This is a genomic window from Citrobacter sp. On2M, from assembly GCF_018035235.1.
Taxonomy (GTDB): Bacteria; Pseudomonadota; Gammaproteobacteria; order Enterobacterales; family Enterobacteriaceae; genus Citrobacter; species Citrobacter meridianamericanus.
The window spans coordinates 980416-1095758 of record NZ_WPCV01000002.1 but is presented as its reverse complement, the minus strand read 5'-3'; the positions used below and the strand labels follow the sequence as shown (position 1 = coordinate 1095758).

Sequence of the window (115343 nt, the reverse complement as noted above, 5' to 3'; positions counted from 1 at the left end):
AAGCGACCGCATTCGCCCTGTTCACCAAGAATCAGCGTCAGTGGCGTGCCGCGCCGCTGACCACCGAAATCATTGATGGTTTCAAATCTGCCTGCGAGAAGTATCACTATACTTCCGCGCAAATCCTGCCTCACGACAGCTACCTGATAAATCTCGGTCATCCGGTCAGCGATGCGCTGGAAAAATCACGCGAGGCGTTTATCGATGAAATGCAGCGCTGCGAACAGCTTGGCCTATCCCTGTTGAACTTTCACCCGGGCAGCCATTTGATGCAGATCCCGGAAGATGAATGTCTGGCGCGCATTGCCGAATCCATCAACATCGCCCTCGCCCAGACCCAGGGCGTTACAGCGGTAATTGAAAATACCGCCGGACAGGGCAGCAACCTTGGCTTTAAGTTTGAGCACCTGGCCGCCATTATCGACGGCGTAGAAGATAAATCCCGTGTCGGCGTCTGTATTGATACCTGCCACGCCTTCGCGGCCGGTTACGATTTGCGTTCCGTTGAGGAATGCGAAAAGACGTTTGCGGAATTCGAACGTATTGTCGGCTTCAAATATCTGCGCGGTATGCACCTGAACGACGCAAAGAGCACGTTTGGCAGCCGCGTTGACCGTCACCACAGCTTGGGTGAAGGCAATATTGGCCACGACGCATTCCGATGGATTATGCAGGACAATCGTTTTGACGGCATTCCGCTGGTGCTGGAAACCATTAATCCAGATATCTGGGCAGAAGAGATTGCCTGGCTGAAAGCCCAGCAAACAGAAAAAGCGGTGGCCTAATCATGAACGACAGGGAAAAGCAGATCCTTAAGATCCTGCGCCGCAATCCGTTGATTCAGCAGAATGAAATCGCCGATATTTTGCAGATCAGCCGTTCACGCGTCGCTGCGCATATTATGGATTTAATGCGTAAAGGCATGATCAAAGGTAAAGGTTATATCCTTACCGAACAGGATTATTGCGTGGTTGTAGGGGCTATCAACATGGATATCCGGGGTGTTGCAGACATCCATTATCCTCAGGCAGCCTCTAACCCTGGTAGCATTCATTGCTCAGCGGGCGGTGTAGGACGTAACATCGCCCACAACCTGGCGCTGCTGGGGCGCGACGTACATTTAATTTCCGCTGTTGGCAGTGACTTCTATGGCGAAACATTGCTGGAACAAACGCGTCAGGCTGGTGTTAACGTTTCCAGCTGCATTCGTCTGCATGGACACAATACCTCAACCTACCTGTCGATCGCTAATCAGCGGGAAGAGACCGTCCTGGCCATTAACGATACCCATATCCTGCAACAATTGACGCCGCAGTTGCTGAACAGTTCGCGAGATTTGATCCGCCATTCCGGTGTCGTACTGGCCGATTGCAATCTGACCGCCGAAGCCATTGAGTGGGTCTTTACTATTGCCGATGACATTCCGGTATTTATTGACACCGTTTCAGAGTTCAAAGCGGCAAAAATGAAGACCTGGTTTACGCGTATTCATACGCTTAAACCCACGCAGAAAGAGCTTGCGATTTTATGGGGCCAACCTATTCATACTGATGCGGATCGCGTACAGGCCGTCAATAGCCTGCATCAGCAAGGGGTAAAACGCATTTTTGTCTGCCTGGAAGATGAATCCGTTTTTTGCAGCGAAAAGGACGGCGAACAGTTTTTATTGACGCCGCCTGAGCATACGGTGGTAGACAGTTTTGGTGCCGATGACGCTTTTATGGCGGGATTACTGTACAGCTTTCTGGAAGGCAGTGAGTTTCGTGAAAGCGCGCGCTTTGCCATGGCCTGCGCGGCATTATCGCGGGCCAGCGTCAGTATCAACAACCCAACGCTCTCTGCGGATAACGCTCTGTATTTGCTGCAAACAGCTTGAATGTCTGCCGGATAGCGCTACGCTTATCCGGCCTACAAACTTTATTTTATGCCAGTCCGATAAAGAAACCGGCGATAGTGGCGCTCATCAGGTTCGACAGCGTTGCTGCTGCCAGCGCACGCATTCCAAGCTGCGCGATTTCCGGTGCACGCTGTGGCGCAATCGCCGAAAATGCCCCGACCACGACGCCAATCGAACCGAAGTTCGCGAAACCACACAGCGCAAACGAGATAATCGCGATGGTCTTCACGTCCAGCGTCCCGCCCGTTTGCAGATACGGCGAGAAGTTGAGATAAGCGACAAATTCGTTGATCGCCAGCTTCTGTCCAATCAAGCTACCTGCCAGCGTTGCATCACTCCAGTCCACGCCCATAATCCATGCCAGCGGGGCTAACACATAGCCAAAGATCCCTTCCAGAGTGGCATGCCCATAACCAAACCAACCACCAATTCCGCCGATAATACCGTTAATCAGCGCGATAATGGCGACAAATGCCATAACTACTGTCGCCACACCTGCGGCGATCTTCAGCCCGGTCATCGCCCCACTCGCCGCCGCCTCGATGATGCTTTTCGGTGGTGTTTCAGTAAATGACAGGTTTTCAAAGGTGACGCGAGATTCTTCCGTTGCCGGACTCAGCATACGCGCGAACAAAATACCGCCAGGGATTGCCATCAAGGATGCCGCCAACAAATAATCAATCGGGACGCCCATTCCGGCGTAACCAATCATCATTGAGCCAGCAATCGAGGCCATCCCGCTACAGATAGCGGTAAACAACTCATTGCGATTCAGGCGATCAATAAACGGTTTCACGATTGCCGGGATCTCGTTTTGCCCGAGGAAAATCGTGGTTACGGCGACAAATGACTCGATCTTACTGATATTCAGCGCCTTCTGGAAAATACCGCCGAGGATGCGGATCAACAGCCCCATCACGCCAATGTAGTAGAGCAGACTGATGAGTGCGGTCACAAAAATGATGGCCGGGAGCACCCGGAAGGCGAAAATAAACCCGGCCCCGTCAAACAGCACATCCATTTTTGGCCCAACCAGAGAGCCGAAGATAAATGCGCTACCTGCATCACTATATGACATCACCTTGTGCACGCCGAGCGCGGCCTGTTCAACCAGCCATTTTCCCGGCGGGAAATAGAGCATAATGCCGCCGATGGCTATTTGCAGTACCAGCGCAGCCCCAACAGTGCGCAGACTAATACGTTTTTTATTTACTGACAGCAGAAACGCGATGGCCAGTAATACCACCATACCCACAACACTTCTCATTATATCCATAATGAAATTCCCTTCATGCCAGGAAACCCAGCGTTATCGCCAGGTTTTGGTAGGTTTGATATTCGCGGGCGACCGCATTCTGCCCGGGAAATTCTGTCAGGCGAGGCGTTGATACTCCTTCGCAATTTCACAGGCCAGCACTGCGTTGTTGAACACCAGCTGAATATTTGATTTCAGACTGTCGCCGCCGGTCAGCTCCGCAACTCGCGCCAACAGGAACGGCGTACTTTCTTTACCCACGACGCCCTGCTCTTCCGCTTCTTTTACCGCCCGATCGATAGCCGCATTAATTTTCTCTTCGGCCATAGCAAACTGCTCCGGGATTGGATTGGCGACAACCAGGCCTCCATTGAGACCCGTTTGCCATTTCACCGCCATGGCGCGGGCAATCTCTTTCGCGCTGTCCAGACGGATACTGACTTCAAAAGGACTGGTACGACAGAAAAATGCCGGGAGCGATGTTGTCTGATAACCAATTAACGGTACGCCAAAGGTTTCTAAATATTCAGTCGTTAAACCGAGATCCAAAATAGATTTCGCCCCGGCACAAATTACCGTGACATTGGTATGTGCCAGTTCCTGTAGATCTGCGGAAATATCAAACGTATGTTCAGCACCACGATGAACGCCGCCAATTCCCCCGGTCGCAAATACTTTAATTCCGGCCAACGCGGCAATAATCATCGTAGAGGCAACGGTGGTGGCACCATTTTTCCCTGCCGCGACCACAAATGGCAAATCACGACGGCTGACTTTAGTAACATTATGTCCTTCTCGTCCAAGCAACTCAATTTCATCTTTACTTAAACCTACTTTCATTATTCCGCCGATAATGGCAATGGTCGCAGGAACAGCGCCGTGCTTACGAATAGTTTCTTCTACTTCAATCGCTGTCTGAGCATTCTGCGGAAATGGCATACCATGAGAAATAATGGTTGATTCAAGCGCAACAATCGGTTTTTTACTGTTTAATGCTTGCTGAACTTCTGGTGATATTTGTAATAATTCAGAGGAAAGAGTTAATTCAGACATTCTGTGTTCTCCACTATTAAGCTAACATTCGCAACAGACAAATCAGGGTTATTGGTATATTCACAGGCTAATGCCATTGATGAACACGCCTGCGCAAATCGGACCGAATCAATAAAGGGCATACCATCTACCCAGCAGGAAGCCAGTCCAGCCATCATCGCATCGCCAGCCCCTGTAACATTAATGACGCGAGTTTTAATGGGGAGCGACCAACCGCAACTCCCCGTAATATCGCTGTAATAAACACCGTCGCCCCCCATGCTAAGCACCAGCCGGTTTAAGCCACGATCATGAAACCACGCAGCGACTTTTCCAACGTCATCGCGCCCGGAAAGCGCAATACCGCTAAGCGTTTCGGCTTCAAGGCGATTTGGTTTGAGGGTGTGAATTTTTGCAAGACGCCTGCGAATTTTCACACACTTCCAGGCCGATACCGGGTCAACAAACACCGGAACATCTCCGGCATTTTCCAGTACCCATGCCAGAGCGTCTTCATTGATATTGCAATCGGCGATAATGACTTTTGCCTGCCGAATAAAATCAAAATGCTGCGATAAAAATTCTGCTGAAATATGTTCTGTAATACTCATATCATTAATAGCAACTAACATTTCACCGGTGTTATCAAGCAACGATAAATAACTTGATGTATTTTCTCCGGGAACGATAAGACACTTATCAACATGTACTCCAGATTGATTGGTTTGTGCCAACAATGATTGACCATAAAAATCGTTACCAACCGCTGTTAGCAACCACGAATTTTTACCCAGCAGCGCGAGATTATGAGCAATATTGCGTCCTACGCCGCCGGGGGTGAATTTAATTTTACCTGGGTTAGAATCCGCATAATTTAGTGAAGCATGCGAATACCCAGCAACATCCATATTGGCTGAGCCAATCGTTACGATGTATTCCTTTTCACGCATAGCACGTCCCCTGGCAATTAACTTGCCACAAATGAGTTCGTTAAAAATAACCAACGCCACACATTAGGTTATTAGAGCACATGTTCATCATCAAACACATGTTCATAGTAAGCGTGTTTTTGACAAAGTAAATCTATCCACAAGCTATAAAGTCGATAGATATGAACAGAATCACAATTTTTTATAGATACAGTTTATCAGGGAGAGAGGAAATGAGAGGTAGTACACAAATTGATCAAATTAAAAGGTATCCTTGGTCATAACCGGAGATTTTCAGACACGCCAGAGGAACTGGCGCGTATCAACTAAGCGAAACCAGATCCTCTGGCATATGGTTGTACAAAATCCGCCAAAAGTGCTCAGCCGTTTTATTCAGGCGAGTGTCCATCCGGTAAATATAGGCCTGAATAGGCACCATCAGTTCCGGTGTCTGCAGGCAAACCAGCCGCTTATCGCGCAGTTCGTTTACGATAGTCCACGCCGGTAACCAGGCGATACCATGCCCATCCAAGGCCATATTTTTCAATAACTCACTCATCGAAGACATAAACAGCGTTCGTGCTGAAATACCGCCTACTTCTGCCAAATGGCGGTTTACCAGTCTCCCCATGTAGGATGTGCTGGTATAGTTCAAAATTGGCGCCTGCGGCTGATAGAGATCAAACAACGGTTTTCCCTGCGCACCAGCCGCACAGACGGGATACAGCTCAGACTCAAAAACCTTCAAGCCGCAGAATGGTGACTGCATTAAGTCTTCATCCCGAAAAGAGATAATAAAATCACTTTTCCCCTCGCGCAGAGTATTCACCGCCTGAACAACATCGATAGCTTCGACGTGCCAGACAAATTCCTCACCCCAGGCTGCCATTGCGTGCACTAATCTGGGCAACATCGTCAGCGACAGAGAATGTGCCGCCGCAATTTTAATATTGGGTACCCCAAGCAAGTTGTGGCCACTTAGCTCATCCAGATTACATTCCAGCTGTTGCAGCAGGCTACGGGTTTGCGAATGGAATAGCTTGCCCTCCTCCGTGAGTTGCAGGGGGCTCGTTGTACGATCAAAAAGTAACACGCCTACGGCGGATTCGAGTGCTTTGATCCGTCGGCTAAATGCTGGTTGGGAAATGTTGCGTTCCTCAGCCGCCTGGGAAAAATGACGGCACGCTTCCAGCGTCAGAAAGTCATATAACCATTTTGTCTCAATATTTTTCATGCGTATCACACGGATTTTGAAATATGCCGATTAACCTGAAACATCATGCCTGAATATTTCCGCAGATGATATTCATCATCAACACCTGATGATTTGTTTTTTGCATCAAACGTTCGTTTTTAACATTAACAGGTTCCTTTGCTCAACGGCTACGACCGCTTAGCCGCGCTGGAACGTCAGGTCTCTGGCTAAATACTGGCCTACCGAGAATGCAAAAGAAACCGCAGCTATGCAGTTTTTGCATTGAACCCAACATTATTGCATTTCTCCTCGCGTCTCACTGCTGTTAAACATGATCAGCAGACACAATCCAGATCTGAATATTAATTATCGGTCAGTCGAGGTATATATCGTGAAAGGTTTAATTGGCGTACTGGGTGGTATGGGACCAGCTGCAACCGTCGATCTGTTTAATAAGTTTGTCACCTTTACCGTAGCACAACGTGACCAGGAACATATCCCATTAATTATTTCCTCTATTCCAGATATTCCTGACCGAACCGACGCGTTAATGCATCATGGTAATTCCCCACTCCCGGCAATGCGCGATTATATGCATAAACTTGAAGATGCTGGTGCCGAATGTATTGTGATCCCCTGTAATACCGCCCACTTTTGGTTTGACGAATTAAAAAAGTGCTGTCACACAGAGCTGCTGAGCATTGTTGAAACGACTATCAACGAGGTCAGGAACTGTGGAAAATCGCGTATCGGATTACTCGCTACCAACGCCACATTGTACATGGGTCTCTATCAAAAGGGCATAGAATCTCTTGGGTTAACCTGCGTCAGCCCTGACTCGGCCAGTCAGGAAAAGGTGATGGAAAGTATCTATTGCTTAAAAGCCGGTGAGGTTAAGCGGGCGCAAACGCTGATGAATGAACAGGCAGAAGCACTCTTCTCACGCGGCGCACAGGTCATCGTGCTGGGATGTACTGAAGTTCCCGTCATTCTTGCTGAGGCAGTCAAAATGTCACCCGAAAAATATATTGATTCAACCGGTTCGTTGGTTCGCGCCGGTATTAAATGGTACGAGAAACGCGTTGGAAAAAATCATCTTTTAGCGCAATGAAAATAAAATTCAGGTTAATTATCGCATCAAATAAACACTCACATTAATAACGAATCACTCTCTGGCGGAGGCCATTATGATTTGGCTGGAAATTATCGTAGTGTTGGGCGCAATATTTTTTGGTATCCGCCTCGGCGGTATTGGTATTGGTTTATGTGGTGGATTGGGGCTGGCTATTTTAACACTGGGATTTGGGTTACAAATTGGTTCGCCACCCGTTGACGTGATTCTCATTATTATGACGGTGGTAGTGGCTGCCTCTGCACTACAAGCCGCCGGTGGTATGGATTATCTGGTTCGTGTCGCCGGCAATTTTATGCGTCGCAACCCTAAATATATCAATATAATTGCGCCAATTATCACCTGGTCAATGACCATTATGGCGGGAACAGGATTCATTGTCTTTTCCACTTTACCGGTGATTGCCGAAGTTGCCAAAGAATCAGGTATCCGCCCTTCTCGTACCCTCGCAGGATCCGTCGTGGCCTCTCAGGTGGCAATATCCGGCTCGCCGATCAGTGCCGCAATGGCGGCTATGCTGACCATAATGGAAGGCAACGGTATCAGCTTTATCCAGGTCATGGCGGTGTGTCTGCCAGCCTCGTTTGTCGCCGCGATGGTCGCAGCGTTTATCGCTTCCCGTCAGGGATGTGAACTACAGGATGATGAAGTCTATCTGGAACGTCTGCAAAAAGGGTTGGTGCGTAAATACGAAGGGCAAAACAGCACTACGCCGGGTGCCAGACTGTCAGTAGCCCTGTTTATGTTGGCAACGGTCGTCATCGTTATTCTTGCCGCATGCCCTCAACTACGCCCTGGATTCGATGCAGGTAACCCAATGAATACAAGGGACATTATCATTATCTGCATGCTGGCTGCCGCGTGTCTGATGGTGGTGTTATGCAAAACATCAACTGACGCCATTGTCCTGACATCCACGTTCCGTGCGGGAATGAGTTCGTTGGCGGTGATTCTGGGGATTGTTACGCTGGGCACAACCTTCATTGACGCCCACTTAACAGGGATAAAGGATATCGCGGGCGACATTCTACGGGCTTATCCGATGCTATTGGCTCTGGTGCTGTTTGGTACCTGCGCGCTTCTCTATTCGCAGGGAGCCACCACGCCGCTGATTATCCCGCTTGCCGTTGCGCTCGGTGTACCCACCTGGGCGATTCTGGCTTCCTATGTGGCAGTAACCGGGGTATTTGTTCTACCCACGTATCCCACTTCGCTGGCAGCAATGGAGTTCGACACCACCGGGACAACGCGCGTGGGTAAGTATGTCTTAAACCATCCGTTTATGCTGCCAGGACTGGGTGGGATCATCGCAGGCGTTGCCTTTGGTTTTATCATCGCGCCAATGATTGCCTGAACCGTTTTACACCTCTCCGGGCGGCGGTTAATAGATAAAAAAAAGGGGCAGAGAAATCTCTGCCCCCGATATCAGCATTCAATCATGCCGCTTTTGCCACAACCTCTGCTTCCGGGCGTTTCAGTACCGCGTAGGAAAGCCCGGCTACCAGCGTACCGGCGATAATGGCCAGCAGGTATCCCAGTACCGGTGTAATTGCGCCAGGAATCAACAGCACGAACAGACCACCGTGCGGTGCCATCAGCTTCGCACCTACCGCCATCGAGATAGCACCGGTAATCGCGCCGCCCACGATACAGCAAGGCAGAACACGCATCGGGTCACGGGCAGCGAATGGGATAGCCCCTTCGGTGATAAAGCACAGGCCCAGCACCAGCGCTGCTTTACCGCCTTCCTGCTGCGCTTTGTCGAACTTACGACGCGCAACCAGCGTTGCCAGACCCAGCGCCAACGGAGGCACCATACCTGCCGCCATGATGGCAGCCATCGGCGCATAGGTTTGCGTACTGAGCAGACCCACACCGAAAGCATACGCCGCTTTGTTAACCGGACCGCCCATGTCGGTACACATCATGCCGCCAAGAATTGCCCCAAGCAGTACCGCATTCGCTGTGCCCATGGTTTGCAGCCAGTGGGTCAGACCTTCCAGAATACCGGCTACTGGTTTACCGATCAGGTAGATCATGGCCAGGCCCACCACCAGACTTGAAAGCAGCGGAATGATCAGGATCGGTTTCAGCGCTTCCATACTCTGTGGGAGTTTCAGCTTCGTACTGATGAGTTTTGCCACATAACCCGCAAGGAAACCGGCAATAATCCCGCCAATAAAGCCGGACCCCGTACTCACCGCCAGCATACCGCCGATAAGACCCGGCGTCAGACCCGGACGGTCAGCGATGGAAAACGCGATATAACCCGCCAGAACCGGCACCATCAACGCAAAGGCTGAACCACCGCCAATCTGCATCAATGCCGCCGCCAGCGTACCCTGCTCTTTAAATGCTTCAATGCCAAAAGCGAATGAGAGTGCAATACACAGACCGCCAGCAACCACCATCGGCAGCATATAGGACACGCCCGTCAGCAGGTGACGATATGCACCCGCACTCTCTTTCTTACCTTCGGTTGCTGAAGTCTGCGCTTTGCCGGTTGGCTGATACGGCGTTGCTTCTTCCAGCGCTTTGTCCAGCTCCTGCTTGGTTTTCTTCAGTGCGAGACCAGTAGACGTACGGTACATTGGTTTCCCGGCAAACTTCGCCAGATCAACTTCAATGTCAGCCGCCACAATCACCAGGTCCGCCTGAGCCACCTCTTCCGGCGTAATAGCATTGCCTGCGCCAACAGAACCACGGGTTTCAACCTTCACCCACCAGCCACGTTTTTTCGCTTCTGTTTCAATAGCTTCAGCAGCCATAAACGTATGCGCAACGCCGGTCGGACAAGCCGTCACCGCCACAACGCGTTTTGGACCACTACTGGTCACAGGCGCTGTTGCAACCGGAGCGCTGTATGGTTTTGCATGACCTTTTGCTTCGCTGAGGAACAGTTCAGGATGCGCAACTGCACGACCTATATCGCCCAGCCAGACTTTTTTGCCGTTCAGCGAACTGTCGGCAGGAAGCGTGTCGCCCAGAACAATTGCCAGTTCTGCATCATTCGGATTATCAATAATTTCAAGATGTGCTTTCTGCGCCGCCGCTCCAAGCAGGGTTTTCGCCATGTAAGCGCGAGCCTGGCCGAGATTAGCGTCAATAATCAGCAGCGTTTTCATTATGCCTCTCCTGCTGTCAGTTAAACGGTTTTAAGTCGACACGCGCCATCATTGCGGCCAACTGAGGACGATCGGTAATGCCCACATTGCTTTGGCTTACCGCCAGGGCGGCAACAGCTGTCGCCAGACGCAGGGTATGTTCGCTGGACTCACGCATCAGCAGCCCGTAAATCAGACCGCCAACCATTGAATCGCCCGCGCCTACGGTGCTAACCACGTCAACTGACGGTGGTTTAGCAATCCATTCACCTGAAGCGTTAACCCACAGCGCACCTTCTGCGCCAAGTGAAATCACCACGTGAGCAATCCCCTGCTCGCGCAGCGCATGCGCCGCTTCAATCACATCTTTCATTTCCGGTAGCTTACGGCCCGCCCAGATTTCCAGCTCCCGACGGTTTGGTTTCACCAGCCACGGTGCTGCTTTCAGACCCGCCACCAGCGCTTCACGACTACTATCAAAGATAATGCAAGGACACTGAGTGCGCAGGCGAGTCATCCAGTCGGTGAAGGCTTCCGGGCTCACGCCAGTCGGCAAACTGCCGCTGACGCACACCATGTCGAACTGGCCCAGCCAGCTCAGGGAGTCATTCACAAACCGTTCCCAGTCAGCCGGGGTGACGTCAAAGCCGGAGAAATTGAAATCGGTCACTTCGCCGTCTTTTTCGGTCAGCTTGACGTTGATACGGGTACGCCCTTGTACAACCTGAAAACGGTTGGCAATGCCCAGCTCGCTAAACAACTGCTGGAAACCATCCTGGTTGTCTTTACCCAGGAAACCGCCTACCGTGACATCAATACCTAAATCTTTCAGAACTTTAGCGACGTTAATCCCTTTCCCTGCCGCGTGCAGACCGGTTGTTTTAACCAGGTTCACTTCACCGCGTTCAATTTCCGGGCAGAAACCCACCAGGTCGTATGCCGGGTTGAGGGTGATAGTAGCAACACGTCTGCTCATTACGCGCCCTCCCCAAGACCTGCCGCGATGGCTTCGCCAATCGCTTTCAGCGCCTGTTCAGCATCCTCGCCCTGGGCGGTAAAGCGCAGGTGATGTCCTTTCTTCACGCCTAATGCCACAACTTTCATCAGACTGCGTCCATTCGCCGGTTTGCCGGTTCCATCAAGATTTGTCACGGTAATTTCACTGTTAAATTGTTTGATCGTATTCACCAGCATGGTGCCCGGACGGGCGTGTAAGCCATGCTCATTGCGCACAATAAATTCGGCGCTCAGTACATCATCAGTTAAGGCGTCATCGCTGGTCAGCAGCGCCAGCAACGTTGCCGCATCGGCTTTCAACAAACGGTCAGCTTTATTATTCAGCAGCAGATCGCCAAGACGCTTCAGCACCGCAACCGGTTGATCGTCATTCATGGCGACAGTCACCAGCAGGGCCGCAGCTTCACCTTGTACATCAAACGCTGTCGCTACGCGGCTGACCGCAACGGCGCTACGCACGTTACCTTCAGCACAGTCATTCAGCCAGATACCCTGGCCGAGATTCATCGGATGCTCATTTATCGCTCTGGCGACAAAGGCGGTGTCAACCGCACCGACCTCTTTCAGCCGCGCCGCGTTGAGCGCCTGCAGCGTTACCAGCGAGTTGGCAACGACGTCCAGCGACAGCGTTTCGTTATCAAGCTTTAGCTGTTCGCTTTGCTTTTCACCCATCAGCAACGCGCGCAGCTCTTCCGCCGTGGTCGCAGATTTCAGCTGTTCAGCGACGGAGTCATCACTCAGTACGTGCGTCAGCTGACGCAGCAAACCGAGGTGCTCATCCGAGCTGGCGGCAATACCGATCGCCACATATGCAACCTGCCCCTCTCCCCAGGTCACACCCTGCGGAAACTGAAACACCTGCACGCCGGTTTTCAACACTTGATCGCGCGTGTCCGTCGTACCGTGAGGAATAGCAATACCGTTGCCGAGGAACGTGGACGTCTGTTGTTCACGCGCCAGCATGCCATTGACGTAGCCTTCCGCGACGTTACCCGCCTGCACTAAGGCTGCGGCAACCTGGCGAATAGCCTCTTCTTTATTCCCGGCCTGTTCGCCCGGGTGAATATCCTGAACAGATAACTGGAACATGGTTCTCCTCTCCCGCTGAATTGAAACGATTCAGCCAACATGAGAAAAATGGCGTCACCTGACTCCATCAGTTATGGCGAGATGACGCTGAAACGTTTCAAGAAGTCTTGCTCTTTTTTCTGCAGCACACAAGTAAAGTTAACAAATTACTTGCTGAATTTAGAGATAACGCACATTTTCTCTTCGCCAGAGATCAAATTGCTGACGCAAAAACGGCGTCAGCTTGTCAAATTCAGCTACGTCAGCAAACTGCATTCTCTGACTGAAATGCTATTTTGATTTTTAATGCCGATTTTGATTTGGCTCCCTGTTTATTTTCTGACAAGCAGCGTAAACTCCGCGTCTCTTCACATCATTGATATCAAAACATGCATAACACCCCCGTAGCCGCCTCACCCCGGGCGTTTGATTTAACGTCTGCGGCGTTCCTGCTTGTCGCATTTCTGACGGGTATCGCCGGTGCGTTGCAGACGCCAACGCTTAGTCTTTTTCTGACGGATGAAGTCCATGCCCGTCCCGGCATGGTCGGGTTCTTTTTTACCGGTAGCGCCGTAATCGGCATTTTGGTGAGTCAGTTTCTGGCCGGACGTTCAGATAAAAAGGGCGATCGCAAAAACTTGATCGTATTTTGCTGCGTGCTGGGGATGCTGGCCTGCGTGCTTTTCGCCTGGAACCGTAACTATTTTATCTTGTTGTTTGTCGGGGTATTCCTCAGCAGCTTTGGTTCGACCGCCAACCCGCAAATGTTTGCCCTCGCTCGCGAGCATGCCGACCGTACGGGACGGGAAGCCGTCATGTTCAGTTCAATATTACGTGCGCAGGTTTCGCTGGCCTGGGTGATTGGCCCGCCGCTGGCCTACGCGCTGGCCATGGGGTTCAGCTTTACGGTCATGTACCTCAGTGCGGCAGTGGCATTTATTGTCTGCGGCATAATGGTCTGGTTGTTCTTACCCTCAATGAGTAAAAACGTGCCGCTCGCGACAGGCGCGGTGGAGGCCCCAAGGCGCAATCGACGCGATACACTGCTGTTGTTTGTTATATGCACATTAATGTGGGGAACCAATAGTCTCTATATCATTAATATGCCACTGTTTATTATCAACGAACTGCATCTGCCGGAAAAACTGGCGGGCATCATGATGGGAACCGCCGCAGGACTGGAGATCCCAACCATGCTGATTGCCGGATACTTCGCTAAGCGTTTAGGTAAACGCCTGTTGATGCGAATTGCCGTCGTCGCTGGATTTTTCTTTTATGCCGGTATGTTGTTGGCTCACTCTCCCGCGATATTGCTTGGCTTACAGCTGCTGAACGCAATTTACATCGGTATTCTCGGCGGGATTGGCATGCTCTATTTCCAGGACCTGATGCCGGGACAGGCGGGTTCAGCCACGACCCTTTATACGAATACTATTCGCGTGGGCTGGATTATTGCCGGTTCGCTGGCGGGTATTGCCGCAGAAATCTGGAACTATCACGCAGTGTTCTGGTTTGCGCTGGTGATGATAGTCGCCACCGTCGTGTGCCTGGCGCGCATAAAAGATGTTTAAGGTGCGGTCAGTGTTTCGAGCTCAATAAGATACACCATCGCCTGGTGCGTCGTCTGTCCGCACATTTCCGCACTGGGCTGTAAACCGGCGCACACTTTTGGTCGCAGCGGCGAGCCAAAAATTTTACAGCGCAGGGATTCATCAAGCTGAACACATGGCGTATTAGCGGGCTTGCCTTGTGGCATGCCGGGGATGGGGCTGGAGATTGAAGGTGCGGTGCAGCATGCACCACAATCCGGACGGCATTCCATACAAGTACTCTCTTAAGCGTAAACCATCGGATTGTGCGGGAAGCGCACAGTAACACCTTTTTTGCACCAGCAAAAGCATGAATTCCGCTTGCCTGAATGCCCCAGCGCGAGTAGTTTTACGCGATATTTTAGACACCCCTCATTACAGGATTTTTTCGATGCCAAGAGCGAACGAAATTAAAAAAGGTATGGTACTGAATTACAACGGCAAACTGTTGATTGTAAAAGATATTGACATTCAGTCACCCACCGCACGCGGCGCTGCAACGCTGTACAAAATGCGTTTTTCTGATGTTCGTACCGGTCTGAAAGTTGAAGAGCGCTTCAAAGGCGATGATATTGTTGATACCGTCACCCTGAGCCGTCGTGGCGTTGATTTCTCCTACGTCGATGGCAACGAATACGTCTTTATGGATAAAGAAGACTATACCCCGTATACCTTCACCAAAGACCAGATTGAAGAAGAGCTGCTGTTCATGCCGGAAGGTGGAATGCCAGATATGCAGGTACTGACCTGGGACGGTCAGTTGTTGGCGCTTGAACTGCCGCAAACGGTAGACCTGGAGATCGTTGAAACGGCACCGGGCATTAAAGGCGCCTCAGCAAGTGCGCGTAACAAACCGGCGACCCTGAGCACCGGTCTGGTTATTCTTGTTCCTGAGTATCTGAGTGCGGGTGAGAAAATCCGAATTCATATCGAAGAACGTCGCTATATGGGTCGCGCGGATTAATTTTCTGCCGCTCATCGACGACAAGGGACAGCGCAGGCTGTCCCTTTGTCATTTTCAGCACTGACTGCTGAAATAAAAATCATCCATCAACAGCGTTTCCAGATACTGTTCATCCTCGCGCATAAAACGCACTATCAGATTAACCGCCTGAGGATAAAACCCCTCGTTATCCCGCACCAGACAAGCGTCGCGAAATAACGGTGCCCAGCACAGAATATGATGATGTAAAAAGTAATACTGTGTTGAGAACGGCTCCTCTTTAGCAACCATCCTCGCCATCAATGCCAGTTGTACGGCAATATGATCGGAAGGTTCATTTTCCCGCGCCGCCAGCCCTTGTTCGACCAACAGAACATTCATTTGCCGGCGTTCTGCTGCAGCTGTCGTGTGCGGATAGTGTCCTGCGTAGGGAGAAACACTCGCAGGCGGTGCCAGCAGAAACAGCGAGGCAAAATCTGCAGCCAGTTCCAACTGTCGGGAGTCCCGCCGCAAAGCCCGAGCCAGGCTACGCTCAAATTGTTTTACCTCGGCAGACAATCCGGGGATCGCCGCCAGTGATGCAATCCACGCCCGATGCTCGCCGCTTTCCAGACTGGTGAGCTGTTTTTCGTCCAGCTCACGAAATAACAATTGTGAAAACCATTGGTAGATCGCCGCACGTTGTAGATGAATTTGATTATGCTGCACTTGCCCCCTCCTCTTGCACCGTCTGCGGTCCACCAAATGCCGTCACCTGCGGAGCTTTCTGCTGATAACGTTCGACCTCCACCAGCACGGTATGCGCCGACGGCCCCTGAGCCAGTTGCGAAGTACCCATATCCGCGCTCAGTACGTTCGGATCACCATAGGTGCATAACGTTCCGGCTTTCCCCCCTTCCTGCGGGGAGTACCACGCCCCTTCATGAATGCGGATCACGCCTGGGGTAAAATCCGGACTGACCACCACACCAGCCAACACCTGGCCACGAGCGTTAAAGACACGGGCGATATCACCGGCTTTTAAACCACGCGCGGCGGCGTCCTGTTCGCTGATGTAAAGCGGCTCTCTCCCGGCAACCGCGTAGGTGTTGCGAAACGCCTCGCTGGAGCACAACTGGGAGTGCAGACGTTTATCCGGGTGGCAGGATTGCAGATGCAGCGGGTATTTATCTGTTTTGCCGCTATAGGTACGCTCAAATGGCTCCATCCACACCGGATGCCCCGGACAGTCCTTGTAGGCGAAGCCTGCGATGGTTTTGCTGTAGATTTCAATCAAACCAGACGGCGTTCCCAACGGATTAAGATCAGGCTGGTCGCGAAACTCACCGTGACGCACCCACGGTTGCCCCGCCGGATACTCAATGTAGCCTTCCCCCTGCCAGAATGTAGTGAAGTCCGGTAAGGTGACGCCGAGCGACGCCCCCATCTTCACGCCTTCGTCATAAAGCGCCTGTATCCACTGCATTTCATCCCGGTTTTCACGGTACACCGTTTCCTTATCAAAGCGCTTACACAACCCGGCAAAGATATCAAAGTCATGCCGCGCTTCGTATTGCGGTTTAACAATCTGATGCAGCGCCATCAACCCTTTATTCGAATGCGTACCAAACTGCTCAATATCGTTACGTTCAAAGCGGGTGGTCACAGGCAGGACGATATCGGCAAAACGGCACGACGCGGTCCATTGGTGATCTAACACCACCACGGTTTCCAGCTTTTTCCACGCGTCGATCATGCGGTTCCTGTCCTGCTGCGCATGGAAGGGATTGGCCGCACTGTAGATCGCCATTTTGATGTCAGGATACGTTAACGTCTCACCGTTGAAGGCAATCTTGTTGCCTGGCGCAAGCAGGCAATCAACGATACGCGAGGTGGGAATATGCTCAGAAGCACCGCGAAAATCCGCTTTGTACTTCGCCTCCGGCGGATTATTAATACTCCCCAGCCCGGTGAGCACTGGCCCGGTCGATGTCACCGTCCCACCGCCGTTATAGTGCCAGCCAAATCCGACCCCGCCGCCCGGCAAGCCAATTTGTCCAACCATGCTGGCCAGTACCACCAGCATCCACGGATACTGCTCGCCATGATGCATACGCTGTACGCACCAGCCCCCCATAAACTGTGTCCGTCCCTTGACCAGCAGGCGGGCGAAGTCACGGATCTGCTCCGCCGTCAGACCACAGATTTCGGCCGCCCATTCGGCATTTTTCGGCTGCTTGTCACTCTCCCCAAGCAGATAGGGCAAAAACTGTTCAAAACCCACGGTGTAATCGTTAATGAATGCCGTGTCATACAGTTTTTCTTCATACAGGGTATGCGCCAGCGCCAGCATTAACGCGACATCCGTTTGTGGTCGCAACGCCAGTTGTTCACAGCCAAGATAGTTTTGCGACTTGCTACGCACCGGATCAACGCTGACAACGCGCAGCTTACCCTGCGCAACCGCTTCTTTAATCTGCTGCCAATAGCCAAACGCGTCGTGATCGGGAACCAAAAACTCGATCTGTAGATTCTTGATCGGATCGCAGCCCCACAGCACAATGGTATTACTGCTCTGAATAACCAGCGGCAGTGACGTTTGCTGCTCATAAACCTCCAGCGACCCCATCACATGCGGCAAAATAACCTGTGCCGCTGCCGCAGAGTAGTCACCGACAGTTGTCACATAGCTACCATGCAGACCAAGTGCCCGGTCCATTGCCCCGCCCGCTTTATGGTATTTGCCCACCATTTGCCAGTCGGCAAGCCCGGTAAATACGCCCGATGAGCCGTAGGTTTTTTGCACCCGCTCCAGCTCTTCGTAAAACAGATCCAGCGCCCGACTCCAGCTCACCCGTACAAAATGGTTATCTCCGCGCTGGCTGCGGTCAGACTTTTCCCGCTTGCGCAGCCAGTCCAGACGCACCATCGGGTAGCGTACCCGCGAAGGGTTATAGACCACCTCGCGCACCGCGTTTAGCATATCGCAGGGCCATTTGTCATGTTTGAACGGGCGTGTTTCTGTCCATTCGCCGTTGACCACTTTGGCTTCAAAAGCACCATAATGTGAACCGGACTGGATCCACTGCTCGGGGTTTTCTCCCGCGGCCCACACTTTTGATATCAGCGGATTGGGCGCCAGTGCGCTGGCAACACCTACCGCCAGCATACCGCTCAGAAAACGGCGGCGGGACGAATTAACGTCATGAATATCCATACATTATCCTTAATTGTTATTAGGGTCGGACACATCGCTGGCGTGGGTCTGGAGATATTTCAACAACGTGCGTTCTTCCACCGGGTTAAGCCGGTAGTAGGTCGACATCGCTTTCAATCCGGCGATCCAGCCGTTGGCGGTATAGCGTGTGGTTGGGGGCGTGCTGTGACAGGCGCTACAAGTGGATTGCAGCATTTGATCCGAGTATTCCCAGATGGGATCCAGCGTGTTGATAAAGTCCTGCGCGGAGGTCCAGGCGGTGACGCTCACTTGTTGCCATTGCTGATGTGAGTCAGGATCGACCTGAGTTTGCAACACGTTTACGTTAGCCATCAGGGCGTCATCGAGCACAGCGGAGAAAACGCGCTTCCCCATATACTGGGTAATCACCCGCCCACGCCCTTTACTTTCACGCCAACCTGTTACTTCAAGTTGTAGGTTGTTGCCCTCTTTTTGCAGCACCTTGACCTCGGTGGCAGGAAACAAAAGCGCTTTACCTGCCGCGCTCCCTGCCGTAGCCGTCAGGGCTTTTTCGCTTAGCGAGAACAGCGTACTCACCTGTGACAACGACGCCCCCTGATGCTGTAGCTGCTTATAGCGATCGCGAAAACCGCTGCTCATATCGGGTTTGTGATGAGCAATGCCTTTGTGGCAATCGATACAGTTACTGTTTTTTGCCGCCGCCGCGGTCATTTGCGCCGCCGCATTGGCTGATTGCTTGCCGTGATCCATCGCCTCGTAGCTGTGGCAAGATTTACACGCCGCTGAATTATTCGCGCTCATACGTGCCCATTCCCTCTGGGCCAGCTCCGCCCGTTTTGCGGTAAATTTTTCTGGGGTATCAATCGAAGGGGAAATAAAGGTGTGATAGAGATCGTTTAAGGCCTGCGTTTTACGAACCAACGTTGGGACGATGCCAGGTGGAATATGACAATCCTTACACTCCGCACGCACGCCAGAAGCATTGCGAAAATGCACGCTGGTTTTATACTCCTCTCCTGCCGTACGCATTGAGTGACACGATAAACAAAACTCGGTCGTACTGGTGTAATGAACGCCTTGCCACGCTCCCCAAATAGCCAGGGCCATGACTACCGCTCCGGCGAATACACACCACAGTGCGCTTTTTCTTATCCACGACATGCTTGCCTCCATTTTTTAATAGCGACACGCTAAGGGATAATAAAAATCAAAAATAGAGACAGCGAAAGCAGATTATAGGAACAGCATCCACTCTATGAGGTGAGTCAAATAGTAAAGATCAGAAATTCGTAATATAGTGACCATCTGTAAATAAGGAATTTCTTATGCTAACACTGACGCTCAATAGAGAAAGCCGTACTCCACTGCAACTGCAGATATTTCAATTTTATTTCCAGGCCATTCAGCAGGGTGATTTGCTTTGTGGAGACAAACTCCCCTCTATTCGCGAGCAGGCTCAGGTATTGCACGTTGCTAAAATAACGGTAGTGATGGCCTATGACAAGCTGATGGCGGCTGGGTTAATTAAGAGCCGACACGGCATTGGCTATGAGGTGATATTCACCAGGCCTGTACGTGTAACCCCAGTGCATGCGCCCGTGACTCAGGGCTCCCCACCGGTAAAACCTAAAGCTGCCGGGGTCTCTACCGATGTTTACGCAGAACCCGGGCGGGAATGCTACTGCCGGATAGGCGTCCCCGACCCCAATGCTTTTCCCTGGGCAAGCTGGAGAAAATGGAATAATGCCCCGAGCGTGTTTAAAGAACAATTATTTACCCGATATCATTCACCAAACGGATTATTTTCACTGCGTGAGCAATTAGTCAGATACCTTAATTTAACTCGCGGCATTAATACCCGGGCAGAGAACATCATTATTACCAACGGGATTCAGGAAGGATTGTCACTTCTTAGTCAAATATTTATTATTCATCATGCTGTCAGTCAGCAAAAAAAGTGCCACGTTGTGACCGAGTCCCCTTGTTATTCTGGCGCATGGCATCTGTTTAATTATTATGGCGCAGATATTACGTCAATTGCGGTAGATAACCACGGACTGCAAACAGATAATTTACCCGAAGCGGAAACCCAGCTTTGCTATGTAACCCCAGCTCATCAATATCCGATGGGAAGCGTACTTTCGCTGGAGCGTCGTCAGTCGTTATTGACGTGGGCGCAGCGCGTCGGCGCTTATATCATTGAAGATGATTATGATGCTGTGTTTACCTATGGCGAGAATCCCCTCCCTGCGCTGAAAGCCATGGATTATCACAATCGGGTTATCTACATGGGAACATTTTCTAAAACGCTGGGACCGGGGGCACGTCTTGGCTATCTCATTTGCCCAGATGAACTGCTCCCGGCGGTACAGAATATGAAAGCGCTTAACAACAACGGGAGTCAGTGGTTATTACAGCAATTCTTAGCCGAATTAATGCAAAATCAGGTGTTTTATACGCACATCAGTAAACTGGCCTGCAGTTACGCCGCGCGCCTTATCTTGTTACGCGATGGCCTTTCCAGTCTGTTTTCGGCAGGGAAAATCGCTGGCGCAACGGCGGGTCTGCACCTCTCTTTACGCATTGACAGACACCCCGATACGATAGCGAGGCTGCAGCAGCGTTGCCTGCTGGCAGGGATCCGCTTTGACACGCTGCCGGATATAGAAAATGGGTCAGAAGCAGTGTGGCGTAAGGAAAACAGAGACGCAGTAATGTTTTTTGGGTTTGGCGGGTTGCAGATACAGCAGATCAATAAGGTGTTGTCGGTGCTGGAGCTGGCGCTAACACAGCCTTGATAAACAGCGGGGATTGTACCTGTGGCACAATCCCTGTTGTTAGCCTTACAGCAGATCGCGGAACTGCGTTTGTTTCAGCGCCAGCTCAACGCCGCGAACTTCCGCCAGTCCTTTCAGGCGGCCGATCGCAGAGTAGCCCGGATTGGTTTTCTTGTGCAGATCGTCAAGCATCTGGTGTCCATGATCAGGACGCATAGGGATAGGCCGCAAATCACCCGCTTTTTTACGTCGCTGCTCTTCGTTAAGGATGGCAGCCACCACCGATACCATATCCACATCGCCCTGCAGATGCGCACCTTCGTGGAAGGTTTTTGGGTTCTCTTCACGGCAGGTTGAGCGCAGGTGTGTAAAGTGGATGCGATCGCCAAAGGTTTCGATCATTTTCACCAGGTCATTGTCAGCGCGTACGCCGTAAGAGCCGGTACACATAGTGAAACCGTTATTAATGCTGTCGACAGTTTCTTTCAGCCACTGCATATCTTCGATAGTCGAAACGATGCGCGGCAGGCCGAGGATCGGACGCGGCGGATCGTCAGGGTGCACGGCCAGGCGCACGCCGACTTCTTCTGCCACTGGCACAATCGCCCGCAGGAATACCGCCATGTTATCGCGCAGATCGTCTTTGCTGATGCCGTCATATTCGGCAAGGCGCGCACGGAACTGATCCAGCGTATAACCCTCCTCCGCACCCGGCAGGCCGGCAATGATGTTACGGGTCAGCTTTTCAATATCGGCATCGCTCATGGCATTGAAGTAGTCGAGCGCCTGACGTTGTTCTTCTTCGGTGTAATCCGCTTCAGCTCCCGGGCGTTGCAAAATGTGCAGTTCAAAGGCCGCAAAAGCAATCTGATCAAATCGCAGCGCTTTGGAGCCGTCGGGCAGCTGATATTCGAGGTCGGTACGCGTCCAGTCAAGGATCGGCATGAAGTTATAGCACACGGTATCGATGCCACAGGTCGCCAGATTACGGATACTCTGTTGATAGTTGGCAATCCACGTTTGATATTGACCTGAACGTGTTTTGATATCTTCGTGAACAGGAATACTTTCCACCACCGACCAGGTCAGGTCTTTTTCTGCCAGAATAGCCTGACGTTTTTGAATCTCTTCTACCGGCCACACTTCACCGTTGGGAATATGGTGCAAGGCGGTCACAACACCCGTTGCGCCAGCCTGACGCACATCATCAAGTGATACTGGATCGTTAGGTCCGTACCAACGCCAGGTTTGTTCCATTGTTTCACCTCACAAGTTGTTATACCAAATTAAGCTAACTGAATGATGACTACCATACAGGCATCCCATAGATGATCAACAGATGGCCGGTCATTGATTGATCCAGCTCACATTCCCCTGATAAATGAGGCACACCAATTTAATTTGCTGTCATATAACTTTATACTGGCATTGTTAATTAATGGTTAATCAGGTGTATTTAATGAAAACTATTGCCTCAGCGCCACTGGCGGAAAATGTCATGATGCCGCAGTACGACCGCCAGCAATTAAAAACGCGGATTGTGCATTTTGGTTTCGGTGCTTTTCACCGCGCCCATCAGGCGTTATTGACCGACAGGGTGCTGAATGCGCAAGGCGGAGATTGGGGAATTTGCGAAATCAGCCTGTTTAGCGGCGCTCGGCTGATGCGTCAGCTGCGCGAACAGGATCATTTATTTACGGTGTTAGAAAAAGGGGCTAACGGCAACCAGCCGATTGTTATCGGCGCCGTCAACGAATGTCTGAACGCCACGCTGGATTCGCTGACAGCCATTATTGAAAAATTCTGCGAGCCTCAGGTGGCGATTGTCTCATTGACCATTACTGAAAAAGGCTACTGTATCGATCCGGCAACAGGTTCGCTGGATCTCTCTAATCCGCGTATTATTCACGATCTGCAGACACCGGCTGAACCGCACTCCGCGCCCGGAATTATTGTTGAAGCACTGCACCGTCGACGTGAACGTGGACTGCAACCGTTTACCGTCCTCTCCTGCGATAACATCCCGGACAATGGTCACGTAGTAAAGAACGCCGTGCTGGGAATGGCGAAAAAACGCTCACCTGAACTGGCGCAGTGGATCCTGGCGCATGTCAGTTTTCCGGGCACTATGGTGGACAGGATCGTTCCTGCCGCTACCGAAGCATCACTGGCTGAAATTACCCACGAACTGGGCGTGGCCGATCCTTGCGCAATCAGCTGCGAACCGTTTATCCAGTGGGTGATTGAAGACAACTTTGTCTCTGGCCGCCCACAATGGGAAGCAGCGGGTGTGCAGCTGGTCGAAAACGTCTTGCCATGGGAACAAATGAAACTGCGGATGCTGAACGGCAGTCATTCATTTCTCGCTTATCTCGGCTATCTGGCCGGATTCCAGCACATTAGCGAATGTATGCAGGACCGCGCATTTCGTGAAGCCGCTTACCGGCTGATGCTCAAGGAACAGGCCCCCACACTACAAATTACCGATGTGGATTTGGACCAATATGCACTAAGTCTGCTTGAGCGCTTTGCCAACCCGGCGCTGAAGCATAAAACCTGGCAAATCGCGATGGATGGTAGTCAGAAATTACCCCAGCGAATGCTGGAAGGGATCCGCGTACATTTAGCACGTCAAAGCGAGTGGCCGCTGCTGGCGCTCGGCGTCGCCGGCTGGATGCGTTACGTGAGCGGCGTGGATGACTCAGGCGCCGCAATTGATATTCGTGACCCGCTAAGTGAGAAGATTACCGCTCTGGTTAAACAGAGCACTGAATCAGAACGTGTCAGCGCCCTGCTTTCGCTGCGCGAAATTTTCGCTCCCGATCTCGTCCAGAATCCGCAGTTTGTCGCAGCGATTGAAAAAGCCTGGCAACGTATTACTCAATACGGAGCACATCAGGCTGTCATTACCACGTTAAATAATTAACGATTTCTGCCATTAAACCGGACGAAGTGCGTCTTCGTCCTCTCACCCCTTCTCTTTTTCGCCGTTTTTCGCCAGGATTGTTAAATGCCATTACGGTTATTTATGATTCTGGAGTAAATGTGACTAAAACCAATCTCATCACTGGTTTCCTTGGCAGTGGCAAAACCACCTCTATTCTTCATCTATTGGCGAACAAAAATCCCGCAGAGAAGTGGGCCGTGCTGGTCAATGAGTTTGGCGAAGTAGGCATCGATGGCGCGCTGCTGGCCGACAGCGGCGCACTGCTAAAAGAGATCCCCGGCGGCTGTATGTGCTGCGTTAACGGTCTGCCGATGCAGGTTGGCCTCAATACGCTGCTACGTCAGGGAAAACCTGACCGTCTGCTGATTGAACCCACTGGCCTCGGTCACCCAAAACAGATTTTGGATTTACTCACCGCACCGGTTTACGAACCGTGGATCGATCTGCGTGCGACCCTCTGTATTCTTGACCCGCGGCTGTTACTGGATGAAAAAAGCGTCGCCAATGACAATTTCCGCGACCAGTTGGCCGCCGCGGATATCATAGTGGCCAACAAAGCCGACCGCGCCACAGCGGAAAGCGAAAATGCCCTGCAAAGCTGGTGGCAACTCTACGGCGGCAATCGCCAGTTAGTTCACGCCGACCATGGGCAAATTGACGGTCAACTACTGGACTTGCCCCGACTAAACCTGGCGGAGCTTCCTGCAAGCGCTGAGCATACCCATAGTCATGCCGATAAAAAGGGGCTGGCGGCATTGAGTCTGCCTGCCCAACAGCGCTGGCGGCGCAGCCTGAACAGCGGACAGGGCCATCAGGCCTGCGGTTGGATTTTTGACGCTGACACAGTCTTCGATACCATCGGCCTGCTGGAATGGTCACGCCTTGCCCCTGTAGGGCGCGTGAAGGGGGTAATGCGTATTAAAGAAGGACTGGTACGCATTAACCGCCAGGGAGATGACTGGCATATTGAAACGCAAAATGTTGCGCCACCGGATAGCCGTATTGAACTTATTTCCGATACCGAGACCGACTGGAATGCGTTACAGGGCGCGTTGTTGAGACTTCGTTTAGATGGTGGCGCGTAAGGTTGCCTTCGTTTTATAGCAATGGTAAACGACGATGAAAACCCGATATCCTCTTATTCTCCTGCTTAATATTGCGGGTCTGGCGCTATTTCTGTCCTGGTATATTCCAACCGGGCATGGGGTCTGGTCCTCACTGGATACGGATGTTTTCCGCTTCTTTAATCAGAAGCTGGTGGAAAACCCGTTGTTTTTATGGATTGTTGCTATCACCAATAATCGGGCCTTTGATGGCTGCTCATTGCTGGCAATGGGCGCATTGATGCTGCACTTTTGGCTGAAAGAGGCGTCGGAAGGTCGCCGACGCATTGTGGCTATTGGCCTGGTAATGCTGCTCACCGCCGTGGTATTAAATCAATTGGGTCAGGCGCTAATTCCCGTTAAACGGGCCAGCCCTACTCTGATGCTGGATAATATTTATCGTGTCAGCGAGCTGCTGCATATTCCAACCAAAGATGCGTCCAGAGACAGTTTCCCCGGCGACCACGGTATGATGCTGCTTATTTTTTCCGCATTTATGCTGCGTTATTTCGGAAAAATCGCAGGCATAATCGGCCTTATTATCACTGTGGTTTTTGCCTTCCCGCGCGTAATGATTGGCGCTCACTGGCTCACCGATATCGTGGTCGGTTCCATGACGGTCGTCTTGATTGGACTTCCCTGGTGGTTAATGACGCCATTAAGCGACCGATTAGTCACGCTGTTCGTGAATTATCTGCCTGGTAAAAACAAACAATTTTCAAACAAATAACACAGAGTAATTAACATCATCAGGGATACTTCTGATTCCCTGATGATGCTTGCCGATATTTCATCATTCTGATTGTCATTCTCCTGTCACATTATTCATGTTGCAAATGAATGAGTTGCCTGTTTTTTCCTCTGATTGTTCTTATTTTATACAATGCCGTTTATTCACTTTCTGTATCAATTTTTCTTATAAGAAATCACGTAAAATCACTCGCAATGACCGGAGCGATCGGGTAATCTCGAACTCGTTTTGCCTCGCAGGGTAATTATTCTCTTTACGAATAAATTTGTGCGTTCTGCCACAGATTTGACCTTAAAGAATTGTCTCATCGTGCGATGGTAATTAGTCTCGTCACGTTTGGCATTTTTTATAACGATATTTATCGTTAAGGACTTCAAGGGAAAACAAACAAAATGGTCAAATCTCAACCGATTTTGAGATATATCTTGCGGGGCATACCCGCGATAGCAGTTGCGGTTCTGCTTTCTGCATGTAGCACAACGAACACCGCCAGGAATATGCATTCTGAGACGCATGCTGTGGGCAATGGAGATAACTCTTCACTGCAAGCCTCTCAGGATGAATTTGAAAATATGGTGCGTAATATTGATGTTAAATCACGTATTATGGACCAGTATGCTGACTGGAAAGGCGTGCGTTACCGCCTTGGCGGCAGCACTAAAAAAGGTATTGATTGTTCAAGCTTCGTACAGCGTACGTTTCGCGAGCAATTTGGTTTAGAGCTTCCTCGCTCAACCTACGAACAACAGGAAACGGGTAAATCCGTTTCGCGCACTAATCTGCGCACAGGCGATCTGGTTCTGTTCCGTGCTGGCTCTACTGGCCGACACGTCGGTATTTATATCGGCAACAACCAGTTCGTACATGCCTCGACCAGCAGTGGCGTTATCATTTCCAGCATGAACGAACCTTACTGGAAAAAGCGTTACAACGAAGCTCGCCGGGTCCTGAGCCGCAGTTAATTTCGTTTGGCAGCTATCCCTTGGCTATCCTGATGAGACATATAAAAAAGCACTGCTACGGCAGTGCTTTTTTTTGCGTTGCTTTTGTGACTAAGAAAAATCTCACAACATGAATCATTTCAGGTTATATTCATACAGGACAAATGGTTACTTCAGGTAAACATAAGGAACTATGTTAAGACGCTCCTCTTCTTCCGAACGTAAACTCCTGCTCACCTGCGTTATAACGGGGATAGTCGTCGCGTTACTCGTCAGCTCACTGCAGTTTTTTATGTCATGGCATCAACGAAACGCAAAGTACGACACGCTAACGTCTAACATACAAAGTTATATAGAAAGTTTCTTCGTTGACCTTGAAACCACCACCAACACGCTACAGCCTCTGGTAAAAGACACCTGCTCGCAAGCTTCAGCTCAACTCACTTCCAGCGCTGCGTTTAGCCTGAATGTTCGGGCCTTTTTACTGGTAAAAGACGGTATCGCTTTCTGCTCTTCAGCAACCGGTCCAATGAATACTCCTCTTCAGCAGTTGGTTCCCGTTCTGGACATGACGAAAGATATCGATATGGATCTCCAGCCCGGTACGCCAATGATGCCGAATAAACCGGCAATACTCATTTGGTATCGCAATCATTCATTACAGAACAGCGGCGTTTTTGCCACTCTGAATGTTAACCTGGCCCCCTATCTTCTCTATAACGCCAGGCAAGATGATTTCAACGGCGTAGCACTCATCGTCGGGAAGACGGCTATCACCACGTTTTCCGAACAATTAATCCCTGCGTCCAAACTCCCTGCCATCCCATCCTATAATGCACGGTTGTCTACATTCCCGTTGGAGGTGCGTTTTTACGCGGATCGGTGGACGTATAAAGATGTGGGATACGCCATCATGCTCGGATGCTTGGCCGGGATCATGACCGCCCTCCTTCTCTGGTACTACATCTATGCCGTCCGTTTACGCCCGGGGAAAGATATCCTTAACGCCATCAAACACAATCAGTTTTATGTGGTGTACCAGCCCGTCGTAGAGGTGCAAACGCTGGAGGTGAAAGGTGTCGAGGTACTATTACGCTGGCATCACCCGACCACCGGTGAGATCCCTCCGGATGCCTTTATTCACTACGCAGAATCACAGAAAATGATTGTGCCGCTAACCCAGCACCTCTTTAAGCTGATAGCCCAGGACGCACCGATGCTACAAAAAGCATTGCCCGCGGGCGCAAAACTGGGGATCAATATCGCGCCAACGCACTTACACGGCGAGACGTTTAAAGATGATATTCAACGCCTGTACACTTGTCTTCCGGCACACTTTTTTCAACTGGTGCTGGAAATCACCGAGCGGGATATGCTGCATCAACACAAGGCAATCGAGCTATTTGAATGGTTGCATTCAGCAGGTTTTGAAATTGCCATTGATGATTTTGGCACAGGTCATAGCGCACTTATCTATCTGGAGCGCTTTACCGTTGACTACCTGAAAATCGATCGCGGCTTTATTAACGCCATTGGGACGGAAACCCTGACCTCTCCGGTTCTGGACGCCGTGTTGACACTCTCTAAACGTCTTAATATGCTGACAGTTGCTGAAGGGGTTGAAACACCTGAGCAAGCCCGTTGGCTGCGCGAGCGTGGAGTACATTTTTTCCAGGGATACTGGATTAGCCGACCATTAAAGCTTGCTGATTTCGTGCGTTGGATGGCGCAGCCCAATAAGCCGACGTGGTGATCGCAGTATGCGAATCATAGACTCTCACTCGCCGCCGCATCTCTTATCTCTCAGGCATGATGCCTGTCGGGTTGTGGCAGGAAAAGGAAATCGCTTTTAATGATCCCTCGCGTATTGCTGCTGTTTATCGCCCTCATCGGGTTTAGCGCCGAGGCGCAGTCCATCAAAGAAAGCTATGCTTTTGCCGTACTGGGTGAACCGAAGTACGCGTTCAACTTTAATCATTTTGATTACGTAAACCCTGCGGCCCCCAAAGGCGGGCAAATCACTCTCTCCGCCATCGGCACTTTTGATAACTTCAACCGCTATGCAATGCGCGGTAACCCCGGTGCGCGTACCGAAACCCTCTACGATACGCTGTTTACTACCTCTGACGATGAACCTGGCAGCTATTATCCACTCATCGCCGACAGCGCACGCTATGCTGACGACTATTCCTGGGTGGAAATCGCCATTAATCCACGGGCGCGTTTTCATGATGGTTCTCCCATTACTGCCAGAGATGTCGCATTCACCTTCCACAAATTTATGACCGAAGGCGTGCCGCAGTTTCGTCTGGTCTACAAGGGAACAACGGTAAAAGCCATCGCGCCATTAACCGTACGCATTGAATTAGCCAAACCGGGTAAAGAGGACATGCTCAGCCTGTTTTCATTACCCGTGATGCCAGAGAAGTACTGGAAAGATCATAAGCTCAGCGACCCCCTATCATCACCTCCTCTCGCCAGCGGTCCTTATCGCATCACGAAATGGAAAATGGGCCAGTATATTGTCTATTCGCGCGTCAAAGATTATTGGGCCGCTAATCTGCCCGTCAATCGCGGACGCTGGAACTTTGATACTATCCGCTACGACTACTACCTGGATGATAACGTCGCTTTTGAGGCGTTTAAGGCCGGGGCGTTTGACCTGCGTCTTGAGAACGATGCCACAAACTGGGCGACGCGTTATACCGGGAAAAATTTCGCGAATCATTACATCATTAAAGATGAACAAAAAAATGAATCCGCCCAGGATACGCGCTGGCTGGCATTTAATATTCAGCGTCCGGTGTTCAGTGACCGACGGGTGCGGGAAGCCATCACCCTGGCCTTTGATTTCGAATGGATGAATAAAGCTCTGTTCTATAACGCCTGGAGCCGGACCAACAGCTATTTTCAGAATACCGAATATGCTGCTACAAAATACCCCGATGCAGATGAACTGGTGATTCTCGCCCCTTTGAAAAAAGATCTCCCTCCTGAGGTCTTCAGCCAAATCTATCAGCCGCCAAAATCAAAAGGCGATGGCTATGATCGTGAGAACTTGTTGAAAGCCGATACCTTACTGGAACAAGCCGGATGGGTACTCAAGGGGCAGCAACGCGTAAACAGCGTCAGCGGTAAACCCCTGAGCTTTGAGCTGTTGCTCCCGGCGGGTAGCAACAGTCAGTGGGTGTTGCCGTTCCAACACAACCTGCAACGCTTAGGCATTACGATGAACATCCGTCAGGTTGATAACTCGCAAATCACCAACCGCTTGCGCAGTCGCGACTATGACATGATGCCAAGGTTGTATCGCGCGATGCCATGGCCGAGTTCTGACCTGCAAATTCTGTGGGCTTCTGATTATATTGACTCCAGCTACAACGCTCCCGGCGTGCAAAGCCCGGTAATCGATAACCTGATTGGCCAAATCATTGCCGCGCAAGGTAATAAAGCCAAACTTATCCCACTCGGTCGGGCACTGGACAGGGTTTTAACCTGGAATTACTACATGTTGCCGATGTGGTTTATGGCAGAGGATCGTATCGCCTGGTGGGATAAATTTTCGCATCCGGCTATTCGCCCAATTTATACCATTGGCCTCGACAACTGGTGGTATGACGTCAACAAAGCGGCGAAACTGCCCGCTGCCAGACGGCAGGGAGAATAAATGGGCGCTTATCTGATTCGACGCCTGCTGCTGGTGATCCCAACGCTTTGGGCGATCATTACGATCAATTTTTTTATCGTGCAGATTGCCCCCGGCGGCCCAGTTGAGCAGGCCGTCGCCGCTATTGAGTTCGGGCAAAGCGGGGCATTACCTGGTGCGGGCAGTGAAGGCGTTCGCGCCAGCCACGCGCAAACCGGTGTTGGTAACATTAGCGACAGTAATTATCGCGGCGGCCGGGGTCTTGACCCGGAAGTCATCGCCGAAATCACTCGGCGTTACGGGTTCGATAAGCCCATTCATGAGCGCTATTTCAAAATGCTTTGGGACTATATTCGTTTTGATTTCGGCGACAGTTTGTTTCGTAGCGCCTCAGTGCTGACACTTATCAAAGACAGCCTGCCAGTTTCCGTTACGCTGGGTCTATGGAGTACGCTCATCATCTATCTGGTGTCGATACCGCTTGGGATCCGCAAAGCGGTTCATAACGGCAGCCGATTTGATGTCTGGAGCAGCGCATTTATTATTATTGGCTATGCCATACCGGCCTTTCTGTTTGCCATTTTGCTGATCGTCTTTTTTGCCGGGGGTAGCTACTACGACCTGTTCCCGCTGCGCGGCCTGGTTTCCGCCAATTTTGACTCCCTGCCCTGGTATCAGAAAGTGACCGACTACCTTTGGCATATTACCTTACCCGTGCTTGCAACGGTGGTTGGCGGGTTTGCCGCACTGACCATGCTGACCAAAAACTCATTTCTGGATGAGGTACGCAAACAGTATGTCGTCACCGCACGCGCCAAAGGGGTCAGCGAGAAGAATATTCTCTGGAAACATGTGTTTCGCAACGCCATGCTGCTGGTAATCGCGGGCTTCCCGGCGACGTTTATCAGTATGTTTTTTACCGGCTCGCTGCTGATTGAAGTGATGTTCTCGCTTAATGGTCTGGGGCTACTGGGATATGAATCCACCGTATCACGCGACTATCCGGTCATGTTTGGCACGCTCTATATCTTCACCCTGATCGGCCTGCTGCTGAATATCCTCAGTGACATCAGCTATACGCTGGTCGATCCCCGTATTGATTTTGAGGGACGTTAATGTCGCGATTAAGCCCCGTCAATCAGGCCCGCTGGGCGCGTTTTCGCCATAACCGTCGCGGTTATTGGTCGCTGTGGATTTTTCTGGTGCTGTTCGGCCTTAGCCTGTGTTCAGAACTGATTGCCAATGATAAGCCGCTGCTGGTGCGCTACGACAACAGTTGGTATTTCCCCTTGTTCAAAAACTACAGTGAAAGCGACTTCGGCGGACCGCTGGCGACCCAGGCTGATTATCAGGATCCTTGGCTACAGCAGCGCCTGGAAGACCAGGGCTGGATCCTGTGGGCGCCAATACGCTTTGGTGCTACCAGCATTAACTTTGCCACCGATAAGCCCTTCCCTTCCCCGCCTTCGGCACAAAACTGGCTGGGAACGGATGCCAACGGCGGTGACGTGCTGGCGCGGATCCTGTACGGCACACGTATTTCTGTTCTGTTTGGTTTAATGCTAACTCTGTGCTCCAGCGTGATGGGGATAATGGCTGGCGCAATCCAGGGCTATTATGGCGGCAAGGTGGACCTGTGGGGGCAGCGCTTCATTGAAGTTTGGTCAGGTATGCCAACGCTGTTTCTGATCATTTTGTTGTCGAGCGTGGTCCAGCCTAACTTCTGGTGGCTGCTGGGCATAACGGTGCTGTTTGGCTGGATGAGCCTGGTGGGCGTGGTGCGCGCGGAGTTTTTACGCACCCGAAACTTTGATTACATTCGTGCCGCTCAGGCGCTCGGCGTGAGCGATCGCAGTATTATTCTGCGCCATATGCTACCCAATGCGATGGTTGCCTCTCTGACCTTTTTACCGTTTATTTTATGCGCCTCGATAACGACCCTGACCTCGCTGGATTTTCTTGGGTTTGGCTTACCGCTTGGCTCGCCATCGCTGGGAGAACTCCTGTTGCAGGGTAAAAACAACCTGCAGGCACCGTGGCTTGGCATTACCGCGTTCATCTCCGTTGCCCTGCTCTTATCGCTACTGATCTTTATTGGTGAAGCGGTACGCGACGCGTTCGATCCCAACAAGGCGATTTAAGATGACACAACCTCTGTTAGCTATTGACAATTTATCGGTAGGTTTTCGCCAACAGAACACCGTGCGCACCGTGGTCAACAGTCTGTCACTGCGCGTTGATGCCGGGCAAACGCTGGCACTGGTGGGTGAATCCGGCTCAGGTAAAAGCGTGACCGCGCTGTCTATTTTACGGTTGTTACCCTCCCCTCCGGTAGTCTACCTTTCCGGCGATATCCGTTTTCATGGCGAATCATTACTTCACGCCGATGAGCAAGTGCTTCGCGGCGTGCGGGGGAATAAGATCGCCATGATTTTCCAGGAACCAATGGTGTCACTAAACCCACTTCACAACCTGGAAAAACAGCTTTATGAAGTGCTGTCGCTGCATCGAGGAATGCGTCGGGAGGCCGCGCGTGCAGAAATACTGACCTGTCTTGATCGTGTCGGTATTCGTCAGGCGGCCAAACGACTCGCAGACTACCCGCACCAGCTGTCCGGCGGTGAACGCCAGCGCGTGATGATCGCCATGGCGCTGCTAACGCGACCGGAGCTGCTGATTGCCGATGAACCCACCACCGCGCTGGACGTTTCCGTCCAGGCGCAGATCCTGCAGCTGCTGCGGGAATTGCAGCGTGAGCTGAACATGGGATTGCTGTTCATTACCCATAACCTCAACATTGTGAAAAAACTGGCCGATACCGTAGCAGTCATGCAAAACGGCCAGTGTGTTGAGCAAAATCATGCCGCACAGTTGCTCAGTGCGCCAACGCATCCCTATACGCAGAAATTGTTAAACAGCGAACCTTCCGGCGACCCGATACCTTTACCAGCCGGGCAAGCCCCGCTGCTGGAAGTGGAAAAACTGTGCGTCGCATTCCCCATCCGCAAAGGTATCCTGAAGCGTGTGGTGGACCACAACGTCGTGGTTAACAATATCAGTTTTTCTCTGCGACCCGGTGAAACGCTGGGGCTGGTCGGTGAGTCAGGGTCGGGGAAAAGCACTACCGGACTGGCGCTCCTGAGGTTAATCACCTCACAGGGAAGCATTGTGTTCGATGGTCAGGCGCTGCATACCTTAAATCGTCGCCAGCTGTTGCCGATCCGTCACCGCATACAGGTGGTCTTTCAGGATCCCAACTCCTCGCTGAACCCGCGCCTGAGCGTGCTACAGATTATTGAGGAGGGGTTGCGCGTTCATCAGCCTACCCTTTCAGCCGAACAGCGCGAAGCGCAGGTGAAGGCGGTAATGAAGGAAGTGGGACTGGATAGTGAAACGCGACATCGTTACCCGGCGGAGTTCTCTGGCGGCCAGCGTCAACGTATAGCTATTGCCAGGGCATTGATTCTCAAGCCCTCCCTGATCGTTCTGGATGAACCAACATCGTCGCTCGACAGAACCGTACAAGCGCAAATCCTGACGTTGTTAAAGTCCTTACAGGAAAAGCATCGGCTGGCTTATATCTTTATCAGCCATGATCTGCACGTCGTACGCGCGTTATGCCATCAGGTTATTGTGTTACGTCAGGGAGAGGTCGTGGAACAAGGGCAATGCGAGCACGTATTTAACGCGCCACAGCAGGCGTATACGCGTCAGCTACTTGCGCTAAGCTGACGCTCAAAACGGATTGTTGTTTGAAAATGGTTCTGCGATGGCCACGCCGAAATTTTTCAGTCTGCAGGTCGCGGCAAATTCATCCTGACGATTCACAAACAGACACGGCTCCCCTTCGCATTCCAGCACGGAACAAGGTACCTCAATGTCGCTGAGGGCTTGACTAAGTTTGTGCATGACTGACCATGCGCTGTCACCATCAGGGCTAAGCAATTTGAGAGCCACCAGGCTGTTTTCATTGCTCTGACCGTTGTGCGGAATCGGTTCAACCTTTGAACCTGCGAAACCCACCGACCAACGATAGCACTGCGGCAGACGATGAACGATTGAGAGTTGTAATGTCATCACTTTCTTTCCCTGGAAGTACAATCACTTCACAATTATTTTACATCAATATTAACACATTATTGACAATACGTCTTTAGACAGTTGCTAAACGTTTACACCCAGTCTTTACGACGCTTTCCGAACCCACTATTTAAATTTATTCAACGGTTCAGGCATGTTTCCGCGCTATATGTACTCGTTTCTGCGATCTAACTCAACCTTTTTAACTACAATGATGTGACTTTTTACATAAATTGATTTTACATAAAATAAACATACGCGGGGAAAATGATAGATTTGCGGTTGATGTACATCAACTCTGGAGGCCTTATGGCCCCCAGGTTGTGTAATAGATCACCGTTTTTTGGCGCGACTGGCGTAGAGATAGAAGAGAATTGAGCTGGTGGCGCAAAATGCTATCGACCATATCATTGGCCAGGCCGAGTTAAAGGTAGCCAGAGATAACAGCGCCCCAACGATAGCGCCAATGCCAAAGCGGAACGTCCCTGCCAGCGATGACGCCGTTCCCGCCATATGTGGAAATTCATCGAGAATCACCGCCATGGCGTTGGATGACACCATCGACACGCAGCCAACAAACGCCGCAACGCCTACCACCAGCGCCCAGAAGCCAACCCCGAACAATGCACTAAAGACCATCCAGCCTGCCATCACGAACTGGATCCACAGGCCAATACGGAACATATTCAATGCACCAACCCGCCGAACAAAGCGGCTGTTGATGATGGTCATCACGAACAGGAACACAATGTTCAGCGCGAAGTAATAGCCGAAATGCTGCGGTGAAACGTGGTTGATCTCAATGTAGACGAAGGGGCCGGCGCTCAGGAACGAGAACATCCCGGCAAAGCTGAACCCACTGGCCAGCATATAGCTCAGCACGCGTTTATGGCGAAACAGCGAGGCAAAGTTACCAATAGTGGTACGCAGGCGAAACGGCTGGCGACGCTCTACCGGCAAAGTCTCTTTGATCAGAGTAAGGATCATCACCGACGCCAGAATAGCGGCCACGGCGAGGATCCAAAAGATGTAGTGCCAGCTCAGCCATACCAGCACCCAGCCACCGATAATCGGCGCCATTAATGGCGCGATAGTCGTGACCAGCATGACGAATGACATCATGCGCGAAAACTCTTCTTTCGGATAGATATCACGCATCAGGGCGTTGATAACCACGCTCGCTGCTGCAGCAGCCAGGCCGTGGAAAAAACGCATCACGATCAGCTGATCGATGGTTTGCGCCAGTGCGCAGGCCACTGCCGCCGCCGCAAACACCAGCGTCCCGCCCAGAATCACTGGCTTGCGTCCAAGACTGTCTGCCATTGGACCATAGAACAGTTGACCCACTGCAAACCCCAGAATATAGGTACTGAGGGTCATCTGCGCGCTACCAGCTGGCACACCAAACTGTTCAGAGATAACAGGCAGCGCCGGAAGATACATATCAATCGACAACGGCATCAACATGGCTAGCAAGCCAAGGATAAAGACAATGGCAATTGACGAGTTCTGCCGGGTGGTCACATTTAGCTCCTGAAATTAACGCGGGGTTAAGTTAACGCTGGCAATTTCTTCTTCGGTCAAAGGACGATATTCACCCGGCGCCAGATCATCATCAAGCCTGATGTCACCAATCCGTTCACGGTGCAGTTCCACAACGTGGTTACCCACGGCGGCAAACATACGTTTAACCTGATGATAGCGCCCTTCGCTGATGGTCAAGCGCACCTGAGTTGGCGTAATGACTTCCAGCAAGGCTGGCTTGGTCAGGTCTTTCTCATTATGCAACTGTACACCATGGGCAAACTGTTCGGCGGTATCATCTGCCACTGGCGACTCCAGCGTCACCAGATAGGTTTTCTCGCAATGGTGACGCGGCGAAGTGATGCGATGCGACCACTGTCCGTCATCGGTCATCAGCACCAGTCCGGTGGTGTCGATATCAAGACGCCCTGCCGCATGCAGTTTGTAGGCCACCGGTTCATCAAGGAAATAGAGCACCGTCGGGTGATCCGGGTCATCCGTTGAGCATACATAACCCTGGGGCTTATTCAGCATAAAATAGCGTGGGCCATTTTGTTGAACCAGGGAATTACCGTCATATTCTACGTCGTGTTCTGGCAGCAGCTTAAAAGCGCTATTTCTGACGATTTCACCGTCGACGGTAACGCGGTTAGCACGGATCTCACGCCCGGCAATAGCGCGGCTGACGCCGAGTTGCTGAGCGATAAATTTATCAAGTCGCATGAGTGTGATTTTGCCTGTAAAAATACGAGAATCGGGTTTACGCCCGAAAAGTGGGACCGTTATCCGCCCAGTATAGCGGCGTTACACCATCCCTCAAGAGAAATGATTCATGGCATACTACTCCTTGTTATTGTTTATTTTAGTGAGCCCATGATTTTTACTCTTCGCCCGTACCAAAAAGAAGCTGTTGACGCCACGCTCAACCATTTTCGCCATCACCGCACGCCGGCGGTGATCGTCCTGCCAACCGGTGCGGGCAAAAGCCTGGTGATTGCCGAGTTGGCCCGCGTGGCGCGCGGTCGCGTACTGGTACTGGCGCACGTCAAAGAACTGGTCGCGCAAAACCACGCCAAATATTGCGCGCTGGGGCTGGAAGCCGATATTTTTGCCGCAGGTCTGAAGCGTAAAGAGAGCCACGGGAAAGTGGTATTTGGCAGCGTACAGTCGGTGGCACGTAATCTGGATGCCTTTCAGGGAGAATTCTCTCTGCTTATCGTCGATGAATGTCACCGTATTGGCGATGATGAAGAGAGTCAGTATCAGCAAATCCTCACTCACCTGACCAAAGTAAATCCCCACTTACGCCTGCTCGGGCTTACCGCCACACCTTTTCGTTTGGGCAAAGGCTGGATTTACCATTTTCATTATCACGGAATGGTGCGCGGCGATGAAAAAGCGCTGTTTCGCGACTGCATTTACGAATTACCACTGCGCTACATGATTAAACACGGTTATCTGACGCCACCAGAACGCCTTGACATGCCGGTCGTGCAATATGATTTCAGCCGCCTGCAGGCGCAGAGTAACGGCCTGTTTAGCGAAGCGGACCTGAATCAGGAACTGAAAAAACAGCAGCGAATAACGCCGCATATCATCAGCCAGATTGTCGAGTTTGCCCAGACGCGTAAAGGGGTGATGATTTTCGCCGCCACCGTTGAGCATGCCAAGGAAATTCTGGGTTTGCTACCTGCTGACGATGCCGCGCTAATCACTGGGGACACGCCTGGCGTTGAACGCGACGTGTTAATTGAAGAGTTCAAAGCCCAACACTTTCGCTATCTGGTGAATGTGTCGGTCCTGACCACCGGCTTCGATGCCCCGCACGTCGACCTTATCGCCATTCTGCGCCCGACCGAGTCAGTTAGCCTTTACCAACAAATTGTCGGCCGTGGGCTGCGCCTGGCGCCGGGTAAAACCGACTGTCTGATCCTCGATTACGCTGGCAACCCGCACGACCTGTACGCGCCGGAAGTCGGTGCGCCGAAAGGGAAAAGCGACAACGTTCCGGTACAGGTGTTCTGCCCTGCCTGCGGCTTTGCCAACACCTTCTGGGGCAAAACAACGGCCGACGGCACGCTGATTGAGCACTTTGGCCGCCGCTGTCAGGGATGGTTTGAAGATGATGACGGCCATCGCGAACAGTGCGATTTTCGTTTCCGTTTTAAAAACTGCCCACAGTGCAATGCGGAAAATGACATCGCCGCCCGCCGTTGCCGGGAGTGCGACACGGTGCTGGTTGACCCGGATGACATGTTGAAAGCCGCGCTCAGGCTTAAAGATGCGCTGGTTTTGCGCTGCAGCGGGATGGCGCTACAAAATGGGCAGGATGAAAAAGGCGAATGGCTGAAAATAACCTATTACGATGAAGATGGCGCCGACGTCAGCGAACGCTTTCGCCTGCACACTCCCGCGCAGCGAACGGCCTTCGAACAACTGTTTATTCGCCCGCATACCCGAACGCCCGGCATTCCCTTACGCTGGATAACCGCCGCCGATATCCTCGCCCAGCAGGCGCTGTTACGTCATCCTGATTTCGTGGTGGCGCGCATGAAAGGTCAGTACTGGCAGGTACGTGAAAAGGTCTTCGATTATGAAGGACGCTTTCGTCGGGCACATGAATTACGCGGTTAATCGTACTTTTGATTGATGTGCCAGGCGTTTGAGTATAGAATCTCGCCCGCTTTTGCATACGCAAAGCAGATCACATACCTGTTGCTGGGTCGCCTGTAGCAGGAATTATTAAAGAGAGATTTAAATGTTTACTATCAACGCTGAAGTACGTAAAGAGCAGGGTAAGGGTGCGAGCCGCCGCCTGCGTGCCGCTAACAAGTTCCCGGCAATCATCTACGGTGGCGCAGAAGCCCCGATTGCTATCGAACTGGATCACGATGCAGTTATGAACATGCAAGCTAAAGCTGAATTCTACAGCGAAGTTCTGACCATCGTTGTTGACGGTAAAGAAGTTAAAGTTAAAGCTCAGGCTGTACAGCGTCATGCGTTCAAGCCGAAGCTGACTCACATCGACTTCGTTCGCGCGTAATCGCCTACAAGTTGAAAAAAAACCCCGCCTCGGCGGGGTTTTTTTATGGGGCTTATCGGTTGGCCGGATATGGCTTTACGCCGCCATCCGGCATTAACATTTTACTTCCCACCCGACGTGCGGCGCTGCAGCTGGTCGCGCAGGTTCGGTGGCGTACCTTTGATTGTCAAGGTGTCCGTCGCCGGATCCCAGAAAATACGTTCACCCAGTAACATGGCGTCGAAGTTAATAGTTAACCCACCGCCGCTGCCAGCAAATTTGGTTAACTGACGCAGCGTACTGCGATCCGCAGGGAAGCTCTCTTCCAGCTCGTAACCTTTATCAGCGGTAAATTCGCTGAAGCTAACTTCACTGACACCGGAAAGTTCTTTAGACAGCGACTCCAGCTCGATCTCTTCACCGGCTTGTAACTGCTCGTTGCAGTAGCTGTACACCTGCTGACGCACGTTCTGGCGTTCAGCTTTATCGAGCTGCGCCTCATTGGTAAAGTCATCGACAGCCTGCAGCAAACCACGGTTTTGCGCTTTGGCGTTCAGACCTTCGCTGGCACCGAGGAAATCCATAAAGAAATCGGCGACTTTGCGCCCTACCCGCCCTTTCAGGAACGTCAGATAGCGCGTGGACTCCGGGTTAGTTTCCCACTCGGTTAAATCAATGCGCGCCACGATATCCGCATGATTGATATCCAGATAGTGCGTCGGATTGATATCCAGATTTTCATTGACGCGCATGCTGCTTAAATTGTTCAGCACGGCGACCAACAGATACTCTACCGCCAGATATCGGTAATGGCAGAACAGGACAATGCCGCCGTCGGCAAAAGGATATTTCGCCAGCTCGTCCCGCAAGCGTCCGGTCGCGGCACGACTGAAAGCCAGAAAATCCTCTTCGCCCTGACGCTGTAAACGCAGCGTTTGCGCCAGTTCACTCTCTTCGCTAAACAGGCCATAGGCTTTATTCTTGGCGCTATATACCCGATGCAGCTCAGCCATCATCTCGACAACGGTCGCTGTCGGTTCCAGTAATGAATCGCGCAAGACCAGCTCAAGATTCTGCTCGTCACGTTTGATAAGCTGGTGCAGGGCAATCTGGTTGATATCCAGACTCATGATAAACTCTCCTTTTAGACCGGGCGGTATTCAACCACCTGCCGGGCAGTGACGCAATAGAAGATAAAAAAGCAGAAAAAAAACTGTCTGTACGGTAATATGTTGCCCTTTCATGAACAGACTGATTTCGATTTATGCCACAAATTTCCCGCTATAGTGACGAACACGTTGAACAACTGCTGAATGAGATGCTCAACGTACTGGAAAAACATAAGGCGCCGACCGATCTTTCCCTGATGGTATTGGGAAATATGGTAACTAACCTTATCAATACAAGCATCGCACCGGCCCAGCGCCAGGCGATTGCCAACTCTTTTGCCCGCGCATTGCAGTCTTCGGTAAACGACGACCAAGCGCATTAAGAGCCTGCTCCGGGGAAACGAACAACAGTTTATGGTAACTCATCGTCAGCGCTACCGTGAGAAAGTCTCCCAGATGGTTAGCTGGGGGCACTGGTTTGCCTTGTTCAACATTCTGTTGGCCGTGGTACTCGGTAGCCGTTACCTGTTTGTCGCCGACTGGCCGACAACGCTTGCAGGTCGCATTTATTCCTATGTAAGCCTGGTCGGACATTTTAGTTTTCTGGTCTTTGCCGCCTATCTGTTGATTCTGTTTCCCCTGACGTTTATCGTCATGTCCCAGAGGCTGATGCGATTCTTGTCAGCGATTCTGGCGACGGCTGGCATGACGCTGTTGCTCATCGACAGCGAAGTTTTCACCCGCTTCCATCTGCACCTCAACCCGATCGTCTGGGAACTGGTCATCAACCCTGACCAGAATGAAGCTGCGCGTGACTGGCAACTGATGTTTATCAGTGTGCCAGTGATTCTGTTAATTGAAATGCTCTTTGCGACCTGGAGCTGGCAAAAGCTACGTAGCCTGACGCGTCGTCGCCATTTTGCCAAACCGTTAGCCGCATTTTTCTTCATTTGCTTTATCGCCTCGCACGTGGTGTATATCTGGGCGGATGCCAATTTCTATCGCCCGATTACCATGCAGCGCGCAAACCTGCCGCTCTCCTATCCGATGACGGCACGTAAGTTCCTGGAAAAACATGGTCTGCTGGATGCGCAAGAGTACCAGCGTCGCCTGATCGAGCAGGGGAATCCGGAAGCAGTATCCGTACAGTACCCGCTCAGCGAACTGCGCTATCGCGATATGGGCACCGGCCAGAACGTCCTGCTGATCACCGTCGACGGCCTGAACTATTCACGCTTTGAAAAGCAGATGCCTGCGCTGGCTGAATTCGCCGGGCAGAATATCTCCTTTACGCGTCACATGAGCACTGGCAACACCACGGATAACGGGATTTTTGGCCTGTTCTATGGTGTATCGCCAAGCTACATGGACGGCATTTTATCGACCCGAACGCCTGCGGCGTTGATTTCCGCGCTGAACCAGCAGGGTTATCAGTTAGGGCTATTCTCCTCGGACGGCTTTACCAGCCCGCTATATCGCCAGGCGCTGCTGTCAGATTTCTCCATGCCAAGCGTGCAAACGCAATCTGACGAACAAACCGCAAGCCAGTGGATTAACTGGCTGGGACGCTACGCGCAGGAAGATAACCGCTGGTTCTCGTGGGTCTCCTTTAACGGGACGAACCTTGATGACAGCAACCAGAAGAATTTTGCCAAACGTTATGCCAGCGCCGCTCAGGATGTGGATGCCAACATCAACCGCGTTATTAGCGCCCTGCGCGACTCAGGTAAACTGGATAACACGGTGGTGATTATTACCGCAGGTCGGGGCGTGCCGCTGACGCAGGAAGAGAACAACTTTGCCTGGTCACGCGGTCATCTGCAGGTTCCTCTGGTTATTCACTGGCCGGGAACGCCTGCCCAGCGCATCAATAGTCTGACCGATCATACAGACCTGATGACAACGCTAATGCAGCGCCTGTTGCACGTCAGTACACCTGCTAACGAATACTCACAGGGGCAGGATCTGTTCAATGCAACCCGCCGCCATTACTGGGTTACTGCCGCCGACGGCAGCACGATGGCCGTTACCACACCCGAGATGACGCTGGTGCTGAACAACAACGGTAATTATCAGACCTATAATTTACGCGGCGAGAAAATAAAAGATCAGAAACCGCAGCTAAGTCTGCTGTTACAGGTTCTGACGGATGAGAAGCGATTTATCGCTAACTGATTAATTATAAATCAGTTAGCGAGACATCCTCTTGCATTCGTAGCGGAAAGCAGTAGTATTAGCAGCCATAGCGTCGGCACGTAGCGCAGCCTGGTAGCGCACCGTCATGGGGTGTCGGGGGTCGGAGGTTCAAATCCTCTCGTGCCGACCAAAAATCCCCAAAAAAACCAACCCTCGGGTTGGTTTTTTTATGTCCATTATTCAGCATTCCCACCCTTTTCTGCACAGGTTTTACTACTTACCCATGCACAAATTGGGGTAAAATTTATCCTCTTATCAGCGCGATGAATCTGGACGATTGATGCGCTGAAAACAATAATGATACTAATAAAAACTCAGGAGAATAGTATGCCTGAAGCAACGCCTTTTCGGGTGCTGATTGTCGACGACCACCCACTGATGCGGCGGGGAATTAGTCAATTATTGCAACTTGATCCCGCCTTTAACGTAGTCGCGGAAGCGGGTGACGGTGCCAGTGCTATCGATCTGGCAAATCGCCTTGACCTTGATGTGATCCTGCTGGATCTCAATATGAAAGGGATGAGCGGGCTGGATACCCTGAATGCGCTGCGTCGGGACGGCGTCACCGCGCAAATTATTATTCTTACCGTTTCGGATGCCGCCAGCGATGTGTATGCCTTAATTGATGCCGGCGCGGATGGTTATTTACTTAAAGACAGCGATCCTGAAGTTCTGCTGGAGGCCATTCGCAGCGGCGCCAAAGGCGGTAAAGCCTTTAGTACCCGCGTTAGCGAATATTTGCGTGAGCGCGACCTGTTTGGTGCCCAGGAAGATCCATTCAGCATTCTCACCGAACGCGAACTGGATGTGTTACATGAACTGGCTCAGGGGCTGTCGAACAAACAGATTGCATCAGTGCTGAATATTTCTGAACAGACGGTGAAGGTGCATATTCGCAATCTGCTGCGCAAACTCAACGTGCGTTCTCGTGTAGCTGCCACCATCCTGTTTTTACAAACGCGCGGCATGCAGTAATCAGATATTGCCCGATGGCGCTACGCTTATCGGGCCTACAAGTCACGTGCATTAGTAGGCCGGATAAGACGCTTTGCGTCGCCATCCGGCATCTTCCAATCTTACTTCTCCTGCGGCGTTAGCTGTTCCATCGCCTGCTTAATGCTGCGTTCTATCACCGCCCGACGAGTATCGTTGGCGGGTAATAATTTCAGCATCATCTCCCACGCCGCAACCGCCTCGCCAAAGCGCTGCTGTTCAAAAGCGTTAAACGCGTACATGCTGAGAACCCGCACGTTGGCATGTTCGCCGCGTACCAACTGGCGTAGCAGCTCCCCTCCCCGACGGTTATCGTCAGGATCGGAAGAACGGGTCAGCGCTTCCGCATAGCCCAGCGCAGCATCGCTGTTTTTCGGATCCAGTCGATAAGCATTGGCATAGGCTTCAGTGGCCGTACTGGCGTTACCAAGTACCATGCCAATGCGCCCAAGCATGATCCAACCTTCAACGTTGGCAGGATCGGCTTGTAAGCGAGTGCGCAGACCCAGCGCCAGACGTGTCATATCTTCTTCATTGAGCGGATCAGCTTTTGGATCCAACGCCCGCTCCAGCAGCGCCGGAGCCTGAGCGGTGGCCTGTTGCCAGACCTGAACCTGCTTGTAGTTGCCGGTTTCGTAATAGCTCACTGCGCCAACCCCCAGCGCCACCACGATGCCAGGCACAAACAACCCGAATCCACCGCGCTTGCCATCCGGGATAACGTCGTCAGGAAACGCCTCCTGTTTCACCCGAACGCGTCGGCGGGTACGAGCGAAAATAATCCAGCCTCCCAGACCAATGGCTACCACCGGCATTACCCACAGCAGCACGGTAAGCGGCGTCAATGGCGGATCGTAAGTGACGAAGTTGCCGTAACGCGCCACCATGTAATCAACAATTTCTTTCTGGCTTTTTCCTTCCTGCATCAGTTCGTACACTTTCTGGCGCAGGTCAGTGGCAATCATTGAGTTAGAATCAGCAATGCTGTTGTTCTGACATTTAGGACAACGCAGTTGTTCGGTAAGCTGGCGGAACTGCTGCTCCTGCGCTTCGTCCTTAAACTGCATCACGTCAATAGTCGCCAGAGCGGATCCCGAGATAACCAGCATTAGCAGGCCCAGTAAAACTCTCATTGCGCAGCCTCCTTACTGTACTTATCCCACAACGGTTTGAGCTCGCGTTCCCATACCCTGGCGTTTAAATCACCAGCATGGCGGTAGCGAATAATGCCTTTCCCGTCGATCAGAAACGTCTCCGGCGCGCCGTACACACCAAGATCCAGGCCAAGCATCCCATCGCCGTCAAACAGGCTCAGCGCATATGGATTGCCCAGCTCTTTCAGCCAGACAATAGCTTTCTGGCGATCGTCTTTATAGTTCAGACCCACCACCCGCACGCCCTGCGCAGACAGCTGATTCAGATACTGATGCTCTGCGCGACAGGTCGGACACCAGGTCGCCCAGACGTTCAGCAATACCGGTTTACCCTGCGTCAGCACATCGGCCTGATAATGCTGACCCGGATTTTCCAGCGATTCGAGGCGGAATGTTGGAACCGGTTTGCCAATCAGCGCCGATTCCAGATTCGTGGGGTCGTCGCCTTGCGCGTTGCGCGCTAACTGCCACAGCAGCGCCGCAGCAATAATGAGAAAAATAATAAACGGGATTAACAGTGCGTTGCGCTTCATACAGCCTCCGACGCATTTTTTTGCACCGCAGCGCGAGGACGCGTGCGCTGGCGATAGCGTGGATCAAACAGGCAGAACAACCCACCCAGCGCCATCAGCAATCCTCCGGCCCAAATCCAGCGAATAAACGGTTTATAATACAGACGTACAGCCCAGGCGCCGTTATCCAGTTCTTCGCCCAACGCAGCGTAAAGGTCACGTGTGAATCCGCCGTCAATTGCCGCTTCAGTCATCATCGAACTGGTGCTGTTATAGAAGCGTTTTTCCGCATGCAGCGTGGCTTCCGGTTTACCATCACGAGTGACGCCAATAATGGCAACGCCCCCCCGGTAGTTTGGTCCGGTAATATCTCTCACTTCGCGGAACGTAAACTGATAGTTATGGATACTGACGCTATCACCCGCCTTCATACGCACATCACGTTCAACGCTGTAGTTCTGGCTAAAGGCAATACCGACAATGGTGATCGCCAACCCTACGTGACCCAACACCATGCCCCAATAGCTTGGTGTTAACTTCGTTCCGCGGGAAATACGCAGGAACGCTTCGGCCATCGCCAGTACAAAAATCCAGCACGCCATCGCCAGGCCCACGACGGTCATCGCCGCAATGCGATCCTCAAACAGCCACGGCAACAGCAGCGACAGGACAAGCGTGGTGACAAACGCGACAAGCAATAGTGTTTTCAGCTTACGCGGTCGGTCACGCCCCCAGCGCACTAATGGTCCAATCCCCAGCAACAGCGCGAACGGCGCCATTAGCCAGGTGAACATTGTGTTGAAGAACGGCTCGCCAATCGAAATACTGCCCAACCCAAGCTGTTTGTGCACCAGCGGCAGCAATGTGCCCAGTAGCACCACCAGCATGGCGGCAATCAGCAGAACGTTATTCCCCAGCAGCAGCGATTCACGTGACCACAGTGCGTTATTAACCCGCGAGCGAACCTTGTGACCGCGCACGGCAAACAGCAGCAGGGAGCCACCAATCACCAGCACCATGAAGGCCAGAATGAACATACCGCGCGACGGATCGGAAGCGAAGGCATGAACCGACACCAACACGCCAGAGCGCACAAGGAAAGTTCCTAACAGGCAAAGCGAGAAGGCGCAGATTGACAGCAGCAGCGTCCATGCTTTAAAGCTGGCGCGCTGTTCTGTCACCGACAACGAGTGCATCAGCGCCGTTCCCACCAGCCATGGCATAAACGAGGCGTTTTCGACCGGATCCCAGAACCACCAGCCGCCCCAACCCAGCTCGTAATAGGCCCAGGCAGAACCGAGCACAATGCCCAGCGTCAAAAAGACCCACGCCGCCAGCGTCCACGGACGCGAAAAACGGGCGAAGGTGCTGTCCAGTCGTCCACTCATCAACGCGGCAATGGCAAAAGCAAATGCCACGGAGAAACCGACATACCCCATGTACAGCAACGGCGGGTGGAAAATAAGCCCCGGATCCTGCAACAGCGGGTTCAGATCGCGCCCTTCAATAGGAAAGTTAGGCAGCGTGCGGGCAAACGGGTTGGAGGTAAACAGGATAAACAACAGGAAGCCGACGCTGACCATCCCCATCACCGCCAACACGCGGGCGACGATATCCAGCGGCATGCGCTGGCTGAACGCCGCGACGGCGAACGTCCAGCCACTCATCAGCAGCACCCACAGCAGCAGCGAGCCCTCATGCGCGCCCCACGTCGCCGCCACCCGATACCAGACCGGAAGCTGGGTATTGGAGTTGCTTGCGACGTAGGTGACGGTAAAGTCATTAACCACGAAGGCGTTGACCAGAATCAGGAACGCCCCCATCACACAGATAAATAACACCCAGGCAAAGGGCCGCGCGGAAGCCATCATCCGTACATCGCCGCGCGCTACGCCCCAAAGCGGATAGACCGACAGCAGTAATGCAACGCCAAGTGCAAGGCATAACAGCGCGTTGCCAATTTCAGGCATCATGACGTTTTATCCTTATAGACACTTTCCGGACGACGATGGTTTTCCTGCATCGCTTTTTCGACTTCCGGCGGGGTGTAGTTTTCATCATGTTTGGCCAGAACCTCTTTGGCCTGCACATGATTTCCCCCGTCCAGCTCGCCCTGAACGACGACGCCCTGCCCTTCACGGAACAGGTCCGGCAGAATACCTTCATAGGTTACATCCACCACACCTTCGGCGTCATAGATGCTGAAATTCACTTTCAATGACTGCGGATCGCGCTTTACGCTGCCGGGCATAACCATACCGCCCACGCGCAGGCGCTGACCGACTTCAGGCATCTGCTGGGTTTCACGCTTACCGTAGAGTATCTCTCCCGGCGTATAGAACAGATCGATATTGGAACGCAGCGCATAGAGCACCAGCGAAATGGTCAAAGCCAGACCAGCAAGCACCGCACAGGCTATCCATAGCCGATTTTTACGTCGAATATTCACGCCGCCTCCCGTTGCACTTGCGCCGCACGCATACGCGCTTCTCTCGCCCGCTGCTGCGCCACACCGCGTAAGATTGCGCGATGCTGTAATGCAGAATGCAGCACCAGCGCCACCAGAGGAATAAGGGTCATGGCGACAGCCAGCCAGACATACAAGGCGTAACCGCCCATCGCGAAAAAATCACTCCATGATGCAAATGCAGGGGTCATTGGCGGCCTCTTTTTAAGATCAGTTCGCTCACCCAGGGGCGGCGTTTTTCCATCATCAAAATCAGGTTACGCATGCGCATCAGCGCCAGCGTGACAAACAGTAACAGGTAGCCGACGATAGCCAGACGCAGCGGCGCGCGCATTGCCGGATCGATGCTCTGCTGCATGCGGGTTGACCCCTGATGCAGCGTATTCCACCACTCAACCGAGTAGTGAATTATCGGTAAGTTGACCACGCCAATCAGCACCAGAATGCCGGCAGCACGCCCCGCCAGGCGGCGGTCATCAAACGCATGCCACAGCGCAATGGCGCCAACGTAGAGAAACAGCAGTACCAGTTCAGAGGTGAGTCGGGCATCCCAAACCCACCAGGTTCCCCACATCGGTTTGCCCCATGCGGAACCCGTCACCAGCGCAATAAAGGTGAACACTGCACCAATGGGCGCCATCGCAGCCAACGCCAGATTGGCCATTTTCATCTGCCAGACCAGGCCGACAAACGCGGCAACAGCCATTGATGCGTAAATTCCCATCGACCATATTGCCGCCGGAACGTGCAGATAAATAATGCGATAGCTCTGCCCCTGCTGATAATCTGCAGGCGCGAAACCAAAGCCCCAGATCAAGCCTGTAATCAGTACCACCGCGCTGGCAATCGCCAGCCACGGAATAAACCAGCCACAGATCTGATAGAGCCGAGGGGGCATCGCCAATTGATGAAGTGTTTTCCACATAGTTCAGTCACCAGACTCCATAATTAATATCCGTTTTGCCTGAGCGTCTTGCCCGGCCTGCACATCTAATCTGCGCTATTGCACGCTTATCCGTAACGCCGCAGCCGTGGCAAACGGGCTTAGCGTGGCGCTGCCTACCAGCAACGCGCCCAAAATCGCCATGTACCCTTCAACCGGTAAGTGCATGGAAGCCGCATCCATCGCGGCGGTCGCAAAAATCAGTAAGGGGATGGTGAGCGGGAGAACCAGCACGCTCAACAACACACCGCCGCGCTTTAAACCTACCGTCAACCCCACGCCCGGTGCGCCGAGAAAGCCCAGCGTTGGCGTCCCAAGTAATAAGGTCAACGCCATAATTTTCCAGCCGTACATATCCATGCCCAGCAGCAGAGCGACTAACGGCGAGAGGATGAGCAAAGGCAAACCGGTCACAACCCAGTGCGCCATCACCTTCGCCAGAACTACTGCCGGCAGTGGCAGCGGCAGCAACATCAGTTGCTCAAGGCTGCCATCCTGTAAGTCATCACGAAACAACCGTTCCAGCGCCAGCAACGACGCCAGCAGTGCCGCAACCCAGATGATGCCCGGTGCAATACGCGCCAGCAGTTGCGGCTCCGGACCGATGCTCAAAGGGAACAACGTGATAACAATCAGGAAGAACCATAAAGGATTGGCGATTTCCGCACTATGACGAAACGCAACTTGCAGTTCTAAACGGAAGATTCGCCACATCATTGCGTTGTCCTCTCGCTGGTCAGCGCAATACGTCGCACTTTATCGGTTTCGACATTGAGCGGTTGGTGGGTAGTGAGAATAACAATACCCCCCTGCTCCGTATGCTGCGCCATACGCTGAGTCAGTCGCTCAACGCCGTTCACATCAATGGCGGTAAAGGGCTCATCGAGGATCCACAACCGGGCGCGAGTCAGCCACAAACGGGCCAGCGCCACGCGCCGCTGTTGTCCGGCGGAGAGTTGGTTCACCGGAATATCTTCATATCCGGCAAGCCCCGCCTGCGCCAGCGCCGCCAGACACTGTGCGATGTCGCCGTCGTGGTGGAAGAAACGCAGGTTCTCCAACGCCGAAAGCCGGGTTTTTATCCCCGGCTGATGTCCGATCCACAACAATTGTTGGTGGTAGCTATCCCGCACATGATGCAGCGGTTGCTCTTGCCAGCAAACCTCCCCTGCATCGGGACGCGCCAGCCCGGTAAGCAACCGCAGAAGAGTGGTTTTCCCTGCGCCGTTGCTGCCGGTAATTTGTACCCATTCCCCTGCGTTGACGCGAAATGACAACTCACTGAAAAGTATTCTGTCATCCCGCTCGCAAAGTAATTCTCTGGCTTCAAGCATACCTGGTTATCTACATCCTGTTAAAAGCCCGGTTTGACTTCGCGCATATCAGGCAGTTTGTGCGCTATCCCTTTATGGCAGTCAATACAGGTTTGCCCGTCTTTCACGGCCTGGTCGTGCATTTTGGCCGCTACGCCTTTCTGGGCGGTTAAATCCATAAACTCGAAGTTGTGACAGTTTCGACACTCTTGCGAATTGTTATCTTTCATACGCCGCCACTCATTTTGCGCCATCGTTAAACGATGATCTTCAAATTTCTGCGGTGTATCTATTAACCCCAGTGCTTTCGCGTACAGCTCTTTACTGGCCTTGATCTTACGGATCATTTTTGGACCCCACTCGTGTGGGACATGGCAATCAGGGCAAGTCGCTCGCACACCACTACGGTTGTTGTAGTGTACGGTTTCCATGTATTCCTGGTACACCGTATTGCGCATTTCGTGACAGCTAATGCAGAACTCTTCTGTATTGGCCTTTTCCATACCGGTATTAAAGCCGCCCCAGAAAATAATGCCGCCCACAAAGCCGATTAACAACAGCGTGCCGAGCGCCAGACGGCTGGGGCGACGCCACCATTGCCAGACGCGCTTAATCCAGCCTGGTTTACGGTTAGAATTTTCCATAATGACCTCTTATTTCCCGTAACCTTTCGAGGGGGTGAAGGTATTTTCAACAATCGGCGCAGCGTCAGCCTGCGGAACGTGACATTGCAGACAGAAATAACGACGCGGCGCGACTTCAGCCAATACCTTGCCGTCGCTATCCATAAAGTGCGTAGGACTGACGCGCAGCGCACCGGTGGTGCGATAGCTTTCCACACCGTGGCATTGCAGGCAGCGGTTAGTGTTAGTCGTCACCTGATATCCTTCAACGCTGTGCGGAATCATCGGCGGCTGATTCACATAGTTCAGCGGCATACGCACTTGCTCTTTCGGCATGCGAATCGCCCCTTCCTGCGTTCCTGAGACTTCCGGTGACTGGCTCAGATCCACTCCATTTGCAGCCCAAACTGCCCCACTGACTAGCAAGGCCAGCGCGGCCATCCATTGACTCAGCGCTTTAATCAGGTCATGGCTTTTCATGATTTCGCTCCCGAACTCCATCGTGTTGTTATTGTAAAAACATCCTCAGAACAGACATCCACACAGCGACCGCAGGCCATGCAATCGCGACTGGTTACCTGCACCGGACTTTGCTCATCCAGCACCGGCGCACGTAGCACATGCGGTTCCGGGCAAACATGAAAACAATCCATACAGCGGTTACATCTGTTACGTTCTTTTGCTGAGACGGTTAATGCACCTTTACTTCCCACTACGCTATACAGCGCACCCAGTGGGCAGAGATGCCCGCACCAGCCGTGTTCAACGACCAGTAAATCAAATAAAAACAGCGCGAGGATCAGCAACGCTCCGCTACCGAATCCCATTACCAGGCTGCGTCCCAGCAGAGAAACCGGGTTTATCCACTCCCACAGCAGCGTACCAGTCAGCGCTGAACCGACCAGAATGACCACCAGCAGGACGTACCGTATATGGCGCGGTAGGGTCGCGGACTGATTCAGGTCAAACCTTCTGCGCAGCCAACTGGCTAAATCGGTAACCGGGTTCATTGGGCAAACCCAACTGCAAAACAGTCGCTTACCCGCCAGGGCATACAGCACCGTGATGATGATGGCGCCCGTTAACGCCACCGTCGCCGGCAGATGTCCGCTGGCCAGGCTTTGCAGGGTGATCAGTGGGTCGGTGAACGGAATGGAATCCAGCAACAGGCTGCTACTGTAATTGCCATGCAGGATCCACACGCCAAGCCACGGGCCGCTGAGGAACATCGCCAGGATCAAAAACTGGCTCAGACGACGCAGCACCAGCCAGCGGTGGCTCATCCACCATCCTTTTTTCGCCTGCGCTTCACGCCCGGCATCACGTTTACGATTTGCCATTGTTCCCCTCCAGCCAACCGAAGCGGTAATGGTGTCCTAACTCCCCTTTCGCCAGCGACAGCGGCAACACTTTTATTGCAGGCTGCTCCAGTACGCAGACTTTTTCGCATTTCCCGCAGCCGGTACAGGCATCGCTGTGCACGGTAGGAATAAACCGCGCGTGCTTGCCGGTACGCATGTTGCGGTCCAGCTCAAGGGTGATAGCCTCATCAATTTTCGGGCACTCGCGATAACAAACGTCACAGCGTAACCCCTGATAGTTGAGGCAGTTTTCGTGATCCAGCAGAACTGCCAGCCCCATACGTGAATCGTCTATGGATGCAATTTCCCTGTCCAATGCGCCGCTGGGGCAGACTTTGGCGCACGGAATGTCCTCACACATTTCGCAGGGAATCTCACGAGCGACAAAATACGGCGTACCCGCTGCCAGCCCGGAGGCCAGCGTCGCCAACTTCAACGTGTCATACGGGCAGGCCTGAACGCACTGTCCGCAGCGCACGCAGGCGCTGGCGAACGCCTCCTCGCTCAGTGCGCCGGGCGGGCGCAACCGCACGCCGGTTGCTCGTGCGGTTTGCTGTTGCAACCCCAGCGCCACGCCAACGACGGCCAGCCCACCCGCAGCACGAACCATATCGCGCAGAAAGCGGCGGCGGCCATTTTGGGGTTTAGCTGACCGGGACATAACGCGTTACACCTTCGCCAGTTTCACGGCGCACTTCTTGAAATCCGTCTCTTTGGAGAGCGGATCTGTCGCATCCAGCGTCAGGTTGTTCACCAGCTGTGCGGCATCGAAGAACGGCATGTACACCAGCCCCTGCGGCGGACGGTTACGACCGCGTGTTTCAACTATCGAAATCACTTCGCCACGACGGGAAACCACTTTGACTTTATCGCCACGGCGCAGATCGCGCGCTTTTGCATCCAGCGGGTGGATAAACAGCACGGCTTCCGGGAAAGCGCGGTGCAGTTCAGGCACACGGCGTGTCATGCTGCCGGTATGCCAGTGTTCCAGCACACGTCCGGTAGACAGCCACAGGTCGTATTCTTTATCCGGCGCTTCAGCAGCAGGTTCAAACGGCAGCGCGAAGATGACCGCTTTGCCGTCCGGCTTACCGTAGAACTTGTAGCTTTCGCCCGCTTTTACATAAGGGTCGTTGCCCTCGCTGTAACGCCACTGGGTTTCTTTACCCTCAACGACCGGCCAGCGTAAGCCGCGCGCTTTGTGATAATCGTCAAATGGCGCAAGGTCGTGCCCATGACCGCGACCAAACCATGCGTACTCTTCGAACAGTCCTTTTTGCAGATAGAAGCCCAGCTCACGGGACTCATCGTTGAGCTGATCGTCAGCCAGTTCAGCCACCGGGAATTTCGTCACTGCAGGCGTGGCAAACAGAACGTCATACAGCGTTTTGCCGCGGAGTTCCGGTTTCTGCGCCAGCAGCTCTTCCGGCCACACTTCTTCTGTTTTGAAGCGACGAGAGAACTGCACCAGTTGCCACAGATCCGATTTCGATTCGCCCGGCGCTTTAATCTGCTGACGCCAGAATTGTGTACGGCGTTCCGCGTTACCGTAGGCGCCTTCTTTTTCTACCCACATTGCGGTCGGCAGGATCAGGTCAGCAGACAGGGCGCTGACCGTCGGATACGGATCGGAGACAATGATGAAGTTGCGCGGATCGCGCCAGCCCGGCATACGTTCTTCGTTGATGTTCGGACCAGCCTGCATGTTGTTGGTACACATCGTCCAGTAGACATTGAGCTTGCCGTCTTTCAGCGCACGGTCTTGCGCCACGGCATGCAGGCCGACTTTCGCCGGAATTGTCCCCGCCGGTATATTCCAGTGCTTCTCGCAGATATCGCGGTGTTTTTCGTTCGTTACCACCATGTCCGCAGGCAAACGGTGAGAGAACGTACCGACTTCACGCGCAGTACCGCAGGCGGAAGGCTGGCCGGTCAACGAGAACGGACCACAGCCTGGCTGGGAGATTTTGCCGGTCAGCAGGTGCAGGTTGTAGACCAGGTTGTTGGCCCACACGCCGCGGGTATGCTGGTTAAAGCCCATCGTCCAGTAGGAGATGACTTTTTTCTTCGGATCGGCATACAGCTGAGCTAACTGTTCCAGTTGATCTTTCGGGACGCCGGTCATTTCGGCGGTTTTATCGAGTGTGTACTCGGCAACGAAAGCTTTGTAGTCCTCAAAGCTCATCGGTTCAGAGGCATCGGAACCCGGATTTTTCGCCGCTTTTTCCAGCGGATGGGTAGGACGCAGACCGTAGCCGATATCCGTTACGCCTTTACGCACGTTAACGTGCTTACTAAAGAAATCCTGATTTATCGCATTGTTTTGAATAATGTAGTTCGCGATGTAGTTGAGGATCACCAGATCGGTTTGCGGCGTGAAGACCATACCGTTGTCCGCCAGCTCAAAGCTGCGGTGCTGGAAGGTGGAAAGAACCGCGACGTTAACGTTAGGGTCGGACAAACGACGGTTGGTGATGCGCGACCACAGGATCGGATGCATTTCCGCCATATTCGCGCCCCACAGGACGAAAGCGTCAGCATGCTCGATATCGTCATAGCAGCCCATCGGCTCATCCATACCGAAGGTACGCATAAAGCCGACTACCGCTGACGCCATGCAGTGACGCGCGTTCGGGTCGATGTTATTGGAACGGAAACCCGCTTTGAACAATTTAGCCGCAGCATAACCTTCCCAAATCGTCCACTGACCAGAGCCGAACATACCGATAGACTCCGGGCCTTTCTCTTTCATGGACGTTTTGAATTTCTCTTCCATCACGTCAAAAGCCTGGTCCCAGCTAATCGGGGTGAACTCGCCCTCTTTGTGATACTTCCCGTCCTTCATGCGCAGCATCGGCTGCGTTAAACGGTCTTTTCCGTACATGATTTTCGGCAAGAAGTAACCTTTGATACAATTAAGCCCACGGTTAACCGGCGCATCCGGGTCGCCCTGGCATGCCACAACACGCCCTTGCTGCGTCCCGACCAATACGCCACAGCCCGTCCCGCAAAAACGGCACGGGGCTTTATCCCATTTGATGGCCTCTTGCTGACCGGCTACCGCACGGGCTACGCCCGGCACGCTTAACCCGGCAGCCGCCGCAGCGGCCGCAACGGCGTTAGCTTTCATAAAGCTACGACGACTGAGTTTCATGGTGTTTCCTCACCTTGCTCATCCTGCTGGTGATAAACCAGCGACACCGCCAGTACGCCCGCAACGTTGCGCACTGACTCAATAGTTTTCATTAACGTTTCGCTGTGTTCAGCTTCCACCACCACGATCAGTTGACCGCTTTCCATATCGCTGAGGGCAACTTCGCAACCGGGAAAGGAACATAACTGTGTGGCGATATCATTGATATGCTGGCTTTTGGCCTGAACGACCAGGCTGCAGACCTGCCAGTTATTGTCCATGGTTGTACTCCGCGTTAATGGCTGATACCGGGCAGATAGCGACACATGCGCCACATCCGTTACAGTCCTGATTGTCGAGCTGCGGCTGATAAATGCCGGACAGCGTGGGACGAAAGGTTATGGCCATGGGTTCACAGCTATCCTGACAGCGATGACATTCAACGGACTGGTGTGCGAGACAGTTTTCCCCGATAGTAAAATTCAGATCCCATGCCCTGGTGTGGCGCGGAAGAAAAAGTGATTCGGGACAGGCTTCTGCGCAGGCATAACAAAAGCTGCACTCGCCGTGTTTGAAATTTACGCTCGGGTAACCACCCTGGCCTCGCTGCAGGATGTCGGTTTCACACGCCTGGATGCAGGCGTCACAACGGAGGCAATGGGCCAGAAAGTGGGAGTCTTCCTTGCTCCATGGCGGACGGATCCCCGCGTTGGCATTTCGCCAACTGCCTGTCAACATACCTCGACGGGATAAATCAACCATGACATTGTCCTTCCATAATGACGCTCTCCCTCGACGGGTTGAACGACATAAAAAACTGCACTATTTATGAGTAATTATTTTTAGCCGTAAGATATTTCAGGATGTGTTAGAGGAGCATACCCCAATCGGGGTAAATGCTGTTGCCGGATCAAAGGAGTGTTGAGTTGGCGGGAAAAAATGCGCTTTTGCTCACATTTCAATGAGTTATATAAAAGCATATATAACGAATTTCGCAAAAAGCTGAAAATCTCAACATTAGGATAACTCCTGGAATATATCGCTATAGAGACAGGTAAATACTATTTAATTCACCTTAAATATAAGTAAATACAGATTAATAGATTATGTAAATATGTTAACCTGATCCAGACTCGTTCATAAGACAGAAGAAAGGAAACACTGTGAACAATAAGATGAAGACAATTGTCCCTGCCGTACTTTTCGCCGCATTTGCCAGTACCTCTGCGTGGGCTGCCAGTAACGATACCAGCGCTCAACCGCTGGAAAAAGTCGCCCCCTATCCTAAAGCGGAAAAGGGTATGAAACGCCAGGTTATCCAACTTACTCCTGAGAAAGATGAATCTACTCTCAAAGTAGAACTACTGATCGGACAAACACTGGAAGTTGACTGCAACCAACACCGCCTGGGCGGAGAACTGGACAGCAAAACGCTGGAAGGTTGGGGATATGACTACTATGTCTTTGACAAAGTTACGTCTCCGATCTCAACCATGATGGCTTGCCCGGACGGTAAGAAAGAGAAGAAATTCATCACCGCGTATCTGGGTGATGACGGTATGCTGCGTTACAACAGCAAGTTGCCGATTGTGGTCTACACCCCGGAAAACGTGGACGTGAAATACCGCATCTGGAAAGCGGAAGATAAAATTCAGGACGCAGTCGCGCGATAAGTGAGAATATGCCGGATGGCGGCGTAGCGCCTCATCCGGCATTTTATTTACAGCGCGATATCCGCGACAGCTTTTTGCTCAGGCTGCTGTTGTGCCTGAGGTTTGAGCTGTGGTTTCGGCGCTTCGTCAGCGACCTGCGGCTTATCATACTTCAGCCCCAGAACGTCACTGGTGTACTGCAGCTCTTGTTCCGTAGCCTCAACATTACCGTTCAGCTTCGTGCCATAGGACGGAATAATGGTTTTCAGCTTCGCCTGCCACTCGGGACTGGCCACTTTATCTTTAAACACTTTTTCCATCAGATGCAGCATGATCGGCGCGGCGGTTGACGCCCCCGGAGAAGCCCCCAGCAGCGCAGCAATGGTGCCCTCTTTATCGCTGACCACTTCGGTACCCAGGCGCAGAACGCCGCCCTTCTCCGCATCACTTTTGATAATCTGCACACGCTGGCCTGCCTGCCATAAACGCCAGTCTTCTTTTTTCGCCTGCGGATAGTACTCTTGCAGCGCGGCAAAACGGTCATCGTCGCTGAGCATCACCTGGCTTAGCAGATATTTCACCAGATCGAAGTTATCCAGACCCACGTTAACCATCGGCATAAAGTTCGAAGTAGTCGTCGAGCTAAGCAGATCCCACAAGGAACCGTTTTTCAGGAACTTGGTGGAGAATGTTGCGAATGGCCCAAACAGCACCACACGTTTACCATCGAGGATACGAGTATCGATGTGCGGCACGGACATCGGCGGCGCACCAACGGAGGCCTGACCGTACACTTTCGCCAGATGGCGATTGACCACGTCCGGATTATCCGCAACCAGGAACTGCCCGCCCACCGGGAATCCGGCATAGCCTTTCGCTTCCGGAATGTCGGTTTCCTGCAACAGCTTCAGGGCAGCACCACCGGCACCGATAAAGACAAACTTCGCCTTAATATCGTGTTCCGCTTCGTTATTTTTCAGATCGGCGACCGTCACGGTCCAGCTATTGTCAGCATTACGCTTAAAGCCACGCACCTCGGTGCTTAGCTGCAACGCGAAGTTAGGTTTTTTCTGTAACGAGGCAATCAGCTGGCGCGTGATTTCGCCGTAGTTCACGTCAGTACCAATCTCGGTACGCGTTGCCGCAACTTTTTGTTTTGGATCGCGACCTTCCATGACCAGCGGCGCCCACTCTTTAATCTGCGCGTGATCTTCAGAATAACGCATACCGCGGAATAACGTGCTCTGTTGCAGTGCAGCGTAACGGGCACGCAGGAAGTTGACGTTCTCGTCACCCCAGACAAAACTCATATGCGGAACGGTGGTGATAAATGAGCGAGGTTCATGCATTACGCCATTATTGACCTGATGAGCCCAAAACTGGCGGGAAATCTGGAAGGCTTCGTTAATTTCGACTGCCTTTTCAATGCTGATGCTACCGTCGGCCTTTTTCGGTGTGTAGTTCAACTCCATCAGTGCCGAGTGGCCCGTTCCGGCGTTATTCCAGCCGTTTGAGCTTTCCTGCGCTACCCCGTCCAGTCGCTCAACCATGGTCATTGACCATTGCGGCTCCAGCTCCTGTAAATAGGTTCCCAGCGTGGCGCTCATGATGCCGCCGCCAATCAACAGCACGTCCGTTTCCTGCTCTTCCGCCGCTTTCGCTTTTGCCGCCATTGAGACAACATTCAGTCCTACGGCCATGGTGAAGAGCATGGCAGTCACTTTTTTCATAATGTTAATGCCTTACTTTTAGTATCGCTTTTTGCTTTTTATGCAGGTGAAAATCGAGCGGCATCAACGGTAACACTTAAGTAAAAATAATTAAATATTGTTTATAAATTATATTTAATTTTTAAAAATGTTATCAATACGTTGGTATTTTATAGGGTTATTGACAATCATTTCTGGAAACCGCCCCCTCAGACGGGTACTATGCTGCGCTTTGCTATTCACCGCACGGATGCCTGTCGGTCTGCTGTATCAGGCCATTTTGATCTCAGAGTAATTATGTCTGCATCTCACACCTCCTCTGCAACAGTGGCAGAACACACGACGCGCGGTGTGCTGCGCCAACCCCGTCTGCTGGTTCGCGAAACGCTGGCTGGTGTGGTCACCGCCCTGGCACTGATCCCGGAAGTGATCTCTTTTTCCGTTATTGCTGGCGTCGATCCGAAAGTCAGTCTGATCGCCTCGGTTGTATTGTGCCTGGCAATGTCATTTTTAGGTGGGCGTCCGGCAATGGTTACCGCCGCTGCAGGATCGGTTGCGCTGGTCATTGGCCCGATGGTGCATCAACACGGTGTGCAGTACATCCTGCCTGCGGTAGTGCTGGCCGGAATTATTCAGATCCTGTTTGGCGTGCTGGGCATGGCGCGTCTGATGCGTTTCATCCCTGGGGCCGTCATGACCGGGTTCGTCAACGCGCTGGGAATTTTGATTTTCTTTGCTCAGGTCCCGCATTTCTGGGGCAAAAGCCCGCTAATCTGGGGGCTGTTTATTCTGACCCTGCTGATTGTGCTGTGGGTTCCGCGGTTTATTAAAGCCATTCCCGCGCCGCTTATCGCCATTGTGCTGCTGACGGTGTTCACTGTCACCAGCGGGCAGCTGTTGCCGACCGTCGGTGACGAAGGTTCAATGAGCGGCGGCCTGCCGGGATTAACGCAGTTACTCGTACCGCTCAACCTGCAAACGCTGGCGATTATCTGGCCCTGTGCGCTAAGCATCGCTTTTGTTGGTTTGATGGAGTCGCTGTTAACCGCCCGCCTGGTGGATGACCTGACGGTTACGCCGTCGAATAAGAATCGCGAGAGCGCCGGGCTTGGGATCGCCAATATTCTGGCCGGATGTTATGGCGGCATTGCCGGGTGCGCGATGATTGGTCAAACCATCGTTAACGTCGAGATGGGCAAAGGACGCAGTCGCGTCTCGACGTTTGCCGCCGGGCTGGTCTTGCTGCTGTTGGTTACCGCGTTAAGCGAAGTGATGGCGAAAATACCCATGTCGGTGCTGGCGGGGATTATGGTGATTGTGGCGGTGAAAACCTTCAGCTGGCATAGCATTCAACCCACCACACTGGCGAAACTCCCTGTGACTGAAACGCTGGTGATGCTACTGACCGTCGCCGCGACGGTGTCGACCGGCAACCTGGCGATTGGCGTGGTTGCCGGCGTAATGGCAATGCTCATTCTGCCGCGTATCGTCAGAGGCAAACGCGCGGCTACATCAGAAACAGCGTTGCCAGACCAAGAAAAATAAAGAATCCCCCGGTATCGGTGATAGCCGTAATCATCACGCTCGAGCCGACCGCCGGGTCACGCCCGAGCTTCACCATCGTCATCGGAATGATGACCCCCATTAATGCTGCCATCAACAAATTAAGCATCATCGCCAGGGTCATCACTCCGCCGAGCGCCATGTCATCATACAGCCACCAGGTAATACCGCCCATAATTCCGCCCCATACGAGGCCATTAATCACCGCCACGCCCATTTCACGCAGGATCAAAAACGTCAGGTTCCCCGGTTGAATATTTTGTAGCGCCAGCGCACGAACGATCATGGTGATGGTCTGATTCCCGGTATTGCCGCCAATTCCCGCCACAATTGGCATCAGTGAGGCCAGCGCCACCAGTTGCGAAATCGTGTGTTCAAAACCGTCGATCACCCGCGAGGCGATGAAGGCGGTACAGAGGTTAACGGCCAGCCACGCCCAACGCGTTTTTACCGCTTTGGTAACGGGCGCAAACACGTCCTCTCCGGCGCTTAAGCCCCCCATTCGACGCAAATCGGTATCAGTTTCTTCATAGACCACATCGACGATCTCATCGATGGTTAAGCGGCCCATCAGCTTGCCTGAAGGGTCAACGACCGCGGCACTGACCAGGTCGTCACGTTCGAAGGTACGTGCAGCGTTTTCAGCGATATCGTCCGGAGAAAAGGTGAGCGGGTCATCTTCCATCACCTCGCTGACTTTGCGTTGCACATCATTAAGCAGAATGCAGGTTAGCGTCAGTTCGCCAACCAGCACTTTATTGCGATCGGTCACGAAGAGTTTATCGGTATTCTCCGGCATTTTGCCCAACCGTCGCAGGTAGCGTTGCACCACTTCCAGCGTCACGTCCGGACGCACGGTGATGACTTCGAACTCCATAATCGCGCCGACGCGATTCTTCTCGTAATGCATTACCTGGCGGACACGCGCCCGCTCTTCGGCCGGTAACGTCGCCAGCAGTCGTCCAGTGAGGTTACGCGGGAGATGCTGCACCAGATAAATCTGTTCGTCGATATCGAGATATTGCAGCGCGTCCAGTATTTCGCGGTCGCTCATCTCATCGATCAGGTCGTCCCAGACGTTTTCTGACGCCTCAAGCAAGACGTTACCACGCTTTTCACTTTCGACCAGTCGCCACAGGGCGTGACGCTCTTCTGAAGGTAATGCTTCGAGGGTATCGGCTAAATCGGGCGGCGGCAGATGGGCAACCAGCGCCCCTACCTCAGCAATATCGTCGGCTAACGTACCGACGTCATATTGCTCAGCCAGGGTAAGCTTGCCCAACAGTGTTGAAACAATGGCTTTATCAGTGGTCAGCAACCAGATAAGACGCGCACGCTCTTCATCACGCAGTCTGGCGCTATTTTTGTTTGTAACGGACATTAATCATAAATCCATGATATGAAATATCATTAATCATGATGCTGATTTATATAAATAACAACAAACAGCGCCGCCAGACGGATAAAAAACCGGCGGCACGTGAGATTATGCGGTGCGAGCCACAGCATCACGCGAGGCGGCATCACGCTCATCGCCCAGCAGTTCATTCAGCTGTCCATTACGCATTTCCAGCAGCCTGTCGGCATGAATAAAATAGTGATCGTCGTGGCTGATGGCGAAAATAGTTTTGCCCATTTCTTGCATCAAAGGTAACAGGACCTGATAGAACTCACGACGGAAATGGGGATCCTGATCCGCAGCCCATTCATCCAGCAAAATGATGTCGCGCTCCTCCGCCAGAGCCAGCAGCAGCGCCACGCGTTTCTTCTGCCCCTTCGACAGCTTCAGATTGAGGATGCGCCCCTCGCTCAGCTCCAGCTTGTGTCCCATTTTCAGATATTCCAGCCACTTCGCCACCAGCTGCGGATTGGCTTCTTTACCTTCCGGCCCCAGCAGTTTGTCGAATAGCCAGACGTCGGTAAATACGGCGGAGAACAGCTTGCGATAGTCTTCCGGCTTTTCAACGGCAACCGTTTTGCCATCAAGCAATATCTCGCCTGACTGCGGCTGGTAAAGCCCGGTCAGTAACATCGCCAGCGTAGACTTCCCGCTACCATTACCGCCAATAAGAAAGATCAGTTCACCGCGATGAATCGTCAGATTCACTGGTCCAACAGAGAAGGCGTTATCCTGATAGTGGAAAACCACGTTACGCAACTCCAGCGTTTGCCAGTTCGGAAACGCATTTGGTCGCGGGAATTCGGCCTTAAAGGGTGCCAGGTCGAACTTATTCAACTTGTTGAAGGCCACCTGCGCAGTGAGCAGCGTCGGTAGCGCGCCAACGGCAGAGAGCAGCGGCGTGCGCAGGAATAACAGCGTCAGAGAATAGGTCGCCGCCACGGCGGTATCCGCCCAGCCCAGACTGTTGGCCATCCAGAACACCAGGCCAATGGCGCCCAGCATCATAATGTTCGACCAGTTGACCGCGCTCAGGTGGAAAGTATCGGCACGAATAATATGGTGACGGTACTCTTTGGCATCCGGGACGTACATCTGATTAAAGATATGCTCGGCACGCTCACGGTTGAGCGTCAGCTCCTTGCGCCCTTCCAGTACCGTCTGATAATCGTTGTACAGTTTGTCTTCGGTTTCACGCAGGGTCGCCATGTGTTTATACACTCGCGCCACCAGCACAAATCCGCCCCAGATGGTGAGTGCCATCCAGATAGCCGTCACCAGCAACATTTTAGTCGACAACATCGCCAGATACGCCGCAGACCCGACGGTCAGGATAATCCCCTGCACCAGTTCAGGCAGGCGGACAAAGGCAATGGTGATGTTGCGGATGTCGCTGGTTAATCCGGCCAGCAGCGAGGCGCTGCCAAGTTGTTCGATGCGTTCGACGTGGGTATCAAGAATACGTTTGATAAATTCACTGCGCAGACGATAGACAAAGTGGTGGCCCAGCGTGGTGAGTGCCAACTGTGAACCGAGGGTGACGACCATCAGTAACAGCAGCAGGCCAAGAAACTCCGGTAGCACCATCAGCGTGGTGTCGACCGTTTCAATCAGACGCTGGTTGATAAACGCAATCAGCCCAATCCCCAACGCGGCGCTGGCGAGACTGAGCGCCATGACGCTGATAAATGGCCAGCGATACTGCCGCCAGACAAGAAGTAAAAGTTCCATGCGAACAACCCGGGCAAGTAATAACAGCCCGCAGTTTAAACATCTCTTCGCTGACAGCAATAATAATTCTTATTTTTATTCTTTTTTACCTGCCTGGCGAAACGTCAGGTTATAGCGACAGTCTCCGGTCAACGGATGATACCCCGCCTTAAGCGGCTGGATCCCATGATAAAACAGCCGCGAATTGCCGCCCCATACCACCACATCACCATGTTCAAGCAGCAAACGCTTTAAGGGGTCATTACGGCGCAAGCCGCCAAATTGAAAGATAGCCGGTAACCCCAGCGACACCGAGACAATCGGTGCCCGCAGATCAGACTCGTCTTTATCCTGATGTAATGACAGTTTTGACCCTGGCGTGTAACGGTTGATAAGGCAGGCATCGGGTTGAAAGTCAGCATAGCCCGCCGCCGTTGCCGCCTGTTGGCAAAGGTCAGCAAAGACGTCCGGTAGTGGCGGCCAGTGTACGCCGGTTAACGGGTCGCAGGGTGAATACAAGTAGCCATGTTGATCCGTCGTCCAGCCCAGATGGCCGCAGTTGGTCATTGCCACCGACATCGTGTAGCCGCCCGGCGTCACCATCTGGCGAAATGGCGAGTGCCTGGCGACAGCGGCTATTGCTTGCAGTAAAGACGGTGTGCGGTCAAAAGCAAAACGTCGCAAAATAACCGCACCGGACGCCAGCGGTTCTTGCCAGGGTTTCGTATCCGCAAAGAGATCGAGCATTATGGTTCCTCGCGCGTCGTTTCACGCTGTAGTAACTGTGCCTTGCGCCCAATCCCCCACCGATAGCCCGAAAGCGCGCCATCGCCACGGATCACGCGGTGACACGGGATGACTATCGCCAGTTTATTGGCTCCACAAGCACTGGCCACTGCACGCACCGCTTTCGGTTTGCCGATGGCGTTGGCCAGTTGTTGGTAGCTGACTGTTTCACCACACGGAATTGCCCGCAGCGCCTGCCACACCTGCTGCTGAAATGCAGTTCCCCGGATATCCAGTGGTAACGATAGCGGCGTATCGCGCGAGTTGATCGCGGCGATCACTTCGCGCACACGCTGCTGAAACTCGGCATCTGCAGGTACGTCCTGAGCGGCGGGAAACAGCTCATGCAGATCCGCAGCCAATCTGGCATCATCATCGCCAAGCAAGATCGCGCAGATCCCGCGTTCGCTTTCCGCCACCAGGCAACGGCCCAGGTCGCAATCTGCCAGGGTATAGCGCACAGAAACGTTGTCGCCACCTTTGCGAAACTGCTTTGCGGTCATGCCCAAAGTCTCATCCGCTTTGCGGTAGTAGCTGCTACTGTCGGGGAATCCGGCGTTGAGGATCGCCTGCGTTACCGGAACGCCTTTCGCCAGGGCATCACGCAGACGGCGAGCGCGCCAGGACTGCTGCCACGCTTTCGGGGTCATGCCCGTCGTGGCTTTGAACAAGCGATGTAAGTGATACGGGCTCATCGCCACCTGCCGCGACAGTTCCTCGAGCGTAAGTGGTAACTCTTGCTCCAGTAGCTGGCAGGCATGGGCTATTTTCTCCATGCGATGCTGCTGCGCGCTGTCTTTATCCGGTTGGCAGCGTTTACAGGGACGAAAACCCGCAGCCAGCGCCTGACGAGCATCGGCAAAGAAACGGACATTTTTGCGCAGTGCATGTTTTGCACGACAGGACGGACGGCAAAAAATGCCGGTAGTCTGAACGGCGAAAACAAACTGACCGTCGGCATCGACATCGCGATTCACGACGGACTGCCAGCGGTCATCATCAGTTATCTGTACACGATTTTTCATTATGGACTCCTTTGTTAAGCATAGCGCTTAGCGTCAGTGTGTCCCCATAGCTGGATACAAAAACCTGCAATCTTGCTTTTTAATTATTTTCGCTGACCAGGAAGCTTTTAAACTGCGGCGACATCCAGGTTTTAAATCCCTCACCTTCTTTCATAATCATATAGACCGCAAGCCCTTCCCGACGCACTACCTCCTGGGCCTTTTCCGGACCGAGTACCATCAATCCGGTATCCCAGCCGTCAGCTTCCAGCGCGGTTGGCGCAATGACTGTCACGGACACCAGGTTGTGTTCAATCGGACGACCGGTTTGCGGATCGATAACATGGGAAAGACGCTTGCCATTCAGCTCATAATAGTTACGGTAGCTGCCGGAGGTACTAATGCCATGCCCGTTAATGTCGACAATTGCCTGTACCGCGTTTTCACGATCGGTCGGTTTCTGAATCGCGACTCGCCACGGATGCCCTTCTGCATTCATACCGCGGCTGTTGAGCGCACCGCCAACGGAAACCAGATAACGGGCGACCCCTTCCTGCTCCATCAAACGGGCCAGATGATCGGCGGCATAACCTTCACCGACGGTTGAGAGATCCACGTACAGCTCCGGCAGATCTTTCTGCAAGTAGTTCCGGTGTGCCTCATTAACAACCTTCAGATGTGAAAGTCCGGTTTGTGCTTTTGCGGCGTCAATTTGCGCCTGAGTGGGAATATGCAACGGTTGCTGATCCGGGCCAAACCCCCACAGATTAACCAACGGTCCTACGGTGATATCCATGGCCCCATCAGTTTTTGCGCCAATGCGTAACGCCAAGGTCACAATATCCGCCATCGCGTCATTAACCGGCCATGGTGACAAACTATTCGATAAGTTAAAGCGCATCAACGCAGAGTCATTTTTATAGGTTGAGAGAAGCTGATCGTCAGCATCGAGCTGAGTCTGGATCTTCACCTGTAGTTCTGCAGCGCGTTTTGCATCGACGCCAACGGCACTGACCCGCCAGAAAGTGCCCATGGTTTTACCTTCCAGAACGGTGGCAGGTACTGTGGTCTGAGCAGGTTTCGGGGCTTCATCGCACCCGACAAAAAAAATCGTCACCGTCAGCAGCGCTGCGCGATAAAATTTCATTTCCATACGTAATTATCCTCATGCGAACGGGCGCAAGAGTACACCAAAAATCATTGTTTGTACGGCGGAAAAACGGCATTAAAAAAGGCCCCGCAGGGCCTTTGATAACAATAAATGCAGATTAGAACTGGTAAACCAGACCCAGCGCTACGATATCATCGGTACCGATACCTGCGTCACGGGTGAACTGATTGTCATCCAGCAGGTTGATTTTGTAATCAACATAGGTGGACATGTTTTTGTTGAAGTAGTAAGTCGCGCCAACATCAACATATTTCACGATGTCCTGGTCGCCATAGCCACGGCCCAGGTCTTTGCCTTTGGACTGCAGGTAAGCCACGGACGGACGCAGACCGAAGTCGAACTGGTACTGAGCAACAGCTTCGAAGTTCTGTGCTTTGTTAGCCCAACCCAGGGAGCCTGCACGCGTTGCGTTGTAGGTCTGAGTGTACTGAGTTGCAAAGTAGAAGTTGTTGGCGTCGTATTTAATACCACCGGTATAGGTTTCAGCACGGTCGCCGGTACCGAAGTTCAAACGGTTCTGTTCGTCGGTACGTTTGGAACTGGTGACTGCAGTACCCAGAGAGAAGCCTTCGCCGATATCATAAGTGATAGATCCGCCAACGCCGTCGCCGTTTTGGCGCAGCGCGTCACGACCGTTGTTGGTTACGCCAGTGAAAGTTCTGCCGGTATCGTCTTCGCCACTCACGCTACCGTTTTTACCCTGGTACTGAATGGCAAAGTTCAGGCCATCAACCAGACCGAAGAAGTCGGTGTTACGGTAGGTCGCGAAGCCGTTACCACGCTGCTGCATGAAGTTGTCAGAACCGTAGGTGTCGCCGCCGAATTCCGGCAGAACGTCGGTCCAGGACGTTACGTCGTAAACTACGCCGTAGTTACGACCGTAGTCGAATGAACCCACGTCTGCGAATTTCAGACCAGCAAACGCCACACGGGTCCAGGCGTTGTTTTCATTTTCTGCGGAGTTACCCTGAATCTGGTATTCCCACTGGCCGTAACCGGTCAGTTGGTCGTTAACCTGGGTTTCGCCTTTGAAGCCGATACGCATATAGGTTTGGTCACCGTCAGCGCTTTTATCATCGGAGAAATAGTGCAGACCGTCGACTTTGCCGTACAGGTCTAATTTGTTGCCGTCTTTGTTATAAATTTCAGCCGCATTCGCTGCGCCTGCTACCAGCAGTGCTGGTACCAGGAGGGACAGTACTTTAACTTTCATGTTATTAACCCTCTGTTATATGCCTTTATTGCTTTTTTATGCCACTGCATACTGATTAAGGTGATTAACCAGTCGGCAACTTCATTCTCCGCAAAAACACAGAATAATCCAACACGAATATGATACTAATACTTTAAAGATGTTTCATTTGTCCACATACATGTTTCTAGATGTTAATAGCCGGGAACTTTTTTTAATTCAAAAATAGCGCAGAATAAGCACAAATAATCAAGAATTATTAATTTATTCATATAAAACATGCAATTACATTATAAAAACCTATAGCACTGAATGACAAAACAAAATCTTCACTCGCAACTAAAATAGACCCGCTATCATCATTAACTTTATTTATTACCGTCATTCATTTATGAATGTCTGTTTACCCCTATTTCAACCGAATGCTTCGCGTTCGGTTTTTTTTTACCCTTCTTTACACAAAACTTACCATTCTGTGCTACCAATGCAAAACTATAACGACTATTAACTATCTCATCGCAACGTGTACAGATATAAGATTGATAAATAATTTCTTGTTATTTAATGCTAAACGTATGCATTCCGTACAAATATATGTACCGACCGTTATCCACTGTACACCTTTGCAGCGTAATGGCTGCAACGATATGAAGCGTAAAAAATACGGGCTATGCAGTATGGTGTAAGTGTGGCAATTCATACATTACCCTTTATACTGCCCCTTCATCTTTCGCGTCGTTTAACAGGTCATAAACACGAATGAGTCAGTCTGACACAACGGTTTCTACCCGATTCTCCCTGCTACCGGGAAGTATTACCCGTTTCTTCTTATTACTGATCGTTGTGCTGTTAGTGATGATGGGCGTGATGGTTCAGAGCGCCGTCAATACCTGGTTAAAGGATAAGAGTTATCAGATTGTCGATATCACCCATGCGATTCATAAAAGAGTCGATACCTGGCGATACGTGACCTGGCAAATCTATGACAATATTGCCGCCGCGACCAGTTCGTCCGGTGCAGAAGGGCTGCAGGAAACGCGCCTGAAACAAGACGTCTATTATCTTGAGAAACCCCGCAGAAAGACCGAGGCGCTGATTTTCGGTTCTCATGACAGTTCGACACTGGAGATGACCCAGCGCATCTCCACCTATCTCGATACGCTGTGGGGCGCGGAAAATGTTCCGTGGTCAATGTATTACCTGAATGGTCAGGACAATAGCCTGATCCTTATCTCAACGTTGCCGCTAAAAGATCTCACCTCCGGTTTTAAAGAATCGACCATCGGTAATATTGTCGATTCACGACGTGCGGAAATGCTGCAACAAGCCAATGCGTTGGATGAACGTGAAAGCTTCTCTTCACTGCGCCGTCTGGCCTGGCAAAACGGGCATTACTTCACGCTACGCACGACCTTTAATCAGCCTGGACATCTGGCAACGGTCGTCGCTTTTGACCTGCCGATTAATGACTTGATCCCACCCGGCATGCAACTTGACAGTTTCCATCTGGAACCTGACGCCGCCTCCACGACCGAACACCTGAATGAAAAAGAGTCGCCTGACAGCGTCAGTATTAATTTCAACAACAGTAAAATTGAGATCTCTTCGGCGTTAAATTCAACGGGTATGCGGCTGGTGTGGCAAGTACCGTTTGGCTCATTGCTGGTCGACACGCTGCAAAGTATTCTGCTACCGCTGTTACTGAACATTGCATTGCTGGCCCTGGCACTGTTTGGCTATACCACCTTTCGCCACCTCCCCGCCCGTTCCACCGAAGTGGCGCCAAACCTTACGGCAAATAATGAACTGCGTGTTCTGCGCGCCATCAATGAAGAGATTGTGTCTTTGCTCCCGCTGGGCTTGCTGGTACACGATCAGGAAGCAAACCGCACGGTTATCAGCAATAAAATTGCCGACCACCTGCTGCCGCATTTAAATCTGCAAAATATTACCAGTATGGCGGAACAGCATCAGGGAGTGATTCAGGCCACCATCAACAATGAGCTGTATGAAATCAGACTATTCCGCAGCCAGATCTCATCGAGAACGCAGATCTTTATCATTCGTGACCAGGACCGCGAAGTGCTGGTGAATAAGAAGCTGAAGCAGGCGCAACGACTGTATGAAAAAAACCAGCAGGCCCGCGCGGCCTTTATGCAGAATATTGGCAGCGCGCTGAAAGATCCGGCTAAAACACTGGCAGCTAATGCCGCCGCGCTCGATACCCCTGACAGCCAGAAACTGGCAAATCAGGCAGACGTGCTTGTGCGTATGATAGACGAAATCCAGTTGGCCAACTTGCTGGAAAGCGACAACTGGAAGGGTGAATCGACGCTGTTTTCTATACAGGCGTTAATTGATGACGTGGTTCCGGAGCTTCTGCCAGCCATTAAACGTAAAGGGCTGCAGCTATTGATTAAAAATCACCTTAGCGCGCAGGATGAACGCCGTGGCGACCGGGATGCTCTGCGCCGTATTTTGCTGTTACTGATCCAATATGCGGTAACCACCACGCAAATTGGCAAAATCACGCTGGAAGTCGACCAGGATGAGTCGGAAGCTGAGCGCCTGACCTTCCGTATTCTGGATACCGGGGAAGGCGTCACGCTGAATGAAGTAGATAACCTGCATTTCCCGTTCATCAATGATACGCAAGGCGATCGGTATGGCAAAGCCAATCCGCTAACGTTCTGGTTATGCGATCAGCTCGCCCGCAAGTTGGGTGGACATCTGAATATTAAAGCGCGGGAAGAACTTGGAACACGTTATATAGTCCATGTTAAAATGCCCCTTCACGATCAGCATACTGAAAGTGAAGAACGTTTGTTAGATGACGTCTGCGTAATGGTTGATGTCACCTCTAATGACGTACGCAGCATTGTATTGCGCCAGCTGGAGAACTGGGGGGCAACGTGCATCACGCCCGATGAGCGGTTGAATAGTCAAGAATATGATCTCTTTTTAACGGATAATCCGTCTAATCTTACTGCCTCAGGCCTTCTTTTAAGCGATGATGAGTCTGGCGTGCGAAAAATTGGCCCTGGTCAGCTGCGCGTCAACTTTAATATGAGCAATGCTATGCAGGAAGCTGTCCTTGAGCTGATAGAAGAGCAACTGGCACAAGAAGAACTCCAGGATCTTCCCCCTGGCGGAGATGAAAACGTCGAACTTCATGCCAGCGGCTACTATGCACTCTTTGTTGACACAGTACCGGATGATGTTAAGAGGTTGTATACTGAGGCAGCAACCAGTGATTTCGCTGCGTTAGCCCAAACGGCCCATCGCCTGAAAGGCGTGTTTGCCATGCTTAATCTGGTACCCGGCAAGCAGTTATGTGAAGCGCTGGAACATCTTATCCAAGAGAAAGATGCTCCAGGTATAGAAAAATACATCAGCGACATTGACAATTACGTCAAGAGCTTGCTGTAGCAAGGTAGCCCACTACATGAACACTATGAACGTAATTATTGCCGATGACCATCCGATTGTACTGTTCGGTATTCGTAAATCACTTGAACAAATCGAGTGGGTAAACGTTGTCGGCGAATTTGAAGACTCCACTGCACTGATCAACAATTTGCCTAAGTTAGATGCTCATGTGTTGATTACCGACCTCTCTATGCCGGGAGATAAATACGGTGATGGGATCACGTTAATTAAGTATATCAAGCGCCATTTCCCGAGCCTGTCGATTATCGTTCTGACCATGAATAATAACCCGGCTATCCTGAGCGCGGTACTGGATCTCGATATTGAAGGGATTGTTCTGAAGCAAGGCGCGCCAACCGATCTGCCGAAAGCGCTTGCCGCGCTGCAAAAGGGTAAGAAATTCACCCCGGAAAGCGTTTCTCGCCTGCTGGAAAAAATCAGCGCCAGCGGCTACGGCGACAAACGTCTGTCACCGAAAGAGAGCGAAGTTCTGCGTCTGTTTGCCGAAGGTTTCCTGGTCACCGAAATCGCGAAAAAACTCAACCGCAGTATTAAAACCATCAGCAGCCAGAAAAAGTCGGCAATGATGAAGCTCGGTGTGGAAAACGATATCGCCCTGTTGAATTACCTCTCCTCTGTCACGTTGAGCCCGTCAGACAAAGAGTAATTCTCTGTATCCAAAAAAGCCTGATGTGCATAACGCCATCAGGCTTTTTTTATCCCCGCGTCTTTCTCACTCTTTCCGCGTAAACCGTCAGCGTTTGCTTTAATACATCTAATGTCACTGGCTTAGACAAACAGCTATCCATACCTGATTCCAGGCAACGCTGCTTCTCTTCGGCCAGCGCGTTTGCCGTCACCCCGACAACCGGCAGCGTCAACCCTAACTGACGGATACGCTGCGTCAGGCGATAACCATCCATATTTGGCATGTTGACGTCGCTCAACACAATGTCGATATGGTTTTTGCTCAGCACATTAAGCGCGTCCACCCCGTCATTCGCCGTTTTACACTGATATCCCAACGATCCCAACTGATCGGCCAGTAAACGCCGATTAATAGGATGATCGTCGACCACCAGGATCATCATGTCATCGTTGGTCGCCCCCACTTTATCCGGGACTGGCAGCGCCGTGGAAAGCTCTTCACTGCTCAGCTCAACGCTGTAAATATGCGCCAGCAGCGCAGGCAGTTCATGCGGTGATGCCACGCTGTGTACCCACTCCCCCGGCACTCTTTCCAGCGGAATACCGATATGACGGCGGCAGAAAATTACCGCAGCCCGTCCCTGCCACTCCTGGTCCAGCACATCGTCGGCAATCAGCAGGTCATCTGCATCCGGTTGCTGCCCTTCATAACGCAGCACCGTCATCCCGTTACGTGTCAGACTGGATTCAACAAACTGATACAGCGACGCGTTGCGCACCGCCAGCCAGCAACGTTTGCCGACAAGCCCATCGATACCTTTGTTCAGCGGATACTGCGCGCCATACAGCGGAATACGCAGCATAAACTGGCTACCCATTCCCGGTTCTGAATCGACGGAAATATCCCCATCCATCATGCTGATCAGTTTTTCACAGATAGCCAAACCGAGCCCGGTTCCCTGGAAATTACGCTGAACGCCAGTACCTACCTGGAAGAAAGGATCAAATAGCCGGACGACTTCCTTGGCTGGGATCCCGACCCCGGTATCACGTACGCGAATACTGAGATAGTCGCCGTTACATTGCACGTGGAGCACAATGCAGCCGGTATCGGTAAACTTGATAGCATTACTCAGCAGATTAGAAATCACCTGCTGTAAACGCATCGGATCGCCATTAAGCGCAACCGGGACATTCGGGTCGATAAAGCAGTACAACCCCAGTTGTTTGCGAACCACCAGCGGCAGATAGTTAGCCGTAATATGATTCATTACTTCACGCGGTGAAAACTCGCGCGGTTCAATTTTCAACTGTTCAGATTCAATTTTCGAGAAATCGAGAATATCGCTAATAATCTTCAACAGCAGGCTGGAAGAGTTGTTCATCGCCGTCACCAGGCGATCCACTCCGTTGGGTAACTCTTTGGTTTGCAACAAATCAAGGTTACCAATAATACCGTACAATGGCGTGCGTAGCTCGTGGCTCACGGTCGCAAGGAACATCGATTTGGACTGGCTCGCCTGCTCCGCCGCTTGCGCCATCTCCTGCAATGACTCTTCCATTTTAACGCGCGCGCTGACGTCAACCAGCACGCAAATTGCCACGTTTTCATTACGATAGCGCGAGTGTACAAAGCTGATTTGCAGATTGGTATTGTTGCTGGTCAGCACATCAACAAAATTGACCTGCTGACCGCAGATAATTTGCGTTAACCGTTGCCGGTCTTCATGGGTCAGCATATTGAGATAGGTATGCGCCAGCTCATTACTCAGGATATTAATGCCATCCATCGTGCGCAGAATACAAATGCCAACCGGCGCGGAAGCCACGATTTTACGGTTAAACTGCTCGTGCTCTTCCAGCCGCTGAGCATCGCTTTCCGCAGGAATAAAAATGCGCCGCTCATACATGCGCGTGAGCATAAATAACGCCGCGCCAACCAGCACATTCAGCAGGATAGCATTCAGGATCATCATGCGGATCCGCTCCAGCACCAGGTCGACCGGCACGGAATACACAATGCTCAGCGCTGACGGCGGCAGATTTTTCTTCAGCACCAGTTCGTGAAAACCCGACGTATAGCCAAACCAGGAACGCTCCTGCATCCAGCGAGGTTCAGCCTTAATATTACTCTCGGGACCGGTAAGCGAAATTAGCGCATGACCATTTTCATCAAGAATTGTCACTCCCATTGGTAAACTGCCCGGCGTGAAAAAGTTCTCCATGCGAATAGGCTGTTCCACACCCAATAGCGCCTGCAGTCGGTTGGCAAGATATACCGGCGTCAGCGCATAGAAATAGCCGACTCCTGGCCGCGGCCCCTGGCTAATCCAGAACAGGTTGTTACCGTTTTCGTCCTGCGGCGCATTGCGATACTTAATAATGCGCTCATGCAGCGCCTTCAGCGCCCCGTCACGTTCAACCGGCGTATCACGCAAGCCGAAATTAGCCATACAAAGGTTGTCGCTGCCAATCAGAAACACGCGGTTCAAATCATAGGCCGCGGAAAAGTTGTCACGCCAATAGCGCATAAACCACGCCAGTGATTCCAGCGAACCTCGCCAGGTATTGCCCATCACCGAGCAGTCAGAGTCGGCAAACAGCGGCTCAAAGTTTGGCACGACGGTTTTATCATCCCGCGCCCGCAACGACATCACGCCGTTTTCCGCCGTTAAGCGATTCTCCGCGATATATTTCAGTTCTTTAATCACATCAGAGGTGCGCTGAATGTAACGTTGCGCCTGATCGGAGCTGAGATTAAGCTCCTGGTGAATCTCAGACTCTCTCTGGTGCAACGCATTCACGATGTAGAAAACGGAGGCAAACGCGATTAGACACCAAATCAGGAGCGCCAACGCCCTGAACAGATAGCGAGAGACTTTTAGCGTTGAATGAACGGAAGCAAGGTATTTCAAAGGGGCGAAGCTCCGCCTCAGGGCATTAATAGAGTGTGGTTAAGGTAGCGGTAAATGTCCGGCGTCGCAATGCCCTCTCTTTACGGGAATATGATACACCGCTCTGAAACCATTGTCTTAACCCGTGATAATCATCGTTTGCCTGAAAAATACTGCACGGATGTCAGAATGCGCGACCTGAGATGGCTGGCTCGTCGGTTATACCCACGGCGATTACGCAACCAAATGATCATGATGGCAATTCTGATGGTCATCATTCCGACGATATCTATAGGTTATATCGTAGAAACTGAAGGCCGTTCAGCAGTCTTATCTGAAAAAGAGAAAAAACTGTCATCGGTGATAACCCTGCTAAACGATGCGTTAGGCGACAGCTTCAGTCACTACCCAAATCTGCCGCGTGAAGCGCGTATTCGCGCACTTAATCATGAGTTAGCCCCCGTCACCGAACGGATTACGCAGGCGTTTCCCGGCATTGGTGCTGGGTATTATAACAAAGAACTGGATGCCATTATCACTTACGCCCCCTCTGCGCTCTACCAAAGCAACGTAGGTATTACTATCACCGAAGATCATCCCGGACGCGAAGTGATGAGTAGCAACTTGCCTGTGGTCTATTCAGGACGACAGGTACGCGGCGATATACTCAACTCCATGATCCCCATAGAGCGCCAGGGTAAGGTTATTGGCTATATCTGGGCCAATGAGCTAACTGAAGATATCCGCCAGCAGGCCTGGAAAATGGATGTCAGGATTATTGCTGTCCTGGTTGCCGGCCTTATCTGTAGCCTGCTACTCATCGTACACTTTTCACGCCGCCTCAGTGCGAATATTGACATTATCACCGATGGACTCTCAACGCTGGCACAAAAAACGCCCGCCAGATTGCCTGAACTCCCCGGTGAGTTGGGACAAATCAGCCATAGCGTCAATGCGCTGGCGCAAACGCTACGAGAAACCAAAACCCTTAACGATCTGATTATTGAAAATGCTGCCGATGGAGTGATCGCCATCGACAGGCAGGGTGACGTCACCACCATGAACCCTGCGGCAGAGCAGATAACCGGCTATACGCTGCATGAGCTGGTTGGACAGTCCTACGCGACGCTCTTTGCCAACACACAATTTTATAGTCCGGTACTGGACACTCTTGAACACGGCACAGAACATGTAGCCCAGGAGATTAGCTTTCCGGGACGTGAACGCACCATTGAAATCAGCGTCACCACGAGCAGGATCCATAACGCCCACGGCGAGCTGATTGGCGCACTGGTTATTTTCTCCGATTTAACCGCGCGTAAAGAGGCCCAGCGTCGGCTGGCGCAAACCGAAAGGCTTGCCACCTTAGGTGAACTGATGGCCGGAGTCGCGCATGAAGTGCGAAATCCGCTGACCGCAATTCGTGGCTACGTCCAAATCATCCGCCAGCAAACCTCTCTACCGGAGCATCAAGAATATTTATCTGTTGTGCTAAATGAAATTGATTCCATTAATAAAGTTATTCAACAGCTGTTAGATTTCTCACGTCCCCGACAAAGCCAATGGCAACAGATTCAGCTCAATGCGCTAATTGAAGAAACGCTAATCCTGGTGCAAACCGCTGGCCTTCAGGCTCGGATCGCCTTTACCACGGAATTAGATCCCAGACTGCCGCCAATCGTCGCCGATCGCGAACTTCTCAAACAGGTGATCCTCAATATTTTAATCAATGCGGTACAGGCTATCGCTGCGCGTGGCGAGATTCGCATTCGCACCTGGCAATACTCGGCCTCGCAACAGGCCGTGACGATTGAAGATAATGGCAACGGGATCGATCTCGCCATCCAGAAGAAAATATTCGATCCCTTTTTTACTACAAAAGCATCAGGCACCGGCCTTGGACTGGCGCTGAGCCAGCGCATCATTAACGCGCATCAAGGGGATATCCGCGTCACCAGCCAGCCAGGCTGCGGGGCGATATTCACCCTAATTTTACCTCTTAACCCGCAGGGAAATCCGTCAGAATGAAAACGACCTACCGTATTCTCATCGTAGATGATGAAGAAAATGTTCGCCGTATGCTTGCCACCGCATTTTCCCTGCAGGGACATGAAACGCATGACGCCAGCGACGGGAAAGCCGCCCTGAGCCTGTTTAGCGAAATTCAGCCCGACGTGGTGCTGATGGACATTCGCATGCCGGAGATGGATGGCATCGACGCGCTGAAAGTCATGCGCACGCAGCAACCACGCATCCCCGTCATTTTGATGACCGCCTATGCCGAAGTAGAAACTGCAGTAGAAGCTCTACGTAGCGGCGCATTCGACTACGTGATTAAGCCCTTTGATCTCGACGAGCTAAGCATGGTGATTCAACGCGCGTTGCAATTGCAGGAAATGAAACAGGAAATCCGTAATCTGCATAAAGCGTTGAGCACCAGTTGGCAGTGGGGGCATATTCTGACCAACAGCCCACGAATGATGGATATCTGTAAAGACACGGCGAAAATCGCCCTCTCACAAGCAAATGTCCTGATAAGCGGTGAAAGTGGTACAGGAAAAGAGCTGATCGCGCGCGCCATTCACTACAACAGCACACGCGCCAACGGCCCGTTTATTAAAGTTAACTGCGCGGCTCTGCCTGAGTCGCTGCTGGAAAGCGAGCTATTTGGTCACGAAAAAGGTGCGTTTACCGGGGCACAGACGTTGCGCCAGGGGTTGTTCGAACGCGCTCATCAGGGAACGTTATTGCTTGATGAAATTGGTGAGATGCCGCTGGTACTGCAGGCTAAACTGCTGCGTATTTTGCAGGAGAGAGAGTTTGAACGCATCGGCGGACACCAGACCATTCGCGTTGATATTCGCATCGTCGCTGCCACCAACCGCTGTCTGCAAACGATGGTGAAAGAAGGAACATTTCGCGAAGACCTGTTTTACCGGCTCAACGTTATCCATTTGACTTTGCCTCCCTTACGCGAGCGTCGTGAAGATATTGCCTTATTAGCAAACCATTTTTTACAAAAATTTAGCTCTGAAAATCAGCGAGATATTATTGAGATCGACTCAACAGCGCTGTCGCTCCTCACCGCCTGGCCCTGGCCGGGTAATATTCGCGAACTGTCAAACGTCATCGAACGCGCAGTCGTAATGAATACCGGCGCAGTGATCTTTGCCGACGATCTCCCCGACCCGTTCCGCAACCTGGTTAGCGCTACGACAGAGACAAAACCGACTTATTCCGGGGAACGCAATCTGAAAGAAGAGATTAAGCGTGAGGAAAAACGCATTATCCTTGAAGTCCTCGATAGTCAGGACGGCAATCGCACCCGCACGGCGTTGATGCTGGGCATTAGCCGCCGCGCTCTGATGTATAAATTACAAGAGTACGACATCGATCCATCCGGTTCCTGATACGTAAATTTGCTATGCAGAATTTTGCACACTGCGCAAAACTCTGCATAGTTTCTCCATCCTTCCTTCAAAAACACAAGATAAATAACCGCATAATTTCAATAGGTTAATTAATTTCACTTCACCTTTTTCATTCTGGCATCCTGCTTGCAATTCCCTAAGCGTACCCAAAATGGAGTATGCAAAAAGGGAAACATAATGAAAACAAAACTGATTACCTTACAAGACGCTGCGGGCTTCTTTCGTGACGGCATGACCATCATGGTCGGTGGTTTTATGGGGGTTGGCACACCACCTCGTCTGGTTGAAGCCCTGCTTGAATCCGGCGTCAGAGATCTGACGCTAATCGCTAACGATACCGCCTTTGTCGATACCGGTATCGGCCCCCTGATCGTCAATGGGCGGGTAAGCAAAGTGATCGCTTCGCACATTGGTACCAACCCGGAAACGGGTCGCCGCATGATCGCCGGCGAGATGGACGTTCAACTGGTTCCGCAAGGTACCCTGATCGAGCAAATCCGCTGCGGCGGCGCGGGTCTTGGCGGTTTTCTGACGCCCACTGGCGTCGGCACCATCGTGGAAGATGGCAAACAGACCATGACGCTCGAGGGTAAAACCTGGCTGCTTGAACGTCCATTGCGCGCCGATTTAGCGCTTATTCGTGCCCACCGCGCTGACATGCTTGGCAACCTCACCTACCAGCTCAGCGCCCGTAACTTTAACCCGTTGATTGCCCTTGCCGCTGACATCACGCTGGTTGAACCGGATGAAATGGTGGAAACAGGTGAGCTGCAGCCTGACCAGATTGTTACCCCGGGCGCCGTTATCGACCATATCGTCATTCCACAGGAGAGCTAATCATGGATGCTAAACAACGTATTGCGCGCCGTGTGGCGCAAGAGCTTCGCGATGGCGATATCGTCAACTTAGGTATCGGCCTGCCAACCATGGTAGCCAATTACTTGCCCGCTGATATTCACATTACGCTGCAATCCGAGAACGGTTTTCTGGGACTGGGCCCGGTGACCGCCGCGCATCCTGACCTGGTTAACGCGGGCGGCCAACCGTGCGGTATTTTGCCGGGCGCGGCGATGTTTGATAGCGCGATGTCATTTGCGCTTATTCGCGGCGGTCACGTTGATGCTTGTGTGCTTGGCGGGTTGCAGGTCGATGAGCAGGCCAACCTCGCCAACTGGGTGGTTCCCGGAAAAATGGTGCCCGGCATGGGTGGCGCGATGGATCTGGTGACCGGTGCGCGTAAAGTCATTATCGCCATGGAACATTGCGCGAAAGACGGCTCTGCGAAAATCCTGCGCCAATGCACCATGCCGCTTACTGCGCAACATGCTGTGCACATGCTGGTCACTGAGCTTGCCGTATTTCGCTTTATTGACGGCAAAATGTGGCTGACTGAAATCGTCGAAGGTTGCGACATCGCTACGCTGCGTGAAAAAACCGAAGCCCATTTTGATATTGCCGACGATCTTCGCATCCAGCGAGGTGACGCATGATTGGCCGCATCGCTCGCTTTATGACACGGGTGGTCAGCCGCTGGCTGCCCGACCCGCTCATTTTCGCCATGTTATTAACGTTGCTGACTTTTGGCATCGCATTATGGTTAACGCCTCAGACGCCCATCAGCATGGTGAAATTCTGGGGGGACGGTTTTTGGAACCTGCTGGCGTTTGGTATGCAGATGGCGCTGATCATCGTAACCGGCCATGCATTAGCCAGTTCCGGGCCGGTGAAAAGCCTGCTGCGTACGGCGGCATCCGCCGCCAAAACCCCTGCTCAGGGCGTAATGTTGGTCACTTTTTTTGGTTCGGTGGCCTGCGTTATTAACTGGGGATTTGGTCTGGTGGTCGGGGCGATGTTTGCCCGCGAAGTCGCCCGTCGGGTACCGGGTTCCGATTATCCGTTACTGATTGCTTGCGCTTATATTGGGTTCTTGACCTGGGGTGGTGGTTTCTCCGGCTCAATGCCTTTGCTGGCGGCAACGCCTGGCAACCCGGTCGAGCACATAGCGGGGCTGATTCCTGTCGCGGATACCTTGTTCACCGGTTTCAATATCTTCATCACCGTGGCACTGATTGTGGTGATGCCGTTCATCACACGCATGATGACGCCAAAACCTTCAGATGTGGTGAGCATCGATCCGAAACTGTTACTGGAAGAGGCTGATTTTCAGAAGAAACTGCCGCCAGATGCGCCGCCATCTGAAAAACTGGAAGAGAGCCGCATTCTGGCACTGATTATCGGCGCATTAGGGATTACCTATCTGGGCATCTACTTTGCCGAGAAGGGTTTCAACATCACCATCAATACCGTCAACCTGATGTTTATGATTGCCGGTTTACTGCTGCACAAAACACCGATGGCCTATATGCGCGCGGTCAGCGCTGCCGCACGGAGCACAGCCGGTATTCTGGTGCAATTCCCCTTCTACGCGGGCATTCAGCTGATGATGGAGCACTCCGGTCTCGGTGGGCTCATTACCGAGTTTTTCATCAACGTTGCCAACAAAGATACCTTCCCGCTGATGACCTTCTTCAGTTCAGCACTGATTAACTTCGCCGTGCCATCCGGCGGTGGCCATTGGGTTATTCAGGGACCGTTCGTTATGCCTGCTGCTCAAGCGCTGGGTGCCGATCTTGGCAAATCTGTCATGGCCATCGCCTACGGTGAGCAATGGATGAACATGGCACAACCGTTCTGGGCACTCCCTGCTCTGGCCATCGCCGGATTGGGGGTACGCGACATCATGGGGTACTGCATCACCGCCCTGCTCTTCTCCGGCATCATTTTTGTTATTGGATTGACCTTGTTCTGACGGCAACCTCTTATTTAAAGGAACTGAAAAATGAAAAACTGTGTCATCGTCAGCGCGGCTCGTACCGCAATCGGCAGTTTTAACGGCGCACTGGCAACTACGGGAGCCGTCGAGCTTGGAGCAACCGTCATTAGAGCCGCTCTTGAGCGCGCTCACCTTGACCCACTGCGCGTGGACGAGGTGATTATGGGCAACGTGTTGCAGTCAGGGCTCGGCCAAAACCCGGCGCGTCAGGCATTATTAAAAAGCGGCTTGTCCGACACCGTTTGCGGCTTTACCGTCAACAAAGTGTGCGGCTCTGGCCTGAAAAGCGTGGCACTTGCCGCCCAGGCAATCAAAGCGGGACAAGCCCAGGCGATCGTCGCGGGGGGTATGGAAAATATGAGCCTGGCTCCCTACCTGTTAGACGCGAAAGCCCGTTGGGGATATCGCCTCGGTGACGGGCAATTGTCTGACGTCATTCTGCGCGATGGCCTGATCTGCGCCGAGCATGGTTACCATATGGGGATCACTGCAGAAAATGTCGCCAAAGAGTATGGTATCAGCCGCGAAATGCAGGATGAGCTGGCTCTGCAATCACAGCGTAAAGCCGTTTCCGCAATTGAATCTGGCGCATTTCAGGCTGAAATCGTGCCCGTGAGCGTGTCATCACGGAAGAAAACCATCATTTTTGATCGTGATGAATTCCCCAAAGCTGACTCGACGGCAGAAGGCCTCGCCGCGTTGCGGCCAGCCTTCGATAAAACAGGAACTGTTACCGCAGGTAACGCCTCAGGGATCAACGACGGCGCGGCGGCATTAGTGGTAATGGAAGAGTCTGCGGCACTGGCCGCTGGGCTAAAACCGCTGGCGCGGATCAAAGCCTGGGCCAGCGGCGGCGTGGCACCGGCTATGATGGGAATGGGGCCGGTTCCAGCCACACAAAAAGCGTTACAGCTGAGCGGACTGCAACTGTCCGATATCGATCTTATTGAAGCCAACGAAGCCTTTGCCGCGCAGTTTCTTGCCGTCGGCAAAACGCTGGGGTTCGATCCGCAAAAGGTTAACGTCAACGGCGGGGCAATTGCGCTAGGACATCCCATTGGTGCCAGCGGTGCGCGAATTCTGGTGACGCTGCTGCATGCGCTACAGGCACGGGATCAAACGCTTGGACTTGCCACGCTGTGCATTGGCGGCGGTCAAGGAATCGCGATGATTGTGGAACGAATGAACTAACAAAAGGGCCGGATTTCTCCGGCCCTTTTTATAACGTTTTAATTACTCTTCAGCGTCGTCCGCTGCATCGTCATCGCTTTCCGCTTCAGGTGCGATATCATCGTCCCCTTCAGCAGCGCTGCCGTCGATGGAGTCGAGCTCTTCATCATCAACCGGCTCAGCAACGCGTTGCAGACCCACAACGTTTTCATCTTCCGCAGTACGGATGAGGATCACGCCCTGAGTGTTACGCCCTACCACGCTGATTTCCGACACGCGTGTACGCACCAGCGTACCTGCATCGGTGATCATCATGATCTGGTCGGTATCCTCAACCTGCACTGCGCCCACAACGGAACCGTTGCGCTCGGTGACTTTGATGGAGATAACGCCCTGGGTCGCACGAGACTTGGTCGGATATTCTTCCGCCGCCGTACGTTTGCCGTAGCCGTTCTGGGTCACGGTCAGGATAGCACCTTCACCGCGCGGAACGATCAGCGAGACAACGCTATCGCTTTCCGCCAGTTTGATACCGCGTACGCCGGTCGCGGTACGCCCCATCGCACGAACGGCATCTTCTTTAAAGCGCACCACTTTACCGGCAGCAGAGAACAACATGACTTCGTCGGAGCCAGACGTCAGATCAACGCCAATCAGTTCATCGCCTTCGTTCAGGTTAACCGCAATGATACCGGCTGAACGCGGACGGCTGAACTCGGTCAGCGCCGTTTTCTTCACGGTACCGCTGGCAGTTGCCATGAAGACGTTTACGCCCTCTTCGTACTCACGTACCGGCAGAATCGCGGTAATACGCTCGTTAGCTTCCAGCGGCAGCAGGTTGACGATTGGACGTCCACGCGCGCCACGACTGGCTTCTGGCAACTGATAAACCTTCATCCAGTACAAACGACCGCGGCTGGAGAAGCAGAGGATTGTGTCATGGGTGTTGGCCACCAGCAGGCGGTCAATAAAGTCTTCTTCTTTAATTCGTGCTGCAGATTTGCCTTTACCCCCACGACGCTGTGCTTCGTAGTCGGTTAACGGCTGATATTTCACGTAGCCCTGATGAGACAAGGTCACGACAACATCTTCCTGGCTAATCAGATCTTCGATGTTGATGTCAGCGCTGTTCGCGGTGATTTCGGTACGACGCGCGTCACCGAACTGTTCACGAATCAGCTCCATCTCTTCACGGATGACTTCCATCAGACGATCGGCACTGCCCAGAATATGCAGCAGTTCAGCGATCTGCTCCAGCAGCTCTTTGTATTCGTCGAGCAGTTTTTCGTGCTCAAGGCCGGTCAGTTTCTGCAAACGCAGATCCAGAATGGCCTGAGCCTGCTGTTCAGTCAGGTAGTACTGACCGTCACGCACACCAAATTCTGGCTCCAGCCACTCAGGACGCGCGGCGTCATCACCGGCACGTTCCAGCATGGCAGAAACGTTGCCCAGCTCCCACGAACGCGCGACCAGCGCGGCTTTCGCTTCTGCCGGGGTTGGCGCACGGCGGATCAGCTCGATGATCGGATCGATGTTCGCCAGCGCAATCGCCAGCGCTTCAAGGATGTGGGCACGGTCGCGGGCTTTACGCAGTTCAAAGATAGTACGGCGAGTTACGACTTCACGGCGGTGACGTACAAACGCAGCAATAATATCTTTCAGGTTCATGATCTTCGGCTGGCCATGGTGCAATGCAACCATGTTGATACCAAAGGAAACCTGCAGCTGGGTCTGGGAGTAAAGGTTGTTCAGAACCACTTCCCCGACCGCGTCGCGTTTGACTTCAATCACGATGCGCATACCGTCTTTGTCAGACTCATCACGCAGCGCGCTGATACCCTCAACGCGTTTGTCTTTTACCAGCTCAGCGATTTTCTCGATCAGGCGCGCTTTGTTCACCTGATACGGAATTTCATGAACGATGATGGTTTCACGGCCTGTTTTGGCATCCACTTCGACTTCCGCACGGGCGCGAATGTACACTTTGCCACGACCGGTACGGTAGGCTTCTTCAATACCACGACGACCGTTGATGATCGCGGCGGTCGGGAAGTCCGGACCCGGAATATGTTCCATCAGCCCTTCAATGCTGATGTCTTCATCGTCAATGTATGCCAGACAGCCGTTGATCACTTCCGTCAGGTTGTGCGGCGGAATGTTGGTGGCCATACCTACCGCGATACCGGACGAACCGTTCACCAGCAGGTTAGGAATTTTGGTCGGCATGACATCAGGAATTTGTTCGGTGCCGTCGTAGTTATCGACGAAATCAACCGTTTCTTTTTCCAGGTCAGCCATCAGCTCATGGGCGATTTTCGACATACGGATTTCCGTATAACGCATCGCCGCTGCGGAGTCGCCATCGACAGAACCAAAGTTACCCTGACCATCTACCAGCATGTAACGCAAGGAGAATGGCTGCGCCATACGAACAATGGTGTCGTAAACGGCGGTATCACCATGAGGGTGGTATTTACCGATTACGTCACCAACGACACGGGCAGATTTTTTATAGGCTTTATTCCAGTCGTTGCCCAATACGTTCATGGCGTAAAGTACGCGACGGTGAACCGGCTTCAGGCCATCTCGGACGTCTGGCAGCGCACGGCCAACAATGACCGACATCGCATAATCCAGATAGGAGCTCTTCAGCTCTTCCTCAATGTTGACCGGTGTAATTTCTCTCGCAAGGTCGCTCATCTAACCGCTATCCCTCTACTGTATCCCGGATTCAAAGGTCGCAAATTATAACACATACGTGAAGATTCAGGTAAATGGATTCCCCCTGACAGAGGCTTTATTCATCCTGTCAGGCTGATATACTCATTTGCATCGCAAATTTAGGAGTAGAAGCCCCAATGAATGCCGAAAAACCCCCGGTTACTCACAACGTTGACCATGAAGAAATTGCCAAATTTGAAGCAGTCGCGTCGCGCTGGTGGGATCTTGAGGGTGAATTTAAGCCACTACACCGTATAAACCCACTGCGCCTGGGCTACATTACTGAACGCTCAGGCGGCCTGTTTGGTAAAAAAGTACTCGACGTCGGCTGCGGCGGCGGCATTCTGGCGGAAAGCATGGCGCGCGAAGGCGCAACCGTCACCGGGCTGGACATGGGCTTTGAACCGTTACAGGTCGCAAAACTGCATGCGCTGGAGAGCGGCATCCAGGTGGAGTACGTACAAGAAACTGTCGAAGAACATGCGGATAAGCATGCGCATCAGTATGACGTTGTGACCTGCATGGAAATGCTGGAGCACGTACCGGACCCGCAGTCGGTGGTCAGAGCCTGCGCCAGACTGGTTAAACCAGGCGGCGAAGTGTTTTTCTCCACGCTTAACCGCAACGGCAAATCCTGGCTGATGGCGGTGGTCGGCGCGGAATATATTCTGCGGATGGTGCCGAAAGGCACGCATGATGTGAAAAAATTTATTAAGCCCGCTGAACTATTAGAGTGGGTTGACCAGACCGTGCTGAAAGAGCGTCATATGACTGGCCTGCACTACAACCCCATCACCAACACCTTCAAACTCGGCCCGGGCGTAGATGTGAACTATATGGTGCATACCACCGCCAGGATTGATTAAGCGCTTCAGTAGGCCGGATCAGGCGTTCAACGCCGCCATCCGGCATGCTAATGGGAACAATGCCTGATGGCGCTTCGCTTATCAGGCCTACCAATCCTGAGTAGTACCGACACAGCAATTTTTGCGCCAGATCATAAGAACTTTCCTTACCTTAGATGAAGAAATCAGCACTCGATCAAAATTTCTATTTTTTTTCTCAATTATTGACATCCCCGCCAGGCCTTATAAGACGCGCACTTAGCGATTCTTACCCTTTTGCAACCTCAATTTAACCTCAAAATCAACTCTTGTGCTGAAAAGAATCCCTACTAGAATACTCACCATATAGCGTCTATTTTATCAAACAACCCCTACATATAGTATTTATCCACAGACTTAGTCACAACATGACTTTGTGGATAATATGGGGGATATTTTTTCTTTCACGGACAGGTAAAAAACCACATGAATCAGAGTCTGCTGGTGACAAAGCGTGATGGTAGTACAGAGCGCATCAATCTCGACAAAATCCACCGAGTTCTGGATTGGGCGGCAGAAGGACTGAATAACGTATCGATTTCTCAGGTCGAGCTACGCTCCCACATTCAGTTTTATGACGGTATCAAGACCTCCGATATCCATGAAACAATCATCAAAGCTGCCGCCGACCTGATCTCCAGTGAAGCGCCGGATTATCAATATCTGGCTGCTCGCCTGGCGATTTTCCATCTGCGCAAAAAAGCCTACGGCGAGTTTGAGCCGCCGAAACTGTTCGACCATGTGGTGAAAATGGTTGAAATGGGCAAATACGACAATCATCTGCTGGAAGACTATACGGAAGAAGAGTTCAAGCAGATGGACTCGTTTATCGTTCACGACCGTGACATGACCTTCTCCTACGCTGCCGTGAAGCAGCTGGAAGGTAAATACCTGGTGCAAAACCGTGTTACCGGTGAGATTTATGAAAGCGCGCAGTTCCTTTACATTCTGGTCGCTGCCTGCCTGTTCTCCAACTATCCACGCGAAACGCGTCTGCAATATGTAAAGCGTTTTTACGACGCCGTTTCTACGTTTAAAATTTCGCTGCCGACGCCGATTATGTCCGGCGTACGTACCCCTACCCGTCAGTTCAGCTCCTGCGTACTGATCGAGTGTGGCGACAGCCTGGATTCTATCAACGCCACCTCCAGCGCGATTGTGAAATACGTTTCCCAGCGTGCCGGTATCGGCATTAACGCCGGTCGTATTCGCGCGCTGGGCAGCCCGATTCGCGGCGGTGAAGCCTTCCACACCGGCTGTATCCCGTTCTATAAGCACTTCCAGACGGCGGTGAAATCCTGCTCCCAGGGCGGCGTGCGCGGCGGTGCTGCGACCCTGTTCTACCCAATGTGGCATCTGGAAGTTGAAAGCCTGCTGGTGCTGAAAAACAACCGCGGCGTCGAAGGCAACCGCGTGCGTCACATGGACTACGGTGTACAGATCAACAAACTGATGTACACCCGTCTACTGAAAGGCGGCGACATCACGCTGTTCAGTCCGTCCGACGTTCCGGGGCTGTATGATGCATTCTTCGCCGATCAGGACGAATTCGAACGTCTGTATACCCAATATGAAAACGACGATAGCATCCGCAAACAGCGCGTGAAAGCGGTTGAGCTGTTCTCACTGATGATGCAGGAACGTGCCTCTACCGGCCGTATTTACATTCAGAACGTGGATCACTGCAACACTCACAGCCCCTTCGATCCGGTTGTTGCCCCGGTGCGCCAGTCCAACCTGTGCCTGGAAATCGCTCTGCCGACCAAACCGCTGACCGACGTTAACGACGAAAACGGTGAAATCGCGCTGTGTACGCTATCCGCCTTCAACCTGGGTGCAATCAAAGATCTGAGCGAGCTGGAAGAGCTGGCCGTACTGGCGGTACGTGCGCTGGATGCATTGCTCGACTACCAGGATTATCCGATTCCAGCCGCCAAACGCGGCGCAATGGGCCGTCGTACGCTGGGTATTGGCGTGATCAACTACGCCTACTGGCTGGCGAAAAACGGTAAGCGTTATTCTGACGGCAGCGCGAATAACCTGACTCACAAGACCTTTGAAGCTATTCAGTATTACCTGCTGAAAGCGTCTAACGAGCTGGCAAAAGAGCAAGGCGCGTGCCCGTGGTTTAACGAAACGACCTACTCACAGGGTATTCTGCCGATCGATACCTATAAAAAAGATCTCGATGCGATCGCCAACGAGCCGCTGCATCTGGACTGGGAACAACTGCGTGAATCCATCAAGACGCACGGCCTGCGTAACTCCACGCTGTCTGCCCTGATGCCATCGGAAACCTCTTCGCAGATTTCCAACGCCACCAACGGCATTGAACCACCGCGCGGCTACGTGAGTATCAAAGCGTCGAAAGACGGTATTCTGCGCCAGGTCGTACCGGACTACGAACACCTGCACGACGCGTATGAACTGCTGTGGGAAATGCCGAACAATGACGGCTATCTGCAGTTGGTAGGCATCATGCAGAAATTTATCGATCAGTCGATTTCTGCCAACACCAACTACGATCCATCGCGCTTCCCATCCGGAAAAGTCCCGATGCAGCAGTTGCTGAAAGACCTGCTCACCGCCTACAAATTTGGTGTCAAGACGCTGTATTATCAGAACACCCGCGATGGTGCAGAAGATTCTCAGGACGATCTGGCGCCGTCTATTCAGGATGACGGTTGCGAAAGCGGCGCATGTAAGATCTGATATTGTGATGCCGGATGGCGGTGTAAAAGCCTTATCCGGCCTACAAAAGCATCGGTGTTGTAGGCCGGATTAGCGCGGCGCTATCCGGCATAAAACTCCAAACAGGACACATCAATGGCATACACCACTTTTTCACAGACGAAAAATAACCAACTTCTGGAACCGATGTTCTTCGGCCAGCCGGTGAACGTCGCCCGCTACGATCAGCAAAAATATGACATCTTCGAAAAGTTGATCGAAAAGCAGCTCTCTTTCTTCTGGCGTCCGGAAGAGGTCGATGTTTCTCGCGATCGCATCGACTTCCAGGCACTGCCGGAACATGAAAAACATATCTTCATCAGCAACCTGAAGTATCAGACGCTGCTGGACTCCATTCAGGGACGCAGCCCGAACGTGGCGCTGCTGCCGTTAATCTCGATCCCTGAGCTGGAAACCTGGGTAGAAACGTGGGCGTTTTCTGAAACGATCCACTCGCGTTCCTACACCCACATCATTCGTAACATCGTGAACGATCCGGCGGTAGTGTTTGACGATATTGTCACTAACGAACAGATCCAGAAACGCGCCGAAGGTATTTCCAGCTACTACGACGAGTTGATCGAGATGACCAGCTACTGGCACTTGCTCGGCGAAGGCACGCATACCGTGAATGGTAAAACGGTTGTCGTAAATCTGCGTGAACTGAAGAAAAAGCTATATCTGTGCCTGATGAGCGTTAACGCGCTGGAAGCGATTCGTTTTTACGTCAGCTTTGCCTGCTCTTTCGCGTTTGCAGAACGTGAACTGATGGAAGGTAACGCCAAAATCATTCGCCTGATTGCCCGCGATGAAGCCCTGCATCTGACTGGTACCCAGCATATGCTGAACTTGCTGCGCAGCGGTGTGGACGATCCGGAAATGGCGGAAATCGCCGAAGAGTGCAAACAAGAGTGCTACGACCTGTTTGTACAGGCCGCGCTGCAGGAAAAAGAGTGGGCGGATTATCTGTTCCGTGACGGCTCAATGATCGGCCTGAACAAAGACATTCTGTGCCAGTACGTCGAGTACATCACCAACATCCGTATGCAGGCTGTCGGACTCGATCTGCCTTTCCAGACCCGCTCCAACCCGATCCCGTGGATCAACACCTGGTTGGTGTCTGATAACGTGCAGGTCGCACCGCAGGAAGTAGAAGTCAGCTCTTATCTGGTCGGCCAGATCGATTCGGAAGTCGATACCGACGACCTGAGTAATTTCCAGCTCTGATGGGCCGCGTTACTTTGCGCATCTCTGGCACACAACTGCTGTGCCAGGATGAACATCCTTCCCTGCTTGCCGCGCTTGAATCGCACAATGTTGAAGTTGAATACCAATGTCGCGCTGGTTATTGCGGCTCCTGCCGTACCCGCCTGGTGGCGGGACAGGTCGACTGGATTGCCGAACCTCTGGCCTTCATTCAACCGGGTGAAATTTTGCCCTGTTGTTGCCGGGCAAAAGGCGATATTGAAATAGAGCTGTAACGCAAGGTGGGGTAAAAATTGTTACTGGCAAAAGAGCCGCCGATGAACGGCAGCTCTTTATTTCTCCTGCAGGCATGTAGGGAAACGTTGACAGCAGACGGCCTTATCTAGCAGTTAATAACGTTTCGTCCAATAAGGCCTGTGACCGGAGGTGCATCACAGGCCTTATGCCATTACTCTTTATTCAGGAATTTCACTGCTTTGTCGGGAAAGTCGGTGAACAGCCCGTCAACGCCCGCCTTGTTATACAGAATGTCATACAGTTGGTTTACGTCAGTGGTGTAATCCGGCAACTGATCGGCACGAACGGTATACGGATGCACCACCATCTTGTTCTGATGCGCATCCTGTACCATGCCAGTTAATGAGATATTGCCTTTCTTCGACTTCTCATCAACCAGCATATGGTAGTCCGGCCCAATGCCATCCGCATACTGTGCAACCTGCTTCATGGCACCCGGTTTAAACATCCAGTCGTAGTTGTAATTAACCCAACTGCCGTCCGGCTTTTTCTCCTGAGTTTCATTCCAGTCTGTATATGCAATTAACTGTACCAGATTGAGATCCATCCCCATCTTCGGTTCCAGTTCATTCTTAATACGTTTTAACTCTGCGACATCAAAACACTGCAGATAAACCTTGTCGTTCTTGTTGGTGTATCCGTACTTTTTCAGTACTTCCAGCGTCTTAGCCGCAATGTCCTTCCCTTCCTGATGATGGAACCACGGCGCTTTCATTTCCGGGTAAATGCCGATATTTTTACCGGTTGAATGATTTAATCCCTGAACGAACTCAATCTCTTCTTCGAAAGTGTGCACACGGAAATCAGATTTACCCATCGGGAAACGCCCTGGGTAGGTCTGGACCTTTTTGCCATTTTCGATATCAAAGCCTTCGGTAAATTTCAGCGATTTAATCTCATCCAGCGTAAAGTCGATAGCGTAGTAACGCCCATCTTTACGCGCACGATCCGGGAAACGCTCGGCAACATCGGTGACACGGTCAAGATAGTGGTCATGCAGGACGACCAGATGGTCGTCTTTGGTCATCACCAAATCCTGCTCCAGGTAATCCGCTCCCTGAGCATAGGCCATCGCTTTCGCAGGTAACGTATGCTCTGGCAGATAACCACTGGCACCACGGTGCGCAATCACAATTTTATCTGCGGCAACTGCCGCGCTGCTCACAACCATACCTGCCAGCATCAGCGCCACGCTGAGACTTTTCAATGCGGTTTTCATCTATTAGCCCCCGTTACGCTTGAGCTGCATCTCTTCGTGGTGGCGTTTTTCGCCAATCATGACGACTACCAGCAGAATAACCGCCAGCACGCTACCGCCAATCATCACCATAAAGCCGCCGTCCCAACCGAAGAAGTCAACGGTGTAGCCGACAATGGCGCTCGCGGCCACAGAACCGCCGAGATAACCGAACAGACCGGTAAAGCCAGCCGCCGTCCCCGCCGCTTTTTTCGGCGCCAGTTCCAGCGCGTGCAGACCAATCAACATGACCGGGCCATAGATCAGGAAGCCGATGATGATCATACAAGCCATATCCACGTTCGGGTTGCCTGCCGGGTTCATCCAGTAGACGATGGTCGCAATCGTCACCAGCGTCATAAAGAACACGCCAGTCGCACCACGGTTTCCACGGAAGACTTTATCCGACATCCAGCCACACAGCAGCGTGCCAGGAATCCCCGCATATTCATACAGGAAGTACGCCCAGGATGATTTATCCAGTGCGAAATGTTTCACTTCTTTCAGGTAGGTTGGTGACCAGTCCAGGATGCCGTAGCGCAGCAGATAAACAAACACGTTAGCGATAGCGATGTACCACAACAGTTTGTTCGGCAGTACGTATTGCATGAAGATCTGCTTCGCAGTCAGCTCTTCTTCCGCTTTCTCGTTGTAATCATCCGGGTAGTCGTTCTTGTACTCTTCGATAGGCGGCAGGCCACAGGACTGCGGCGTATCACGCATCATAGCAAAAGCAAACAGCGCGACGACGATCGCACCGAAAGCAGGCATGTACAGCGCCGCTTTCCAGTCATTGAACCAGGCCATACCGAGCAGGAACAACAGAGGAGGCAGACCGCCGCCCACGTTGTGCGCACAGTTCCAGACGGAAACAATGCTCCCACGCTCTTTCTGCGACCACCAGTGCACCATGGTACGACCACACGGCGGCCACCCCATCCCCTGGAACCATCCGCAGAGGAACAGCAGCACAAACATAATCGCAATGCTCGATGTCGCCCACGGCACAAAGCCCATAAACAACATCACTGCCGCAGCCAGTATCAGACCCGCTGGCAGGAAAACGCGCGGATTCGAGCGATCCGAAACGGACCCCATGATGAATTTCGAAAATCCGTAAGCAATGGAGATACCGGACAACGCAAAACCCAGATCGCCACGCGAGAACCCCTGCTCAACCAGATACGGCATCGCAAGGGCAAAGTTCTTACGTACCAGATAGTACGCGGCATAACCAAAGAAAATCCCCAGAAAAATCTGCCAACGTAATCGACGATATGTCGGGTCGATCTCCGCTGCAGGCAAACGCGCCGTGTGTGACGCTGGTTTAAAAATACTCAACATAGTGTAGCCTCCGTGGCCGTCTCTCATTCGAAGTAAACACTGCAGTTCGTCATTACTACCCTACCGCTCCCAGTGTGGCCGCGATGTTAAGGAAAGATACATAACAAAAATGTGAAACGCAGCACATATTGTTACAGATTTATGACAAATGTTCATAAAGGCGCACGAAATCACGTTTCATTTTCGAATAATGAGCGATTATGCGCGAAATCAAACAATCCATGTTTTTTATGTGGCTAAATGATAAAAAACGAACTGTGAGGAAAAACAATGAAAACTCGCGACTCGCAAACAAGTGACGTGATTATCATTGGTGGAGGAGCAACAGGTGCAGGGATCGCACGCGATTGTGCGCTGCGCGGGTTGCGCGTCATCTTAGTGGAGCGCCACGATATCGCCACAGGTGCGACCGGACGTAATCACGGCCTGCTGCACAGCGGTGCGCGTTATGCCGTCACCGACGCTGAATCTGCCCGTGAGTGCATCAGCGAAAACCAAATCCTGAAACGTATCGCCCGCCATTGCGTTGAGCCGACGGACGGTCTGTTTATTACCCTGCCGGAAGATGAACTCTCCTTTCAGGCAACCTTTATTCGCGCCTGTGAAGAGGCCGGTATCCGCGCCGAAGCGATCGACCCTAAACAGGCGCGCATTATCGAACCTTCAGTCAATCCACAGCTGATTGGCGCAGTAAAAGTACCGGACGGCACAGTCGATCCTTTCCGCTTAACCGCTGCCAATATGCTGGATGCGCGCGAGCATGGTGCGGTTATCTTGACAGCGCATGAAGTGACAGGACTGATTCGCGAAGGCGCGACGGTGTGCGGCGTTAACGTGCGCAATCATCTGACGGGTGAGATGCAGTCTCTGCATGCGCCAGTTGTAGTGAACGCTGCCGGGATCTGGGGTCAGCGCATTGCGGAATATGCCGATCTGAGTATCCGTATGTTCCCGGCGAAAGGTTCGCTGCTGATTATGGATCATCGGATTAACCAGCATGTCATCAACCGCTGTCGTAAACCCTCTGACGCCGATATTCTGGTACCAGGCGATACCATCTCATTGATCGGTACCACCTCGCAGCACATTGATTACGACGATATCGACAGCAACCGCGTTACCGCAGAAGAAGTCGACATTCTGCTGCGTGAAGGCGAGAAACTCGCGCCGATTATGGCGAAAACGCGCATTTTACGCGCCTACTCCGGCGTGCGTCCGCTGGTGGCAAGTGACGACGATCCGACCGGTCGTAACGTCAGCCGTGGGATTGTCCTGTTCGATCACGCACAGCGTGACGGACTGGAGGGGTTTATCACCATTACCGGCGGCAAACTAATGACCTACCGCCTGATGGCGGAGTGGGCTACAGATGCCGTTTGCCGCAAGTTGGGTAATACCCAACCTTGCACAACGGCAGCCACCGCGTTACCTGGCTCACAGGAATCTACCGAGCATACGCTTAAACGCGTCATTTCGTTACCAGCACCACTGCGCGGATCGGCGGTCTATCGTCATGGCGATCGTACCCCGGCGTGGCTAAGCGAAGGTCGCCAACACCGCAGCCTGGTTTGTGAATGTGAAGCGGTCACCGCGGGCGAAGTGCAATACGCCGTCGAAAATTTAACCGTCAACAGCCTGCTGGATTTGCGTCGCCGTACCCGTGTAGGAATGGGGACCTGCCAGGGCGAATTGTGTGCCTGCCGCGCCGCAGGTTTGCTGCAACGTTTTAATGTCACCACCGCTGCACAATCTATTACCCAGCTTTCCGATTTCCTCAACGAACGCTGGAAAGGCGTGCAACCTATTGCCTGGGGAGATGCGCTGCGCGAAAGCGAATTCACGCGCTGGGTCTATCAGGGATTGTGCGGTCTGGAAAAGGAGCACCAGGATGAAATTTGATTCCGTCATTATCGGCGGCGGCCTGGCCGGCCTGCTGTGCGGCCTGCAACTGCAAAAAAGCGGTTTGCGCTGCACGATCGTCACTCGCGGCCAAAGCGCCCTGCATTTTTCCTCCGGCTCACTGGATTTGCTCAGCAACTTGCCCGATGGCCAACCCGTGACCGACATAGAAGTGGGTCTGAATACGCTGCGCACTCAGGCACCCGCGCATCCATATAGCATCATCGGCACGAACAATGTCCTGGACCTGGCCCAGCAGGCGCAAAATCTGCTGGAAGATTGCGGCACGCATTTGCAGGGCAAGGTACTTCAGTCACATCAACGCGTAACCCCGTTGGGAACCCTGCGCTCAACCTGGTTAAGCTCACCAGAAGTTCCGGTCTGGCCACTGTCCGCAGATCGTATCTGCGTTGTGGGTATTAGCGGTTTACTGGATTTTCAGGCGCATCTCGCCGCAGCCTCACTGCGCCAACGCAATCTCAGCGTCGAAACGGCAGAAATCGATCTCCCTGAGCTGGATGTCCTGCGTGATAACCCGACCGAGTTTCGCGCCGTCAACATTGCGCGTCTGCTGGATAACGACGATAAATGGTCGCTACTCTATGACGCACTGCTGCCAATAGCAAAAACCTGCGACATGATAATCATGCCAGCCTGCTTCGGTCTGGCAGATGAGCGGCTCTGGCAGTGGCTGAATGAACGCCTTCCCTGCTCGCTGTCGCTGTTACCGACCCTACCACCTTCGGTACTGGGCATGCGTTTGCACAACAAATTACAGCGCCAGTTTGTGCGTCAGGGCGGCGTCTGGATGCCAGGCGATGAAGTGAAAAAAATAACCTGTCAGGATGGCGTAGTCAGCGAAATCTGGACCCGTAACCATGCCGATATTCCCTTGCGACCACGTTTTGCCGTGCTCGCCAGCGGCAGTTTCTTCAGCAGCGGACTGGTCGCCACCCGAGAGGCTATCTACGAACCGATCCTCGGACTGGATGTGCAGCAAACTGCCACCCGCGCCGAATGGTATCAACGTGATGTCTTCGACCCACAGCCATGGCAACAGTTTGGCGTCACAACCGATACCGCCCTACGCCCGTCACTGGCGGGAAAAACGATAGATAATATGTATGCCATCGGCTCCGTTCTTGGCGGATTCGATCCCATCGCCCAGGGTTGCGGAGGCGGCGTGTGCGCAGTAAGCGCCTTACATGCCGCACATCATATTGCGAAACGTGCAGGAGGTGAGCAATGAGCGACACACGTTTTGAAAGTTGTATCAAATGTACGGTGTGCACCACCGCCTGCCCGGTTAGTCGCGTCAATCCAAACTACCCTGGCCCTAAACAGGCTGGCCCGGACGGAGAACGTCTGCGTCTGAAAGATGGCGCGTTATATGACGATGCGCTGAAATACTGTATCAACTGTAAGCGCTGCGAAGTGGCTTGTCCGTCAGATGTGAAAATTGGCGATATCATCCAACGCGCACGCGCCAAATACGACACGACGCGTCCGTCTATACGTAACTTTGTCTTAAGCCATACCGATTTAATGGGTAGCGTATCCACACCCTTCGCCCCGATAGTGAACACGGCTACGTCACTGAAACCGGTACGCCAGCTGCTGGATTACGCGCTAAAAATCGATCATCGCCGTACGCTACCGAAATACTCTTTTGGCACCTTCCGCCGCTGGTATCGCAGCGTTGCCGCCCAGCAAGCGCAGTATCAGGATCAGGTCGCCTTTTTCCACGGCTGTTTTGTAAATTACAACCATCCGCAGCTCGGTAAAGATCTGATCAAGGTGCTCAACGCCATGGGAACCGGCGTTCAACTGCTGAGCAAAGAGAAGTGCTGCGGCGTGCCGCTGATTGCCAACGGCTTTACCGATAAAGCACGTAAACAGGCGGTGAGCAACGTGGCCTCGCTCCGGGAAGCGATTGACGGCAAAGGCATTCCAGTGATCGCCACTTCATCAACCTGCACCTTTGCGCTACGCGATGAATATCCGGAAGTGCTGGACGTCGATAACGCAGGCCTACGCGAACACATTGAGCTGGCAACCCGCTGGCTGTGGCGCAAGCTGGATGAAGGCAAAACGCTACCGCTGAAAACACTGCCGCTGAAAGTGGTCTACCACACGCCATGCCACATGGAGAAAATGGGCTGGACACTCTACACGTTGGAACTGCTGCGAAAAATTCCGGGGCTGGAGCTGACGGTGCTGGATTCTCAATGCTGCGGGATTGCCGGGACTTACGGCTTTAAAAAGGAAAACTACCCGACTTCACAGTCTATTGGCGCACCGTTATTCCGTCAGATTGAAGAAAGCGGCGCGGATATCGTCGTCACCGACTGCGAAACCTGTAAATGGCAGATTGAGATGTCGACAAGCCTTCGTTGTGAGCATCCCATTACCCTGTTAGCAAAAGCGCTAAGTTAAGCGCTGTATCAGGCCCGATAGCCTTACACCATCGGGCCTGATATTAGTAACTGCTTTTTAACGTTTGTGCAGTCTTCTCCGGCTTAAATATTGCCAACCGGCGATCCAGCGCTTCAGTATAAAGCATGGTATCAACGCCTACAGCGACAAAGTTCGCGCCCCAGTGCAGACATTTTTGCGCCATTGCCGGGTCAACCGCGAGGAATCCTGCGGCTTTACCGGCTGCGCGGATACGGCGAATGCACTGTTCAATGATCCGCTGCACCTCCGGGTGTCCGGCGTTATCCGGATAGCCCAGTGATGCAGAAAGATCCGCCGGGCCAATAAAGACACCGTCAATACCTTCAACGTCCAGAATCGCATCCAGATTATCCAGGGCTGCTTTACTCTCGACCTGAACCAGCAGACAGAGTGATTCATTGGCCCGTTCCATATACTTGTCGATACGCCCCCAGCGCGCCGCTCGCGCCACGCTGGCACCAACGCCACGCTCGCCGAGCGGAGGATAACGAGTGGCGGAAACCACCTGACGCGCCTGCTCTGCACTGTCGACCATTGGGATCAGCAGCGTCTGCGCACCAATATCCAGTACCTGCTTAATCAACGCCTTACTACCCTCAACGGGACGGACCACCGGTTGACTGGAATAAGGCGCAATCGCCTGGAGTTGGTGGTAGAGATCTTGCACCGTATTCGGCGCATGTTCACCATCAATCAATAACCAGTCATAGCCTGATGTAGCGGCAATCTCCGCCATATAGGAGGTGGTCGAACTGAGCCACAGGCCAACCTGGACCTCTCCTCTCAACAATCCTTCTTTGAAAGAGTTTGATAACAATGCGTTCATAACGATCCTTACAACGTAGATAAGATTAATGATGCGCAGCGCCGGTTTGTGAAACCGAACGGTTCACACTCAGCGTAAAGATGATAAGCGAGCCAATAATCGCGACGCCCGCCAGGACCAGCAGTCCTGCCGCATCGCTGGCAAACAACGTTTCGGCTTTGACGCGCAAAATGGGAGCAATAAACCCGCCTACAGCACCAAACAGGTTGACGAAACCAATCCCTGCCGCCAGCGCTGTGCCGGAAAGAAGTTGCGTTGGCATCGTCCAGAACACCGGCTGTACGGCGATGAAACCGACCGCCGCGACGCAGAGCGCCACGATCGCCAGTATTGGTGAAACCAGCCCGGACAGGCCAATGCCAATCCCGGCCGCCAGCAGCGTAAGCGCAGCAACGTTACGTCGGTCGCCAGTGCGATCGGAGTAGCGGGGAATAAGCCAGGTGCCAAACAGCGCCGCGACCCACGGTATCGCCGTCACGACTGAAGCCGTAAAGCCAACTTTTGTCCCTAACAATGCCGCAACCTGAGTGGGCAAGAAGAAGATCAAGCCATACACTGCGACCTGAATCGTCAGATAGATAATCGCCAGTTGCCAGACACGACCATTACGCAGTGCATCCGACAGTCGCGACGTCACCTTTTTCTCCTCTTCACTCGCCAGTTGGCTAATGAGCGCAGCCTTTTCGTCAGCGCTCAGGAAACGCGCCTGCTGTGGCGTGTCGTCAAGCCAGAAGAAGGTGAAAACCCCTGCGCCTACCGCCAATAAACCTTCGATAACAAACATCCAAAACCACCCCGGATGTCCCATAAAACCGTGCATCTCAAGCAGCGCGCCAGACAGCGGCGATCCCAGGGTTAATGCCAGCGGCGCCCCCATGTAGAACAGGCCCATAATGCTGGCGCGATTGCGCTGGGGGAACCACTGCGATGTCAGGTAAATCATACCGGGGAAGAAGCCCGCCTCTGCCGCACCCAGCAGAGTACGGATAATCAGAAACTTCGCTTCCGTATCCGCCCATGCCATCGCCGCAGAGAGAAATCCCCACAGCAACGTGGTGGTACCAATCCAGGTTCTGGCGCCAAATTTACGCATCAACAAGTTGGCAGGAACGCCCAGAAAGGCGTAAACCACAAAGAAAATTCCTGCTCCCAATGCATAAGCTTCATTGCTCAGGCCGGTATCAATCTGATAGGTCTCTTTGGCAAACCCGATGTTCGAGCGGTCAAGAAACGCCAGCACATACAGCGCCAGCATAAAGGGAATCAAACGGGCACGGTTTTTCTTCACCACACCGTCAAGTAACGTGGTACTCATAGCAAAATCCTCAAAAAAATGAGGGCGTTGCCGTGAAAAAGGCAACGCACAGGTCATTAGTGGCTATAAGGGCGCTTCAGATTGCAGTCGCGGTTAAGCTCGACGCCAAATCCCGGTTTATCCAGCACTGACTTATGAATGCGGCCATTGACGGGCACGGGTTCGTCAAGAAGGATAGGATCAAACTGCGGACGCATCGTTGAGCAATCCGGGCTGGTCATCAGGAATTCGCTGAACGGGGTGTTGGTGAACGTGATCACCGCATGGTGTGAGTAAACTGATGAGCCATGTGGCACCACCAGTTGGCCACGCGATTTCGCAATAGCGGCAATTTCTACTAACGTGGTTAACCCACCGCACCAGCCTACATCCGGCTGCATAATATCGATGCCAGTTTCAGACAGCGTGCGGAAGGATTGCAGCGTTCCGTGATGTTCACCGCTGGTGACCATCATCCCCGCCGGAGCGTTGCGTTTCAGTTCGCGATAGCCTTCATACTGTTGCGGAGGCAGACACTCTTCGATCCACTTCAGATTGTGTGGCGCACAGGCATGAGCCAGTTTGGTGGCATAGTTCACGTCCTGACTCATCCAGCAGTCGAGCATCAGCCAGAAATCAGGACCGCATTTCTCGCGCATATCAGCAACCATTGCCGAATCTTTGCGGATCCCGGTATCCCCGTCGTGCGGTCCCCAGTGGGTTGGCATTTTACCGCCAATAAAACCCATCTCCTTCGCCAGATCCGGACGCGCGCCCGTCGCGTAGAATTGAATTTCGTCTCGTACCGCACCACCCAGCAACTTATAGACCGGTAACCCCACCACTTTGCCAAACAGATCCCACAACGCCAGATCTACGCACGAGATGGTGTTCATGACCAGACCACCAGAGCCGGAGTAATACATTGTTGCACCGAGCATCTGGTCATGAATGAGTTTGATATCGCTAACGCATTTACCTTCGATAAAACGATTGAGATGCTTTTCCACAATAAAGCAGCCCATCTCCCCTGCCGTCGAAACGGCAAAACCGGTCTGCCCGTTCTCAGCCTCTACTTCAACAATCAACGTTCCTAACACGTTGATGCCAAAAGACTGACGTGATTGCTCGTATTCACGATATTTACTCATTGGCGTGGCGATATGATCGTCAATCCAGTGGTTAGCGCCCTGATCGTGATAATCACCACCGCCTGCGCCTTTATCTGCTGTAGCGCCACCGGTAAACCAGGCACGGACATGTTTAATTTTAGGTAGGGTCATGATGTTCTCCTTTTTATGAAGCGAGTGAGTCGAAGGGACTTTTCCATCCCAGCAGGCGCGAAATATCCCTGGCGCAGGCAATTGCTTTCCCGGCCAGATAGTCACGATTCTCTTCGTTAATTTGCAGACGCGTGCCGACCACCGAAATTGCTGCGGTCAGTTCATTGTTAGCGTTAAAAACAGGCGCTGCGACGCAGCGAACATCGGGATAATCTTCGCCATTATCAAAGCTCCATCCACGCTGACGAATACGCTCAAGCTCGTCATTCAACTGCTGTGGTCTGGTGATAGTGGTTGGCGTTGCCTGTTCCCATATCAGTTGTTCAATAATGGCTTTACGTACGGCGGCAGGTTGCCAGGCTAGCAGACACTTGCCGATCCCAGAGCGATAGAGCGAAAGACTTTTCCCCTCGTGGGAGCGCACGCTAATAGTGGATGACGACTCCACTTTCAGGATGTAATACGCGCTTTCGTGGTCAATGATCCCCAGATGGCAAAGTAACCCGGTCTCATCCATCAGTTGTGTCAACCGTGGACGCGCCAGTTCACGTAAATCCATCTTACTCAGAGCGTGCCCCGACAGCTCAACCAACTTGGTCCACAGGCAGTAATTCTCCTGATGATCAATGCTAATAAAACGCTGACGTTTAAGTTCGTTGAGTAACAGGTAAGCGGTACTTTTTGGTATACCCAGCGTCTCTATGATCGTAGCAGCACTGCATGGGCCGATACGCGCAATGAGATTGAGAATTTCGATCGCCCTGGTGAGCGCGGGAACTTTACTTGATTCCAACATACTGGACTCCAGTCTGAGATACTGGAATCAGTGTGGTAGGTTAAAGTGGTTAAAATTGTGAAGCACATCAAATCCTCTCGTTCTTCCAGTAGGCTGGAGAAAAATCGAGTACAACTGTGAACTAACGCACAGATTTTTTTGTTGGGAGTACAACAGGTTGGACTAATAATGGGAAGGCCAGGGCACCTTCCCATAACAAAAAGAAGAGAGAGAATAAATCAGGCAGGCAGCGTCAGGGATTCCACCACGTCGATCCAGCCATGTTCGTTGGCAATATCCTGTCCGTTAAGCCAACGGCGCAGCATATTCAGTGCCATCATCGCGCACACTTCCTGGTGAATCGCCAAGCTGTAGCGATTAGTATTCAGCCGGACGCGTAAGGCATGTGTTCCATCAGGCGTTGCCAGCGCAAAGTTAATATGTTCGTTTTCGAACGCGGATATCGCCAGTGCCAGCCCCGCATAATGGTTGCCGCGTCGCTCGGTTACCCAGTGCGCTGTTTGCGCCAGCGTTTCTTCCTGGGGCGGAACCACTTCGCTCGCGAGCAGCGGAGCATTTGCGCGCGAAAGTTGCAGCGCCACCAGACCACTGGTGAATTGTTCGCTCAGCGTCAGGCTGTATTGCCGTTCCTGTAACGTGCGGGCAATTTGCGCAGGCAAGCCTTCCGTACCTTCGAAAATCATGTTTTGCCCGGCAACCTTTTTCACCTCAGGCCACAGCGCCAGCATCGCTTCACGTTGGGAATCCGGACCGGTCAGTTTCAGCTCAATAATCGGCATCGACGAGCGATACCCCATTGTTACGCCCGGTGGCAAAGTCAGCAGATCCAGGCTTTGTGCCAACTCGCTTTCAGAGCGGCCAAAGGTGGTTAATCGCAGGCATAGCGGGGGTTGAGACAGTGAAAAGCGCTCACGCAAACGCGGCAGGATCTCATGCTCAACCATGACTTTAAATTCTGATGGTACACCCGGCGTAAAGAACATCAGGCAGCGGTTAAGCCTCAGGGCAAACCCGCATGCAGTACCTACTGGATTATTGATAAACTCCGCGCTGGCGGGAAGCTCAGCCTGTTTGCGGTTGCTTGGTGCCATCACGCGGCCGCGTTCACGGAAATAACGTTCCATCTCGGCGAGCCAGGCTTCATGCAACACCAGCCCTTCGCCTTTAGCCGTTGCCGCCGCCAGCGCGCTCAAATCATCGCTGGTCGGCCCCAGACCGCCGTTAACGATCAGTACGTCGGCGTGTTCGCTACGCTCACGCAAAACGGCGACCAAATCGTCAAGATTGTCACCTACTGTGTTGCGACGTGTTAACGGTAAACCCTGATGAAAGAAAAAATCGGCCAGCCAGGCGGCATTGGTGTCGACAATTTGTCCGTGCAACACCTCATCCCCGGTGGATAGCATCTCCACGTTTAACATCGTGTTCTCCTGCTTTTATGATGAAAACACTATAACGCATGGAGGGGGGAAGGCGCGACTGAACGCCGCGCCGGAAAAATCAGAAACTCGCGTTAACCCCAACGTACGGGCCATCAGCAATCGCGTTATCGCGGTTGCCGTCTTTGCCAGCAAGGTTCAGGTAGCGATAACCGGCTTCAATACTCAGCGGACGCATAATGGTCAGACGTGCACCGGCATTAGCCTCTTCATAGCTGTCGATACCGCTGGAAAGCGAATCGGGAGAATAATAATACTCGCCAAACAGGCGGATGCTGTCGCCAATCGGCCACTGTAAACCACCACCGACCGCCGCCGCGTAACCCTCATCACCATCATTCGGGTTAGTATAAATGCCTTTCCCACCCACCGTTGCCAACAGCGGACCGAGTGGAACATTCAAACCTAACCCCAGACCAGCTGCATCGCCGTCGTCATCGTTATGCATCCAGTTACCACTGACGGCCAGCCCCGTAGTCTCGGTGCCCATACCGAACCCAAGGTTGGTGTAATCTTCGCCAGCCTGGCCACTAATGCTAATTGCGCTCGCCGACGCAGAAACAAACAGCATGCCGGCAAAACCCAACATTAAACTTTTTTTCATTTTCTATCCTTTCAAGCAAAAATCAAAACATAGCCCCAAAACCGAGGGATTGTACTGCCAGATGGCGAGGAATCAATGAACTAAAAAAGCGATGCACTGCCATATTGTAACTAAATACTACTTAATGAGACGAGATAATGTTAAATTTTTGTATAAAACGTATCGTTGTGTACCCCTGAATACCATTTTCAACAACTATCAATTTTTCCCCGGTCACACGGACTTAATCGTCGATGAAGCGTTTTTTCTCCAGCCAGCAAAAGGTAAGATAGGTGAATGATCGAATTATCAATCCCCTGGAAGGACTTGACCTATGCGCCAAAGAACAATTGTTTGCCCCTTAATTCAAAACGATGGCTGCTATTTACTGTGTAAAATGGCAGATGACCGCGGCGTGTTTCCCGGTCAGTGGGCGCTTTCTGGTGGTGGCGTTGAGCCGGGTGAGCGCATCGAAGAGGCTTTGCGTCGGGAAGTGAGGGAGGAGCTGGGTGAACAACTGGTATTATCAGAAATTACTCCGTGGACCTTCAGCGATGATATTCGCACCAAAACCTATGCCGATGGCAGTCGGGAAGAGATTTATATGATTTATCTCATCTTCGATTGCGTGGCAGCTAATCGTGAAGTGAACATTAACGAAGAGTTTCAAGATTTCGCGTGGGTTAAAGCGGAAGATCTTGGTACCTACGACTTAAATATCGCCACGCGAAAAACGTTAACCTTGAAAGGACTACTGTAAGTCTAACGAGTTTAAACGTAATATAAACAATGTTCACAATAGCGGTATTGTTTTCAGCATTCAGCACAGAAGCCAATGCCGCCACGTTGTATAAAAATATTTTATATTCAAACAAATAAATCACCTCCCTCTTGTCTTTATCTTGACATCCCAAACCTTAAACTCTTAAGGATAAATTAACCTTTGGCCATTAACCTTTGTAGCCTGATGAAATAATTAACGACGCCCCTGTTTAGTCCTAAAAATAAAACTTCGGTAGCGTTAAATGGCTTGAAGGAATAATGATGCCTGACTTTTTGCCTTTCTCTCGCCCGGCAATGGGTGCTGAAGAGCTTGCAGCCGTGAAAGCAGTGCTGGACTCTGGATGGATAACCACTGGCCCGAAGAATCAACAGCTGGAAGAAGCCTTCTGCCAGTTGACAGGAAATCAACACGCCGTCGCTGTCTGTTCCGCCACGGCAGGTATGCATATCACGCTAATGGCGCTGAACATAGGTGCAGGCGATGAGGTCATTACGCCGTCAATGACGTGGGTTTCTACCCTCAACATGATTGTCCTGCTGGGTGCGACCCCCGTGATGATCGATGTCGACCGCGATACGCTGATGGTCACACCAGAGCAAATTGAAGCCGCTATCACGCCACGCACCAAGGCCATTATTCCGGTACATTACGCTGGCGCTCCAGCCGACCTTGACGCGATTTATGCGATTGGCGAGCGGTATGGTATTCCGGTCATAGAAGATGCAGCCCATGCCGTAGGAACGCAGTATAAAGGCCGCCATGTCGGCGCGCGCGGCACGGCAATCTTCTCATTTCACGCCATCAAAAATATCACCTGCGCAGAAGGTGGGCTGATTGTTACTGACGATAGTCAGCTTGCTCAGCGGCTTCGCAGTCTGAAGTTTCACGGTCTGGGCGTTGATGCTTACGATCGACAAACCTATGGCCGGGCGCCGCAGGCCGAAGTGCTTGCGCCAGGCTACAAATACAACCTTACCGATATCAATGCTGCCATCGCGCTGGTACAGCTGAATAAACTACAACAGCTGAACTCACGGCGGGCGCAAATTGCCCATGAATATCAACAGGCGCTAGCCGATACGCCATTTCAACCGCTGAGCCTGCCTCAGTGGTCGCATGTTCATGCCTGGCATCTGTTCATCATTCGCGTTGACGAAGCGCGCTGTGGCCTGAGCAGAGATGCTCTGATGGAAGCACTGAAGGCTAAAGATATCGGCACTGGTCTGCATTTTCGTGCAGCCCACACGCAAAAATACTACCGCGAACGCTTCACTACCCTTTCGCTCCCAAATACAGAATGGAATAGCGCACGCATCTGCTCGCTGCCGTTATTCCCCGATATGACCGCCGCTGACACCCAGCGGGTCATAACGGCACTTCGCGAGATTGCAGGACAATAAATATGTTTGAAGCAGCACCGATCAAAAAAGTCTCGGTGGTCATTCCCGTTTTTAATGAACAGGAAAGCCTGCCTGAGCTAATCAGACGTACCAGCGCCGCCTGTGAAAAGTTGGGCAAGGACTATGAAATCCTGCTGATCGATGACGGCAGCAGTGACAATTCCGCTCAGTTGATGATGAACGCCTCCCAGGCACCAAACAGCCATATTGTTTCTATTTTGCTGAATCGCAATTACGGGCAACACTCGGCGATTATGGCCGGTTTCAGCCATGTCACTGGCGACTTGATCATCACACTGGATGCCGATTTGCAGAACCCGCCGGAGGAGATCCCACGGCTGGTCGCCACCGCAGATGAGGGGTTCGATGTGGTAGGAACGGTACGTCAGAATCGTCAGGACAGCGTATTTCGTAAGACCGCCTCACGCATGATCAACCATCTGATTCAGCGCACCACCGGTAAAGCGATGGGTGACTACGGTTGTATGTTACGCGCCTATCGCCGTCACATCGTCGATGCCATGCTGCATTGCCAGGAGCGCAGCACTTTTATCCCGATTCTGGCCAATATTTTTGCCCGTCGCGCTACGGAAATCCCGGTACACCATGCAGAACGTGAATTTGGTGACTCCAAATACAGCTTCATGCGTCTGATCAACCTGATGTATGACCTGGTGACCTGTCTGACCACAACGCCGCTTCGTATGTTGAGCCTGTTGGGCAGCGTAATTGCAGCCACGGGCTTTACCATATCCGTTCTGCTTGTTGTTCTGCGCCTGACGCTCGGTCCGCAGTGGGCTGCAGAAGGGGTATTCATGCTGTTTGCCGTTCTGTTTACCTTTATCGGCGCACAGTTTATTGGCATGGGTTTACTCGGGGAATATATCGGTCGCATCTATAACGATGTCCGTGCCCGCCCCCGCTATTTTGTTCAACACGTTATACGCCCACAAACCACGCAGTCAACCGAGGAAAACCACGCATGAAAGCCGTCGTATTTGCCTATCACGATATGGGATGTCAGGGTGTCCAGGCCTTGTTGGATGCAGGTTATGAAATCGCTGCAATTTTTACGCACACCGATAACCCAGGTGAAAAAGCGTTTTTTGGATCTGTTTCCCGCCTCGCCGCCAGCGCTGGTATTCCGGTTTACGCCCCGGACGAGGTCAACCATCCCTTATGGATTGAGCGCATCAGCCAACTGGCACCGGATGTTATTTTCTCGTTCTACTATCGTCATTTGCTGAGTGACGAGATCCTCAGCCTTGCCCCTAAGGGTGCATTTAATCTGCACGGCTCGCTGCTGCCGAAATATCGCGGTCGCGCGCCGCTGAACTGGGTATTGGTCAATGGCGAAACCGAAACCGGCGTCACGCTTCATCGGATGGTCAAACGTGCGGATGCAGGTGCCATTATCGCCCAGCAACGGGTTGCTATTTCGCCGGATGATGTGGCATTAACGCTGCACCATAAATTATGCCAGGCTGCGCGTCAGTTACTGGAACAAACACTACCCGCAATTAAAACGGGAGATTATGCAGAACGTCCCCAACAGGAAGAAGAAGCGACCTGTTTTGGTCGCCGTGCGCCAGAAGATAGCTTCCTCGACTGGAACAAGCCAGCTGCAGAGTTGCATAACCAGGTACGCGCCGTCAGCGATCCTTGGCCGGGCGCGTTTAGCTATGTTGGTACGCAAAAATTCACCGTTTGGTCGTCACGCGTTTGCACAAATGACCTCGCTGCCCAACCAGGAACCGTCATCTCCATTTCGCCTTTGCTGATCGCCTGTGTCGATGGCGCACTAGAAATTATCACCGGACAAGCTGGCGATGGTATTGCCATGCAGGGATCACAGCTGGCGCAGGTTCTGGGTCTGGTGCCGGGTTCCCGCCTGAACAGCCAGTCAGTTACCACCACTAAACGCCGTACTCGCGTGCTGATCCTTGGCGTCAATGGCTTCATTGGTAACCATCTGACTGAACGCCTGTTACAAGAAGACAATTACGAAGTGTATGGACTTGACATTGGCAGCGACGCCATTAGTCGTTTTCTGCAGCACCCGCGATTCCACTTCGTCGAGGGTGACATCAGCATTCACTCCGAATGGATTGAATATCATGTGAAAAAATGCGACGTCGTACTACCGCTGGTAGCAATCGCCACACCAATCGAATATACCCGCAACCCGCTGCGCGTGTTTGAGCTCGATTTTGAAGAGAACCTGAAAATCATTCGCTACTGTGTGAAATACCGTAAGCGCATCATTTTCCCGTCAACATCTGAAGTCTACGGCATGTGTACCGACAAAGTCTTCGATGAGGACAGCTCGAATCTGATCGTCGGCCCGGTGAATAAACCACGCTGGATCTACTCCGTTTCCAAGCAGTTACTGGACCGCGTAATCTGGGCATACGGCGAAAAAGAGGGATTGCGCTTCACCCTGTTCCGTCCATTTAACTGGATGGGGCCGCGTCTGGACAGCCTTAACGCCGCACGTATCGGCAGCTCACGCGCCATTACCCAACTTATTCTCAATCTGGTGGAAGGTTCACCGATTAAGCTGATTGAAGGCGGCAAGCAAAAACGCTGCTTTACTGATATTCGCGATGGTATTGAAGCTCTGTACCGCATCATTGAAAACGAAGACGGACGCTGTGACGGCGAAATTATCAACATCGGTAACCCGGAGAACGAAGCCAGTATTCAGGAATTGGCAGAAATGCTGCTTACCTGTTTTGAAAAACATCCATTACGCAACCACTTCCCGCCGTTTGCCGGTTTCCGTAACGTCGAAAGCAGCAGCTACTATGGTAAAGGTTATCAGGACGTTGAGCATCGTAAGCCCAACATTCGTAATGCAAAACGCTGCCTGAACTGGGAGCCCACCATTGAGATGCAGGAAACAGTAGAAGAGACGCTGGACTTCTTCTTACGCAGTGTGGATATCACGGAACACACATCATGACCAAAGTAGGCTTGCGCATTGATGTCGATACGTTCAGGGGGACGCGCGAAGGCGTGCCCCGCCTGTTAGAGACATTGAACCGACATAACATTCGGGCAAGTTTTTTCTTTAGCGTTGGACCGGACAACATGGGACGCCATCTCTGGCGTCTTGTGAAGCCGAAATTTCTGTGGAAGATGCTGCGCTCAAACGCAGCATCACTCTACGGCTGGGATATATTGCTCGCGGGAACCGCGTGGCCGGGAAAAGAGATCGGCCAGGCCAATGCGGCAATCATCGCGCAAACCGCCCTGATTCATGAAACCGGTTTGCATGCCTGGGATCATCATGCCTGGCAGGCGCGTAGCGGAACCTGGAATGATAAACAGCTGATTGATGATATTTCACGAGGCATCACCGCTCTTGAAACCATCATCGGACAACCTGTTACCTGTTCTGCCGTTGCCGGATGGCGTGCCGACAACCGCGTCGTCGACGCAAAAGAAACGTTCCATCTGCGCTATAACAGCGACTGTCGGGGAACGTCGTTATTTCGTCCTGTACTGGCCTCAGGGAAAGCAGGTACACCGCAAATTCCTGTCACGTTACCAACATGGGATGAAGTGGTTGGTCAGGAGGTCCAGGCGGTGGACTTCAACGCTTATATTCTCTCCCACATCCAGATGAGCAGAGGAACTCCGGTGTATACCATTCATGCGGAAGTTGAAGGCATCACTTTTCATCAGAATTTTGACGAGCTGCTGACTCGAGCCGCCGACATGGGGATTACATTTTGCCCGCTCGGCGATCTGTTACCTGACGATGTCAGTTCGCTGCCAACAGGGCAGATCGTACGTGGAAAAATACCCGGCAGAGAGGGATGGCTCGGCTGCCAACAATCGGTGAGTGCAACACAATGAAACCTGCTGCCCGCTACACTCTGGCCTTTATCGCGTTTATTGCGCTGTATTTCATTCTCCCCATTAACAGCCGCCTGCTCTGGCAACCTGATGAAACGCGCTATGCCGAAATCAGCCGGGAAATGCTGACGTCCGGCGACTGGATCGTGCCGCACTTTTTAGGACTCCGTTACTTCGAAAAACCCATTGCCGGATACTGGTTAAACAGCATCGGGCAATGGGTGTTTGGCACCAATAATTTTGGCGTCAGAGCGGGGGCCATTTTTGCCACCCTGCTGACGGCACTACTGGTTGCCTGGCTTGCCATGCGGTTATGGCAGGATAAGCGGACCGCCGTACTCTCTTCAGTAATCTTTTTAACGTTTTTCTCGGTTTACAGCATCGGCACCTACGCGGTACTTGATCCCATCATTGCTCTCTGGCTAATGGCTGGCATGTGCTGCTTTTGGGAGGGGATGCAGGCCACCACCCGAACGCGCAAAATTATCGCCTTTTTGTTGCTAGGGTTAACCTGTGGCATGGGCGTGATGACCAAGGGCTTCCTGGCGCTAGCTGTTCCTGTGCTCAGCGTACTGCCGTGGGTTTTCATGCAAAAGCGTTGGAAAGACCTCATTATCTACGGTCTGCTGGCAGTGGTCGGCTGCGTCATGATTGTGCTGCCGTGGGGAATAGCGATTGCCAAGCGTGAGCCGGATTTCTGGCATTACTTCTTCTGGGTTGAACATATTCAACGCTTCGCGCAGGATGATGCCCAACACAAGGCCCCCATCTGGTACTACATTCCGGTATTTGTGGTTGGTGCACTACCATGGCTCGGACTGCTCCCCGGCGCGCTGCGTACGGGCTGGCGTGAGCGGGATGTTCCGCGCAGCGCACTGTACCTGTTAAGCTGGATTATTATGCCAATCCTGTTTTTCAGCATCGCCAAAGGAAAACTTCCGACCTATATTCTTTCCTGCTTCGCGCCGCTGGCGATATTAACGGCGCGTTTCGGCCTGCAGGCCGCGGAAAAAGGCTCAGCCGCGCTGCGCGTGAATAGTTGGATCAACGTGCTGTTCGGTGTGATCGGTATTGTTGCCACATTTATTGTGTCCACATTGGGTCCGTTAAAGACGCCGGTCTGGTCGTATATCGAAACGTATAAGGTGTTCTGCGCGTGGGGCATTTTTATCACCTGGGCACTGTTCGGCTGGTATACGCTAAATAACAGCGAGAAGAACTGGAAATTTGCCGCGCTGTGCCCGCTGGGACTCGCGCTGCTGTTTGGCTTCTCAGTCCCTGACCGGGTGATGGAGTCTAAACAGCCACAGTTTTTTGTCGAGATGACCAAAGAGTCGCTGGAGTCGAGCCGTTACATTCTCGCCGACAACGTTGGTGTTGCCGCAGGGCTGGCCTGGAGCCTGAAGCGTGACGACATCATGATGTACAGCCAAACGGGCGAGTTAAAATATGGCCTCAACTACCCGGATGCGCAGGGGCGCTTTGTCAGTCGGGAAGACTTTGCCGACTGGTTAGCGCAACATCGTCAGCAAGGAAATATTACGCTCGTGCTCACAATTGATAAGGATGAAGATATTAATCAATTTGCCATCCCTCCCGCTGACTACATTGATAATCAGGGGCGTTTGGTTCTGATTCAGTATCGGCCTAAATGATCTGGATAGCCTTAGTTCTCGCCAGTCTGCTCAGCGTCTGCGGTCAGTTATGCCAGAAGCAGGCGACCCGCCCCGTCTCCGTTCGTGTGCGGAAACGCCATGTTACGCAATGGATAGGGCTTGCTCTGGCAAGCCTCGGTCTGGCCATGCTGCTGTGGCTGGCGGTACTGCAGAACATTCCTGTCGGTATCGCCTATCCCATGCTTAGTCTTAACTTTGTATGGGTGACACTGGCCGCATGGAAAATCTGGCGCGAACCAGTCACCACGCGTCACTGGCTGGGGGTTGGGCTAATCATCACCGGCATCTTTATTCTTGGGAGTGCGGTGTAATGGGCCTATTTTGGGGATTATGTAGCGTGATTATCACTTCAGTCGCCCAGTTGAGCCTCGGCTTTGCGATGGATAATCTACCGCCAATGCTGCAACCGCTGGCATTCATCTCTGCCGTATTTTCTCTTAGCATCGGCGCGTTTTCCCTGTATGCCGGGCTGGCAGGCTATTTACTATCGGTTATTTGCTGGCATAAAGCCCTGCACCAGCTTGCGCTCAGCAAGGCCTATGCCCTGCTCAGCCTGAGCTATGTGTTAGTGTGGGTTGCATCCATGATCCTGCCCGGCTGGCAGGGATCATTTTCAGTAAAGGCGCTCGCTGGAGTGCTATGCATCATGGCAGGGCTAATGACGATTTTTCTGCCTTCACGCAAGTGTCAGCCCTAATTATTTATCTTCGGACTGTCGTAACAGGCGTTCCCATTCGTCACAAATATACTGTCTGGCATCAATGATTTTAATCATTCGGGCCTTATCGCGATTAATACAATATTGGGCATCTTTCAGGGGTGAAAGGAGGTCTCCGGGCTTAAGCGACTCGGTAGATTGCGCCTCGGCCAGCATCTTCAGCGAACCGCCGCTATCGCAAAGTACGATATAAAGCCTCCTTGCTTTTTTGAGACAGCAAGACTTCTTCACATGCCATTCCATAACGCACCTTTTGTTAATAAATTTCACATCAGGTTACACTTTAGCTGATAAACAAAACGACAATAGCGACGGAATGGCAAAAATGAGAAATGTAATTAATGTTTTCTTAATGTTAACGACGAAGCACCTACCCAATCCGACAGTGCGCGACGGGAGATTTTAATCCCTCCGGCTTTGAGTTCGGGTGGTAATGTCAGCCAGCACACCGGTTGTTGAAAGCGGGCCAACTTATCTTTAACCCACTCAGCCAGATTGGTATCACCTGCGCTGGCGTCATATTCAACGACTGCTACCGGACGATGCCCAAACTCTTTATCTTCTATCGGCACAATAAAAGCTTGCAGAACATGCGGATGCCCTGCAATCACGCGTTCCACTTCTTCCGGCTGGATGCCTTCCCCACCGCTAAAGAACAGATTGTCCATACGACCGACAATCGTTAACTTGCCGTCCATTAACACACCGCGATCGCGGGTGGCAAACCAGCCTTCCGCGTTCACTAATGGAATAAGCTGCCCATTACGCCAGTAACCTTGCGCCATGCTGGCGGCTCGCAACCAGACTTCGTCGTTAACGATCCTGACTTCCCGCCCCGGTAAAGCAGAGCCCACATCCGCCCGGCCATCCGCTTCTTTCGCACAGACCGTAGAAGCAAACTCCGTCAGGCCGTAACCGCACCAGCAACGAATCCCCTGTTTGCGCGCTTGTTCGGTCAATTCCACAGGAATTGCCGCGCCACCCAATAGTACAGCTTTAAGCGATACCGGCGTGTTGTTGACCAGCAAGCGCCACAGCTGTGTGGGAACCAGTGAAGCGTGGGTACATCCAGCCAGCATTTGCTCAAGCGGCTGCTTGTCGCGCACGGTCATTCGTGCCCCGGCAAACAACCAGCGCCACAAAATACCCTGGCCGGAAACATGAAACAGCGGTAGCGAGAGCAGCCAGTCATCTTCAGCGCCAAACGGCATTAATGACAGCACACCCTGAGCGCTCGCCAGATGTGCCTGACAGGTATGAACTGCCGCTTTTGGTAATCCGGTAGAACCTGAGGTTAACGTCATCGTGCTCAAACGTTCGGGTAACCACGCGGCGGCATGCTTGCCCGGCAATACCTGCATTTGCAACGGATTGAGTCCCGGAAGTGCGTGAGTGGACTCCAGATCCAGCGCAAAACGCAGCGTTAACTCGGGGACCAGCGCATCAAGCAGCGGCTGAGGCAACTGTGGGTTCACAGGTAAAACCCGCGCTCCACACTGCAACAGTGCCAGCCAGGCCAACAATGCTCGCGGATGATTCCAGGCGCGAAGCAGAACACCATCGCCCTCTTCCACGCCCTGAGCGGCAAAGCCGCAGGCCAGATGGTCGACACGTGTACAGAGGTCGTCCCAGCTTAATACTTCATCATTGAGTCGTAGGGCTGGCATATGCGCACGAATCTGTCGCCAGTGGCGCCAAGGCCAGTTTCCGGGGTGTAACAGGCCCGATATGCTTACGCTATCGGGCATTTCCCACTGGGTCATAGCAGGCGTTCCAGCGCATCAACGTTGATACACGGCAACGCGCTGCCCGGCCAGGTGCGTACCTGCTGGCATTGCATCAGACTCAGGGTATCCAGACCCGGAATGGTCTGCGGTGTCAGCCAGGCGGCAATTCTCGCCAGTTGGGTTAAGCCGAGACTCGACTCGATCGACGAACTAATAACCGCGGTGAGACCAAGTGCATGCGCCGCTGCAACCTGTTCGCGCACTTTATCGAGACTGCCCGTCAGCGTAGGTTTGATAACCACAGCCTTAACGCCCTCTTCGGCTTCGAAGGTGAAATCCGCTTCACGCAGACTTTCATCCCAGGCGATAGCAATGCCGGTTTCTCGCGCGAAAGCACGGGAGTCGTCGCGGGTTTTACATGGCTCTTCGAGGAAGGCAATGCGCCCGCGATACTCAGGATTGACATATTTCGCAAACTGCTGAGCTTTTAACGGCGTCCAGGCGCGGTTGGCGTCAAGACGCAAATGCAGCTCCGGAATCGCCTCAAGCAGCAGGTTGGCAACCATGCCGTCGCGAACAGCTTCATACAGTCCGACCTTGATCTTCGCCACTTTCTCACCCGGCATATCCGCCAGTTGCAGGACCAGATCGTCAGGATCGCCCGTACACAGCGGCGCAGCACGGTAGTCCGCCGCATCCGGCAGAGTACCTGCCAGTTCGGCCAGCGCACAGCTTGCGCCAAAGGCGACCGAAGGCAGTTGCGGCAAGGAAGCATTGCCCTGTAGCCAACCGTTGACCCAGGCCAGCAGCTCAGTTTGCGCCTCTGCCCAGCTTTCCTGACTGAAGCCCGGCAGTGGGGAGATCTCTCCCCACCCTTCGCGCTCGCCGTCACGAAGACAAACGTACAGCCCGTCACGCGTTTTTAACCGCCTGTCGCGCAGAATCACCCCCGCGTCCATGGGGATCTGCCAGCGGTATACCTGCGCGCTACGCATTACGGATTCCGTTTGAATTTGCTGAAATCAGGCTGACGTTTCTGGTTAAAGGCATTGCGGCCTTCCTGACCTTCTTCCGTCATGTAGAACAGCATCGTGGCGTTACCCGCCAACTCCTGCAGACCCGCCTGACCATCGCAGTCGGCGTTCAGCGCAGCTTTCAGGCAGCGCAGCGCCATTGGGCTGTTTTGCAGCATCTCGCGACACCAGCGTACAGTCTCTTTTTCCAGATCCGCCAGCGGAACGACAGTGTTTACCAGACCCATATCCAGCGCTTGTTTTGCATCGTACTGACGGCACAGGAACCAGATTTCACGTGCTTTTTTCTGACCGACGATGCGCGCCATGTAGGAAGCGCCCCAACCGCCGTCGAATGAACCGACTTTCGGTCCGGTCTGACCAAAGATTGCGTTTTCAGCGGCAATGGTCAGGTCGCACATCATGTGCAGCACATGGCCGCCGCCGATGGAAAAACCTGCAACCATCGCCACGACCGGTTTCGGACAGGTACGAATCTGGCGCTGGAAGTCCAGCACGTTCAGGTGATGCACCCCGGAGTCATCCTGGTATCCGCCATAATCGCCACGTACTTTCTGATCGCCGCCAGCGCAGAACGCTTTATCGCCCGCACCGGTCAGAATAATCACGCCGATGTTGTCATCATAGCGGGCATCCGCCAGCGCCTGGATCATCTCTTTCACGGTGACAGGACGGAAGGCATTACGTACCTGTGGACGATTAATGGTGATTTTTGCGATACCGTCGGTGGATTTCTCGTAGAGAATGTCGGTGTAGCCTTCAGAGCAATCGTGCCATTCTACCGGTGCGTAAAGCATTGTTTCATCAGGATAGATCATAAAATGTCCTATAGTCAGCGACGCAGAATCTGAGCCAGACAGTCCACCACGCCAGCGGGATTGTCCCGATGGGCGTTGTGCCCGGCATTACGAATCACATGGTTTGGTACTGACATTTCCGTCGCCAGAGCGCGGAATTTATCGTCACGTTCACCACATAAATAATAAAACGGAAATGTGCGCGTAGTGAGTTGCGCACGTAAATCAGGTTGTACTGCAAGCGAGGTGGCCTCCAGCATTGCCGCCAGTGTTTGCCCGTTATTCTGGCTACGCAGTTCGACCAGCGCCTCTCTTTGCACGACATTCAGCGAGGAAAAAACCGGCTGTTGATACCAGTCATTAAACACCTCGCACAGCGGCTCCGTGCGAAAACGCGCAGCCCAGCGGCTATCTGAGAGACGACGCTGGGCGCGTTCATCTTCGCTTTGCAGCCCTGGATGCCCACCTTCAACTACCAGACCACACAGTCCGGACAACGCCTGACAGGCCGTCATCATCGCGACCCTGCCACCAAGAGAGTATCCCACCAGCCAGTAGTTAAGTATGTTGTAACTAAATAAAGTATTACGCAGCAGTTCACTGACGTCATCAAATCCGCTTACGCTGATGTCAGCGGACCCACCATGTCCCGGCAGGTCGATATACAGCCGCGAATAATTTCCAAATGCTTCGCCAACCGTCTGCCATTCCCGACAATCACCCGAAAAACCGTGCAGGAAAACCAGCCAGGGAGATCCCGTCTGGCCCTCGTTCGCCTGCGCGTGCAGGATCATAGATGGCTTACCTGCGCCAGCAGTTGCT

99 protein-coding genes, 1 tRNA gene and 2 pseudogenes (2 of these 102 only partly in view) are annotated in these 115343 nt (G+C 52.5%); 48 read left to right on the top strand and 54 right to left on the bottom strand.

Features of this window, described 5'->3' with window-relative positions; translation table 11 throughout:
• Together nfo and On2M_RS07310 are read left to right on the top strand one after the other, a co-directional pair.
• Window positions 1-785, top strand: partial view of a deoxyribonuclease IV gene (nfo, locus tag On2M_RS07315; protein ID WP_151224731.1) — the 3' portion only. It extends 73 nt beyond the left edge of the window; only the last 785 of its 858 coding nucleotides appear in the window; its start codon lies beyond the left edge, outside the window; its stop codon occupies window positions 783-785.
• A gap of 2 nt (window positions 786-787) precedes the next feature.
• A complete protein-coding gene (locus On2M_RS07310) occupies window positions 788-1876 on the top strand; it encodes a sugar kinase (RefSeq protein WP_151219843.1) in 1089 nt (362 codons plus the stop codon).
• 46 nt (window positions 1877-1922) lie between these two features.
• On the opposite strand, the gene On2M_RS07305 is transcribed toward On2M_RS07310, so the two are convergent.
• The 4 genes from On2M_RS07305 to hypT all read right to left on the bottom strand — a co-directional run bounded on the left by On2M_RS07305 (window position 1923) and on the right by hypT (window position 6347).
• On the bottom strand, window positions 1923-3173 hold the full coding sequence (locus On2M_RS07305; RefSeq protein ID WP_187258698.1) for a NupC/NupG family nucleoside CNT transporter: 1251 nt from the start codon (window positions 3171-3173) through the stop codon (window positions 1923-1925).
• Between the two features lie 96 nt (window positions 3174-3269).
• Window positions 3270-4205, bottom strand: a complete 936-nt coding sequence (locus On2M_RS07300; RefSeq protein WP_187253415.1) for a pseudouridine-5'-phosphate glycosidase — start codon at window positions 4203-4205, stop codon at window positions 3270-3272.
• Entirely contained in the window at window positions 4193-5134 is a 942-nt protein-coding gene (locus tag On2M_RS07295) for a pseudouridine kinase (protein ID WP_151219845.1), read from the bottom strand. The genes On2M_RS07300 and On2M_RS07295 overlap by 13 nt, the downstream gene beginning before the upstream one ends.
• Before the next feature lie 301 nt (window positions 5135-5435).
• Window positions 5436-6347, bottom strand: coding sequence for a hypochlorite stress DNA-binding transcriptional regulator HypT (gene hypT / locus On2M_RS07290; protein ID WP_210904560.1), 912 nt, complete (start codon window positions 6345-6347; stop codon window positions 5436-5438).
• Window positions 6348-6699: 352 nt separating this feature from the next.
• Between hypT and On2M_RS07285 the strand changes: the two genes are divergently transcribed.
• Together On2M_RS07285 and On2M_RS07280 are read left to right on the top strand one after the other, a co-directional pair.
• Window positions 6700-7419, top strand: a complete 720-nt coding sequence (locus On2M_RS07285) for an amino acid racemase (protein WP_187253416.1) — start codon at window positions 6700-6702, stop codon at window positions 7417-7419.
• A gap of 76 nt (window positions 7420-7495) precedes the next feature.
• A complete protein-coding gene (locus On2M_RS07280) occupies window positions 7496-8794 on the top strand; it encodes an anaerobic C4-dicarboxylate transporter (RefSeq protein ID WP_103770442.1) in 1299 nt (432 codons plus the stop codon).
• An 82-nt stretch (window positions 8795-8876) separates the two neighbouring features.
• Here the strand turns inward: On2M_RS07280 and fruA are convergent, their stop codons facing one another.
• The 3 genes from fruA to fruB are packed head-to-tail and all read right to left on the bottom strand — an operon-like array spanning window position 8877 to window position 12650.
• Window positions 8877-10565 (bottom strand): PTS fructose transporter subunit IIBC, encoded by a 1689-nt coding sequence (gene fruA / locus On2M_RS07275; protein WP_151219849.1) that lies wholly within the window; start codon window positions 10563-10565, stop codon window positions 8877-8879.
• 16 nt (window positions 10566-10581) lie between these two features.
• The gene (gene fruK / locus On2M_RS07270; RefSeq protein ID WP_210904559.1) at window positions 10582-11520 is read right to left on the bottom strand and encodes a 1-phosphofructokinase; all 939 of its coding nucleotides are present in this window, start codon (window positions 11518-11520) and stop codon (window positions 10582-10584) included.
• Window positions 11520-12650 carry a fused PTS fructose transporter subunit IIA/HPr protein gene (gene fruB, locus On2M_RS07265; protein WP_151224734.1) on the bottom strand — a complete coding sequence of 377 codons (1131 nt, stop codon included), beginning with the start codon at window positions 12648-12650 and terminating at the stop codon, window positions 11520-11522. Before fruB ends, fruK begins: the two co-directional genes overlap by 1 nt.
• Window positions 12651-13018: 368 nt before the next feature.
• Here fruB and setB point away from each other — a divergent pair, with 368 nt between their 5' ends.
• Window positions 13019-14200, top strand: coding sequence for a sugar efflux transporter SetB (gene setB / locus On2M_RS07260; protein ID WP_187253417.1), 1182 nt, complete (start codon window positions 13019-13021; stop codon window positions 14198-14200).
• On the opposite strand, the gene On2M_RS07255 is transcribed toward setB, so the two are convergent.
• Window positions 14197-14451 carry a YkgJ family cysteine cluster protein gene (locus On2M_RS07255; RefSeq protein ID WP_151219853.1) on the bottom strand — a complete coding sequence of 85 codons (255 nt, stop codon included), beginning with the start codon at window positions 14449-14451 and terminating at the stop codon, window positions 14197-14199. The two genes, setB and On2M_RS07255, sit on opposite strands and share 4 nt — an antisense overlap.
• A gap of 158 nt (window positions 14452-14609) precedes the next feature.
• Here On2M_RS07255 and yeiP point away from each other — a divergent pair, with 158 nt between their 5' ends.
• Window positions 14610-15182, top strand: coding sequence for an elongation factor P-like protein YeiP (yeiP, locus tag On2M_RS07250; protein WP_151219854.1), 573 nt, complete (start codon window positions 14610-14612; stop codon window positions 15180-15182).
• 54 nt (window positions 15183-15236) lie between these two features.
• Here the strand turns inward: yeiP and torD are convergent, their stop codons facing one another.
• From torD to torC, 3 genes are read right to left on the bottom strand one after another with little or no spacing between them, the layout of a single operon-like run.
• Window positions 15237-15869 carry a molecular chaperone TorD gene (gene torD, locus On2M_RS07245; protein ID WP_187253418.1) on the bottom strand — a complete coding sequence of 211 codons (633 nt, stop codon included), beginning with the start codon at window positions 15867-15869 and terminating at the stop codon, window positions 15237-15239.
• The gene (gene torA / locus On2M_RS07240) at window positions 15859-18357 is read right to left on the bottom strand and encodes a trimethylamine-N-oxide reductase TorA (RefSeq protein ID WP_210904558.1); all 2499 of its coding nucleotides are present in this window, start codon (window positions 18355-18357) and stop codon (window positions 15859-15861) included. Before torA ends, torD begins: the two co-directional genes overlap by 11 nt.
• A gap of 9 nt (window positions 18358-18366) precedes the next feature.
• On the bottom strand, window positions 18367-19500 hold the full coding sequence (gene torC, locus On2M_RS07235; RefSeq protein ID WP_210904557.1) for a pentaheme c-type cytochrome TorC: 1134 nt from the start codon (window positions 19498-19500) through the stop codon (window positions 18367-18369).
• A 164-nt stretch (window positions 19501-19664) separates the two neighbouring features.
• Between torC and On2M_RS07230 the strand changes: the two genes are divergently transcribed.
• The gene (locus tag On2M_RS07230) at window positions 19665-21137 is read left to right on the top strand and encodes a PLP-dependent aminotransferase family protein (protein WP_210904556.1); all 1473 of its coding nucleotides are present in this window, start codon (window positions 19665-19667) and stop codon (window positions 21135-21137) included.
• Window positions 21138-21182: 45 nt separating this feature from the next.
• Here the strand turns inward: On2M_RS07230 and uxuA are convergent, their stop codons facing one another.
• On the bottom strand, window positions 21183-22373 hold the full coding sequence (gene uxuA, locus On2M_RS07225) for a mannonate dehydratase (protein WP_187253422.1): 1191 nt from the start codon (window positions 22371-22373) through the stop codon (window positions 21183-21185).
• 202 nt (window positions 22374-22575) lie between these two features.
• Here uxuA and On2M_RS07220 point away from each other — a divergent pair, with 202 nt between their 5' ends.
• The 9 genes from On2M_RS07220 (at window position 22576) to yejF (ending at window position 34236) form a co-directional block, all read left to right on the top strand.
• Window positions 22576-24042: a mannitol dehydrogenase family protein gene (locus On2M_RS07220; RefSeq protein WP_210904555.1), complete on the top strand. Its 1467-nt coding sequence runs from the start codon at window positions 22576-22578 to the stop codon at window positions 24040-24042.
• Window positions 24043-24161: 119 nt separating this feature from the next.
• Window positions 24162-25148 (top strand): GTP-binding protein, encoded by a 987-nt coding sequence (locus On2M_RS07215; RefSeq protein ID WP_210904554.1) that lies wholly within the window; start codon window positions 24162-24164, stop codon window positions 25146-25148.
• Window positions 25149-25182: 34 nt separating this feature from the next.
• Complete coding sequence (locus On2M_RS07210; RefSeq protein WP_151219859.1) at window positions 25183-25896, top strand: phosphatase PAP2 family protein; 714 nt, start codon at window positions 25183-25185, stop codon at window positions 25894-25896.
• A gap of 413 nt (window positions 25897-26309) precedes the next feature.
• A complete protein-coding gene (gene mepS / locus On2M_RS07205; protein WP_003027474.1) occupies window positions 26310-26879 on the top strand; it encodes a bifunctional murein DD-endopeptidase/murein LD-carboxypeptidase in 570 nt (189 codons plus the stop codon).
• A gap of 172 nt (window positions 26880-27051) precedes the next feature.
• Window positions 27052-28611, top strand: a complete 1560-nt coding sequence (locus On2M_RS07200) for a cyclic di-GMP phosphodiesterase (RefSeq protein WP_210904553.1) — start codon at window positions 27052-27054, stop codon at window positions 28609-28611.
• A gap of 99 nt (window positions 28612-28710) precedes the next feature.
• Complete coding sequence (locus On2M_RS07195) at window positions 28711-30525, top strand: extracellular solute-binding protein (protein ID WP_210904552.1); 1815 nt, start codon at window positions 28711-28713, stop codon at window positions 30523-30525.
• Window positions 30526-31620 carry a microcin C ABC transporter permease YejB gene (locus On2M_RS07190; protein WP_003834575.1) on the top strand — a complete coding sequence of 365 codons (1095 nt, stop codon included), beginning with the start codon at window positions 30526-30528 and terminating at the stop codon, window positions 31618-31620. It begins immediately after the preceding gene.
• The gene (locus On2M_RS07185) at window positions 31620-32645 is read left to right on the top strand and encodes an ABC transporter permease (protein WP_151219862.1); all 1026 of its coding nucleotides are present in this window, start codon (window positions 31620-31622) and stop codon (window positions 32643-32645) included. Before On2M_RS07190 ends, On2M_RS07185 begins: the two co-directional genes overlap by 1 nt.
• Before the next feature lies 1 nt (window position 32646).
• Window positions 32647-34236 carry a microcin C ABC transporter ATP-binding protein YejF gene (yejF, locus tag On2M_RS07180; protein ID WP_210904551.1) on the top strand — a complete coding sequence of 530 codons (1590 nt, stop codon included), beginning with the start codon at window positions 32647-32649 and terminating at the stop codon, window positions 34234-34236.
• 3 nt (window positions 34237-34239) lie between these two features.
• On the opposite strand, the gene On2M_RS07175 is transcribed toward yejF, so the two are convergent.
• The 3 genes from On2M_RS07175 to rsuA all read right to left on the bottom strand — a co-directional run bounded on the left by On2M_RS07175 (window position 34240) and on the right by rsuA (window position 36831).
• On the bottom strand, window positions 34240-34584 hold the full coding sequence (locus On2M_RS07175) for a YejG family protein (protein ID WP_087051313.1): 345 nt from the start codon (window positions 34582-34584) through the stop codon (window positions 34240-34242).
• Window positions 34585-34917: 333 nt separating this feature from the next.
• Window positions 34918-36108 (bottom strand): Bcr/CflA family multidrug efflux MFS transporter, encoded by a 1191-nt coding sequence (locus On2M_RS07170; protein ID WP_151219864.1) that lies wholly within the window; start codon window positions 36106-36108, stop codon window positions 34918-34920.
• A gap of 15 nt (window positions 36109-36123) precedes the next feature.
• Window positions 36124-36831 carry a 16S rRNA pseudouridine(516) synthase RsuA gene (rsuA, locus tag On2M_RS07165; RefSeq protein ID WP_151219865.1) on the bottom strand — a complete coding sequence of 236 codons (708 nt, stop codon included), beginning with the start codon at window positions 36829-36831 and terminating at the stop codon, window positions 36124-36126.
• 150 nt (window positions 36832-36981) lie between these two features.
• Between rsuA and On2M_RS07160 the strand changes: the two genes are divergently transcribed.
• Both On2M_RS07160 and rplY read left to right on the top strand, forming a co-directional pair.
• Window positions 36982-38742, top strand: coding sequence for a DEAD/DEAH box helicase (locus On2M_RS07160; protein ID WP_151219866.1), 1761 nt, complete (start codon window positions 36982-36984; stop codon window positions 38740-38742).
• 124 nt (window positions 38743-38866) lie between these two features.
• Window positions 38867-39151, top strand: a complete 285-nt coding sequence (rplY, locus tag On2M_RS07155; protein WP_006683755.1) for a 50S ribosomal protein L25 — start codon at window positions 38867-38869, stop codon at window positions 39149-39151.
• A 101-nt stretch (window positions 39152-39252) separates the two neighbouring features.
• Here rplY and yejK read toward each other — a convergent pair whose 3' ends face one another.
• Window positions 39253-40260, bottom strand: coding sequence for a nucleoid-associated protein YejK (gene yejK, locus On2M_RS07150; RefSeq protein ID WP_151219867.1), 1008 nt, complete (start codon window positions 40258-40260; stop codon window positions 39253-39255).
• A 134-nt stretch (window positions 40261-40394) separates the two neighbouring features.
• On the opposite strand from yejK, the gene On2M_RS07145 reads away from it, so the two are divergent.
• The 4 genes from On2M_RS07145 (at window position 40395) to narP (ending at window position 43410) form a co-directional block, all read left to right on the top strand.
• On the top strand, window positions 40395-40622 hold the full coding sequence (locus tag On2M_RS07145) for a YejL family protein (RefSeq protein WP_003027506.1): 228 nt from the start codon (window positions 40395-40397) through the stop codon (window positions 40620-40622).
• 31 nt (window positions 40623-40653) lie between these two features.
• Window positions 40654-42414, top strand: a complete 1761-nt coding sequence (yejM, locus tag On2M_RS07140; RefSeq protein ID WP_151219868.1) for an LPS biosynthesis-modulating metalloenzyme YejM — start codon at window positions 40654-40656, stop codon at window positions 42412-42414.
• A 74-nt stretch (window positions 42415-42488) separates the two neighbouring features.
• Window positions 42489-42565 (top strand) — tRNA-Pro (locus On2M_RS07135).
• Between the two features lie 197 nt (window positions 42566-42762).
• Window positions 42763-43410, top strand: coding sequence for a nitrate/nitrite response regulator protein NarP (narP, locus tag On2M_RS07130; protein ID WP_016153764.1), 648 nt, complete (start codon window positions 42763-42765; stop codon window positions 43408-43410).
• 101 nt (window positions 43411-43511) lie between these two features.
• Here narP and On2M_RS07125 read toward each other — a convergent pair whose 3' ends face one another.
• From On2M_RS07125 to napF, 15 genes are all read right to left on the bottom strand, one after another.
• A complete protein-coding gene (locus On2M_RS07125) occupies window positions 43512-44561 on the bottom strand; it encodes a cytochrome c-type biogenesis protein CcmH (RefSeq protein ID WP_151219869.1) in 1050 nt (349 codons plus the stop codon).
• Window positions 44558-45115 carry a thiol:disulfide interchange protein DsbE gene (dsbE, locus tag On2M_RS07120; protein ID WP_210904550.1) on the bottom strand — a complete coding sequence of 186 codons (558 nt, stop codon included), beginning with the start codon at window positions 45113-45115 and terminating at the stop codon, window positions 44558-44560. The genes On2M_RS07125 and dsbE overlap by 4 nt, the downstream gene beginning before the upstream one ends.
• A complete protein-coding gene (locus tag On2M_RS07115; RefSeq protein ID WP_187253428.1) occupies window positions 45112-47067 on the bottom strand; it encodes a heme lyase CcmF/NrfE family subunit in 1956 nt (651 codons plus the stop codon). Before On2M_RS07115 ends, dsbE begins: the two co-directional genes overlap by 4 nt.
• Window positions 47064-47543 (bottom strand): cytochrome c maturation protein CcmE, encoded by a 480-nt coding sequence (gene ccmE, locus On2M_RS07110; protein ID WP_016153767.1) that lies wholly within the window; start codon window positions 47541-47543, stop codon window positions 47064-47066. Before ccmE ends, On2M_RS07115 begins: the two co-directional genes overlap by 4 nt.
• Window positions 47540-47752, bottom strand: coding sequence for a heme exporter protein CcmD (gene ccmD, locus On2M_RS07105; protein WP_151219871.1), 213 nt, complete (start codon window positions 47750-47752; stop codon window positions 47540-47542). The genes ccmE and ccmD overlap by 4 nt, the downstream gene beginning before the upstream one ends.
• Window positions 47749-48486, bottom strand: a complete 738-nt coding sequence (locus On2M_RS07100; RefSeq protein ID WP_151224740.1) for a heme ABC transporter permease — start codon at window positions 48484-48486, stop codon at window positions 47749-47751. The genes ccmD and On2M_RS07100 overlap by 4 nt, the downstream gene beginning before the upstream one ends.
• Before the next feature lie 75 nt (window positions 48487-48561).
• Entirely contained in the window at window positions 48562-49221 is a 660-nt protein-coding gene (gene ccmB, locus On2M_RS07095) for a heme exporter protein CcmB (RefSeq protein WP_151219873.1), read from the bottom strand.
• Window positions 49218-49838 carry a cytochrome c biogenesis heme-transporting ATPase CcmA gene (gene ccmA, locus On2M_RS07090; protein ID WP_151219874.1) on the bottom strand — a complete coding sequence of 207 codons (621 nt, stop codon included), beginning with the start codon at window positions 49836-49838 and terminating at the stop codon, window positions 49218-49220. The genes ccmB and ccmA overlap by 4 nt, the downstream gene beginning before the upstream one ends.
• Window positions 49839-49858: 20 nt before the next feature.
• On the bottom strand, window positions 49859-50461 hold the full coding sequence (napC, locus tag On2M_RS07085) for a cytochrome c-type protein NapC (protein WP_003027548.1): 603 nt from the start codon (window positions 50459-50461) through the stop codon (window positions 49859-49861).
• A gap of 9 nt (window positions 50462-50470) precedes the next feature.
• The gene (gene napB / locus On2M_RS07080; protein WP_151219875.1) at window positions 50471-50920 is read right to left on the bottom strand and encodes a nitrate reductase cytochrome c-type subunit; all 450 of its coding nucleotides are present in this window, start codon (window positions 50918-50920) and stop codon (window positions 50471-50473) included.
• Window positions 50917-51780, bottom strand: a complete 864-nt coding sequence (gene napH, locus On2M_RS07075; RefSeq protein WP_210904549.1) for a quinol dehydrogenase ferredoxin subunit NapH — start codon at window positions 51778-51780, stop codon at window positions 50917-50919. Before napH ends, napB begins: the two co-directional genes overlap by 4 nt.
• On the bottom strand, window positions 51767-52462 hold the full coding sequence (napG, locus tag On2M_RS07070; protein WP_151219877.1) for a ferredoxin-type protein NapG: 696 nt from the start codon (window positions 52460-52462) through the stop codon (window positions 51767-51769). Before napG ends, napH begins: the two co-directional genes overlap by 14 nt.
• 6 nt (window positions 52463-52468) lie before the next feature.
• Window positions 52469-54955: a nitrate reductase catalytic subunit NapA gene (gene napA / locus On2M_RS07065; protein WP_151219878.1), complete on the bottom strand. Its 2487-nt coding sequence runs from the start codon at window positions 54953-54955 to the stop codon at window positions 52469-52471.
• On the bottom strand, window positions 54952-55215 hold the full coding sequence (napD, locus tag On2M_RS07060; RefSeq protein WP_210904548.1) for a chaperone NapD: 264 nt from the start codon (window positions 55213-55215) through the stop codon (window positions 54952-54954). Before napD ends, napA begins: the two co-directional genes overlap by 4 nt.
• Window positions 55205-55696, bottom strand: coding sequence for a ferredoxin-type protein NapF (gene napF / locus On2M_RS07055; protein WP_187253433.1), 492 nt, complete (start codon window positions 55694-55696; stop codon window positions 55205-55207). The genes napD and napF overlap by 11 nt, the downstream gene beginning before the upstream one ends.
• A 413-nt stretch (window positions 55697-56109) precedes the next feature.
• Here napF and eco point away from each other — a divergent pair, with 413 nt between their 5' ends.
• Window positions 56110-56607 carry a serine protease inhibitor ecotin gene (eco, locus tag On2M_RS07050; protein WP_187253580.1) on the top strand — a complete coding sequence of 166 codons (498 nt, stop codon included), beginning with the start codon at window positions 56110-56112 and terminating at the stop codon, window positions 56605-56607.
• A gap of 47 nt (window positions 56608-56654) precedes the next feature.
• On the opposite strand, the gene mqo is transcribed toward eco, so the two are convergent.
• Window positions 56655-58316: a malate dehydrogenase (quinone) gene (gene mqo / locus On2M_RS07045; protein WP_151219881.1), complete on the bottom strand. Its 1662-nt coding sequence runs from the start codon at window positions 58314-58316 to the stop codon at window positions 56655-56657.
• Window positions 58317-58592: 276 nt separating this feature from the next.
• On the opposite strand from mqo, the gene On2M_RS07040 reads away from it, so the two are divergent.
• Entirely contained in the window at window positions 58593-59840 is a 1248-nt protein-coding gene (locus tag On2M_RS07040) for a SulP family inorganic anion transporter (protein ID WP_210904547.1), read from the top strand.
• Here On2M_RS07040 and mgtE read toward each other — a convergent pair.
• From mgtE to On2M_RS07010, 6 genes and pseudogenes are all read right to left on the bottom strand, one after another.
• Complete coding sequence (mgtE, locus tag On2M_RS07035) at window positions 59803-61239, bottom strand: magnesium transporter (protein ID WP_187253435.1); 1437 nt, start codon at window positions 61237-61239, stop codon at window positions 59803-59805. The genes On2M_RS07040 and mgtE overlap by 38 nt on opposite strands.
• A 105-nt stretch (window positions 61240-61344) precedes the next feature.
• The gene (locus On2M_RS07030) at window positions 61345-62988 is read right to left on the bottom strand and encodes a multidrug ABC transporter permease/ATP-binding protein (protein WP_151224743.1); all 1644 of its coding nucleotides are present in this window, start codon (window positions 62986-62988) and stop codon (window positions 61345-61347) included.
• A 35-nt stretch (window positions 62989-63023) separates the two neighbouring features.
• Window positions 63024-63714: pseudogene (gene alkB, locus On2M_RS07025) on the bottom strand (DNA oxidative demethylase AlkB).
• On the bottom strand, window positions 63714-64778 hold the full coding sequence (gene ada / locus On2M_RS07020; RefSeq protein ID WP_210904545.1) for a bifunctional DNA-binding transcriptional regulator/O6-methylguanine-DNA methyltransferase Ada: 1065 nt from the start codon (window positions 64776-64778) through the stop codon (window positions 63714-63716). Before ada ends, alkB begins: the two are co-directional and overlap by 1 nt.
• A 79-nt stretch (window positions 64779-64857) precedes the next feature.
• Window positions 64858-65910, bottom strand: coding sequence for an FAD:protein FMN transferase ApbE (gene apbE / locus On2M_RS07015; RefSeq protein WP_187253439.1), 1053 nt, complete (start codon window positions 65908-65910; stop codon window positions 64858-64860).
• A 115-nt stretch (window positions 65911-66025) separates the two neighbouring features.
• The gene (locus On2M_RS07010) at window positions 66026-67141 is read right to left on the bottom strand and encodes a porin OmpC (RefSeq protein WP_151219887.1); all 1116 of its coding nucleotides are present in this window, start codon (window positions 67139-67141) and stop codon (window positions 66026-66028) included.
• A gap of 738 nt (window positions 67142-67879) precedes the next feature.
• On the opposite strand from On2M_RS07010, the gene rcsD reads away from it, so the two are divergent.
• Together rcsD and rcsB are read left to right on the top strand one after the other, a co-directional pair.
• Window positions 67880-70549 (top strand): phosphotransferase RcsD, encoded by a 2670-nt coding sequence (rcsD, locus tag On2M_RS07005; RefSeq protein WP_187253441.1) that lies wholly within the window; start codon window positions 67880-67882, stop codon window positions 70547-70549.
• 16 nt (window positions 70550-70565) lie between these two features.
• Window positions 70566-71216, top strand: a complete 651-nt coding sequence (rcsB, locus tag On2M_RS07000; RefSeq protein WP_003027592.1) for a response regulator transcription factor RcsB — start codon at window positions 70566-70568, stop codon at window positions 71214-71216.
• Between the two features lie 49 nt (window positions 71217-71265).
• Here rcsB and rcsC read toward each other — a convergent pair whose 3' ends face one another.
• The gene (rcsC, locus tag On2M_RS06995; protein WP_151219889.1) at window positions 71266-74112 is read right to left on the bottom strand and encodes a two-component system sensor histidine kinase RcsC; all 2847 of its coding nucleotides are present in this window, start codon (window positions 74110-74112) and stop codon (window positions 71266-71268) included.
• A 168-nt stretch (window positions 74113-74280) separates the two neighbouring features.
• Here rcsC and atoS point away from each other — a divergent pair, with 168 nt between their 5' ends.
• From atoS to On2M_RS06965, 6 genes are all read left to right on the top strand, one after another.
• Complete coding sequence (atoS, locus tag On2M_RS06990; protein WP_151219890.1) at window positions 74281-76119, top strand: two-component system sensor histidine kinase AtoS; 1839 nt, start codon at window positions 74281-74283, stop codon at window positions 76117-76119.
• Window positions 76116-77501, top strand: a complete 1386-nt coding sequence (gene atoC, locus On2M_RS06985; protein ID WP_151219891.1) for an acetoacetate metabolism transcriptional regulator AtoC — start codon at window positions 76116-76118, stop codon at window positions 77499-77501. The genes atoS and atoC overlap by 4 nt, the downstream gene beginning before the upstream one ends.
• 198 nt (window positions 77502-77699) lie before the next feature.
• The gene (gene atoD / locus On2M_RS06980) at window positions 77700-78359 is read left to right on the top strand and encodes an acetate CoA-transferase subunit alpha (protein WP_003845129.1); all 660 of its coding nucleotides are present in this window, start codon (window positions 77700-77702) and stop codon (window positions 78357-78359) included.
• A 2-nt stretch (window positions 78360-78361) separates the two neighbouring features.
• Window positions 78362-79012, top strand: a complete 651-nt coding sequence (locus On2M_RS06975) for a 3-oxoacid CoA-transferase subunit B (protein WP_151219893.1) — start codon at window positions 78362-78364, stop codon at window positions 79010-79012.
• Window positions 79009-80331 (top strand): TIGR00366 family protein, encoded by a 1323-nt coding sequence (locus On2M_RS06970; RefSeq protein WP_187253443.1) that lies wholly within the window; start codon window positions 79009-79011, stop codon window positions 80329-80331. Before On2M_RS06975 ends, On2M_RS06970 begins: the two co-directional genes overlap by 4 nt.
• A 30-nt stretch (window positions 80332-80361) precedes the next feature.
• Complete coding sequence (locus tag On2M_RS06965; RefSeq protein ID WP_187253444.1) at window positions 80362-81546, top strand: acetyl-CoA C-acetyltransferase; 1185 nt, start codon at window positions 80362-80364, stop codon at window positions 81544-81546.
• Between the two features lie 42 nt (window positions 81547-81588).
• Here On2M_RS06965 and gyrA read toward each other — a convergent pair whose 3' ends face one another.
• The gene (gyrA, locus tag On2M_RS06960; RefSeq protein ID WP_151224748.1) at window positions 81589-84225 is read right to left on the bottom strand and encodes a DNA topoisomerase (ATP-hydrolyzing) subunit A; all 2637 of its coding nucleotides are present in this window, start codon (window positions 84223-84225) and stop codon (window positions 81589-81591) included.
• Window positions 84226-84383: 158 nt separating this feature from the next.
• Between gyrA and ubiG the strand changes: the two genes are divergently transcribed.
• From ubiG to On2M_RS24185, 5 genes and pseudogenes are all read left to right on the top strand, one after another.
• A complete protein-coding gene (gene ubiG / locus On2M_RS06955; RefSeq protein ID WP_210904544.1) occupies window positions 84384-85112 on the top strand; it encodes a bifunctional 2-polyprenyl-6-hydroxyphenol methylase/3-demethylubiquinol 3-O-methyltransferase UbiG in 729 nt (242 codons plus the stop codon).
• 444 nt (window positions 85113-85556) lie between these two features.
• On the top strand, window positions 85557-87842 hold the full coding sequence (gene nrdA / locus On2M_RS06950) for a class 1a ribonucleoside-diphosphate reductase subunit alpha (RefSeq protein ID WP_151219896.1): 2286 nt from the start codon (window positions 85557-85559) through the stop codon (window positions 87840-87842).
• A 114-nt stretch (window positions 87843-87956) separates the two neighbouring features.
• Window positions 87957-89087 carry a class Ia ribonucleoside-diphosphate reductase subunit beta gene (nrdB, locus tag On2M_RS06945; RefSeq protein WP_151219897.1) on the top strand — a complete coding sequence of 377 codons (1131 nt, stop codon included), beginning with the start codon at window positions 87957-87959 and terminating at the stop codon, window positions 89085-89087.
• Window positions 89087-89341: a ferredoxin-like diferric-tyrosyl radical cofactor maintenance protein YfaE gene (yfaE, locus tag On2M_RS06940; protein WP_016153800.1), complete on the top strand. Its 255-nt coding sequence runs from the start codon at window positions 89087-89089 to the stop codon at window positions 89339-89341. Before nrdB ends, yfaE begins: the two co-directional genes overlap by 1 nt.
• A 21-nt stretch (window positions 89342-89362) precedes the next feature.
• Window positions 89363-89452: pseudogene (locus On2M_RS24185) on the top strand (hypothetical protein); the annotation flags it as partial.
• Between the two features lie 62 nt (window positions 89453-89514).
• On the opposite strand, the gene glpQ reads toward On2M_RS24185, so the two are convergent.
• Both glpQ and glpT read right to left on the bottom strand, forming a co-directional pair.
• Window positions 89515-90582, bottom strand: a complete 1068-nt coding sequence (gene glpQ / locus On2M_RS06935; protein WP_151219898.1) for a glycerophosphodiester phosphodiesterase — start codon at window positions 90580-90582, stop codon at window positions 89515-89517.
• Between the two features lie 3 nt (window positions 90583-90585).
• Window positions 90586-91944, bottom strand: a complete 1359-nt coding sequence (glpT, locus tag On2M_RS06930) for a glycerol-3-phosphate transporter (protein WP_151219899.1) — start codon at window positions 91942-91944, stop codon at window positions 90586-90588.
• Window positions 91945-92214: 270 nt separating this feature from the next.
• Here glpT and glpA point away from each other — a divergent pair, with 270 nt between their 5' ends.
• The 3 genes from glpA to glpC are packed head-to-tail and all read left to right on the top strand — an operon-like array spanning window position 92215 to window position 96279.
• Window positions 92215-93843 carry an anaerobic glycerol-3-phosphate dehydrogenase subunit A gene (gene glpA / locus On2M_RS06925; RefSeq protein WP_151224750.1) on the top strand — a complete coding sequence of 543 codons (1629 nt, stop codon included), beginning with the start codon at window positions 92215-92217 and terminating at the stop codon, window positions 93841-93843.
• Window positions 93833-95092, top strand: coding sequence for a glycerol-3-phosphate dehydrogenase subunit GlpB (gene glpB, locus On2M_RS06920; protein ID WP_210904543.1), 1260 nt, complete (start codon window positions 93833-93835; stop codon window positions 95090-95092). Before glpA ends, glpB begins: the two co-directional genes overlap by 11 nt.
• Entirely contained in the window at window positions 95089-96279 is a 1191-nt protein-coding gene (gene glpC / locus On2M_RS06915; RefSeq protein ID WP_151219902.1) for an anaerobic glycerol-3-phosphate dehydrogenase subunit GlpC, read from the top strand. The genes glpB and glpC overlap by 4 nt, the downstream gene beginning before the upstream one ends.
• Before the next feature lie 43 nt (window positions 96280-96322).
• On the opposite strand, the gene yfaU is transcribed toward glpC, so the two are convergent.
• The 6 genes from yfaU to On2M_RS06885 all read right to left on the bottom strand — a co-directional run bounded on the left by yfaU (window position 96323) and on the right by On2M_RS06885 (window position 102542).
• Window positions 96323-97126 carry a 2-keto-3-deoxy-L-rhamnonate aldolase gene (gene yfaU / locus On2M_RS06910; protein WP_187253447.1) on the bottom strand — a complete coding sequence of 268 codons (804 nt, stop codon included), beginning with the start codon at window positions 97124-97126 and terminating at the stop codon, window positions 96323-96325.
• A 25-nt stretch (window positions 97127-97151) separates the two neighbouring features.
• The gene (locus On2M_RS06905) at window positions 97152-98441 is read right to left on the bottom strand and encodes an MFS transporter (protein WP_210904542.1); all 1290 of its coding nucleotides are present in this window, start codon (window positions 98439-98441) and stop codon (window positions 97152-97154) included.
• A gap of 56 nt (window positions 98442-98497) precedes the next feature.
• Window positions 98498-99703: an L-rhamnonate dehydratase gene (gene rhmD, locus On2M_RS06900; protein ID WP_210904541.1), complete on the bottom strand. Its 1206-nt coding sequence runs from the start codon at window positions 99701-99703 to the stop codon at window positions 98498-98500.
• A 13-nt stretch (window positions 99704-99716) separates the two neighbouring features.
• The gene (locus On2M_RS06895) at window positions 99717-100499 is read right to left on the bottom strand and encodes an IclR family transcriptional regulator (protein ID WP_151219906.1); all 783 of its coding nucleotides are present in this window, start codon (window positions 100497-100499) and stop codon (window positions 99717-99719) included.
• Window positions 100500-100717: 218 nt separating this feature from the next.
• On the bottom strand, window positions 100718-101920 hold the full coding sequence (locus On2M_RS06890) for a nicotinamide mononucleotide deamidase-related protein YfaY (protein ID WP_210904540.1): 1203 nt from the start codon (window positions 101918-101920) through the stop codon (window positions 100718-100720).
• A gap of 79 nt (window positions 101921-101999) precedes the next feature.
• The gene (locus tag On2M_RS06885; protein ID WP_151219908.1) at window positions 102000-102542 is read right to left on the bottom strand and encodes a YfaZ family outer membrane protein; all 543 of its coding nucleotides are present in this window, start codon (window positions 102540-102542) and stop codon (window positions 102000-102002) included.
• A gap of 313 nt (window positions 102543-102855) precedes the next feature.
• Between On2M_RS06885 and nudI the strand changes: the two genes are divergently transcribed.
• The 8 genes from nudI to arnF all read left to right on the top strand — a co-directional run bounded on the left by nudI (window position 102856) and on the right by arnF (window position 110942).
• Window positions 102856-103281: a nucleoside triphosphatase NudI gene (gene nudI, locus On2M_RS06880; protein WP_151219909.1), complete on the top strand. Its 426-nt coding sequence runs from the start codon at window positions 102856-102858 to the stop codon at window positions 103279-103281.
• A gap of 284 nt (window positions 103282-103565) precedes the next feature.
• Window positions 103566-104705: a UDP-4-amino-4-deoxy-L-arabinose aminotransferase gene (gene arnB, locus On2M_RS06875; RefSeq protein WP_151219967.1), complete on the top strand. Its 1140-nt coding sequence runs from the start codon at window positions 103566-103568 to the stop codon at window positions 104703-104705.
• A gap of 2 nt (window positions 104706-104707) precedes the next feature.
• Window positions 104708-105691: an undecaprenyl-phosphate 4-deoxy-4-formamido-L-arabinose transferase gene (gene arnC, locus On2M_RS06870; RefSeq protein ID WP_187253452.1), complete on the top strand. Its 984-nt coding sequence runs from the start codon at window positions 104708-104710 to the stop codon at window positions 105689-105691.
• Window positions 105688-107670, top strand: a complete 1983-nt coding sequence (gene arnA / locus On2M_RS06865; RefSeq protein WP_187253453.1) for a bifunctional UDP-4-amino-4-deoxy-L-arabinose formyltransferase/UDP-glucuronic acid oxidase ArnA — start codon at window positions 105688-105690, stop codon at window positions 107668-107670. Before arnC ends, arnA begins: the two co-directional genes overlap by 4 nt.
• Window positions 107667-108569, top strand: a complete 903-nt coding sequence (arnD, locus tag On2M_RS06860) for a 4-deoxy-4-formamido-L-arabinose-phosphoundecaprenol deformylase (RefSeq protein WP_210904539.1) — start codon at window positions 107667-107669, stop codon at window positions 108567-108569. The genes arnA and arnD overlap by 4 nt, the downstream gene beginning before the upstream one ends.
• Window positions 108566-110224 (top strand): lipid IV(A) 4-amino-4-deoxy-L-arabinosyltransferase, encoded by a 1659-nt coding sequence (arnT, locus tag On2M_RS06855; RefSeq protein ID WP_210904538.1) that lies wholly within the window; start codon window positions 108566-108568, stop codon window positions 110222-110224. Before arnD ends, arnT begins: the two co-directional genes overlap by 4 nt.
• Window positions 110221-110556, top strand: a complete 336-nt coding sequence (gene arnE / locus On2M_RS06850) for a 4-amino-4-deoxy-L-arabinose-phosphoundecaprenol flippase subunit ArnE (RefSeq protein ID WP_151219913.1) — start codon at window positions 110221-110223, stop codon at window positions 110554-110556. The genes arnT and arnE overlap by 4 nt, the downstream gene beginning before the upstream one ends.
• Window positions 110556-110942: a 4-amino-4-deoxy-L-arabinose-phosphoundecaprenol flippase subunit ArnF gene (gene arnF / locus On2M_RS06845; protein WP_151219914.1), complete on the top strand. Its 387-nt coding sequence runs from the start codon at window positions 110556-110558 to the stop codon at window positions 110940-110942. The genes arnE and arnF overlap by 1 nt, the downstream gene beginning before the upstream one ends.
• Here arnF and pmrD read toward each other — a convergent pair whose 3' ends face one another.
• The 6 genes from pmrD to menD all read right to left on the bottom strand — a co-directional run.
• On the bottom strand, window positions 110943-111206 hold the full coding sequence (pmrD, locus tag On2M_RS06840) for a signal transduction protein PmrD (protein WP_151219915.1): 264 nt from the start codon (window positions 111204-111206) through the stop codon (window positions 110943-110945). It abuts the gene before it with no gap.
• A gap of 95 nt (window positions 111207-111301) precedes the next feature.
• Window positions 111302-112726, bottom strand: coding sequence for an o-succinylbenzoate--CoA ligase (menE, locus tag On2M_RS06835; protein WP_210904537.1), 1425 nt, complete (start codon window positions 112724-112726; stop codon window positions 111302-111304).
• Window positions 112723-113685 carry an o-succinylbenzoate synthase gene (menC, locus tag On2M_RS06830; RefSeq protein ID WP_210904536.1) on the bottom strand — a complete coding sequence of 321 codons (963 nt, stop codon included), beginning with the start codon at window positions 113683-113685 and terminating at the stop codon, window positions 112723-112725. Before menC ends, menE begins: the two co-directional genes overlap by 4 nt.
• On the bottom strand, window positions 113685-114542 hold the full coding sequence (menB, locus tag On2M_RS06825; RefSeq protein WP_003027671.1) for a 1,4-dihydroxy-2-naphthoyl-CoA synthase: 858 nt from the start codon (window positions 114540-114542) through the stop codon (window positions 113685-113687). The genes menC and menB overlap by 1 nt, the downstream gene beginning before the upstream one ends.
• A gap of 14 nt (window positions 114543-114556) precedes the next feature.
• A complete protein-coding gene (menH, locus tag On2M_RS06820) occupies window positions 114557-115315 on the bottom strand; it encodes a 2-succinyl-6-hydroxy-2,4-cyclohexadiene-1-carboxylate synthase (RefSeq protein ID WP_151219917.1) in 759 nt (252 codons plus the stop codon).
• On the bottom strand, window positions 115312-115343 hold the final stretch of the coding sequence (menD, locus tag On2M_RS06815; protein ID WP_210904535.1) for a 2-succinyl-5-enolpyruvyl-6-hydroxy-3-cyclohexene-1-carboxylic-acid synthase. 1639 nt of this gene lie beyond the right edge of the window; 32 of the gene's 1671 nt are visible here — the last part of the coding sequence; its start codon lies off the right edge, out of view; it ends in the stop codon at window positions 115312-115314. The genes menH and menD overlap by 4 nt, the downstream gene beginning before the upstream one ends.

Excerpts from the sequence above, each read along its gene's own strand:
- On2M_RS07310 (WP_151219843.1), top strand. The coding sequence starts at position 788 with ATGAACGACAGGGAAAAGCAGATCCTTAAGATCCTGCGCCGCAATCCG.
- On2M_RS07305 (WP_187258698.1), bottom strand. The coding sequence starts at position 3,173 with ATGGATATAATGAGAAGTGTTGTGGGTATGGTGGTATTACTGGCCATC.
- On2M_RS07300 (WP_187253415.1), bottom strand. The coding sequence starts at position 4,205 with ATGTCTGAATTAACTCTTTCCTCTGAATTATTACAAATATCACCAGAA.
- On2M_RS07295 (WP_151219845.1), bottom strand. The coding sequence starts at position 5,134 with ATGCGTGAAAAGGAATACATCGTAACGATTGGCTCAGCCAATATGGAT.
- hypT (WP_210904560.1), bottom strand. The coding sequence starts at position 6,347 with ATGAAAAATATTGAGACAAAATGGTTATATGACTTTCTGACGCTGGAA.
- On2M_RS07280 (WP_103770442.1), top strand. The coding sequence starts at position 7,496 with ATGATTTGGCTGGAAATTATCGTAGTGTTGGGCGCAATATTTTTTGGT.
- fruA (WP_151219849.1), bottom strand. The coding sequence starts at position 10,565 with ATGAAAACGCTGCTGATTATTGACGCTAATCTCGGCCAGGCTCGCGCT.
- fruK (WP_210904559.1), bottom strand. The coding sequence starts at position 11,520 with ATGAGCAGACGTGTTGCTACTATCACCCTCAACCCGGCATACGACCTG.
- fruB (WP_151224734.1), bottom strand. The coding sequence starts at position 12,650 with ATGTTCCAGTTATCTGTTCAGGATATTCACCCGGGCGAACAGGCCGGG.
- setB (WP_187253417.1), top strand. The coding sequence starts at position 13,019 with ATGCATAACACCCCCGTAGCCGCCTCACCCCGGGCGTTTGATTTAACG.
- On2M_RS07255 (WP_151219853.1), bottom strand. The coding sequence starts at position 14,451 with ATGGAATGCCGTCCGGATTGTGGTGCATGCTGCACCGCACCTTCAATC.
- yeiP (WP_151219854.1), top strand. The coding sequence starts at position 14,610 with ATGCCAAGAGCGAACGAAATTAAAAAAGGTATGGTACTGAATTACAAC.
- torA (WP_210904558.1), bottom strand. The coding sequence starts at position 18,357 with ATGGATATTCATGACGTTAATTCGTCCCGCCGCCGTTTTCTGAGCGGT.
- torC (WP_210904557.1), bottom strand. The coding sequence starts at position 19,500 with ATGTCGTGGATAAGAAAAAGCGCACTGTGGTGTGTATTCGCCGGAGCG.
- On2M_RS07230 (WP_210904556.1), top strand. The coding sequence starts at position 19,665 with ATGCTAACACTGACGCTCAATAGAGAAAGCCGTACTCCACTGCAACTG.
- uxuA (WP_187253422.1), bottom strand. The coding sequence starts at position 22,373 with ATGGAACAAACCTGGCGTTGGTACGGACCTAACGATCCAGTATCACTT.
- On2M_RS07220 (WP_210904555.1), top strand. The coding sequence starts at position 22,576 with ATGAAAACTATTGCCTCAGCGCCACTGGCGGAAAATGTCATGATGCCG.
- On2M_RS07210 (WP_151219859.1), top strand. The coding sequence starts at position 25,183 with ATGAAAACCCGATATCCTCTTATTCTCCTGCTTAATATTGCGGGTCTG.
- mepS (WP_003027474.1), top strand. The coding sequence starts at position 26,310 with ATGGTCAAATCTCAACCGATTTTGAGATATATCTTGCGGGGCATACCC.
- On2M_RS07200 (WP_210904553.1), top strand. The coding sequence starts at position 27,052 with ATGTTAAGACGCTCCTCTTCTTCCGAACGTAAACTCCTGCTCACCTGC.
- On2M_RS07195 (WP_210904552.1), top strand. The coding sequence starts at position 28,711 with ATGATCCCTCGCGTATTGCTGCTGTTTATCGCCCTCATCGGGTTTAGC.
- On2M_RS07190 (WP_003834575.1), top strand. The coding sequence starts at position 30,526 with ATGGGCGCTTATCTGATTCGACGCCTGCTGCTGGTGATCCCAACGCTT.
- On2M_RS07185 (WP_151219862.1), top strand. The coding sequence starts at position 31,620 with ATGTCGCGATTAAGCCCCGTCAATCAGGCCCGCTGGGCGCGTTTTCGC.
- yejF (WP_210904551.1), top strand. The coding sequence starts at position 32,647 with ATGACACAACCTCTGTTAGCTATTGACAATTTATCGGTAGGTTTTCGC.
- rsuA (WP_151219865.1), bottom strand. The coding sequence starts at position 36,831 with ATGCGACTTGATAAATTTATCGCTCAGCAACTCGGCGTCAGCCGCGCT.
- On2M_RS07160 (WP_151219866.1), top strand. The coding sequence starts at position 36,982 with ATGATTTTTACTCTTCGCCCGTACCAAAAAGAAGCTGTTGACGCCACG.
- rplY (WP_006683755.1), top strand. The coding sequence starts at position 38,867 with ATGTTTACTATCAACGCTGAAGTACGTAAAGAGCAGGGTAAGGGTGCG.
- yejK (WP_151219867.1), bottom strand. The coding sequence starts at position 40,260 with ATGAGTCTGGATATCAACCAGATTGCCCTGCACCAGCTTATCAAACGT.
- On2M_RS07145 (WP_003027506.1), top strand. The coding sequence starts at position 40,395 with ATGCCACAAATTTCCCGCTATAGTGACGAACACGTTGAACAACTGCTG.
- yejM (WP_151219868.1), top strand. The coding sequence starts at position 40,654 with ATGGTAACTCATCGTCAGCGCTACCGTGAGAAAGTCTCCCAGATGGTT.
- narP (WP_016153764.1), top strand. The coding sequence starts at position 42,763 with ATGCCTGAAGCAACGCCTTTTCGGGTGCTGATTGTCGACGACCACCCA.
- On2M_RS07125 (WP_151219869.1), bottom strand. The coding sequence starts at position 44,561 with ATGAGAGTTTTACTGGGCCTGCTAATGCTGGTTATCTCGGGATCCGCT.
- dsbE (WP_210904550.1), bottom strand. The coding sequence starts at position 45,115 with ATGAAGCGCAACGCACTGTTAATCCCGTTTATTATTTTTCTCATTATT.
- On2M_RS07115 (WP_187253428.1), bottom strand. The coding sequence starts at position 47,067 with ATGATGCCTGAAATTGGCAACGCGCTGTTATGCCTTGCACTTGGCGTT.
- ccmD (WP_151219871.1), bottom strand. The coding sequence starts at position 47,752 with ATGACCCCTGCATTTGCATCATGGAGTGATTTTTTCGCGATGGGCGGT.
- On2M_RS07100 (WP_151224740.1), bottom strand. The coding sequence starts at position 48,486 with ATGTGGAAAACACTTCATCAATTGGCGATGCCCCCTCGGCTCTATCAG.
- ccmB (WP_151219873.1), bottom strand. The coding sequence starts at position 49,221 with ATGATGTGGCGAATCTTCCGTTTAGAACTGCAAGTTGCGTTTCGTCAT.
- ccmA (WP_151219874.1), bottom strand. The coding sequence starts at position 49,838 with ATGCTTGAAGCCAGAGAATTACTTTGCGAGCGGGATGACAGAATACTT.
- napC (WP_003027548.1), bottom strand. The coding sequence starts at position 50,461 with ATGGAAAATTCTAACCGTAAACCAGGCTGGATTAAGCGCGTCTGGCAA.
- napB (WP_151219875.1), bottom strand. The coding sequence starts at position 50,920 with ATGAAAAGCCATGACCTGATTAAAGCGCTGAGTCAATGGATGGCCGCG.
- napH (WP_210904549.1), bottom strand. The coding sequence starts at position 51,780 with ATGGCAAATCGTAAACGTGATGCCGGGCGTGAAGCGCAGGCGAAAAAA.
- napG (WP_151219877.1), bottom strand. The coding sequence starts at position 52,462 with ATGTCCCGGTCAGCTAAACCCCAAAATGGCCGCCGCCGCTTTCTGCGC.
- napA (WP_151219878.1), bottom strand. The coding sequence starts at position 54,955 with ATGAAACTCAGTCGTCGTAGCTTTATGAAAGCTAACGCCGTTGCGGCC.
- napD (WP_210904548.1), bottom strand. The coding sequence starts at position 55,215 with ATGGACAATAACTGGCAGGTCTGCAGCCTGGTCGTTCAGGCCAAAAGC.
- napF (WP_187253433.1), bottom strand. The coding sequence starts at position 55,696 with ATGGTTGATTTATCCCGTCGAGGTATGTTGACAGGCAGTTGGCGAAAT.
- eco (WP_187253580.1), top strand. The coding sequence starts at position 56,110 with ATGAAGACAATTGTCCCTGCCGTACTTTTCGCCGCATTTGCCAGTACC.
- mqo (WP_151219881.1), bottom strand. The coding sequence starts at position 58,316 with ATGAAAAAAGTGACTGCCATGCTCTTCACCATGGCCGTAGGACTGAAT.
- On2M_RS07040 (WP_210904547.1), top strand. The coding sequence starts at position 58,593 with ATGTCTGCATCTCACACCTCCTCTGCAACAGTGGCAGAACACACGACG.
- mgtE (WP_187253435.1), bottom strand. The coding sequence starts at position 61,239 with ATGTCCGTTACAAACAAAAATAGCGCCAGACTGCGTGATGAAGAGCGT.
- On2M_RS07030 (WP_151224743.1), bottom strand. The coding sequence starts at position 62,988 with ATGGAACTTTTACTTCTTGTCTGGCGGCAGTATCGCTGGCCATTTATC.
- ada (WP_210904545.1), bottom strand. The coding sequence starts at position 64,778 with ATGAAAAATCGTGTACAGATAACTGATGATGACCGCTGGCAGTCCGTC.
- apbE (WP_187253439.1), bottom strand. The coding sequence starts at position 65,910 with ATGGAAATGAAATTTTATCGCGCAGCGCTGCTGACGGTGACGATTTTT.
- On2M_RS07010 (WP_151219887.1), bottom strand. The coding sequence starts at position 67,141 with ATGAAAGTTAAAGTACTGTCCCTCCTGGTACCAGCACTGCTGGTAGCA.
- rcsD (WP_187253441.1), top strand. The coding sequence starts at position 67,880 with ATGAGTCAGTCTGACACAACGGTTTCTACCCGATTCTCCCTGCTACCG.
- rcsB (WP_003027592.1), top strand. The coding sequence starts at position 70,566 with ATGAACACTATGAACGTAATTATTGCCGATGACCATCCGATTGTACTG.
- atoS (WP_151219890.1), top strand. The coding sequence starts at position 74,281 with ATGCGCGACCTGAGATGGCTGGCTCGTCGGTTATACCCACGGCGATTA.
- atoC (WP_151219891.1), top strand. The coding sequence starts at position 76,116 with ATGAAAACGACCTACCGTATTCTCATCGTAGATGATGAAGAAAATGTT.
- atoD (WP_003845129.1), top strand. The coding sequence starts at position 77,700 with ATGAAAACAAAACTGATTACCTTACAAGACGCTGCGGGCTTCTTTCGT.
- On2M_RS06975 (WP_151219893.1), top strand. The coding sequence starts at position 78,362 with ATGGATGCTAAACAACGTATTGCGCGCCGTGTGGCGCAAGAGCTTCGC.
- On2M_RS06970 (WP_187253443.1), top strand. The coding sequence starts at position 79,009 with ATGATTGGCCGCATCGCTCGCTTTATGACACGGGTGGTCAGCCGCTGG.
- On2M_RS06965 (WP_187253444.1), top strand. The coding sequence starts at position 80,362 with ATGAAAAACTGTGTCATCGTCAGCGCGGCTCGTACCGCAATCGGCAGT.
- gyrA (WP_151224748.1), bottom strand. The coding sequence starts at position 84,225 with ATGAGCGACCTTGCGAGAGAAATTACACCGGTCAACATTGAGGAAGAG.
- ubiG (WP_210904544.1), top strand. The coding sequence starts at position 84,384 with ATGAATGCCGAAAAACCCCCGGTTACTCACAACGTTGACCATGAAGAA.
- nrdA (WP_151219896.1), top strand. The coding sequence starts at position 85,557 with ATGAATCAGAGTCTGCTGGTGACAAAGCGTGATGGTAGTACAGAGCGC.
- nrdB (WP_151219897.1), top strand. The coding sequence starts at position 87,957 with ATGGCATACACCACTTTTTCACAGACGAAAAATAACCAACTTCTGGAA.
- yfaE (WP_016153800.1), top strand. The coding sequence starts at position 89,087 with ATGGGCCGCGTTACTTTGCGCATCTCTGGCACACAACTGCTGTGCCAG.
- glpQ (WP_151219898.1), bottom strand. The coding sequence starts at position 90,582 with ATGAAAACCGCATTGAAAAGTCTCAGCGTGGCGCTGATGCTGGCAGGT.
- glpT (WP_151219899.1), bottom strand. The coding sequence starts at position 91,944 with ATGTTGAGTATTTTTAAACCAGCGTCACACACGGCGCGTTTGCCTGCA.
- glpA (WP_151224750.1), top strand. The coding sequence starts at position 92,215 with ATGAAAACTCGCGACTCGCAAACAAGTGACGTGATTATCATTGGTGGA.
- glpB (WP_210904543.1), top strand. The coding sequence starts at position 93,833 with ATGAAATTTGATTCCGTCATTATCGGCGGCGGCCTGGCCGGCCTGCTG.
- glpC (WP_151219902.1), top strand. The coding sequence starts at position 95,089 with ATGAGCGACACACGTTTTGAAAGTTGTATCAAATGTACGGTGTGCACC.
- yfaU (WP_187253447.1), bottom strand. The coding sequence starts at position 97,126 with ATGAACGCATTGTTATCAAACTCTTTCAAAGAAGGATTGTTGAGAGGA.
- On2M_RS06905 (WP_210904542.1), bottom strand. The coding sequence starts at position 98,441 with ATGAGTACCACGTTACTTGACGGTGTGGTGAAGAAAAACCGTGCCCGT.
- rhmD (WP_210904541.1), bottom strand. The coding sequence starts at position 99,703 with ATGACCCTACCTAAAATTAAACATGTCCGTGCCTGGTTTACCGGTGGC.
- On2M_RS06895 (WP_151219906.1), bottom strand. The coding sequence starts at position 100,499 with ATGTTGGAATCAAGTAAAGTTCCCGCGCTCACCAGGGCGATCGAAATT.
- On2M_RS06890 (WP_210904540.1), bottom strand. The coding sequence starts at position 101,920 with ATGTTAAACGTGGAGATGCTATCCACCGGGGATGAGGTGTTGCACGGA.
- On2M_RS06885 (WP_151219908.1), bottom strand. The coding sequence starts at position 102,542 with ATGAAAAAAAGTTTAATGTTGGGTTTTGCCGGCATGCTGTTTGTTTCT.
- nudI (WP_151219909.1), top strand. The coding sequence starts at position 102,856 with ATGCGCCAAAGAACAATTGTTTGCCCCTTAATTCAAAACGATGGCTGC.
- arnB (WP_151219967.1), top strand. The coding sequence starts at position 103,566 with ATGCCTGACTTTTTGCCTTTCTCTCGCCCGGCAATGGGTGCTGAAGAG.
- arnC (WP_187253452.1), top strand. The coding sequence starts at position 104,708 with ATGTTTGAAGCAGCACCGATCAAAAAAGTCTCGGTGGTCATTCCCGTT.
- arnA (WP_187253453.1), top strand. The coding sequence starts at position 105,688 with ATGAAAGCCGTCGTATTTGCCTATCACGATATGGGATGTCAGGGTGTC.
- arnD (WP_210904539.1), top strand. The coding sequence starts at position 107,667 with ATGACCAAAGTAGGCTTGCGCATTGATGTCGATACGTTCAGGGGGACG.
- arnT (WP_210904538.1), top strand. The coding sequence starts at position 108,566 with ATGAAACCTGCTGCCCGCTACACTCTGGCCTTTATCGCGTTTATTGCG.
- arnE (WP_151219913.1), top strand. The coding sequence starts at position 110,221 with ATGATCTGGATAGCCTTAGTTCTCGCCAGTCTGCTCAGCGTCTGCGGT.
- arnF (WP_151219914.1), top strand. The coding sequence starts at position 110,556 with ATGGGCCTATTTTGGGGATTATGTAGCGTGATTATCACTTCAGTCGCC.
- pmrD (WP_151219915.1), bottom strand. The coding sequence starts at position 111,206 with ATGGAATGGCATGTGAAGAAGTCTTGCTGTCTCAAAAAAGCAAGGAGG.
- menE (WP_210904537.1), bottom strand. The coding sequence starts at position 112,726 with ATGACCCAGTGGGAAATGCCCGATAGCGTAAGCATATCGGGCCTGTTA.
- menC (WP_210904536.1), bottom strand. The coding sequence starts at position 113,685 with ATGCGTAGCGCGCAGGTATACCGCTGGCAGATCCCCATGGACGCGGGG.
- menB (WP_003027671.1), bottom strand. The coding sequence starts at position 114,542 with ATGATCTATCCTGATGAAACAATGCTTTACGCACCGGTAGAATGGCAC.
- menH (WP_151219917.1), bottom strand. The coding sequence starts at position 115,315 with ATGATCCTGCACGCGCAGGCGAACGAGGGCCAGACGGGATCTCCCTGG.